This is a genomic window from Chryseobacterium sp. JK1 (assembly GCF_050632815.1).
Taxonomy (GTDB): Bacteria; Bacteroidota; Bacteroidia; order Flavobacteriales; family Weeksellaceae; genus Chryseobacterium.
In genome coordinates this window covers 57672-173014 of record NZ_JBODRU010000002.1, presented here as the reverse complement: position 1 = coordinate 173014, position 115343 = coordinate 57672, and the positions used below count along the sequence as shown (strand labels likewise).

Annotated in this window: 105 protein-coding genes, 5 tRNA genes and 1 pseudogene (1 of these 111 only partly in view); 86 read left to right on the top strand and 25 right to left on the bottom strand. The window is 36.3% G+C overall.

Translation table 11 applies throughout. The annotated features are described in order from the left end of the window. Positions 1 to 19: the 5' portion of a phosphoglycerate kinase gene (locus ACQ76T_RS13765; RefSeq protein WP_431343878.1), read on the bottom strand. Its footprint begins 1172 nt before the window's first position; the window shows 19 of its 1191 coding nt (coding positions 1–19); it begins with the start codon at positions 17 to 19; its stop codon lies off the left edge, out of view. A gap of 647 nt (positions 20 to 666) precedes the next feature. On the opposite strand from ACQ76T_RS13765, the gene rpiB reads away from it, so the two are divergent. The 8 genes from rpiB (at position 667) to tsaB (ending at position 8428) form a co-directional block, all read left to right on the top strand. After that, the gene (rpiB, locus tag ACQ76T_RS13760; protein ID WP_422695400.1) at positions 667 to 1101 is read left to right on the top strand and encodes a ribose 5-phosphate isomerase B; all 435 of its coding nucleotides are present in this window, start codon (positions 667 to 669) and stop codon (positions 1099 to 1101) included. 486 nt (positions 1102 to 1587) lie between these two features. Then, positions 1588 to 3741, top strand: a complete 2154-nt coding sequence (gene rnr / locus ACQ76T_RS13755) for a ribonuclease R (RefSeq protein WP_431343877.1) — start codon at positions 1588 to 1590, stop codon at positions 3739 to 3741. A 241-nt stretch (positions 3742 to 3982) separates the two neighbouring features. Continuing rightward, positions 3983 to 4669 (top strand): LysE family translocator, encoded by a 687-nt coding sequence (locus tag ACQ76T_RS13750; protein ID WP_422695398.1) that lies wholly within the window; start codon positions 3983 to 3985, stop codon positions 4667 to 4669. Further along, the gene (locus ACQ76T_RS13745) at positions 4666 to 5595 is read left to right on the top strand and encodes a S66 peptidase family protein (RefSeq protein ID WP_431343876.1); all 930 of its coding nucleotides are present in this window, start codon (positions 4666 to 4668) and stop codon (positions 5593 to 5595) included. The genes ACQ76T_RS13750 and ACQ76T_RS13745 overlap by 4 nt, the downstream gene beginning before the upstream one ends. 34 nt (positions 5596 to 5629) lie before the next feature. Further along, positions 5630 to 6001, top strand: coding sequence for a YraN family protein (locus ACQ76T_RS13740; protein WP_431343875.1), 372 nt, complete (start codon positions 5630 to 5632; stop codon positions 5999 to 6001). A gap of 2 nt (positions 6002 to 6003) precedes the next feature. Further along, positions 6004 to 6831 carry a hypothetical protein gene (locus ACQ76T_RS13735; RefSeq protein WP_431343874.1) on the top strand — a complete coding sequence of 276 codons (828 nt, stop codon included), beginning with the start codon at positions 6004 to 6006 and terminating at the stop codon, positions 6829 to 6831. 81 nt (positions 6832 to 6912) lie between these two features. Further along, positions 6913 to 7662 carry an SDR family NAD(P)-dependent oxidoreductase gene (locus tag ACQ76T_RS13730; RefSeq protein ID WP_431343873.1) on the top strand — a complete coding sequence of 250 codons (750 nt, stop codon included), beginning with the start codon at positions 6913 to 6915 and terminating at the stop codon, positions 7660 to 7662. Between the two features lie 85 nt (positions 7663 to 7747). Next, complete coding sequence (gene tsaB / locus ACQ76T_RS13725; protein ID WP_431343872.1) at positions 7748 to 8428, top strand: tRNA (adenosine(37)-N6)-threonylcarbamoyltransferase complex dimerization subunit type 1 TsaB; 681 nt, start codon at positions 7748 to 7750, stop codon at positions 8426 to 8428. Positions 8429 to 8446: 18 nt separating this feature from the next. Here the strand turns inward: tsaB and ACQ76T_RS13720 are convergent, their stop codons facing one another. The 4 genes from ACQ76T_RS13720 to ACQ76T_RS13705 all read right to left on the bottom strand — a co-directional run bounded on the left by ACQ76T_RS13720 (position 8447) and on the right by ACQ76T_RS13705 (position 13021). Next, the gene (locus ACQ76T_RS13720) at positions 8447 to 11044 is read right to left on the bottom strand and encodes a tetratricopeptide repeat protein (RefSeq protein WP_431343871.1); all 2598 of its coding nucleotides are present in this window, start codon (positions 11042 to 11044) and stop codon (positions 8447 to 8449) included. Between the two features lie 147 nt (positions 11045 to 11191). After that, a complete protein-coding gene (locus ACQ76T_RS13715) occupies positions 11192 to 11755 on the bottom strand; it encodes a Maf family protein (RefSeq protein WP_431343870.1) in 564 nt (187 codons plus the stop codon). An 8-nt stretch (positions 11756 to 11763) separates the two neighbouring features. Beyond that, positions 11764 to 12282: a KdsC family phosphatase gene (locus ACQ76T_RS13710; RefSeq protein ID WP_431343869.1), complete on the bottom strand. Its 519-nt coding sequence runs from the start codon at positions 12280 to 12282 to the stop codon at positions 11764 to 11766. Continuing rightward, complete coding sequence (locus ACQ76T_RS13705) at positions 12272 to 13021, bottom strand: Rossmann-like and DUF2520 domain-containing protein (RefSeq protein WP_431343868.1); 750 nt, start codon at positions 13019 to 13021, stop codon at positions 12272 to 12274. Before ACQ76T_RS13705 ends, ACQ76T_RS13710 begins: the two co-directional genes overlap by 11 nt. 181 nt (positions 13022 to 13202) lie before the next feature. Between ACQ76T_RS13705 and ACQ76T_RS13700 the strand changes: the two genes are divergently transcribed. The 7 genes from ACQ76T_RS13700 (at position 13203) to ACQ76T_RS13670 (ending at position 19653) form a co-directional block, all read left to right on the top strand. Beyond that, positions 13203 to 13754: an RNA polymerase sigma factor gene (locus ACQ76T_RS13700; RefSeq protein WP_431343867.1), complete on the top strand. Its 552-nt coding sequence runs from the start codon at positions 13203 to 13205 to the stop codon at positions 13752 to 13754. Between the two features lie 17 nt (positions 13755 to 13771). Then, entirely contained in the window at positions 13772 to 14314 is a 543-nt protein-coding gene (locus tag ACQ76T_RS13695) for a hypothetical protein (RefSeq protein WP_431343866.1), read from the top strand. Between the two features lie 4 nt (positions 14315 to 14318). Further along, positions 14319 to 14828, top strand: a complete 510-nt coding sequence (locus tag ACQ76T_RS13690; protein WP_431343865.1) for a hypothetical protein — start codon at positions 14319 to 14321, stop codon at positions 14826 to 14828. Between the two features lie 96 nt (positions 14829 to 14924). Beyond that, a complete protein-coding gene (locus ACQ76T_RS13685; RefSeq protein WP_431343864.1) occupies positions 14925 to 15962 on the top strand; it encodes a hypothetical protein in 1038 nt (345 codons plus the stop codon). Positions 15963 to 16102: 140 nt separating this feature from the next. Continuing rightward, a complete protein-coding gene (gene lepA, locus ACQ76T_RS13680; RefSeq protein WP_068941220.1) occupies positions 16103 to 17899 on the top strand; it encodes a translation elongation factor 4 in 1797 nt (598 codons plus the stop codon). 146 nt (positions 17900 to 18045) lie between these two features. Further along, positions 18046 to 18501, top strand: a complete 456-nt coding sequence (locus tag ACQ76T_RS13675; protein WP_431343863.1) for a T9SS type A sorting domain-containing protein — start codon at positions 18046 to 18048, stop codon at positions 18499 to 18501. 9 nt (positions 18502 to 18510) lie between these two features. Next, on the top strand, positions 18511 to 19653 hold the full coding sequence (locus ACQ76T_RS13670; RefSeq protein ID WP_431343862.1) for a hypothetical protein: 1143 nt from the start codon (positions 18511 to 18513) through the stop codon (positions 19651 to 19653). Positions 19654 to 19687: 34 nt separating this feature from the next. Here ACQ76T_RS13670 and ACQ76T_RS13665 read toward each other — a convergent pair whose 3' ends face one another. After that, entirely contained in the window at positions 19688 to 20332 is a 645-nt protein-coding gene (locus ACQ76T_RS13665; protein ID WP_431343861.1) for a DUF1579 domain-containing protein, read from the bottom strand. Between the two features lie 122 nt (positions 20333 to 20454). On the opposite strand from ACQ76T_RS13665, the gene ACQ76T_RS13660 reads away from it, so the two are divergent. The 18 genes and pseudogenes from ACQ76T_RS13660 to ACQ76T_RS13575 all read left to right on the top strand — a co-directional run bounded on the left by ACQ76T_RS13660 (position 20455) and on the right by ACQ76T_RS13575 (position 35147). Beyond that, positions 20455 to 21150: an NrtR DNA-binding winged helix domain-containing protein gene (locus tag ACQ76T_RS13660; RefSeq protein ID WP_431343860.1), complete on the top strand. Its 696-nt coding sequence runs from the start codon at positions 20455 to 20457 to the stop codon at positions 21148 to 21150. A gap of 321 nt (positions 21151 to 21471) precedes the next feature. After that, positions 21472 to 22014: an NADAR family protein gene (locus ACQ76T_RS13655; RefSeq protein ID WP_431343859.1), complete on the top strand. Its 543-nt coding sequence runs from the start codon at positions 21472 to 21474 to the stop codon at positions 22012 to 22014. A 31-nt stretch (positions 22015 to 22045) separates the two neighbouring features. Further along, positions 22046 to 22600, top strand: a complete 555-nt coding sequence (locus tag ACQ76T_RS13650; RefSeq protein ID WP_431343858.1) for a prolyl hydroxylase family protein — start codon at positions 22046 to 22048, stop codon at positions 22598 to 22600. A 102-nt stretch (positions 22601 to 22702) separates the two neighbouring features. Continuing rightward, complete coding sequence (locus ACQ76T_RS13645) at positions 22703 to 23038, top strand: hypothetical protein (protein ID WP_431343857.1); 336 nt, start codon at positions 22703 to 22705, stop codon at positions 23036 to 23038. 2 nt (positions 23039 to 23040) lie between these two features. Then, positions 23041 to 23892, top strand: coding sequence for a hypothetical protein (locus tag ACQ76T_RS13640; protein WP_431343856.1), 852 nt, complete (start codon positions 23041 to 23043; stop codon positions 23890 to 23892). Continuing rightward, a complete protein-coding gene (locus ACQ76T_RS13635; protein ID WP_431343855.1) occupies positions 23893 to 25011 on the top strand; it encodes an adenylosuccinate synthetase in 1119 nt (372 codons plus the stop codon). Between the two features lie 63 nt (positions 25012 to 25074). Continuing rightward, a complete protein-coding gene (locus ACQ76T_RS13630; RefSeq protein ID WP_431343854.1) occupies positions 25075 to 25548 on the top strand; it encodes an Appr-1-p processing protein in 474 nt (157 codons plus the stop codon). Positions 25549 to 25683: 135 nt separating this feature from the next. Next, on the top strand, positions 25684 to 26916 hold the full coding sequence (locus tag ACQ76T_RS13625; protein WP_431343853.1) for a TIGR02452 family protein: 1233 nt from the start codon (positions 25684 to 25686) through the stop codon (positions 26914 to 26916). After that, a pseudogene (locus ACQ76T_RS13620) lies at positions 26913 to 27548 on the top strand (DUF4291 domain-containing protein). The gene ACQ76T_RS13625 and the pseudogene ACQ76T_RS13620 overlap by 4 nt, the downstream one beginning before the upstream one ends. Next, positions 27545 to 28456 (top strand): ADP-ribosylglycohydrolase family protein, encoded by a 912-nt coding sequence (locus tag ACQ76T_RS13615; RefSeq protein ID WP_431343852.1) that lies wholly within the window; start codon positions 27545 to 27547, stop codon positions 28454 to 28456. Before ACQ76T_RS13620 ends, ACQ76T_RS13615 begins: the two are co-directional and overlap by 4 nt. Further along, positions 28446 to 28952, top strand: a complete 507-nt coding sequence (locus ACQ76T_RS13610) for an O-acetyl-ADP-ribose deacetylase (RefSeq protein ID WP_431343851.1) — start codon at positions 28446 to 28448, stop codon at positions 28950 to 28952. Before ACQ76T_RS13615 ends, ACQ76T_RS13610 begins: the two co-directional genes overlap by 11 nt. 80 nt (positions 28953 to 29032) lie before the next feature. Continuing rightward, on the top strand, positions 29033 to 29719 hold the full coding sequence (locus tag ACQ76T_RS13605) for an SIR2 family NAD-dependent protein deacylase (protein WP_431343850.1): 687 nt from the start codon (positions 29033 to 29035) through the stop codon (positions 29717 to 29719). Next, positions 29719 to 30663 (top strand): ADP-ribosylglycohydrolase family protein, encoded by a 945-nt coding sequence (locus ACQ76T_RS13600; RefSeq protein ID WP_431343849.1) that lies wholly within the window; start codon positions 29719 to 29721, stop codon positions 30661 to 30663. The genes ACQ76T_RS13605 and ACQ76T_RS13600 overlap by 1 nt, the downstream gene beginning before the upstream one ends. After that, positions 30660 to 31784 (top strand): hypothetical protein, encoded by a 1125-nt coding sequence (locus tag ACQ76T_RS13595; protein ID WP_431343848.1) that lies wholly within the window; start codon positions 30660 to 30662, stop codon positions 31782 to 31784. Before ACQ76T_RS13600 ends, ACQ76T_RS13595 begins: the two co-directional genes overlap by 4 nt. Then, positions 31753 to 32295 (top strand): RNA 2'-phosphotransferase, encoded by a 543-nt coding sequence (locus ACQ76T_RS13590; protein WP_431343847.1) that lies wholly within the window; start codon positions 31753 to 31755, stop codon positions 32293 to 32295. Before ACQ76T_RS13595 ends, ACQ76T_RS13590 begins: the two co-directional genes overlap by 32 nt. Continuing rightward, positions 32292 to 32501, top strand: coding sequence for a hypothetical protein (locus ACQ76T_RS13585; RefSeq protein ID WP_431343846.1), 210 nt, complete (start codon positions 32292 to 32294; stop codon positions 32499 to 32501). Before ACQ76T_RS13590 ends, ACQ76T_RS13585 begins: the two co-directional genes overlap by 4 nt. A gap of 4 nt (positions 32502 to 32505) precedes the next feature. Further along, positions 32506 to 33234: a metallophosphoesterase family protein gene (locus ACQ76T_RS13580; RefSeq protein ID WP_431343845.1), complete on the top strand. Its 729-nt coding sequence runs from the start codon at positions 32506 to 32508 to the stop codon at positions 33232 to 33234. A gap of 188 nt (positions 33235 to 33422) precedes the next feature. After that, a complete protein-coding gene (locus ACQ76T_RS13575) occupies positions 33423 to 35147 on the top strand; it encodes a hypothetical protein (RefSeq protein WP_431343844.1) in 1725 nt (574 codons plus the stop codon). Between the two features lie 60 nt (positions 35148 to 35207). On the opposite strand, the gene ACQ76T_RS13570 is transcribed toward ACQ76T_RS13575, so the two are convergent. Then, entirely contained in the window at positions 35208 to 36089 is an 882-nt protein-coding gene (locus ACQ76T_RS13570; protein WP_431343843.1) for a cupin-like domain-containing protein, read from the bottom strand. Positions 36090 to 36707: 618 nt separating this feature from the next. Here ACQ76T_RS13570 and ACQ76T_RS13565 point away from each other — a divergent pair. Continuing rightward, positions 36708 to 39410, top strand: a complete 2703-nt coding sequence (locus tag ACQ76T_RS13565; protein WP_431343842.1) for a TonB-dependent receptor — start codon at positions 36708 to 36710, stop codon at positions 39408 to 39410. A 51-nt stretch (positions 39411 to 39461) separates the two neighbouring features. Here the strand turns inward: ACQ76T_RS13565 and ACQ76T_RS13560 are convergent, their stop codons facing one another. Beyond that, positions 39462 to 39959, bottom strand: coding sequence for a DinB family protein (locus tag ACQ76T_RS13560; RefSeq protein ID WP_431343841.1), 498 nt, complete (start codon positions 39957 to 39959; stop codon positions 39462 to 39464). 187 nt (positions 39960 to 40146) lie between these two features. Here ACQ76T_RS13560 and ACQ76T_RS13555 point away from each other — a divergent pair, with 187 nt between their 5' ends. From ACQ76T_RS13555 to ACQ76T_RS13515, 9 genes are all read left to right on the top strand, one after another. Beyond that, positions 40147 to 41046: a GLPGLI family protein gene (locus ACQ76T_RS13555; RefSeq protein ID WP_431343840.1), complete on the top strand. Its 900-nt coding sequence runs from the start codon at positions 40147 to 40149 to the stop codon at positions 41044 to 41046. Positions 41047 to 41278: 232 nt separating this feature from the next. Beyond that, the gene (locus ACQ76T_RS13550; RefSeq protein WP_431343839.1) at positions 41279 to 41590 is read left to right on the top strand and encodes a hypothetical protein; all 312 of its coding nucleotides are present in this window, start codon (positions 41279 to 41281) and stop codon (positions 41588 to 41590) included. Between the two features lie 107 nt (positions 41591 to 41697). Continuing rightward, entirely contained in the window at positions 41698 to 41952 is a 255-nt protein-coding gene (locus ACQ76T_RS13545) for a FeoA family protein (RefSeq protein WP_422695355.1), read from the top strand. After that, positions 41952 to 43985 carry a ferrous iron transport protein B gene (feoB, locus tag ACQ76T_RS13540; protein ID WP_431343838.1) on the top strand — a complete coding sequence of 678 codons (2034 nt, stop codon included), beginning with the start codon at positions 41952 to 41954 and terminating at the stop codon, positions 43983 to 43985. Before ACQ76T_RS13545 ends, feoB begins: the two co-directional genes overlap by 1 nt. 218 nt (positions 43986 to 44203) lie before the next feature. Further along, positions 44204 to 45220: a DUF4421 family protein gene (locus ACQ76T_RS13535; protein ID WP_431343837.1), complete on the top strand. Its 1017-nt coding sequence runs from the start codon at positions 44204 to 44206 to the stop codon at positions 45218 to 45220. A gap of 72 nt (positions 45221 to 45292) precedes the next feature. After that, positions 45293 to 46675: a phosphoglucosamine mutase gene (gene glmM, locus ACQ76T_RS13530; RefSeq protein WP_431343836.1), complete on the top strand. Its 1383-nt coding sequence runs from the start codon at positions 45293 to 45295 to the stop codon at positions 46673 to 46675. A 50-nt stretch (positions 46676 to 46725) separates the two neighbouring features. Beyond that, positions 46726 to 47307: a Crp/Fnr family transcriptional regulator gene (locus tag ACQ76T_RS13525; protein WP_431343835.1), complete on the top strand. Its 582-nt coding sequence runs from the start codon at positions 46726 to 46728 to the stop codon at positions 47305 to 47307. 328 nt (positions 47308 to 47635) lie between these two features. Then, positions 47636 to 48604, top strand: a complete 969-nt coding sequence (locus ACQ76T_RS13520) for a quinone oxidoreductase family protein (RefSeq protein ID WP_431343834.1) — start codon at positions 47636 to 47638, stop codon at positions 48602 to 48604. Between the two features lie 208 nt (positions 48605 to 48812). Beyond that, the gene (locus ACQ76T_RS13515; protein ID WP_431343833.1) at positions 48813 to 50195 is read left to right on the top strand and encodes a tetratricopeptide repeat protein; all 1383 of its coding nucleotides are present in this window, start codon (positions 48813 to 48815) and stop codon (positions 50193 to 50195) included. Positions 50196 to 50300: 105 nt separating this feature from the next. Here the strand turns inward: ACQ76T_RS13515 and ACQ76T_RS13510 are convergent, their stop codons facing one another. The 3 genes from ACQ76T_RS13510 to ACQ76T_RS13500 all read right to left on the bottom strand — a co-directional run bounded on the left by ACQ76T_RS13510 (position 50301) and on the right by ACQ76T_RS13500 (position 52258). Then, positions 50301 to 51179, bottom strand: coding sequence for a DMT family transporter (locus ACQ76T_RS13510; RefSeq protein ID WP_431343832.1), 879 nt, complete (start codon positions 51177 to 51179; stop codon positions 50301 to 50303). Continuing rightward, a complete protein-coding gene (aat, locus tag ACQ76T_RS13505) occupies positions 51166 to 51819 on the bottom strand; it encodes a leucyl/phenylalanyl-tRNA--protein transferase (protein ID WP_431343831.1) in 654 nt (217 codons plus the stop codon). The genes ACQ76T_RS13510 and aat overlap by 14 nt, the downstream gene beginning before the upstream one ends. A gap of 61 nt (positions 51820 to 51880) precedes the next feature. Further along, complete coding sequence (locus ACQ76T_RS13500) at positions 51881 to 52258, bottom strand: DUF3127 domain-containing protein (RefSeq protein WP_431343830.1); 378 nt, start codon at positions 52256 to 52258, stop codon at positions 51881 to 51883. Between the two features lie 179 nt (positions 52259 to 52437). On the opposite strand from ACQ76T_RS13500, the gene ACQ76T_RS13495 reads away from it, so the two are divergent. From ACQ76T_RS13495 to ACQ76T_RS13420, 16 genes are all read left to right on the top strand, one after another. Beyond that, positions 52438 to 52519: transfer RNA gene (locus ACQ76T_RS13495), tRNA-Leu, on the top strand. Positions 52520 to 52523: 4 nt separating this feature from the next. Continuing rightward, positions 52524 to 52599 (top strand) — tRNA-Gly (locus tag ACQ76T_RS13490). A gap of 6 nt (positions 52600 to 52605) precedes the next feature. Next, a tRNA-Leu gene (locus ACQ76T_RS13485) sits at positions 52606 to 52689 on the top strand. 111 nt (positions 52690 to 52800) lie between these two features. Continuing rightward, a tRNA-Leu gene (locus ACQ76T_RS13480) sits at positions 52801 to 52882 on the top strand. Positions 52883 to 52964: 82 nt separating this feature from the next. Further along, positions 52965 to 53048: transfer RNA gene (locus ACQ76T_RS13475), tRNA-Leu, on the top strand. A gap of 540 nt (positions 53049 to 53588) precedes the next feature. Then, complete coding sequence (locus ACQ76T_RS13470) at positions 53589 to 53765, top strand: hypothetical protein (RefSeq protein ID WP_431343829.1); 177 nt, start codon at positions 53589 to 53591, stop codon at positions 53763 to 53765. Between the two features lie 60 nt (positions 53766 to 53825). Beyond that, complete coding sequence (locus tag ACQ76T_RS13465; RefSeq protein ID WP_431343828.1) at positions 53826 to 56096, top strand: hypothetical protein; 2271 nt, start codon at positions 53826 to 53828, stop codon at positions 56094 to 56096. A gap of 4 nt (positions 56097 to 56100) precedes the next feature. Then, positions 56101 to 56439 carry a hypothetical protein gene (locus tag ACQ76T_RS13460; RefSeq protein ID WP_431343827.1) on the top strand — a complete coding sequence of 113 codons (339 nt, stop codon included), beginning with the start codon at positions 56101 to 56103 and terminating at the stop codon, positions 56437 to 56439. Positions 56440 to 56688: 249 nt separating this feature from the next. Beyond that, the gene (locus ACQ76T_RS13455; RefSeq protein WP_431343826.1) at positions 56689 to 57021 is read left to right on the top strand and encodes an NHLP leader peptide family RiPP precursor; all 333 of its coding nucleotides are present in this window, start codon (positions 56689 to 56691) and stop codon (positions 57019 to 57021) included. A gap of 156 nt (positions 57022 to 57177) precedes the next feature. Continuing rightward, positions 57178 to 59151: an adenylate/guanylate cyclase domain-containing protein gene (locus tag ACQ76T_RS13450; protein WP_431343825.1), complete on the top strand. Its 1974-nt coding sequence runs from the start codon at positions 57178 to 57180 to the stop codon at positions 59149 to 59151. A gap of 204 nt (positions 59152 to 59355) precedes the next feature. Beyond that, positions 59356 to 59685, top strand: coding sequence for an NHLP leader peptide family RiPP precursor (locus ACQ76T_RS13445; RefSeq protein WP_431343824.1), 330 nt, complete (start codon positions 59356 to 59358; stop codon positions 59683 to 59685). Positions 59686 to 59719: 34 nt separating this feature from the next. After that, positions 59720 to 60040 (top strand): NHLP leader peptide family RiPP precursor, encoded by a 321-nt coding sequence (locus ACQ76T_RS13440; protein WP_422695342.1) that lies wholly within the window; start codon positions 59720 to 59722, stop codon positions 60038 to 60040. 51 nt (positions 60041 to 60091) lie between these two features. After that, positions 60092 to 60412, top strand: coding sequence for an NHLP leader peptide family RiPP precursor (locus ACQ76T_RS13435; protein ID WP_431343823.1), 321 nt, complete (start codon positions 60092 to 60094; stop codon positions 60410 to 60412). 52 nt (positions 60413 to 60464) lie between these two features. Then, positions 60465 to 60785 carry an NHLP leader peptide family RiPP precursor gene (locus ACQ76T_RS13430; RefSeq protein WP_431343823.1) on the top strand — a complete coding sequence of 107 codons (321 nt, stop codon included), beginning with the start codon at positions 60465 to 60467 and terminating at the stop codon, positions 60783 to 60785. A 99-nt stretch (positions 60786 to 60884) separates the two neighbouring features. Beyond that, positions 60885 to 62756, top strand: a complete 1872-nt coding sequence (lanM, locus tag ACQ76T_RS13425) for a type 2 lanthipeptide synthetase LanM (RefSeq protein ID WP_431343822.1) — start codon at positions 60885 to 60887, stop codon at positions 62754 to 62756. Between the two features lie 21 nt (positions 62757 to 62777). Beyond that, on the top strand, positions 62778 to 63668 hold the full coding sequence (locus ACQ76T_RS13420) for a hypothetical protein (RefSeq protein ID WP_431343821.1): 891 nt from the start codon (positions 62778 to 62780) through the stop codon (positions 63666 to 63668). Between the two features lie 7 nt (positions 63669 to 63675). Here ACQ76T_RS13420 and ACQ76T_RS13415 read toward each other — a convergent pair whose 3' ends face one another. Beyond that, on the bottom strand, positions 63676 to 64440 hold the full coding sequence (locus ACQ76T_RS13415) for a response regulator transcription factor (protein ID WP_431343820.1): 765 nt from the start codon (positions 64438 to 64440) through the stop codon (positions 63676 to 63678). Positions 64441 to 64685: 245 nt separating this feature from the next. On the opposite strand from ACQ76T_RS13415, the gene ACQ76T_RS13410 reads away from it, so the two are divergent. The 9 genes from ACQ76T_RS13410 to ACQ76T_RS13370 all read left to right on the top strand — a co-directional run bounded on the left by ACQ76T_RS13410 (position 64686) and on the right by ACQ76T_RS13370 (position 76057). Beyond that, entirely contained in the window at positions 64686 to 65288 is a 603-nt protein-coding gene (locus tag ACQ76T_RS13410; RefSeq protein ID WP_431343819.1) for a hypothetical protein, read from the top strand. A 49-nt stretch (positions 65289 to 65337) separates the two neighbouring features. Next, a complete protein-coding gene (locus tag ACQ76T_RS13405; RefSeq protein ID WP_431343818.1) occupies positions 65338 to 65991 on the top strand; it encodes a helix-turn-helix transcriptional regulator in 654 nt (217 codons plus the stop codon). A 19-nt stretch (positions 65992 to 66010) separates the two neighbouring features. Then, the gene (locus ACQ76T_RS13400; protein ID WP_431343817.1) at positions 66011 to 66334 is read left to right on the top strand and encodes a hypothetical protein; all 324 of its coding nucleotides are present in this window, start codon (positions 66011 to 66013) and stop codon (positions 66332 to 66334) included. Positions 66335 to 66423: 89 nt separating this feature from the next. Beyond that, entirely contained in the window at positions 66424 to 66945 is a 522-nt protein-coding gene (locus ACQ76T_RS13395) for a cyclic nucleotide-binding domain-containing protein (RefSeq protein WP_431343816.1), read from the top strand. Between the two features lie 26 nt (positions 66946 to 66971). Beyond that, a complete protein-coding gene (locus ACQ76T_RS13390) occupies positions 66972 to 68546 on the top strand; it encodes a TolC family protein (RefSeq protein WP_431343815.1) in 1575 nt (524 codons plus the stop codon). Between the two features lie 11 nt (positions 68547 to 68557). After that, entirely contained in the window at positions 68558 to 69820 is a 1263-nt protein-coding gene (locus ACQ76T_RS13385) for an NHLP bacteriocin system secretion protein (protein ID WP_431343814.1), read from the top strand. A gap of 16 nt (positions 69821 to 69836) precedes the next feature. After that, a complete protein-coding gene (locus ACQ76T_RS13380) occupies positions 69837 to 72029 on the top strand; it encodes an NHLP family bacteriocin export ABC transporter peptidase/permease/ATPase subunit (protein ID WP_431343813.1) in 2193 nt (730 codons plus the stop codon). 11 nt (positions 72030 to 72040) lie between these two features. Continuing rightward, entirely contained in the window at positions 72041 to 74950 is a 2910-nt protein-coding gene (locus ACQ76T_RS13375; RefSeq protein ID WP_431343812.1) for an NHLP bacteriocin export ABC transporter permease/ATPase subunit, read from the top strand. Between the two features lie 24 nt (positions 74951 to 74974). Next, complete coding sequence (locus ACQ76T_RS13370) at positions 74975 to 76057, top strand: DUF7005 family protein (RefSeq protein ID WP_431343811.1); 1083 nt, start codon at positions 74975 to 74977, stop codon at positions 76055 to 76057. 4 nt (positions 76058 to 76061) lie between these two features. On the opposite strand, the gene ACQ76T_RS13365 is transcribed toward ACQ76T_RS13370, so the two are convergent. The 3 genes from ACQ76T_RS13365 to ACQ76T_RS13355 all read right to left on the bottom strand — a co-directional run bounded on the left by ACQ76T_RS13365 (position 76062) and on the right by ACQ76T_RS13355 (position 79710). Then, positions 76062 to 76808 carry a ThiF family adenylyltransferase gene (locus ACQ76T_RS13365; protein WP_431343810.1) on the bottom strand — a complete coding sequence of 249 codons (747 nt, stop codon included), beginning with the start codon at positions 76806 to 76808 and terminating at the stop codon, positions 76062 to 76064. Positions 76809 to 76963: 155 nt separating this feature from the next. Next, the gene (locus ACQ76T_RS13360) at positions 76964 to 78898 is read right to left on the bottom strand and encodes a hypothetical protein (protein WP_431343809.1); all 1935 of its coding nucleotides are present in this window, start codon (positions 78896 to 78898) and stop codon (positions 76964 to 76966) included. A 191-nt stretch (positions 78899 to 79089) separates the two neighbouring features. Further along, positions 79090 to 79710: a helix-turn-helix domain-containing protein gene (locus tag ACQ76T_RS13355; RefSeq protein WP_431343808.1), complete on the bottom strand. Its 621-nt coding sequence runs from the start codon at positions 79708 to 79710 to the stop codon at positions 79090 to 79092. Between the two features lie 121 nt (positions 79711 to 79831). Here ACQ76T_RS13355 and ACQ76T_RS13350 point away from each other — a divergent pair, with 121 nt between their 5' ends. The 8 genes from ACQ76T_RS13350 (at position 79832) to ACQ76T_RS13315 (ending at position 91187) form a co-directional block, all read left to right on the top strand. Next, positions 79832 to 80227: a molecular chaperone Tir gene (locus ACQ76T_RS13350; RefSeq protein WP_431343807.1), complete on the top strand. Its 396-nt coding sequence runs from the start codon at positions 79832 to 79834 to the stop codon at positions 80225 to 80227. A gap of 19 nt (positions 80228 to 80246) precedes the next feature. Beyond that, entirely contained in the window at positions 80247 to 80948 is a 702-nt protein-coding gene (locus ACQ76T_RS13345) for a PspA/IM30 family protein (RefSeq protein WP_431343806.1), read from the top strand. A gap of 3 nt (positions 80949 to 80951) precedes the next feature. Then, entirely contained in the window at positions 80952 to 81608 is a 657-nt protein-coding gene (locus ACQ76T_RS13340) for a hypothetical protein (protein ID WP_431343805.1), read from the top strand. A 120-nt stretch (positions 81609 to 81728) separates the two neighbouring features. After that, positions 81729 to 83750, top strand: a complete 2022-nt coding sequence (locus ACQ76T_RS13335; RefSeq protein ID WP_431343804.1) for a flotillin family protein — start codon at positions 81729 to 81731, stop codon at positions 83748 to 83750. A 139-nt stretch (positions 83751 to 83889) separates the two neighbouring features. Then, entirely contained in the window at positions 83890 to 88695 is a 4806-nt protein-coding gene (locus tag ACQ76T_RS13330; protein ID WP_431343803.1) for a DNA repair ATPase, read from the top strand. A 167-nt stretch (positions 88696 to 88862) separates the two neighbouring features. Further along, positions 88863 to 89231, top strand: coding sequence for a hypothetical protein (locus ACQ76T_RS13325; RefSeq protein WP_431343802.1), 369 nt, complete (start codon positions 88863 to 88865; stop codon positions 89229 to 89231). Positions 89232 to 89271: 40 nt separating this feature from the next. Further along, the gene (locus tag ACQ76T_RS13320; RefSeq protein ID WP_431343801.1) at positions 89272 to 90687 is read left to right on the top strand and encodes a PLP-dependent aminotransferase family protein; all 1416 of its coding nucleotides are present in this window, start codon (positions 89272 to 89274) and stop codon (positions 90685 to 90687) included. A 14-nt stretch (positions 90688 to 90701) separates the two neighbouring features. Further along, a complete protein-coding gene (locus ACQ76T_RS13315; RefSeq protein WP_431343800.1) occupies positions 90702 to 91187 on the top strand; it encodes a GNAT family N-acetyltransferase in 486 nt (161 codons plus the stop codon). Between the two features lie 74 nt (positions 91188 to 91261). Here ACQ76T_RS13315 and ACQ76T_RS13310 read toward each other — a convergent pair whose 3' ends face one another. The 6 genes from ACQ76T_RS13310 to ACQ76T_RS13285 all read right to left on the bottom strand — a co-directional run bounded on the left by ACQ76T_RS13310 (position 91262) and on the right by ACQ76T_RS13285 (position 100602). Beyond that, complete coding sequence (locus ACQ76T_RS13310; protein WP_431343799.1) at positions 91262 to 93115, bottom strand: alkaline phosphatase family protein; 1854 nt, start codon at positions 93113 to 93115, stop codon at positions 91262 to 91264. Between the two features lie 399 nt (positions 93116 to 93514). Beyond that, positions 93515 to 94183 carry an HAD-IA family hydrolase gene (locus tag ACQ76T_RS13305; protein ID WP_431343798.1) on the bottom strand — a complete coding sequence of 223 codons (669 nt, stop codon included), beginning with the start codon at positions 94181 to 94183 and terminating at the stop codon, positions 93515 to 93517. Between the two features lie 7 nt (positions 94184 to 94190). Beyond that, a complete protein-coding gene (locus ACQ76T_RS13300; RefSeq protein ID WP_431343797.1) occupies positions 94191 to 95345 on the bottom strand; it encodes a TIGR03364 family FAD-dependent oxidoreductase in 1155 nt (384 codons plus the stop codon). A gap of 11 nt (positions 95346 to 95356) precedes the next feature. Beyond that, on the bottom strand, positions 95357 to 96655 hold the full coding sequence (locus ACQ76T_RS13295; RefSeq protein WP_431343796.1) for a DUF5690 family protein: 1299 nt from the start codon (positions 96653 to 96655) through the stop codon (positions 95357 to 95359). Positions 96656 to 96664: 9 nt separating this feature from the next. Beyond that, positions 96665 to 99490 carry a TonB-dependent receptor gene (locus tag ACQ76T_RS13290; protein WP_431343795.1) on the bottom strand — a complete coding sequence of 942 codons (2826 nt, stop codon included), beginning with the start codon at positions 99488 to 99490 and terminating at the stop codon, positions 96665 to 96667. 542 nt (positions 99491 to 100032) lie between these two features. Next, the gene (locus ACQ76T_RS13285) at positions 100033 to 100602 is read right to left on the bottom strand and encodes a helix-turn-helix domain-containing protein (RefSeq protein WP_079243618.1); all 570 of its coding nucleotides are present in this window, start codon (positions 100600 to 100602) and stop codon (positions 100033 to 100035) included. Positions 100603 to 100833: 231 nt separating this feature from the next. Between ACQ76T_RS13285 and ACQ76T_RS13280 the strand changes: the two genes are divergently transcribed. The 10 genes from ACQ76T_RS13280 (at position 100834) to ACQ76T_RS13235 (ending at position 110330) form a co-directional block, all read left to right on the top strand. After that, a complete protein-coding gene (locus tag ACQ76T_RS13280; RefSeq protein WP_431343794.1) occupies positions 100834 to 101541 on the top strand; it encodes a response regulator transcription factor in 708 nt (235 codons plus the stop codon). A gap of 3 nt (positions 101542 to 101544) precedes the next feature. Further along, positions 101545 to 102957, top strand: coding sequence for an ATP-binding protein (locus tag ACQ76T_RS13275; protein WP_431343793.1), 1413 nt, complete (start codon positions 101545 to 101547; stop codon positions 102955 to 102957). 311 nt (positions 102958 to 103268) lie between these two features. Then, positions 103269 to 103763: a hypothetical protein gene (locus ACQ76T_RS13270; protein ID WP_431343792.1), complete on the top strand. Its 495-nt coding sequence runs from the start codon at positions 103269 to 103271 to the stop codon at positions 103761 to 103763. Positions 103764 to 103791: 28 nt separating this feature from the next. Then, positions 103792 to 104619, top strand: coding sequence for a YoaK family protein (locus ACQ76T_RS13265; protein WP_431343791.1), 828 nt, complete (start codon positions 103792 to 103794; stop codon positions 104617 to 104619). A gap of 322 nt (positions 104620 to 104941) precedes the next feature. After that, on the top strand, positions 104942 to 106738 hold the full coding sequence (gene mutL / locus ACQ76T_RS13260) for a DNA mismatch repair endonuclease MutL (protein ID WP_431343790.1): 1797 nt from the start codon (positions 104942 to 104944) through the stop codon (positions 106736 to 106738). A gap of 5 nt (positions 106739 to 106743) precedes the next feature. Then, positions 106744 to 107472, top strand: a complete 729-nt coding sequence (locus ACQ76T_RS13255; RefSeq protein ID WP_431343789.1) for a rhomboid family intramembrane serine protease — start codon at positions 106744 to 106746, stop codon at positions 107470 to 107472. 9 nt (positions 107473 to 107481) lie between these two features. Beyond that, positions 107482 to 108474, top strand: coding sequence for an endonuclease/exonuclease/phosphatase family protein (locus ACQ76T_RS13250; RefSeq protein WP_431343788.1), 993 nt, complete (start codon positions 107482 to 107484; stop codon positions 108472 to 108474). 76 nt (positions 108475 to 108550) lie between these two features. Beyond that, on the top strand, positions 108551 to 109522 hold the full coding sequence (locus ACQ76T_RS13245; RefSeq protein ID WP_431343787.1) for an endonuclease/exonuclease/phosphatase family protein: 972 nt from the start codon (positions 108551 to 108553) through the stop codon (positions 109520 to 109522). 4 nt (positions 109523 to 109526) lie between these two features. Then, positions 109527 to 109889: a hypothetical protein gene (locus ACQ76T_RS13240; protein ID WP_431343786.1), complete on the top strand. Its 363-nt coding sequence runs from the start codon at positions 109527 to 109529 to the stop codon at positions 109887 to 109889. Positions 109890 to 109916: 27 nt separating this feature from the next. Beyond that, positions 109917 to 110330, top strand: a complete 414-nt coding sequence (locus tag ACQ76T_RS13235) for a hypothetical protein (protein WP_431343785.1) — start codon at positions 109917 to 109919, stop codon at positions 110328 to 110330. 57 nt (positions 110331 to 110387) lie between these two features. Here the strand turns inward: ACQ76T_RS13235 and ACQ76T_RS13230 are convergent, their stop codons facing one another. The 4 genes from ACQ76T_RS13230 to ftsZ form a co-directional block, all read right to left on the bottom strand. Next, entirely contained in the window at positions 110388 to 111902 is a 1515-nt protein-coding gene (locus ACQ76T_RS13230) for a GH3 auxin-responsive promoter family protein (protein ID WP_431343784.1), read from the bottom strand. Between the two features lie 105 nt (positions 111903 to 112007). Then, a complete protein-coding gene (locus ACQ76T_RS13225) occupies positions 112008 to 112418 on the bottom strand; it encodes a BrxA/BrxB family bacilliredoxin (protein ID WP_027372869.1) in 411 nt (136 codons plus the stop codon). A gap of 448 nt (positions 112419 to 112866) precedes the next feature. Then, positions 112867 to 113313 (bottom strand): GatB/YqeY domain-containing protein, encoded by a 447-nt coding sequence (locus tag ACQ76T_RS13220; protein ID WP_422695300.1) that lies wholly within the window; start codon positions 113311 to 113313, stop codon positions 112867 to 112869. Positions 113314 to 113402: 89 nt separating this feature from the next. Then, positions 113403 to 115319, bottom strand: coding sequence for a cell division protein FtsZ (ftsZ, locus tag ACQ76T_RS13215; protein ID WP_431343783.1), 1917 nt, complete (start codon positions 115317 to 115319; stop codon positions 113403 to 113405). Positions 115320 to 115343: the final 24 nt, after the last annotated feature.

The following is a 115343-nucleotide window of genomic DNA, read 5'->3' as shown; positions in this document are numbered from 1 at the left end:
AATCATTGATTGTTTTCATACGTAGATTTATTTGTTTTTCTGAACTCATTGGCAACCGCCAGGCTTAACCTCCTGATTCATTTCCAGCAAATTTCGGCAAGGTCGATTCCATAGATTTCATTGAATTTTCGTTTCACAAATGTAAGGTTTTAAACTTTTTCAACAGATTGATTAAAATAAAAGTTTTCAAAAACTTTCCCCGAACCCAATCACCCATTAATCAACAATTTTTTCTCTTAAATAAAAAAAAAGAATGTAGTTGTTGTTATGTATTGTTAGTAACGGGGATAAGTTTTAGGTTAAAAGTTGATCATACTCAACTCCTACTCAATTCATATTTAACTCACAATATAAGTATCTGTAAACCCGCTATTTCACACACTTATTCACAATTGTTGATAAGTTTGAGAAAAAACTATTATTAGTTATTTTTCTATGGAGAATTCTGGGGATAGCTGAAGAAAACATCTGGAAAGTTGTGGTGAGAACTTTCAGAAATATTTTCTAATACGAAATAAATGGATGTTTGAAAATAGAAAGTTGGTAAAAGTTTTCCACACTTATTAACATACCTTTTCACAATTAACCCACGGTTTACTAACACGAATTGTTATTATCCTTACCTTTGTCATGAAATAAAATCTAAAAAAGCTTAATAAGAGTATTATGAAAAGAAAAATTGCTATCGCAGCGGACCATGCAGGGTATGAATATAAGGAGATTGTTAAAAACTACCTTTCAGAACGTTTTGAGGTTCAAGATTTTGGCACGTTTTCCACAAACAGTGTGGATTATCCGGACTTTGTACACCCTGCCGCAACTTCTGTGGAAAACGGAGAAAATGAGCTGGGTATTTTGATCTGCGGAAGCGGAAACGGGGTTCAGATCACTGCCAACAAACATCAGAAGATCAGATGCGCGCTTTGCTGGATGCCGGAGATTGCAGTACTCGCAAGACAGCATAATGATGCGAACATGATTTCAATGCCGGCAAGGTTTATATCCAAAGAACTGGCAATTGAAATTGTAGATAAGTTTCTCTCTACAGATTTTGAAGGAGGAAGACACCAGAACAGGGTTGATAAAATTGCTGTTTGCTAAATATACTAAGGCCTGTAATTTGATTGCAGGCCTTATTTATTTTTTATTCGTACATTTGCAGAGTTCAATAGAAACTAAATTCTATACTTCTCCTCAACCTTGATAATATTTAAAAGATATTTTATAGAAGGTTTTTCTCTTTTCTTTTCTGGAATTGTATTAAATTTATACAAAACTAAAGCTTCCGTTATAAAAGTATAATTTGAAAATTAAGTTGAATTAAACATTCAGTTTTGATTAAAAAAGATATCTGCGGTATTGATAGGTGTTAAGCTTTTCCAGGATCAATAAGCAGCAGATAAATAAATAAGAAATAGAATAAAAATCCTGATCATAATTACCTAGATTTGTTATCTAATGTAGAATAAGGTAAGCACTGGTCCGGCTTGAAATAAAAGACCAATTATTTTGAAATGAAGAAATCCCTTATTAAAGGAAATTCTCCTATTCAGAGTAGTATAATGTAAGTAATTAAAAAAAATTAACATGCCAAAAAAAAGAAAATATATAAGTCATAAAAATGATTTAAAGATGATGGAGATCGGTAGACTGATTCTCCGTTTCATGAATGCAAATTCATCAAAAATATATAACTATAAGCAGATCGCTGACGGAATAGATTATAAAAATCCAAGACAGAGAGAACTTGTTATCCAGGCTCTTCATAAGCTTCAGGGTTCTGAAAAGATCAAAGAAGTGGAAAGAGGGAAATATATTGTCAACCTAAAAATTGCCGGAACACTTACCGGAATTATAGATTTCAACCAAAGCGGAAACGCCTATGTAAAAGTGGAAGGATTGGAAGATGATGTGTTCGTTCACGCCAAAAATGTGAAGGATTCTTTGCAGGGAGATAAGGTTCTTATTATAACTTATCATTATAAAGGAAAGAAACTGGAAGGGTCGGTTTTGGAAGTTTTGGAAAGAAACAGAACTGAGTTTGTAGGAACTTTTCAGAAGGTTGCCCATAAGGATTTTGGGTTTGTCGTTTGTGATAAAAAATCAATCAATACAGATATCTTTATTCCAAAAGGAAAATTCAACGATGCTGAAGATGGAGATAAGGTAATTGTGAAAATGACCGAGTGGAGACCGGGTGATAAAAATCCTGAAGGAGAAATTATTCAGGTATTAGGAGCTCCGGGTGAACACGAGACCGAAATTCACTCTATCCTTGCCGAATACGGCTTACCTTATGAATTTCCACAGGAAGTGGAACTTGACGCAGATAAAATTGACAGAAGTATTACGGACGAAGAAGTAGCTAAACGTTGGGATATGCGTGGAATTTGCACCTTTACGATTGATCCTAAGGATGCCAAAGACTTCGATGATGCCCTTTCCATAAGAAAACTGGAAAACGGACACTGGGAAATTGGTGTTCACATTGCAGATGTATCTCATTATGTAGTTCCCGGAACTATGCTTGATGATGAAGCATACCAAAGAGCGACTTCAGTATATCTTGTAGACAGGGTTGTTCCGATGTTGCCGGAGGTATTGAGTAACGATGTTTGTTCTCTTCGTCCCCATGAAGATAAATATACTTTTTCTGCAGTTTTTGAACTGAACGATCAGGCTGAAATTCAGAAACAGTGGTTTGGAAGAACGGTAATTCATTCCGACAGAAGATTTACGTATGAAGAGGCTCAGGAACGCATAGAAACCGGTGAGGGAGATCTGGCTGAAGAAATCAATGTTCTTGATAAACTGGCGAAAATTCTGCGTCATGAACGTATCAGAAAAGGAGCTATTACATTTGACAGAAGCGAAGTGAGGTTCAATCTTGATGAAAATAATGAGCCTATTGGTGTATATTTTAAAATAAGTAAAGATTCCAACCACCTGATTGAAGAATTTATGCTTTTAGCCAACAAGAAAGTATCAGAATTTGTATCGCTTAGCAGAAAAGGTGAAATCACTAACAATACATTTATCTACAGAGTTCACGATGATCCGGATCCGGCAAAATTAGAGTCATTAAGAGACTTTGTATCTACTTTCGGATATAAAATGGATCTTGCCAATACCAAAAAGGTCGCAGAATCTTTAAATAAACTTCTTCATGATGTGAAAGGAAAAGGCGAAGAAAATATGATCGAAACTCTTGCGATGAGAAGTATGAGCAAAGCGGTGTACTCTACAGAACCTATCGGACACTATGGTTTAGGTTTTGACTACTACAGCCACTTCACCTCTCCTATCCGTCGTTACCCGGATTTGCTTGCTCACCGTCTTCTGCAGCATTATCTGGACGGAGGAAAATCTCCAAACAGACCGGAGCTTGAAGAAAAAGCAAAACATTGCAGCGCCATGGAAAGATTGGCTGCGGATGCCGAAAGAGATTCCATCAAATACATGCAGGTGAAATTTATGGAAAAACACCTTGGTGAAACATTTACTGGAGTAATTTCCGGAGTCGCAGAATTTGGATTTTGGGTAGAAATTCCTGAAAATGGTGCAGAAGGTTTAATTAAACTGAGAGATCTTGTAGATGATTCTTACATGTATGATGCGAAAACGCATGCAGTATACGGAATAAGACATGGAAACAAATACCAGTTGGGAGATCAGGTTCAGATCAAAGTGGTAAAAGCTAATCTTATCCAAAAGCAGTTGGACTTTAAGATCGTAGAATAATCATTGTTCTCAAAGACCGATTCATAAAATAATCAAAGGCTGTTTTTCTAGTAAAGCAGCCTTTTGTTTTTCCTCTGAAAATTTTCCTGATCTTTTTATTTTTCTACTTTCTTTAAAAGAATCTGGATTAAACTCTGATTAAAATACACTTGATAAATGACATCTTTATTGAATAATTAAATCATAAAGTCTAACTTTGTATTAAACGGAATGAATTTTTTTCATTTTAAAACATCACTTAATGCTTGAACTTGTACTATCTGCCATTATACTAGGATTCATGTTGAGTCTGGTTTTTATAGGGCCTATATTTTTTCTGCTCATTGAAACCAGCTTTTCCAGAGGGCCAAAGCATGCCCTTTCTTTGGATCTTGGTGTGATTACAGCAGATTTATTATGTATCGTGGCGGCCTATTATGCCAGTACAGATATTGTTACTTTAATTGATAAACATCCGGGGTTTTACAGGATCACCTCTATTCTTATTTTTATTTATGGGATTGTGATGCTGGTTACCAAAACCAAGATGCATATGCCCGGCGAAGAGAAGATTATTGGTCAAAATTATATTAAAACATTTTTCAATGGCTTTTTCTTCAACCTTTTGAATGTAGGAGTTATCCTTTTCTGGCTGGTAACGGTAATTTCCGTAAGGAATCAATATCCGGACACCAGCAGTTTCATTTTATATATAGGAATTGTATTGGCCACTTACCTATCGATTGATCTTGCCAAAATATTTCTGGCTAAACAGTTTCACGATAAACTTACTCAGAAACTCGCCAATCAGATCAGGAGGGTTGTAGGGGTAATTCTTATTGTTTTCAGTTTCTTTATCTTCCTGCAGAGTTTCAAAAAATTCAACCAGTTTGACAGACAACTGGAAGAAGCAGAGAAAAAAGAAGTCAAATACCAAAAAACAAAATGAAAAAAAATATCTTTCCAAAAGCCCTTAAAAAAGGAGCCAAAATAGCTGTTATTTCCCCTGCCGGAGCTGTAGATAGCTCTCAGTTGCAAAACGGGATAGAAATGATTAAAAGTAGAGGATTTGAACCTGTTTTAGGTGAACATCTTTATACCAAATATTCAAACGGGTACAATTACGCCGGAACAGAAAAGGAAAGAATAAAAGATATCAACTGGGCTTTGAATGATAAAGAAATCAGTGCTGTATGGGCTTCCCGAGGAGGTTACGGATGCCAGCACCTTATTCAGCATTTAAAGCTTAAAAATTTTACAGACGATCCGAAGTGGTATATCGGTTATTCCGACAATACGGTGATACAGAGTTATCTGTTGAAAAAAGGTTTCGTTTCGATCCACGGACAGACCATAAAAACATCAAGTTTTGGCGTTACTGATGAAAGCTATGATCTGATCTTTGATATTCTAAAAGGGAAAATGCCTAAATATGGTTTAAAAGCTCATCAATTGAATAAAGGAGGAAATATTGAAGGTGAGTTGATTGGAGGAAATTTAGCCCTTATCTATGCCCTTTTGGGGACCAAATACTCCTTTGATTTCAGAGACAAAATATTATTTATCGAGGATATCGGTGAAAACTTTTATGCGCTGGACCGTATGATTATGAGTCTTGAGCTTGCCGGGGTCTTTACGAAGATCAAAGGACTTATTGTAGGAGGAATGACCAATATGGGTGATGAAAAGGAAAATAAAAATTACGAGGAAAGCTTTGATGAATTTGCTTATAAACTGATCTCAGACAGAATTTCAAAGTACAAATTTCCTGTAATTTTCGGTTTCCCGAATGGTCATATTAAGGATAACAGACCCCTTTTAATCGGAGGAAATGTTAAAATGAAAGTAGGTTCTAAAGTAAAACTTGATTTTTAAACCCTCCTATTTCTAAATTCTACAACAAAAAGAAATGGCACATCATAACGAATTTGGAATAATAGCAGAAGACTTAGCCGTTAAACATTTAAAACAAAACGGTTATACCATTCTTGTCAGGAACTTTCGGTTCCAGAAAGCGGAGATAGACATCATTGCCGAAAAAGATAATCTGATAATCGTTGTGGAGGTGAAAGCCAGGTCCACCGATTTTTTTATTCTTCCACAGGAAGCGGTTACCAAAACAAAAATAAGATCTATTGTTTCGGCAGCCAATCATTACCTGGAAAAATTCAACAGAAATAATGAAGTAAGATTTGATATTATTTCCGTTCTTCCCGATAAAAACAAAACCTTAATTATTGACCATATCAAAGATGCGTTTCAGGCCTTTGATGCAAATTGATCATGCAGGATATAGATTGGAAAACTATGTATTCAGGGGTTGTATATGTGGCAAAGCACTATCCACTGATGATTATTTTATACATCCTTTTGTGCGTTATTCTAGGAATGGGTGTCAGCATAATTCTGGCATTTATTTTTAGAAAGTATAAAGTGATCTCCCGGGAACAGAAATACTATAACTGGGCTGTTAAACTCTACCTCCCTACCCTATTGATCATCAATATTATTTTCTCCCTTAAAATAGGTCTTTTCTGGGGCTGCTATGAAGCGCTTAAAAATGACAGTTATAATCTCTCTTCGCAGGTTTATCATACCAGTTCATCTCTTATTTTTGAAAATGAGCATTCTAAAAAAGAATTTATTGGCGATCTGAGGTCGATAGTGACAGAATTAAGCCACAATAACCAAAATATAAAAGTTCAGGTAAAAGATATTGTGAAAGCGTATGATACAAAATACCAGGTTATAGATCGACCTAAGAACTGGCTTGTTTCCCTTTTTATAGAAAAATACGGAGATAAAATTCATACCCTTATTGTCTACGGAATGCTCAATTCAGTTCCTCACATCAATATATCAGAAAGTATTTCCTACAAAGAATTTGATAAGATAACAAATCAGCTGGCAATGCTCGATTCTCAAGATATTGAAAGTTCGCTTGTGCAGAAAATTCAGAATTTGTTTCTGATTGTTTTAAAATCACAGTTTAAAACCATTGTCAAGGGAATGTTAATGATTTGGGGGCTGCTCATGTTTATCCCCTGGATTGAGGTAAGTATTTATAAATTTGTAATGAAAAGAAAACGCAGTAAAGCTATAATCAAGTAAAAGTATAACAATGTATCTGCTCCTTTTTCCTTAAAAATTGGGCATTGAGATACCTTATATTGAAATAAATAATTGAATTGTATGAAAACAATATTAATCACCGGAGCAACTTCCGGAATAGGTAAGGCTACAGCAGAAATTCTGGCTAAACAGGGAAACCGAATCATCATCTGCGGAAGAAGGGCTGAAGCATTGGAATCTGTAAAAACGGAACTGTCTCAATTTACCGAAATGTTTAGTTTAATGTTCGACGTAAGATCTCTTGAAGAGGTTGAAACGGCTATTAATTCCCTTCCTGAAAACTGGAAAGACATTGATGTTCTGATCAATAATGCTGGAAATGCACATGGCTTAGATCCACTGTCTGAAGGTAAGACGGACGACTGGGATTCTATGATTGACGGTAATGTAAAAGGTCTTCTCTATGTTTCTAAAGTAATCATCCCTATTATGAAAACTAAAAATTTAGGTCATATTGTAAATCTTAGTTCTGTAGCTGCAAGGCAAACCTATGCCAATGGAGTAGTGTACTGTGCTACCAAGAAAGCAGTCGATGTAATTTCGGAAGGAATGAGACTCGAGCTGACAGAATTTGGGATCAAGGTAACAAACATTCAGCCGGGAGCCGTGGAAACAGATTTCTCACTGGTAAGATTCAAAGGGGATAGTGGAAAAGCAGCAACGGTATATGCGGGATATGAGCCCTTAAAAGCGGAAGATATTGCGGATGCTATTGCCTATTGCATTAATGCTCCTAAACATGTAACTGTTTCGGATATGACAATTTATCCAAGTGCACAGTCTGAGCCGAGAACAATTTACAGAAAGTAGTCTCAAAATAAAGGAGTAAATTTGCAGAATGTTGTAAAGCCGTTTTTGCTTTTTACAACATATCGTTTAGATTAAAAATAAAAAAATGAAAATTCTATACCTGGAAACCTCTTCAAAGAACTGTTCAGTAGCCGTATCGGACAATGAGAAATTACTGTGTCTGTGTGAAGAAGTTTCCGAAAATTATAAACAGTCTGAAAGTCTTCATACATATGTAGAATGGGCTCTGGAAGGGGCGGGGATTTCTCTAAAGGAAATAGAAGCCGTGTGTCTGGGTAAAGGACCCGGTTCATATACTGGGCTAAGGATTGGTGCAGCTTCTGCAAAAGGGTTCTGCTATGGACTGAAAGTACCTTTCATTGCTGTGAATTCTCTTGAAAGCATGATAGAGCCTTTTTTAGGCCAAAACTATGACTTGATAGTTCCATTGATCGATGCGAGGAGAATGGAGGTTTATACAGCCGTTTATGATGGTAATACGGGAGAAGAGTTATCTGCTACGGAAGCTAAAATCTTAGATGAGACTTCTTTTGAAGAATTTAAGAGCAAAAAAGTTGTTTTTGTAGGGGATGGAGCCAAGAAGGCGAAAGATATTTTAAACCTTCCTGATGCAGATTTTAAAGAAGATGTTTATCCTTCCGCACAATATCTCATCAAAAAAGCATTAGCTAAAATAGATAAAGAAGAATTTGAAGATATGGCTTATTTTGAGCCTTTTTACCTGAAAGATTTTCATGGAGTAAAGAAAAAGAAAAGCGAAGAATAAATCTTCGCTTTTTTTATTTTATTGTGGTTTGTCCGGCATTTGTGATGAAGGTCTTCTGCCACTTTGATTATTATTGGTAGGAGGCTGTTTGTTGCCTTGTTTCAGTCCCTGTTGGATGTTGAGCGATGAATTGGGTGAAGAGTTATTCATCATCTGAGATGAAGGACTAGTATTTTGGATATTGCTATTTTGAATGTTATTATTTTGAGGATTATTAAGCTGTCCGTTATCTACATTCATGGCCTGTTGTGGTACAGCATTTCCTTTATTGTCTGTCGCCTGGAAGCTAAGGTCACTTTTCAGGTAATTCAGCATTTCTTTGGCTCTTGCTCCTTCCGGGGTTTTAGAATAATTCAGGGCTATTTGCTCAAGCTGTAGTATCATCACTTCTTTCCCGCTTGATTTTCCGGAATTAAAAGCATTCAGAAGGTACAGTTTAGGAACCAATGCGTCTTTCGGGAATTTCTCAATAGTTTGGTCTATGATCTGTTTACTTTCTCCAAATTTTTCCGATTCAAATAAAGCATAGGCCTTTTTGTATTCGTTCTCAACGTCTTCTGTAGATTTTACGAATGTTTTATTTTTAGGATTTCTGGCGAATTCAGCATAAGACGTATAAGGGTAATCTTTCAGAAGTATCTGTTTTGCTTTTTCTGAAGCCTGAGGATTTTTCTCATAATTCATCGCAAAAATTTCATACAATGCCTGAAGCATTACTTTTTCTTCCGGTTTTACCTCTACAAGATCATAAAGCGTTTTAGTTGCTAGGGGAGTATTGGTAAAATAGTTCTGATACATAATTCCCAAACCTAATGAAGCGGTGTCTCTATCTTTTTTCAGCTGGCTTAGTTTACCTTGGTCTGTAGGAATCTGTTCGATATAGAAAGCAGGCTCAAAACGTCTTGGATTAGGTGCAGATGTTACTCCCATAGCGTCATTCTTCATGTCTTCAAGAGTCGCCATTTTTTTGGATGAACGCCAGTTATCTGCCAGAGCTCTGTCTCCCCAGATCTGTTTAAACGAAGAAGTTCCTTTACTTACAGTTCCTACATTATTGAAGTAAAAACCTTTTGTAGTTACGCCAAAATCCTCGAAAGAACTGGAGCTGTTAGCAAACACAGAATTGGCACTGTAATCTCCGGTATCAAATCCTTTGCTTCTTTCTGCCTGTCTTCTGAGCTGTTCTTCTTTTTCTTCCTTAATCTTTAGTTTGGCAATATGTTTTGAGAAAAAATCGGTCTTTTGAGCATCACTCATCTTGGCAAGAGAAAGAACACTGTCATTCTTTCTGATAAGATAATAATTTTTGGAGATCTTCTTAATGTACTCAGACTGATCTTTCAACAAAATTTTTGAGGGCTCATAAGTCATCACCGCCAGAGCGGAATCATAATAACTTCCGGCACCGATATAATCGTTTCTTTCAAGATAACTTTTTCCTATTTCGTAATAGGCGAGACCACGTACCTGAGGATCTGAAACCTTTTCAAACAATGACTTTCTGAAAAACTGCTGTGCTTCCTCTTTTTTTCCTGCCTTATTGGCCATCAGTCCTAAAGCATAGTAAAATTCATTCTTTCTGGAGCCATACATTCCTTTTTTACTGATGCTTTCCAGATAATTTTTGGCACCATTATAATCTCCTTTACCGTTAAAAGTTTTCGCAATGGCAATTTGAGATTTTACTTCAAATTCAAAGTCGCTGGCATATTTGTATGCCGCAGTATAGCTTTCTCTTGCCTTATCATTTTGGCCCAGATTCTCTAAAACCTGACCCCTCAAATAAGCGATTCTGCTTTTAAGTTTACTGTTGCTGTTCAGCTCATAAGCTTCATCAAGTTCCTTTGCTGCTTCCTCTTTTTTACCAGCATCCAGAAGAGATTCAGAATAATAAATACTTAATAATTTAGCATAAGTTTTACTGATTTTCTCACCTTTCAGCTTAGCATAAGTCTCATGAGCTCTGTGATAATCTTTGATTTTGTCATAAGCCAATCCCTGATAAATCCTTGCCAGTGCAATTCTTTTATCGTCTTTCATATGAGTGAACACATAGTTCAAAGCATCCAGGGCTTCCACAGATTTGTTGCGGTAAATTCTGGATTGGGCAAGAATCATGTAGGCATCAAAGATCTGTTTATTTTTTTCTTCTCCATTTCTGATTACGGAGTATTTATTAATTGCTTTTAAAGCTTTGGCTTCCGCAATCTCTAGGGTAGTAGCTCCTTTGGAAGGCATACCGTTTTGATTATTAGGATCATTTCCCGGTCCGCCAGACATATTGGGAATACCCTGGCTGCCTCTTCCTGAAGGTCTGTTGGCTACCTCTGCCATTTTCATGGAGTTTTCTGCAAAAGCTTCAGTCTGGCCAAGGTCGCTTCCTAATGGCTGTTCTTCATACGTAAGAATAGGGATGTAAGGAGCATAAAAATTATCTTTATGGCTTTTATCTCGGGTCGTAAACTCGCTGTTTAGTGCATCTTTAGCATTAAACAGGGTGTTGTAATATGTGGAAAATCCTTTCAATAGTTTTGAACGCTGCTCCGGCTTTTTGGTTTTAGTAGCACAGGAAGCAACAAGGCAAATCACTAAAAGGAACAAAATATTCTTTTTCATTATTCAATTATAACTCGCTAATATGCTTTTTATTATCAACAGTTTGATGATTTTGTAAAAATAATAAAATTTTATAATGAATAATATTTATATTTCTTCAGGAAAGATTTTATTTCTTAGCGATGAGAGGGAGAAAGTTCTTTACTTTTAAATGTTGGGAATTTCTTTCAGAATTCTATAAACCAGGTGAGTAGGAAGTCCCATAATAGTATAAAAACTTCCTTTCATATTTTTAATTTTTGCCATTCCCAACCATTCCTGAATACCATAACTTCCGGCTTTGTCGAAAGGTTTGTACTTCTGGACATAAAATTTTATTTCCTCATCTGTAATGGTATCGAATGTGACATCCGCAACATCCGTTTCGGTGAATGTTTTATCGGAGGTTTTGATGGTAATTCCGGTATACACCTGATGGGTTTTTCCTGAAAGATTCTGAAGCATTTCATAAGCATGAGCTTCATCTTTAGGCTTTCCAAGGATCTGATTGTTGATGGCAACCACGGTATCAGCGGTTAATAAAACTTCACCGGCTTGCAGAGGTCTGAAAGTATTGGCTTTTAATTCAGATAAATAGGCGGCGGCAGATGGTATGGTAATATCTTTGGGAAGAATTTCCTCACAGTCTATTTTTACCACTTCAAATTCAAACCCAAGGCTGGATAAGAGCTCTTTTCTTCTTGGTGATTGTGATGCTAAAAGTAATTTCATAAGAGAATTTATACAGATTGGGTATTATCTTCATGCCAGTTTCCCTGCACTTTCATCACTTGCTCAATAACGTCACGTACTGCTCCGGTTCCTCCTTTTTTAGGCGAAATATAATCAGCAATCCCTTTTACTTCAGGAACCGCATTTTCAGGGCAGGCAGCAATGGCAGAACTTTCCATGATACGGATATCCGGAAGATCGTCACCCATGGTCAGGATCTCTTCATTTTTAAGGTTGTATTTTTTCTTAAAGTCTTCAAAATCCTCTATTTTGTTGTGTGATTTTGGATAATAATCCTGAATTCCCAGATAATTGATTCTGTGTTTTACCATTTCATCATTTCCACCGGTAATTACTCCAATCAAATAATTGTTTTTTAATGCTTTAACTACAGCATAACCATCCAGTACGTTCATTACTCTGCACATATTTCCTCCTGGAAGAAGATAAACACTTCCGTCAGTGAAAACTCCGTCTACATCAAATACAAACGCTTTAATATCTTTTAATTTCTCTTTATAACTCATACATTTCCTGAATAGAGTGATTCATTGTTTTATAAATTTCAAGACTTTCGTCTTTTAATAACTGCTCGTGCAACTGTAATATTCTTAGATCGTTTCTTACGGCTGGTCCGGTTTGGGCAGCTTTAGGTTCAATTTCATAGATTTTTTTAACCGTTTCATCAATTAATGGCAGAAAATAATCAAATGGAATTTCCTGAGAATCCGAAATTTCTTTAGCCCTTGAAAAAAGATGGTTCACAAAGTTACAGGCAAAAACTGCTGTAAGATGAATGTATTTTCTTTTTTCATGGCTGCTTTCCATTACATTTTCTGAAATAGCAGAAGCCAGTTTAAAAAGCGTTTTTTTGTCTTCTTCGTTTTCTGTTTCAATGAAGAACGGTATTTTTTCATACTCCAGTTCTTTGGATCTGGAAAATGTTTGCAAAGGGTAGAAGCTGGCTTTTCTGTAATCTCCGGCAAGAACTTCTTTTGGAAGTGATCCGGAAGTATGGGCAACCAAAACGTTTTTTTTAGCGATAATCTTTGAAACTTCCTCCACAGAGTTGTCACTTACACAGATGATGTAAAGATCTGCATCTTCCAAGTGACGGGTAGAGTAGGGTACTTTTAATTCTTCAGAAATTTTACTCAATTCCCGTTCGTTCCTTCCAAAAATCTGGGCCAGGGAAATGCCTTTCTGTGTGAAAGCTTTTGCCATATGATAGGCTACATTTCCGGAACCGATAATTACAATTTGCATCTAACAAATATAAGATTTTAAGCTGAGCCGGGAAAGTAACATAAGAATAGAAAGCCGGAAGTTCAGTATAGGCACGTTTATTGCGTAAGTGTCTCATATTATTTTAAATATTTATCTGAAAATTGAATAATTAATTTAACTTTCAGTTATTTTTGTAATCCAAAACAGTGAAAGGCATCTTATGAAGATTAAGGACGCGGAGATTATTTCGTTGATGCAAAATCCACGGACCCAGGATAAAGGTGTCCGGGCCTTGATGGATGCCTATCAAAGCAGATTGTACTGGCACATAAGAAGAATTATTGTGGACGGAGATCTTGCACAGGATACTTTGCAGGAAACTTTTATTAAAGCTTACCAGAATTTTCATCAGTTCAAAAATGATAGTCAGTTGTATACCTGGCTGTACAGAATTGCTACCAACGAAGCTCTACAGCAGGTGAACAAAATGAACAAAATGAAGAAAACCGATGAAGATCCTGAGTATCATATGCAGAATCTCGTTGCCGATAATACAGAAGGTGATGCCGAAGAAATACAGATCTTATTACAGAACGCTATACAAAGCCTGCCCGAAAAGCAGAAACTTGTATTTATGATGCGGTATTATGATGATTTACCTTACGAAGAGATATCCAAAATTGTAGATATGTCTGTAGGAACACTGAAAACCAATTATCATTATGCCAAACAGAAAATAGAAGATTATATTAAAGAAAATTACGAAAGATAATTTTTGACAAAACCGAGATGAAAGAGTTCGACATAGAAAAACTAGAGCGTAAAAACATTTACACAGTGCCTGATAATTTGTTTGAAAATATTCAGGAGAGCGTTATGAATGATATAAAGACAAGCAAACAAGCGCCTGTCTTTAAGATGAACTGGATGTATGCAGCTGCTGCATCGCTGGCTTTGGTCTTTGGAGCAACTTATGTTTTCAATTCCGATAACGATTCCGTCGAAAAGAGACTGAATGATAAACAGGCCTACGCCATTAATAAAGGTGAGCCCAAAACAGAAAGTCAACTTGCGTATGAAACATTGAAAGATGATTTAACTTCTGTTGAAAATAATAATCAAACAGTTGAAAATCAAAAAAATAATACTACCTACGCTTCTAAAAGCGACAATGGAAATGGTAAAACAGCAGAAGTACCCAAAGCGGTAAAAACTGCAACAAAAAAAGAAGATACCAGAATGAATGACTATCTGGACTCGTTTTCTAATTCTGAAATTGCGGAATTAGCAAGTAATTCGACTCAGGACGTTTATTTGGATTTATACAATTAAGAAGATGAAAAAGATATTATTAACGTTTTTGATTATTTATGGTTTCGGCTTAAATGCCCAGAGGTCAGATTATGACTGGAAGAAGATGGACCCTAAACAAAGGAAAGAAGTCATCAACAATCTTTCCCCGGAAGAAAGAAAAGATCTTTTGAAGAAATTCAGAAATAATATGATCATGGATAATCTGAATGTGGATCCAGGGGATAAAGCAGAATTTACTCAGCTTTATAACGAATATCTGGAAAGCCAGAAACAGATAAAAAGCCAGTTTGATCCGGGGTTTGACCCCGAGACTTTAACCGATGACGAAGCCAAAGCCAAACTACAGCAAAGTTTTGAAGTAGGACAGAAATTGTTGGATAACAGAAAAAGATACGCAGATAAAATGCAACAGGTAATTCCCTGCCAAAAAGTTCTGAAGCTGTTTCAGTCTGAAGGAATGATGAGAGATAAAATGAATGAAAGAAAACCTCACGGAAACAATAATGCAACGGGACCTAAGCAGACCCCATAATAGTTTATTTTTTTAATGTTGAACGGCTCTCACAGATCTTTTTGTGAGAGCCGTTTGATGTTGTTGTAAATTTATATTTTTGCCAAAAATTAATTCATGAAAAAATTATTTTTCTTTCTATTGCTGTCGGTCTTATGGTCGGCTCAAAAGACAGAAATAATCGAGCTTAAAGAGAACATCAAAGACAGAAAAGGACTTACAAAATCACTTACCTTTATCGATAACAGATCTGATAAAGCTATAGGAACAATACCTGATAAAAAAGATTCCGTAACGCTTAAATTTGCGAGTGATGATGTAAAGGGACTTTTTGAGAAATGGTTTACTGAAGATAACAAGGTGAGAGGAAATAATGATATTGTCCTGATGCTGGAAGACCTTAAAGTGTATGAAGAACAGGATTCCAACCGTCCATTTCCTTATATAAAGGCCAGAGTTAAGATGTCTAGCTTTATAAAAAGAAACGGCAGATATTACTTTATTGGGCGATATGACAATGTGATTGTTACGAATCCGAAGATCACCGTTCATCCTTCAATTTTCCTGGCCGGAAAAATTTCTGATCTTATGGCAGAATTTATCAAAGCGTCTTATTACCCTTATATTGTGGCAAATTACTTTATTCCTGAGAATGAAATTGGCAGATATAACGAATATCTGAATAAAGATTACAGTGCATTTAGTACTTCCGTTCTTAAAGATGGAGTGTATACCAATTTTCAGAGATTTCGAAGTCAGGAACCCAATCTGGACTATTTTTTGAAAAAGAATAAGAAAGGAAAAGTGGTGGATCTTATCCATAATGGAATGGAAACCTCATTATCCGAAATGTACTGTTATGTAGAAAATGGAAAAGCCTATAAACTTACCCCTGTGGGTTTCGAAGAAATACATAAAAATGATAAAGGATTCTATATTTATTCTTCCAGAACCAACCTTTTTGTAGAGTCCAAAACCGGAGGAGTATTTATAGGTGCTGTAGCCGGAGGTTTGGTAGGAGCACTTATCGGAGCAGCCATTGACGCTTCATCCAATGCCAATGCCGGTGCCATGAATGGAGTTGGGTTTAAATCTACTTTAGAATCAAATGTCTATCTGGATTCTTTAACGGGGGCTTATATTTTTGAAAACTAAAAAAAGTATTCCGGTAGCAGAGAATTTCAAGATTATAATCGGGATATTTCTGAAGAAATTTAAATAAATTAATACAATAAGATAATGAAAGACAATAATCTCTCTCTTTTTTTTATCTTTGCAAATTACAAGATTCTTAAATGAAAAACATACGAAATTTTTGCATAATCGCTCATATCGACCACGGTAAAAGTACCCTGGCAGACCGTCTTTTGGAGTATACAAACACTGTTACCCAAAGAGAACTACAGTCTCAGACGCTTGATGATATGGATTTGGAGAAAGAACGTGGGATTACCATTAAATCTCATGCTATTCAAATGGATTATGAGTATAAAGGCGAAAAATATATTTTAAACCTTATCGATACCCCGGGACACGTTGACTTTTCTTATGAGGTTTCCCGTTCTATTGCAGCTTGTGAAGGAGCACTTCTTATTGTAGATGCCGCACAGAGTATTCAGGCACAGACCATCAGTAACCTGTATCTGGCATTGGAAAATGATTTGACGATCATTCCTATTTTGAATAAAATTGACCTTCCTTCTGCAAACCCTGAAGAAGTAACAGATGAGATTATGAATCTGATCGGTTGCGAATATGAAGATGTATTAAGAGTTTCAGGTAAAACAGGAGAAGGGGTTCACCACCTTTTAGAACAAATCGTAGAAAGAATTCCTGCTCCGGTAGGAAATCCCGATGGTCCGCTTCAGGCTTTGATCTTTGACTCTGTATATAACCCGTTTAGAGGTATTGAGGCTTATTTCAAAGTAGTGAACGGAAGTATTACGAAAAATGAAAAAATTAAGTTCTTTGCTACCGGAAAAGAATATGGAGCGGATGAGGTAGGAACTTTAAAATTGAAGCAGGTTCCCAAGAAAACAATCCAGTGTGGAGATGTTGGTTATCTGGTTTCCGGGATTAAAGATGCCCGTGAGGTAAAAGTAGGAGATACCATTACTTCTTTTGAAAAGCCGGCTGATGGACCTATTGATGGATTTGAGGAAGTGAAGCCAATGGTATTTGCTGGTATTTATCCCATTGATTCTGAGGATTTTGAGGAGTTAAGGTTCTCTCTTGAAAAATTAAGACTGAATGATGCTTCTTTGGTTTTCGAACCGGAAAGTTCTGCAGCACTTGGTTTTGGTTTCCGTTGCGGATTCTTAGGAATGCTTCACATGGAAATTGTTCAGGAACGTCTTGACAGAGAGTTTAATATGAACGTTATTACAACGGTACCAAACGTTTCTTATTTTGGATATACTAAAAAAGAACCGGAGGTTCCGATTTTGATCAACAACCCATCCGAAATGATGGATCCTTCAACAATGGATAGAGTAGAAGAACCTTTCATTAAGGCTTCTATCATTACAAAATCTGATTTCGTAGGAGCTGTAATGACTTTATGTATTGAGAAAAGAGGAGAAATCGTTAACCAGAGTTATTTAACATCAGAAAGAGTTGAATTGATTTTCAATATGCCACTTGCTGAGGTTGTTTTTGACTTCTATGACAGATTAAAATCTATCTCGAAAGGATATGCGTCTTTCGATTACCACCCAATAGGATTCAGAGCTTCCAAGCTTGTAAAAATGGATATCCTGATCAATGGTGATATGGTAGATGCCCTTTCATCTTTGATCCACGACAGCAACGCTTACTATATCGGTAAGAGAATGTGTGAAAAACTTCGTGAGCTGATCCCGAGACAGCAGTTTGATATTGCAGTTCAGGCAGCATTAGGAACGAAAGTTATTGCCAGAGAAACCATCAAGGCATTAAGAAAAGACGTTACTGCAAAATGTTACGGAGGAGATATTTCCAGAAAACGTAAACTATTGGAAAAGCAGAAGGAAGGTAAGAAGAAGATGAAGCAGATCGGGCGTGTGGAAGTACCACAATCAGCATTTATGGCTGTATTAAAGCTAAACGATTAAGAACTAATTATTTACAAATAATAAAAGCCGGAAATTTTCCGGCTTTTATATTAATATTCCCTGTTTATTATTGTCACTTAACATAATATTATATATTTAGAACAGCAATATTTCCTTATGTTATATTTGCTTTAAAATTAATTTCCATGAAAAAACTCTACTTGATGGCAGGGCTTCTTGTCTCTGTCTCAATTTACTCCCAAAGCCTGATGGGAGGAATCAATTCCGGAGGAGTATCCAATGAAAATCTTATGCATACCGTAGGTGAAATTTATGTGATACCTGATAATCCTGATCAGCAAAATTCCGGTACACTTGGAATGCTTTATCAAACTGTTTTAAATGTTTTGGGAGTAAGCGAAATTACTTCAAAGCAAGATAAAGTGAGTGTTTATCCCAACCCTACAGCAGACTATATTACCCTTCAGATTTCCTCAAAAGAAAAACCACGGGAAGTTTCTGTATACGACCTGTCTGGAAAGTTGGTGATGCAGAAAGAGATTAATAGTGACCGTATTGATCTCTCTTCTCTGATTAGCGGAGTGTACCTCCTTACCTTTAAAAACTCAGATATAAAACCAATAAAAATTATTAAGAAATAAACAATTACCATGAAAAAACTATATACTCTACTATTGGCAGTTACAACCGCTTTAGTCTTTGCTCAGGTTCCCCAGGGATTCAGCTATCAGGCTATTGCTTTTAATGCTTCCGGAAATCCTGTATCAAACGGAAATGTATCTGTAAGAATCAGTATTTTAAATGAATCAGTTACAGGAACTAACCTGTATACCGAAACACATTCTAAAGCCACAAATTCAAAAGGATTAATCAATCTAAATATAGGACAGGGTACACCTGTTTCAGGAGCGTTTTCCGGAATTAACTGGGGTGCGAATGCCAAATTCATTAAAGTAGAAATAGATCCTGCGGGTGGAACAAGTTATACTAATGTAGGAACCAATCAGCTAATGAGTGTTCCCTATGCCATGACAGCTTCTAAAGTTGATATCTCTTCTCCCAGCTCTGCTATCGGGGATGATATTAACGAAAGCAAAAGCACCAATTACTTTTATGTAGACAAATATGAAGGTAAAGTCTATGTACTAAGCTCTAAAACGGGAGTATGGTCCTCAAAGGCGTTCAGTGCTACCTATACCAATAACAATATTGTACCTGATATTACTGCAAAAAATGGCAATATCATATTTATAGATGGATATGATGGTAAAGTCCATATTTTTAGTTCCAGATCAGGGAGCTGGTCCACGCAGCCTTATAGCGCTACCTATACCAACAACAATAACATTCCTTCATTATTTTCATTATCCAATGGAAGCACGCTGTTTATTGATAAATTTGATCATAAAGCCTATGTTTTTAATTACACAATCGGAACATGGTCATCGCAGGAGTATAATGTAGGGTACGCCAACAACAATACGATGCCTACTGCAACAGCTTCAGGAAGTAACTTTTCATTTGTAGATAAATATGACCGTAAAGTATATGTTTACAATACCAAAACAATGGAGTGGAAGTCACAACAGTTTAGCGTTACGTATTATAACAATAATTTGAGTACTCCAGATGTGTCTTCTTCTAACGGGAACTTTTCATTTACAGACAGATTTGATCGTAAGGTATATATCTTTAACTCAAGAACAGGAAATTGGATCTCTCAGGAATACAACGTTGGATACTACAACAATAACTACAGTACTCCAAGTACTTTGTGGACTGAAACAAATTAAAATAAAAAACGCTTCTAAGGAAGCGTTTTTTATTTTATTTCTTACGGGTAAATTTTATTTCCATGGTTTTATATTCTTTTCCGGTCTTAGCATCCGGGCCGTACATTTCCAGCTTTTGGTTATTGTCATCAATAAAAGTAAAAACCTCTCTGAAATCGCAATCCTTTCCAGGTCTTGAAGGATCAGTCATTTTTCCTTTAAATTCCACAGATTTTGTGGATGCATTCCAATCACCCTCTCCGTGCATCATTCCGGTTCCCATATTATCAATCCAGGTACTTATAAACTTCTTCTTTGAATTGTCATATCCCACAATACTCATCCCTTCAAAAGGCATTCCCATAAAGTTTCCTTTGTGATTACTGATTTGATAGCGCCCGTTATAAATCATTTTGTTGGTCGCTTCAGATTTACTCATCATAGGTTTTGCTCCGTTTTCCATCCACATGGTGGTTTCTCCCGTCCAGGTTCCATCAGATTTTGCCAACATTTTGTGCATTTCTCCGGGAGTTGAGTACTCCGTCCAGGCTTTCATGGCCGCTGCAGAATCTACAGGCTTCCACTCAGAATTCGCTGCAGTAGAATCTGACTTGTCAGAACCATTCGCAGCGGTTGTTTTTCCTTTTTCACAAGCTGTCAAGAGTACAGCTACAGATAGAATTGAAAGTAAATTTTTCATAATGTTTTAATTTTAAGGTGTTTATAATGGTAAATTAAAGATATGAACTTTTATTATACCTCAAATTATTTTTTATTACATCATAAATTGTAACTTTGCGTATTCGTAACGCAAATAAATTTATGGAGTCTCCAAAAAAATTACAAGATATAAAAGTGGCGGTAGACGCCGTTATTTTCGGGTATTTTGACAAAAAAGATCTTCAGATCCTTTTAATCAAAAGAAATATAGAACCTTTTAAAGGAGGCTGGGCACTTCCCGGAGGCCTGGTTCTTGACGATGAAAACCTCGATGATGCCGTAAGAAGAGAATTGCATGAAGAAGCAGGCATAAAACCCGATTTTTTGGAGCAACTCTATACATTTGGTAATGTGGGTAGAGATCCAAGGAATAGAGTGGTTTCTATTGCTTATTTAGGGCTTGTGAACCCTTCCTATCATGAGCTTTTTGCAGATTCCGATGCGGATGATGCCCAATGGTTCAGTGTCAACAACCTTCCAAAGGTGGCATTTGACCATAAAAACATTATAGATATTGCTTTAAAAAGACTCCGTACCAAAATACAGTATCAGCCGATCGGCTTCAATCTTCTCAATGAAGAATTTCCCTTTTCAGACCTTGAAAATTTATATAAAACCATTGTAGGCCAGGAAATAGACCGAAGAAATTTCCGTAAAAAAATCATGAGCTACGGTTTACTTAACGAAACCAACAACGTTAAAAAAGAAGGTAGCGGAAGACCAGGTAAGCTTTTTACCTTCAACCAGGAAAAATATAAAGAGCTGGAAGAGCAAGGGTTTTATTTCGAAATTAAATAAGATCTTTAAGCACTAATTTCACAAATATTTTGAACAAATAATCACTAATATATACGGGGAAAAGAAAATTATTTAAATAATAAATTAAAGATATATTCAATAGAAACGGGCCTTAGTCCGTTTTTTTTATTACCCGTTCCATCGTATTTACCCGAAACCTATCAAATTTGTGTCCTTTGTGTTAAGAATTTGTGCCCCTCGTGTTTGGAAAAAAAATAGCATTGAAAATCAATCGGTTATATTTATTAGTGTAAAATTAACACAAATAAATTTGGTTGATTAAATGATATTCTTTTAAATTTGTGTAAAAATAACGCAATAATGAAATACACCATCCAAAATAGTATAGAAAGATCTCAGAAGAAAGAAAAAATAAAGTTTCTTTTTTTCTGGGGACATACTACAAAAGATGAGGTTACAAAATCATGCTTTAGTCAATGGTATCCGGGAAAATTTGAAGAGGAGGGCATTATGTACAGAACGGCGGAGCATTATATGATGGCCGGTAAAGCAAAACTCTTTAATGATGTTGAAATGTTGGAAAAAATTTTACAGTCACCAAGCCCAAACCAAGTCAAAAGTCTGGGAAGAAAAGTGAAAAACTTTGATCCTCAGCTTTGGGAAGAGCATAAATATGAGATCGTAAAAAAAGGAAATATTTTGAAATTTTCTCAAAATCAGAAGTTTAAAGATTTTCTTTTGTCTACCGGAGAGAAAATACTTGTAGAAGCGAGTCCTTATGATAAAATATGGGGAATTGGAATGCTGGAAACAGACCGTAGAGCAGAAAATCCACTATTATGGCAGGGAGAAAATCTTTTGGGATTTGCCTTAATGGAAGTAAGAGACGAATTAAGAAGGTAAAAACACAATCACCAAACACAAAATATTCATCATGGAAAAGACAGAACTGCATCCACAAATATTTCTGATTGAGAGTTTTCTGACTGATACTGAGTGTGATCAATACATCAGTTTGTCACAGGAAAAAGTTTTTGAAGAAGCAAAAATCAATGCCTTTGGACGACAGCTGATGAATAAAGGCATTAGAAATAACGATAGGCTGATGATCTTCGACAGTAATATGGCTGAAGAACTTTTTGAAAAAGCGGCAGCATTTCTTCCAAAGGAACATGAAGCGTATAGGCTTAGGGGTTTTAATGAAATGTTCAGAGTGTATAAATATGCTCCCGGACAACAATTTAAAATGCACAGAGACGGTAGCTACATCCGGAATGAAAATGAAAAAAGCTTCTACACTTTCCTGATTTATCTGAATGATGATTTTGAAGGCGGAGAAACCGAATTTGAAAACCTATTTACTGTAGCCCCTAAAAAAGGAACCGCATTAGTCTTTTATCATCCTTTAAGACATGAAGGAAAAACACTCATCAGCGGACTGAAATATGTTCTAAGGACAGATGTAATGTATTCACTCACAAATTCATAAGCGGGAAGAATATAAAAAATGTTTTCTTTTGGGAAAAACGGAGTGTAAAATTATGTCATTTTGTTTTTGCGTAATAAAAACACAAAAAAAATATAATACATTATGGAAGATGAATTACAACCAAGGTTTATCGAATCATTACAGAGAAATAATGATCAGATCAGAGAAGACCGGGCCAGAACAATAGGCGCAGATTCTGAATTGATTTACAGAAGGCGCGTTGAAGATCTTGAATTAAAAATCAAAAGACTGGAACGGGAGCAGGATGGACTTATTGACATCAGCCCTTTAGACAGGAACAGCTTAACCTTTGCGGATTTCAATCCCGAAGCATTTGTTCAGAAAGACATGGAATTATCACTAACAATCAGAAATTTGAATATTCAGCTTGAAATCACCAGAAAAAGATTTGAATATTTATTTGGAAAAAAAATTTAACAATGGGAAGTACAAGATACGATATAGACGCTCGTTACAGCAAAGCAACTAAAGAAGGATACAGAACAAAATCTGCAGCTGAGATTTTCACTCAGAATGCCAAAAGAAAAGCACACGAATCTATGAATCCTAACGGAATTTCTTTCAGAGAATCCAGAGATTCGGAAGTTCATCCCAATTCAATACCTATTATTTTAGGATTGGATGTTACAGGAAGTATGGGACATATTCCACACGAACTGATCAAAGAAGGATTACCAAAACTGATGGGAGGAATCATTCAGGGCGGAGTTCCAGATCCGGCATTGCTCTTCTTGGGGATTGGCGATCATGAATGCGACGGCTATCCGCTACAGGTAGGGCAATTTGAATCCGGAGACGAAGAACTGGATATGTGGCTTACCCGTACTTATATTGAATCCGGCGGAGGGGGAAATGCAGGGGAAAGCTATCTTTTAGCATGGTATTTTGCCGCTTTTCATACAAGAACAGATGCCTTTGAAAAAAGAAAACAAAAAGGGCTCCTGTTTACCGTGGGAGACGAACCGTGTTTAAAAACACTTCCAGCTTCTGCCATCAGAGAAATTATGGGAAAAGGCCAACAAACTTATACCTATACAGAACTGTTGGAAGAAGCGAAGAAAAAATACGAAGTATACCATATCAGTGTTTTACATTCAGATCAGGCACTAAGAGCAGATGCAGGATGGAAGGAGATTTTGGGACAGAACTGCATATCAATAGAAGATCACAGAGACATTCCGAACGTTATTAAAAACATCGTTTGTAATCAATTTAAAAATAAGACCTTCGGAACATTAGGAAATGAAGGAGTAGACATTCAAATGCTTTAAATGATGAAAAAGGCGCAAATTGTAATAGGATTGGGTTTTGGAGATGAAGGAAAAGGAATCACTACCGATTTTCTGGCTTCTCAAAACCCGGATGCAATAGTTATAAGATTTTCTGGAGGTCAGCAGGCCGCGCATACGGTGATGATTGATGATCAAAAACACGTTCATTCCAGCTTTGCCAGTGGAGCTATTCGTGGATTACCTTCTTATTTTACTGAGCATTGTACCATTCATCCTACATTTTTATTCAATGAACAAGAAGAATTAAAAGCAAAACAGGGAAATATTGAGCTTCACATTCATCCGCTTGCCAAAGTAACCACTCCGTTTGACGTCTGGCAAAACAGAACCAACACCAGAAATCTGGAACACGGAACGTGCGGAAAAGGAGTGGGAGCAACCATGAAGCGAAACGAAAGTCCTTATAAACTATTTGCCATAGATCTGATTGCGTCCAGAGAAATGCTGATGGAGAAGCTGAGAAACATCGCCTATTATTACGGTTTTACAGAAGAACAGGCCAGTGAAGATCTGCACGCTTTTTTGAAGGCAATTGATAACATAAACTGGAAAATAGAAGACTATACCTACCTGAATTCCTTCAATCACCTTATTTTTGAAGGCAGCCAGGGCATTCTTCTGGATATGGATCATGGAGTATTTCCCCATGTGACCTATGCCAGTACCACTTCCAAAAATGCCTATGAAGTCTGCAAATTTTTAAAAATTGAAGAGATTGAAATGTACTACGTAACCAGAGCCTATGCTACCCGCCACGGAAACGGATGGATGAGCAATGAAAAAGTGCTGAATCTGAGAAATAATGAAGAAGAAACCTGTACTTTTAATGAGTATCAAAAAGAACTTCGACTGGGAACATTAGATTATGACCTATTGAATTATGCCTTAAAGTTAGATAGTGCCTATGTTTTAGCCACAAAGAAAAACCTGGTGGTAACCTGTCTGGATCAATGGGAAGAAACATTTAAAATTGAAGATGTTAAGATGAAATTCGATACAGTTTTTGGATCTTATTCACCTTATTCAAAAGATTTTAAAAGAATTGAGATCTTTGCTGAGCAGAGCGTCTTTGCGAACTTTAAAAATAATCAGCAATAAAAATAAAAGCTTTGCGGACTTTGCGTTAAAAATAAATGTAAGAATATAAAAAATCAAATAACCATGAAAACTATAAAATATTTAAAAGCAGACGCTACAAACCCGCAAGTGGAAGGAAATAAGATCATTACGCATATCTGTAACGATATTGGAGGTTGGGGAAAAGGATTTGTTATAGCAGTATCAAACCGATGGAAGAAACCTGAAAATGAATACAGAAAATGGTTTCAAAATGGTGAAAACTTTATACTTGGAGAAAATCAAACAGTTCAGGTTGAAAATGATATTTGGGTTTGCAATATGATTGGTCAGCATAAAACCATTTCCAGTTCAAAAGGAATTCCGCCCATTCGTTATGAAGCCGTTGAAAAATGTCTGGAAAAATTAACAGACGAAGCGTTAAAATTAAGTGCAAGTGTTCATATGCCAAGAATTGGATGTGGTTTGGCGGGAGGAAGATGGGAAGAAATACAGTCTATTATTGAAAGAACATTGCTGAAAAATAGTGTAGAAGTATATGTTTATGATTTTGAATAAATAATTGCTCAAAATTTGAAACATTGAAAATTCTTTGTGAGCTTAGTTAAGTGAAACGCCTTTGCGGACTTAAAAACGAACAGAATAATGTGTAAAAAAACTTTGTGGACTTTGCATTAAAAAATAAAACATAAGATGAAAACAAACACTTTATACAGACCTGTTGGAGAAAAAGAAATGCTTTTAATTATAGAAAGCAATTTCAAAAGATTCCCACCAAGATTAGAATGGCAACCTATTTTCTATCCTGTTTTAAATGAAGATTATGCCTCAGAAATCGCAGAAAAGTGGAATACAAGAGATGAAGCAGGAAATTATCTTGGTTTTGTAACCAGGTTTGAAGTGTTGGATAGTGAAATAAATAAATATCCGGCACAAAATGTCGGCGCAAAAAATCATAACGAGTTGTGGATTCCCTCAGAAGAAATGGAAACATTTAATGACGCAATTGTTGGAAATATTGAAGTCATTAAAGTTTTTATAGGAAAAGGCTTCAAAAATCCTGCAAATGATGAGGTAGAAAAACTATTATTAAATATAAAAAAACTAACGATGACCAATAAAGGAATGGCAAAAGATACTTTAGACATCCTTGCCAAAAAATATTATATAAACGAAAACAACAAAAAAATAAATATTGAAAATGAACTGGAAACCAGTATAAAAGGAACCATTTTGTTTTCACCGGAAGAACTTTCCGAGCTTGCAGATCAACCTCTTCCAGACAATAATTTTGAAACTCAGTTTGAAGTCTGGAGATGTAGCTCACTAAAAGCCATATTAAAATTGTCAGAAGAAGAAAACCCGGAAAAGATCATGTGTCTAAATTTTGCCTCTGCAAAAAATCCGGGAGGTGGTTTTATCAATGGTGCAGAAGCTCAGGAAGAAAGCTTGGCGAGAACCTCCGGGTTACATGAAAGCTTACTCCAGGGTTGGGAATATTATACCATCCACAGAGCTATGGAATCCTGTTTTTATACCGATACGATGATCTACAGCCCGAAAGTTCCTGTCTTCAGAAAAGATAAAGGAGAATTGCTGCCTAAACCTGTTTTGTGTAATTTCATCACCTCTCCGGCAGTAAATGCTGGTGTCGTAAAACGCCAGGAACCGGAAAGAGCTCATGAAATTTTTGGAGCAATGGAGATCAGAACCGATAAAATGCTGGCCCTGGCCTTAAACCAGGGAAATGAAACGTTGATTTTAGGAGCCTGGGGCTGCGGAGTTTTTAAAAATGACCCTAAAGAAATTGCTGAATTATTCAGAAAATATCTCAAAGGGAAGTATAAAAATAAATTTAAAAGAGTGGTCTTCGCAATTCTTACCAAAAAAGAAGAAATGGTGAAGCCATTTGAAGAAATACAATGAAACTGAATATAAAAAAATATAAAGAGCAAATACAGACCTGGCCTCAAATAGGGCATCATATTATGGCTCAATATGATAACGAAAAAATCGTTGTCTATCAGTCCTATAAAAAGCAGATAGGAGAATTTGCCGTTAAACATCAGTTCTTTGGAGGTGGTTTCAGTCTGGAAAGAATGACATGGATAAAACCTAATTTTCTCTGGATGATGTTTCGAAATGGATGGGGTACAAAAGAAGCGTAGGAATGTGTTTTAGCCATTCACATAAAGATGGATGCCTTCAAAAACTATCTGAAAAACAGCGTGTATTCATCCTATACAGATAAATCGGGAATAACCAGAGAAGAATGGCAGGATCAGATCAAAGAATCATCTGTCAGATTACAATGGGATCCGGATCATGATCCGTTTGGAAATAAAATAGAAAGAAGAGCAATTCAGATTGGTCTCAGAGGAGAATTTACGAAACGGTTTGCTAAAGAAGATATTCTGTTAATAGAAGATATTTCAGACTTTGTAAAAGAGCAGCATCAGTTTGTAATGAACGATGATCTGGATAATCTTTGGATACCGGAGGAACACCCTTTATTATTCGATGATGAAGATCTAAACAGAAAATTAAGATTAACATGAAACCAGACAAACTCTTGCTTGCAGAACAGTCATTATTTGGGCTTTCCCTGGGAGATGCATTTGGAGAGAGCTTTTTTGGAGAAGAAAGTTTGATGAAGACTCATATTCATCAAAGAATTCTTCCTGAAAGTTCTTTGGATTTTACCGATGATACCATTATGTCAATTGCTGTTTTCAGGTCGTTGGAAAAATGGGGCGAAATCAAGCAGGATGACCTGGCAGAAGAGTTTACAAATAATTATTACCGGGATATCAGAAGAGGCTATGGGCCTTCCATGCATCAGTACTTCAGAGCATTGAATGATGGTGAGAGCTGGAAAGATGTTTCTTATGCAAAATTTGAAGGACAGGGGTCCATGGGAAATGGCGGAGCAATGAGAGCTTCAGTCATTGGAGCATATTTTTATGATGATCTTGAAAAACTTAAAAATGAAGCAGAACGATCCTGTGTGGTAACTCATGCCAATAAAGAAGCAATAGAAGGTACAAAAGCAATTGCTCTTGGAGCAGCCTTTGCCATTCAGGAAATATTGGGAATCATAAAGCTTGATCAACAAGGTTTTATTCAAAAAATTCAAAATGAATTGAATGATTCTGATATGAAAAGCAAGCTGAATAAAGCCCTTTATCTCAACGGAAACCCAAGTACTGAATTATTGATAAGAACACTTGGAAATGGCATCCAAATGACAGCACAAGATACCGTACCGCTTGTCATCTGGATGTTATCAAGATGTAGAACCAACTTTGATGAATGTCTTTGGAATACCGTTTCTGTATTAGGGGACAGAGACACAACCTGCGCTATGGCAGGAGGAGTAAGTATTTTATACAGTGATGAAAGCACACTTCCTGCTTGGACAAAAAAGGTAGAAAACTGGAAAAAAAGCCCATTTTATGATTATTGAACTAGTAAAAGGAGATATTACAAAGATTAACGCTGATGCCATTGTAAATGCAGCCAATTCCTCTTTACTTGGCGGTGGAGGGGTAGACGGAGCTATCCACAGAGTAGGAGGAACAAAAATATTGGAAGAATGCAGGGCAATCAGAAACAGGCAAGGCAAATGTAATACAGGAGAAGCAGTGGTAACTACTGGAGGAAACCTTCCTGCTCAATATGTTATTCATACAGTAGGCCCTGTTTGGAATAATGATGGAGAAAAATGTTCAAAACTTTTATCATCCTGTTATATCAATGCTTTACAATTGGCGGAAGATCTTGGACTGAGAACCATTGCTTTTCCAAACATAAGTACAGGAATTTATAAATTTCCAAAGGAACTGGCAGGAAAAATTGCTGTAGATGAGGTAAGAAAATTTAAATCAGATACCATAAAGAAAGTTATTTTTGTCTGCTTTGATGATGAAAATGAAGATATTTATCAAAAACTTTTAAAATAACTTCTACAAATTCAAAAACAAAAATATTCGTGTAATGGGGCAAAAAAGCCATTGTTGAACGAAAGATAAATTTTAAACCGATGAAAAAACTAACCATATTAACCGGCGCAGGAATCAGCGCAGAAAGCGGAATACAAACTTTTAGAGATGGAGACGGTCTTTGGGAAAATCATAACGTAACAGATGTAGCAAGTCCGGAGGGATGGAGAAAAGACAGAGCTCTTGTACTGGAATTTTATAACCAGCGAAGACGTCAGCTTCATGAAGTACAGCCCAACGAAGCTCACCATTTACTGGCAGAACTGGAAAAACATTTCAAAGTAAATATCATTACTCAAAATATTGATGACCTTCATGAAAGAGCAGGTTCTACTGATATCCTTCACATCCATGGTGAACTCTTCAAATCATGCTCATGTAACAACAAAGCACTCACTTATGAGCAGAAAGAAGATATCAATATGGGAGATAAGGCAGAAGATGGCGCACAACTGAGACCTTTTATCGTTTGGTTTGGGGAAGATGTTCCTTTATATCAGACGGCAAAAGAGATCGTGAAAGAAGCAGACATTTTGGTGGTCATCGGAACATCTTTACAGGTATATCCGGCTGCCGGGCTAATTCATGAGATCAAAGATAACTGCCTTTTAATTGTTATCAACCCTAATGAAACCGGTTTCGGATATGGACAGAGAGCTGTTGTGATGAAAGAACCTGCAACCAAAGGAATGAAGCTTCTGTTCGATAAACTCGTTAATCTTGCATAATGGAAAATAAAGTTAAAGCCGGTATTCTCGGTGTTTGTATTGGCGACGCGCTAGGCGTTCCTGTAGAATTCAGAAGCAGGGAGCAACTTAAACGGTCACCTGTAACCAAAATGCGTGCCCTGGGAACTTATTATCAACCTGCAGGTACATGGAGTGATGACAGTTCCTTGACTTTGTGTTTAGCAGATAGCTTGTGCTATGGATATGATACAGAGGATATAGCATTGAAATTTTTGCAATGGTATAATGCAGAGATATGGACACCTCACGGGCGCGTTTTCGATATAGGAATAGCCACAAGGCAAGCGATATATAAAATAAGCAAAGGATATGCTCCTCAATTGTGTGGTGGAACAAGTGAATTTGATAATGGAAACGGTTCTTTAATGAGAATTTTGCCCTTATTATTTTACATTAAAGATTTTCCGGTTGAAGCCCGTTTTGATAAAATTAAAGAAACATCATCTATTACACATGGGCATATTCGTTCTGTGATTGCATGCTTTATTTATCTTGAATTTTTATTGGAAATTTTAATTGGAGCAACGAAATTTGAAGCTTATCACAAAATAAAAAAAACCGTAAAGCATTTTTTAGACCATAATCCCATTTGCTCACAGAGTGAAATAGATAAATTTGATAGGATATTAAATAAAAATATCTTTGAATATGAAGAAGAGAAAATAGGTTCTAGTGGCTACGTCCTCCACAGTTTAGAAGCTTCTTTATGGTGTTTTTTAAACTCAGAAAGCTATTCAGAAGCCGTTTTAAAAGCCGTTAACCTGGGGGAAGATACCGATACTACAGGAGCCATTACAGGAGGAATTGCCGGAATTTATTACGGATTAGAAAATATTCCTCAGGAATGGATTTCAGAGCTGGTAAGGAAAGATGATATTGAAAAATTATGCGATAAGTTATTTAAAAAACTTCAAAACAATTGACAAATTTGACAGAACTTTATACACTCCTCTCAGAAAAAGAGCTGCTGGAGATTCAAGGAAATTTATTTAAAAAGTTTCCCCCTCATTTTCCATTGCACTTTTATACCGGGAAGATTTCGGAAATCTCCGATGAGCAGCAACAATTTCTTGTTAAATTTGAGATCGCTAATGAAGACCTGTCTCGTTTCAATATTCAAAATGATGGTCAGTTAACTATTAATACTATTGAGGATTTAAATAGAATAAATGCCTTGATTGATGATAAAATTAAGATCACAGGAATTTATGAAAATAGCAAAGAACCTGGCCAGGATATCATAACAATATTGGAAAAAGAAAAAAAGTTTTTTGAATTCAGGTTAAAGATATATTTGGATACCAACAGCAGAGAGATCATTCCTTACGATTATTTTGAACAGGAAATAGATTTTGATGATAATATTTCCGAATTTACCGAAGAAGAACAGGAAGCTTCAGCAAAATATTATGATGAAAAGAGATCAAGAATAAATACTGTGGAAGAAGCTGTTGATTTCCTGATCCATGAAGAGTTGAATGAAGACCAGATCAGCGAAATCAGGAATAAGTCACTATCTTCAAAATTTGACAACTTGGGTGGCCTTTTCGGTCAGGGAATGTATTTTAGGAATATATTTATTTATCCCAATAAAAACGAAAACTTTATACAGCATTTAAAAACCTATGATCCTCAGTATATGGTAGATCGCGGAGAGTTTGGAGAAGGAATTATAGAAGATTTTTTGTGGAGAAAGCTCAATCATTATGTCATAACAGAAGAAAACAAAAAGAAAATTGCTGAGCTTCGTAAAGAGGAATATAAGGAAGAGTCTTTTTGGTCAAACTATATAACGGAGCAGCTGCTTTCGTATAATCTTGATGAAGCCATTATTACGGAATATCTGGATTTAGAAGATAAAAAAGATACTGATGATGGTAATTTTATGGATTGCCATTATCAGCAAAAAAGAATTATAGCAGGGCTTTCAGAAGATGAATCCCGTATATTTGAAAACATGAAACAGGATTTTCTAACCCTACAGAATCTTGTATTACAAATAAAACATAACCATGAACGAAATAGAAAAGAAAAAAATAAGTAAATTTTTAAGCCTTATCCTTCGGCATCAACCGGAAGTTATTGGCCTGAAATTAGATGAAAATGGCTGGGCAGATGTACAGGAACTGATGGAAAAATCAGCCAGAAAAAGAATGAATTTCTCTACAGAAGAATTAGATGAGGTGGTAGAGACCAACAATAAGAAAAGATTCGCCTTCAACGAAGAGAAAACCATGATCAGGGCCAGCCAGGGACATTCTATCGATATAGATCTCGCGCTCGAAGCCTTACAGCCCCCTGATTTTCTTTACCACGGAACGGCAGAAGCCAATATATCTTCTATTTTAGAAAAAGGAATTGAAAGAAGAACCCGCCAGCACGTACATTTAAGTGCTGATAAAGAGACCGCTACGAAGGTAGGGATGAGACATGGTAAACCTATTATTCTGACAATCAGAACTGGCGAAATGCATGAAAAAGGAATATCATTCTATCGTTCAGCAAACGGGGTTTGGCTCACAGATTTTGTGGATTCAAAATATATTTCAAAATGACACGGGAAGAATTTGAAAAAATTGTAGAGAATTTTGATCCCGAAAAAGATGATCTTAAAGATAAAGTAGAGGAATTATTTGATAAAGGGGCCAATATAGTTGATATTTTTCGCTTTATCATTGGGATTCATGACTGCGGATTAAGAGAAGCTTATGAATTGGCCGAATCTTGTCCTAGCTACCATAAAAGATATAATATACAATAAACCCATGAGCAGAACATTGGTAATTGGAGACATCCACGGAGGATTTAAAGCCTTGAAACAGGTTCTTGAAAGAGCAGGAGTGACAGAAAATGATCAACTGATCTTCCTCGGGGATTATGTAGACGGATGGAGCGAGTCATCACAAATAATAGAATTCTTACTGGAACTTTCCAACAAACAGGATTGTATTTTCATCAAAGGAAATCATGATGCATGGTGCGAAGACTGGATGGCTTTTGGACAGAAACCCGATGTATGGCTTTTTAATGGAGGGAAAAATACCGTGGTAAGCTATGCAGATTATTCCCTTGAAGATTTGGATATTCATCTCGAATTCTTTCAAAAGATGAAAAACTATCATATTGACGATCAGAACCGGTTGTTTATCCATGCTGGTTATGCTTCTATGCATGGACCTGAAAGAGAAGTATATTCCAGCAACTACCGTTGGGACAGAACGCTCTGGGAAACAGCCGTAGCAATGGATAAAAAACTGGATAGGAATTCAGAACTATATCCCAAAAGACTGCTTTTGTATAAAGAGATATTCATTGGGCATACCCCAACATTGGATATTGGGATCAACATACCCGCCAATAAAGCCAATATCTGGAATATGGATACCGGGGCCGCCTATACCGGATCTTTATCCATTATGGATATCGATACCAAACAATTCTGGCAAAGCGACCCGCTTCCTTCCCTTTACCCAGATGAGAAAGGAAGGAATTAATTAAGAAAATCAAACAAAATAGAATGGCTTTTAGCCCGATAATCAATCCAACCTCACAGGTTTTCAAAACATGTGAGGTTTGTTTTTTAGATAACTTTCTCTTTTCACTATTTCCCATTTTTCTTAATCAACATATCCCTATTTTTCCCAAAAGATACCTAATTTTGAGCTCTTAAATAAAGACTTCAATGAAACTGAAATATCTCTTACTCACACTGCTATCTACCTTATTATGGGGACAAAAATCATTTCCGACACCTTTTGAAAAAGGAAATGGTAATCAAACGGTTACCTATGATGAGATGAATACCTATTATCAGGATTTGGCTAAAAAATTCAATACGATTCAATACCTTCAAAAAGGAGAAGATGACAACGGAAAACCCATTTATGTGGTAGTTTATAATCCCTTTCCAGAAAAAGATCTTGAAAAATTAAGAAAAACAAAAGCCATTCTTTTTGTGAATAATGGGATTCATCCCGGAGAACCGGATGGGATAGATGCAACCATGATGCTGATGAGAGATCTTGCGACTAAAAAGATCAAAACTCCGCAGAATTTCATCATTGCGGCTATTTCTGCGTATAATGTCAGTGGAATGCTGAACAGAGGATCTTATTCCAGAGCTAATCAAAATGGTCCTGAGCAATACGGTTTCAGAGGAAATGCCAGAAATTATGATTTGAACAGAGACTTCATCAAGGTAGATTCTAAAAATGCCAGAAGTTTTCAGGAAATTTATCAATGGCTGAAACCGGATGTATTTATAGATAACCATGTCAGCAATGGAGCAGATTATCAATATACCTTTACCTATATTTCAACCTTTAAAGAACGCTTGGGGAATGTTTTAGGCACTTATTTTTATAATGATTATCAGGCCAGAAATTTGGAGGACATGAGAAAATTGGGATATGAAAGTACACCGTATGTAAATATTCACGGGGATGTTCCTGAAGTGGGTTTTGCTGCTTTTGAAGACTCACCGAGATACTCAACAGGATATGCATCTTTGTTCAATTCTTTAGGAACAGTTCCTGAAACGCATATGTTAAAACCTTACGATAAAAGGGTAGACGCTACTTATCAATATATGTTGGTTAATCTTCATAATCTGGATCAGGATTATCATAAAATAAAACGGCTTAGGATTGACAACTTAAAGCAGTATCAGGCAGGAAAACAATACGGAATCCGTTGGAAAGTAGATTCTACGAAGTTTTCTACGATGGATTTTAAAGGCTATGAAGGAAAGTATAAACCCAGTGAAGTTTCCGGTAAGCCCAGATTGTATTACGATAGAAACAAACCTTTTACAAAGAATATAAAACTGTTTACTACCGCTGTTCCTACGGGATATATTACCATTCCTCAATATTATGTAATTCCGCAGGCTCAATATCGCATCATAGAAGAACTTAAAAGAAATGACATCCAGATGAAGCCCATTCTTAAAGACAGTACAATAGCGGTAGAATCTTACCAGATTAAAGACTTTAAAACCGTTAAAAATCCTTACGAAGGACATTACCTGCATTATGAAACTACAGTTGATACAGCAAAGAAAAACATGGAATTCTCGGCAGGAGATTACCTTATTTCAACCCAGCAGCCAGGTGTTAAATATATTATTGAAACCCTTGAACCTGAAGCATTAGATTCTTTTTTCAACTGGAATTTCTTTGACGGAATTCTCTCTCAGAAAGAGTACTATTCAGCCTATATTTTTGAAGATACAGCAGCAGAACTCCTTAAAAAAGACAGCAAACTAAAAAGTGACTTTGAAGCAGCCAAAGCTTCAGATAAAAAGTTGCAGGATGACGGGACCGCTCAATTGGATTGGATTTATAAACATTCTCCTTATTTTGAACAAAAAACATTCAGACAGTACCCTGTCTATAGGGTATTATAAATGTCTGATAAATAAGTAATAAGGTGTAAAAAAGACGTTTCATTTGAAACGTCTTTTTATTTATTTGGGTAAACCTCTTTTCAAGGCTATTTCTGCTCTTTTAATGGCCATTTTCTCTTTCCAGTCCATATATTTCTTCTTGAAATTAGACTTCATAATGTCATCAAACTTACGTTGTACAGTAAGATTCCATAAAGAATGTGCTTTTACTGCCCAAGATTTGTCCCATGCTCTTAAAGAAATAGAGAAACTTCCGTCCAGGTATTTCATCCAGTGCCACCATCCTGTAGGCATAAATAAAGTGTCACCATGCTCAAGAAAGCACTCGATGCCTTCCACACCATCCAATGCTGGGAATTTGGTGAAATCCGGGTTTTCGATATCGTAATCTTCCAATGCATACGTTGCATAAGGAATCTGGTATAACCTTTCTCTCCATTTATAATCAAAAAGAAGAATATGCTTTCTTCCGTTGAAGTGAGTATGGAAAATATGAGCCATATCAATATCGAAGTGAAGGAACGTTACTGATCCTTTTCCACCGAAGAACATATTGGGGTATTTATCCAAAAAGCCACCCATCAGTGCTTTAGGAGAAATATAATCTTCCAACAATTTCGGAGCATATTTTATAGGATCAAAAAGGAATATTCTGAGATCTGTAGGTTCACGCTGAATAAGATCTATGTAATCTCCAAATTTCATTTTAGCGGCGGAAGAATTGATGGGAGCAGAAGGGTCTGCCTTTGAACTGTCATATAGCGGGACCTCCACATCTCCTACAACCTCCTTCATATATTCCATCGTCCATTTTTGGTAAGCAGGCCACTTTTTTGCCATATTTTTGATGACAACGGGCCTTCTTGGCTTTAGATATTTTTCGAAGAATTCCTCTTTGGAAATATCATCTACGATATCTATAGGCTTTAAAATTATTCCCATTTTATTATTTTTATGTTACAAAATTATTAAATTAATATTTACAAGCCCTCTGTTTAGTTTTTTTTCATTGATGATTCAAATCAGGATTTATAATTTAGTCTAAATAAAAATTTTAGTGTTTCTGTTTATTAATGACATTTTGATTTTGAGTTGAAATGATTCAAAAAAACAGCTTGTAGCTTAACGGTAGGGCACAAACAGAAATTAATTAGATATTAATTTACGATTCTACGAATGTATTATTTTTATTTAATTGCCCCAATTTTAATTAATACAATAAATCTATTGATATCATTCAAAATGCATAGAAACAGGTATCAATTAATTCTTAAAATTTTAAAACACTTTTTGGTGTGCTATTAAATTTCTGTAAATTTGTCTGTTATAATTATTTTGGAAATCTTTTTTGAAATTCACAGACTTTTTAAAGAACTTTTATTGTGTAGCACCATCTTCATGAAAACCATCTTTTTTTGAATGCACACAGTTTTTTTCCACCATTCCAAAAATATAACTATTTTTATAGTGATATTGATTTAACTTTTCGTTCTAAAACAGATCTTTAAAAAAAGTGTAACGAAATGTTATAAATAAGAACTAATTGATCAAATAATAAGTATGAAAAAGAATTTTTCTTTATTTCTGATGCTTTTCTTTACTGTGCTTACTTTTGCGCAGAAAACGGTTTCAGGAAAAATCACTGACGACGACGGAGTTGCCATTCCTAGCGCCAGTGTTACGATTGAAGAGCCTGGTAAAGATGCTATTTTAGCCTATGGGATTACCAATTCTAAAGGAGAATATAAAGTGACCTTTACTTCGGGAGAATCCAATGTAGATCTTAAAGTAAAAGCCTTCAACCAGAAACCTCTTACCAAACAAATCAGCAACAGTGATCAGACGCTGAACTTTAAAATGCAGTCTGAAGCTACAGAAATTAAAGAAGTTCAGCTGAAAACAAAAATGATTACGGCCAGAGGAGATACAATTTCTTACGATCTTAAGGCATTCAACAATAAAAATGACAGAACCCTTGCGGATGTAATGAAGAAAATTCCGGGAATTGAGGTAAATACTGACGGAACCATTCTTTATCAGGGAAATGCCATTAATAAATTCTACGTCAATGGAAAAGATCTTATGGAAGGAGGATATGGAACGATCAACAATTCACTTCCGAAAGATGCCGTACAGAAAGTAGAAGTTCTGGAAAATCACCAGCCTGTAAAAATTCTACAGGACAAAGTGCCTTCTGATCAGGCAGCGATCAACATCAAGCTTAAAAACTCCGTTACCATGACAGGAAGAGGAGAATTAGGAACCGGTTTCGGAGATCCGTGGCTTTGGAATGTAAAGCTTACCCCAATGTTTTTCGGGCAGAAAAGCCAATGGGTAGTTAACTATAAAACCAATAATGTGGGTGAGCAAGTGGAAAATGAAGGAAATATTTTAGCTTTCGGAAACAGGTTTGAAGGAAAAAGAATCAATGCTTCTCAAAATGACTGGCTGAATGTAGAAAGTGGAAATGCACCCAATCTTCCGGTAAAGAGATATCTGATGAATAGTGTTCATTACCTGTCAGCCAATTATCTTACTAATATTGATAAGAAAAAAGAGTGGGAACTTAAAGCTAACGCAAATTACACCAATAATGCGGTAGAGAGAGAATCTTATAGTCAAATTGATTATTTTGGAGGGAGCTCAAACATCATAAAAATCCTAAACAACTTTTATACAGATAAAGCAAAAGGAGAGTTGATATTTACAAAGAATGCTAAAAAAGGATTCTTTAAAAATACCACAAGTTTCTCCCAATATTGGAATGCCGACAGAGGAATTGTTGGAAGAACAGATGTGAAAAGTGGTGTACAGAGAAATGCAAATGAAGGAGTTGAATCTCCAACAACATCATTCCAGAATTCACTAAGTACAATTATCCCTTGGAAGGAGAAAATGGTAAATCTTTTATCATATGTAAGTTACCAGACAGACAGACAGACTTTAGAAGTTTCTCCTTCATCTTATTTGGATATCCCTGGATTTACGCCGGTAGCAAATACAGAATTTGCCACGCAGAGTTTAAGACTTAAAACTTTTGAAGCCAATCATTCTGCTAATATTGGTTTTTCTACCAAAGGATGGACATTTACTCCTGAAGTTGGATTTAATTTTAAAAGCACAGCTCTTCTTTCAGATCTGTCGAATATAAGAGCAATTCCATCTACCAATCCTAATATTCAAGATCCCAAGCCAGAGGCCTATAGTAATGATTTAAATTACACCACTGCCACACCATACGGAAGTTTAGGAATAAATTATAAAAGTGAATCATGGATGATATATGCCAATCTTCCGGTAAACTCAAATAATATTAAAGCGGAAGACCCACTAAGACTTGTTTCAAAATCGGTAAATAAAGTAACATTTGAGCCTAACATTTTTGCACAATATTCATTTGCTTCATTCTGGAAAGCGTCCGTAAATGGGAATATTAATAATAATTTTGGTGAAATAAATACAGCATATTCAGGATTTTTAATGACTTCTCCCGGTGGAATCAGTGCGATGGATGTTAACAACCCTATTCCTCAGAATAACAATAAATCTGCGGGAACAAGAATCGAGTACAGAAATCCATTGAATAATTTATTCTTCAATATTAATTACAGATATTCTGATGCCAAGAGAAACTTAATTGCAAATCCTGAAATCAATGGAGCCGGATATACCATAATGAAATATAAAGAACAGGATAATCATGTGTTAAATAACGGATATAATGTTGAAGTAGGAAAATATTTTCCAAAGTTTAAAACAAATGCTTCCATTAGCTATAGTAACAATACTACAGAATCTGATGCATTTTTTAATGATAAATCCTATACTAATAAAAACATTGGTCAGTCATTTGGTCTTAAATTCAATAACACCTATTTCAGTTGGATGAGTGTTGATTATAATGCAAGTCTTACTAGAACAAAACAGACAAGTATTGGAGAAGTAAACTCTAATGCTACCAGAACAGGATTTACTCATAATTTAGGGGTTTTCTTTTATCCTATGGAGAGTCATACTATTGGATTTAATTGGGATCAGGTCAATACAAATGCGGCAGGTCAAAAATATCATAATGGATTCTATGATGTGTCATATCAGTTTACCTGGGTTAAAAAGAAAATTGATTTTGAATTAAAATGGATGAACATCGCCAACAAAAAAGTTTTCGAAACTTACGATATTAATACTATAAATATTACATATACGAGATATCAGCTCCGTCCAAGTCAGGTTATGTTTACCGTAAAATTCAACTTTAAATAAAAACAAAACCAATCCAGAAGGATTGGTTTTTTGTTGAGATATCATGATGCTTTAAAAGCTTTGCTGATCAGCGGATGGGCCATAACTTCCCGGTAAAGGAATATTGTTCAGCCGGTAATATACACCCAGTTGTGCTCGGTGATGGGTAATCTGATTCAAAGCATGGCGGATTGCCCCGTATTTAGTCCAGCTTGCTAGCTCATGACCGTCATTTTTAATGGTCCAACTTGGATCCAATTCATCTTCTGTGGCTTTTTCCAAGGCCTCTTTACCTGCCTCATAGCTGTCATCTAGCTTTTTTAACAGATCTTCTTTGGTGGAAAGAATAGTAGGTTTGTAGTCTCCTTTACCGAAATCAAGCTCGGAAGTATTTAAAATGGTATTAGGCCATTCAAAAACTTCCACCAAATGAGTCGCAAGAGGCATCATTTTCATGCTTTTTTCATGAGGGGCATACTCATTTTTCCCTTCTGGGAAAAGGTCAATAAACTTTTTTGTGGTTTTAAATTCTCCCTCCAATTCGGATTTTAATTGAGATAAGGTATCCATAATATTTTGTTTTTTAGGAACTTAAAGTTAGGCGTTTTAAATCTGAAAATGTTTTAACAAAATCATAATTTTTTTAGAAGCATAGATGGTCGTGATAGCAAAGAAAAAATCGTAGAAAAATAAAATTTTAAAAAAATCTGTAACAAAACAGCAAGTATGATTACTTATTATATAAACTTCTGAAACAATGAAAAAGCTATTCTCAATATTTCTTATTGCTCTTTTTGCCTTAGCGGGGGCACAGGAATCCAAAGAAACGGCTAACCGTTTCTTCTATGAATTGACTTTTAAACCGAAGAAAGATTCGACAAGATTAGATAAAATAATTACCATTCTTGATATAACTCCAAAGAAATCAATTTATCAGGATTACACAATGCCAGCTCAGGATTCTATCATTAAAATACAGATAGAAGAAATGGAAAAGACCAAATCATTTAAGGACATGAGTAAAATGATAAAATGGCCTAAGTTTTCCTATAAAATAATCAAGAACTATCCAGACATGAAAGTACAATATGTGGATAGAATCAGTAGAAACTTATTCTCATATGAAGACGATCCGAAACTGCAATGGAATATTTTTCCGGAAAAACAAAAAGTAGGTGAATATAATGCTCAGAAAGCTACGACAGAATTTGGAGGAAGAAAATGGACAGCATGGTTTAGCTCAGATATCCCTTTTCAGGATGGACCTTACAAGTTCAAAGGACTTCCAGGGTTAATTGTAAAAATTGAAGATGATGACAAAAACTATTCATGGCAATTAAGTGGTAACAAGAAAATAGAGAATTACGACGAATTATCATATGCGGATAAGATCAATGCCAAAATGGGAATGACTAGTAACACGGTAACACCTACCACAAAAGAAAAATTCCTGAAATCTTATGAAGGATACAAAGCAGATCCTTTTGCAGAATCAAGACCTTACATGACGGCAGAAACAATGAGCAAACCAATGCCCGGAACAGATGGAACAGTAGGGGATTTCATGAAGAGATTGGAAAAACAGGTAAAAGATTTCTTTGGATCCAACGATAATCCAATAGAAAAAGATCAGGCAACTGATAAAAAGAAAAAATAAGCATTCATATCAACTAAATTATATTTTGAATCAACCCAGATACAGCAATGTATTTGGGTTGATTTCTTTTTATTGAAAATGTTCTATTACTGATTAGAAAATATTGAAAATAAACTATATTTTGAGCTGGTATTTTAAAATAAGCGCTGTTTTTTTTAATTTAAATAACGAAAATTTGATTTTGTTATTTTTCATTATATGTTTGTTTTACAACAATCTAAAATATTATACAATGAAAAAAATTATTTTTACGGTGTTATTAACCACGTCTGTAATGTTATTTGCGAACACTGAAGAGCCAAAAGTAAAAACAACTTTTCCTAAACAAGAAGGAAAAGTTTTAGTTGAAAAGAAAGATGTAAAAGAAGAGAAAAAAGTAATCAAAATTGAAAGTGCTAGAACCATGAATCCCTTTCAGGAATGTGTTTCCAATAATTCAATGTCTATTTCCTTAATGTATCTATCAATGGGAATACCTACTACAGACGGTTTTGCTGAAGCAGTGGCAACAGTGAGCTGCATAGCTAGTTTTGGTGGCCTATAACTAAATATATACAAAGCGATTTATAAGGTTCAGGAAGTTTTCTTTCTGAATCTTGTTATTTAGATTAAATTTAAATAGCGTATATTTGCAAGACTAAAAATTAGGCTTTGAAAGAGAAAGGATTACATAAATTAAGTGGATTCCCTAAAAACAAAATGGGGAAGATATTGGGATATGATAATGACCATCTGAAAATGCCCAATAAAATCATTGAAATGGGGCTTCTTCCGGAGACCGTTTTCAGGATTTTGTATCAGGCTCCCTTCAATGGGCCTATGTATGTGGAATTTGGAATTGAAAAAAGCCGAATTGCTCTTCGTGAGGAAGAAGGAGATTATATCATTGTTGAAGAATTGAATTAATGCAGGAAAACAAGAAAAAACAGATACTTTTAGTCGGAAATCCCAATGTAGGAAAATCTACTGTTTTCAATACACTTTGCAACAAAAAGCAGAAAACTGGGAACTATGCCGGCGTTACCGTTGCCAGCCATTCAGGGAACTACGTATATAAAAACGAAGAGGTTGAAGTCATAGACCTTCCGGGTTCTTACAGTCTATATCCCAGCTCAGAAGATGAAGCTATTTTTTCGAAATATCTTATTGATGAACAGAAAAACTATGCAGGAGTTGTTTACATTCTTGAAGCATTAAGTTTAAAAAGAGGTCTTTTGCTTTTCCAGCAGATCCAGGACCTTGGTATTCCTATGATTTTGATTGTTAACCAGATTGATCAGGCAGAAAGAAGAGGAATTACCATTGATATTCAGAAGTTTTCAGAAGCTCTGGGTATTACAATCATTCAAACCAATGCCAAAGAACAGATTGGTATTGATGAAGTAAGAGAAGCAATTTATAATACTGCATTTGTAAAAGCAGAAAAACTAACTTTTGAAACTCCCAACGAACATAAAGATTTCATCAAAAAACTGGCGTCACACAAAGGTTTTGATAATGAATATAAAGCATGGATGAGCCTCTCATTAGGGACAGATCTTGGCAGAATAGCTTCTGTCATGGAAGAAATCAATGAAGCTGAAACCAAGAGTTTGGTTCCTAAAAGATTACAGGTTCAGGAGACCGTCAGAAGATATCAGAATGTAGATAAAATATTGGAAGACGTAATTTCTAAGAAAGCACAGTTCAAAGAATTATTGACAGAGAAGCTTGATAAAGTTTTGGTGCACAAATTCTGGGGCTATGTTGTATTTTTAGGCATACTCCTGGTTATTTTCCAGAGTGTATTTTTCCTTGCAGAATATCCAATGAACTGGATTGAAAGTTCATTCTCATGGCTTGCCGCATTTACAGGAGAACATCTTCCTGAAGGACCGGTCAATTCATTGATCTCTAATGGGATCATTCCCGGAATTGGAGGAATTGTCGTATTTGCACCACAGATCGGTATTTTACTCTATTTCCTTTATTTATTGGAAGATTCCGGATACATGGCAAGAGTTGTTTTTCTTATGGACAGAATTCTTCGTCCATTCGGATTAAACGGGAAAAGTATCGTTCCATTGGTTTCAGGGACAGCCTGTGCCATTCCCGCTGTTATTTCTACGAGGAATATTGAAAACGTTAAAGAAAGATTGCTGACCATTCTTGTGACACCATTTATGACGTGCTCAGCGAGGCTTCCGGTGTACAGTATCATTATTGGTCTGATTATTTCTGAAGGTACATTTTTAGGTATAAAATACAAAGCCCTTGTTTTGATGGGAATGTATCTTCTTGGATTTCTGGTTGCATTGTTTTCTGCTGCTATTCTTAAAGGCTTCATTAAAAATAAAGGAAAAACTTACCTTGTAATGGATCTCCCTACATACAAGAAACCCCTTTTTGCGTATGATTTAAAAATGGTTTTAGGTAAAGTTTGGGATTTCATTACCGGAGCAGGTAAAATCATATTTATTGTAAGTATCATCATTTGGTTCTTAAGTTATTTTGGACCTAAACAAAAGCCGACGGAATTTGTGGCGACCAACGTACACCTGGATCATTCTTATCTGGCAAAAATGGGTAAAGGAATAGAGCCTGTGATTGCTCCGTTGGGATACGACTGGAAGATGGGAGTAGGAATCCTTACCAGCTTCGTAGCAAGAGAAGTTTTTGTAGGAACAATGTCTACCCTATATAGTTTGGAAGATGACGCACCGGAAGTAAAGGTGATTGATAAAATGAGAAGAGATGTAAAACCAAATGGAGAAAAAGTGTTCAGCTTTGCAACAGGAATTTCCGTTCTTTTGTTTTACGCATTTGCAATGCAGTGTGTTTCTACACTAGCAGTAGTCTACAGAGAAACCAAAAGTTGGAAATGGACCGGCTTTCAGGTGGTTATGATGACAGGTTTGGCATATTTTGTGTCGATGATAGTATATCAGATTTTAAAGTAATGAACTCATCACTAATTTTTCAGTACGTACTTATTCTATTAATTGTAGCATTTGCCTGTTACTCTTTATTTAAAGTACTTAGAAAGAATTTTGCTCCGAAAAAATTCAGTTCCAAAAGAACAAACTGTGATAAAGATTGCGGTTGTTCTTAATATGGAGGGCAGCGGATAATTGAAAAAAATGTAGTATTTTCATTTTTTTAATGTAAAATATCCGGTTTGAGTATTCCAAAAGCGATATTCACTTTATTGTTTTTATCATGGGCTTTCCCTGCGAAAGCTCAAAACGATACCGCTACTATCAAATCTTATGCGGAACAGGTCATGATTCGTGTGAATCTCGACACCAATATTGAGAATTATACCTTTTCGGAAGGAAAATATAAAGATGCAGGGAAAACCGTCTTTTCTATCAACAACAAAGTCAAAACATCTGTTTCACTTGATTATAAAATCATAAGTGCCACTTTATCATTTGCCCCAAAGTTTTTACAGGGCAATGATAGTGAAGAGCTTAAAGGAAGCAGTTCTTATACAGATTTCAGTTTCAGGCTTTTCCCCAAAAGATTTATTCAGAATCTTTATTATAAAAATGTAAAAGGATTTTATCTTGAAAACATGAAAGATCTTTTCCCTAGCTGGCAGGAAGGAAGAGATCAGTATATGCAGTTCCCAGATCTTCGGGTACAAAGCTTCGGAGGTTCCACCTCGTATATTCTTAATAAAAATTTTTCTGCAAAAAGCATTTACACCCAGGGAGAATGGCAGTCCAAAAGCAGTGGCAGCTGGGTCCCGTTTCTCGATTATGATATTACGATCTTTAGAAATACAATTGATGGTATAAAGAGCAAAGAAACTCAATATACAGTAGGAGGAAATATCGGGTACTTTTACAACTGGGTAATCGGAAAGAATGTAAATATTTCCCCCAATCTTGCTTTAGGAGTGGGAGGTAAATTCTCTCATTACCACGATGTACTGGATACCCATGCCAGTGAAAACGCTCAATATGTAACCATAAGAATGGAGGGGGGCCTTCACATTGGCTATAATACCGACCGTTTTTTGTTTGGAGGTAAAATGAATTTCAGTGCCTATGCTTATGATCAGAAAAACAATCAGACCATAGAAAATAATAACATCTATGGCTTGCTCTATATAGGCTATCGTTTTGCTCCTCCGAAGGTTGTAAAAAACACCTACGATAAAATCCAAAAAAAGATTCCTGTTCTATAAGGTGAAGAGTCTTTTAAGTATATTTGCTCAGGAAAATTTAGAAACAAAAAACAATAAAATACAAAAAACATAATGTCGTTAATAAAATCTATTTCAGGTATTCGCGGAACTATTGGCGGAAAAGTAAACGATAACTTAACGCCGCTTGACGTGGTAAAATTCGCGTCAGCATTCGGAACCTGGCTTCAGAATAATAAAAATAAAAAAGATCTTACCCTTGTAATTGGTAGAGATGCAAGAATATCAGGACAAATGGTGTCTTCATTAGTAACAGCTACCCTTCAGGGATTGGGAATCAACGTTGTTGATCTGGGGCTTTCTACAACGCCAACTGTTGAAATAATGGTTCCTGAACTGAAAGCAGACGGAGGAATTATCCTTACTGCTTCTCACAACCCAAAACAATGGAACGCTCTTAAACTTTTAAACGAAAAAGGAGAATTCATCAGCGGTGAAAACGGAGCAGATGTATTGGCTTTAGCAGAAAGTGAGGATTTCAATTATGCCGAAGTTGATGATCTTGGAAAATATGAGACCAGAGATGATGCATTTGACATTCACATTCAGCAGATTCTTGACCTTCCAATGGTAGATGTGGAAGCCATTAAAGCTAAAAACTTCAAAGTAGTGTTGGATGCGGTGAACTCTACAGGGGGTATTGCCATTCCCATGCTTTTAGATAAGTTAGGGTGTGAGACCATCAGGCTGTACTGCGAGCCAACAGGTCATTTTCCACACAATCCGGAGCCTTTAAAAGAACATTTGGGTGATATCTGTGAATTGGTGAAAAAAGAAAATGCAAACCTTGGAATAGTAGTAGATCCTGATGTAGACAGATTAGCTTTGATTGATGAAAAAGGCGAAATGTTTGGGGAAGAATATACACTGGTTGCTGTTGCAGATTACTTATTGAAGCACAAAAACGGAGCCGCTATTTCCAATCTTTCTTCCAGCCGTGCTTTAAGAGACGTTGCTAAAACTCACAATTCAGAATATTTTGCCAGTGCGGTAGGAGAAGTAAACGTGGTAACCCTGATGAAAGATAAAAACGCAGTAATCGGAGGCGAAGGTAACGGAGGTATTATCTACCCTGAATTACATTATGGTAGAGACTCTTTAGTAGGAGTTGCTTTATTTTTAACCCATTTGGCTAAAGAAAATAAAACTGTTTCAGAAATGAGAGCAGGATACCCTAGCTATTTCATGGGAAAAAAGAAAATAGAACTTACACCGGAAATTGATGTAGATGCTATTTTAAGCAAAATGGAACAGGAATATCAGAACGAAGAAGTTTCCACTGTAGACGGTGTGAAAATAGATTTTGAAAACAATTGGGTACACCTTAGAAAATCCAATACAGAACCGATCATCAGAATTTACACAGAAGCCCAATCTCAGGAAGAGGCAGATCAATTAGGAGATGATATCATTGCTAAGATTAAAAGTTTAATCTAAATAAATTATAAGAACGGAGCCCATAAAGTTCCGTTCTTTTGTATACCGGAATGTTTGAACATATAAAAGACCAGTTCCCTTTTCCAAAACATAAATGGAGGAAATTCCTGAGCAGTTTTGAACGCATGGAAGTTCCTGCAAAAACCCTGCTTTTAAAAGAAGGAGAAATCTCATATAGTGCTTATCACATTGAACAAGGAATCGTAAGAGCCTGGTATAACAACGACGGAAAAGACGTTACTTTCCAGTTTTTTTTGGAAAACACCATGTTTTCGTCTCTTGAAAGCTTTAAAAAAGGACTTCCCAGTATGGTATCCTTCGAAACCATAGAACCTTGTGTCTTGTATAAAATCAATAAACCGGATGTTGAAACTTTTCTTGAAGAAGTGTATGAAAATCGCGAATTGAGAAGCCTTTTTATGGACGCTCTTTTCGAAAGGATTTTTGATTATATGAAACATTTCTTCTCATTCATCAAAGATTCCCCACAACAAAGATATTTAAATCTGGTTCAACAAAAACCGGAGATTATCAAAAGAGTTCCTCAACATTACATTGCTTCCTACCTTGGGATTACCACTGTGCATCTCAGCCGAATCAAAAGCAAGATATTGAGGGAGAGATTGGAGTAGGCTGGAAGGTGTAGGTTTAAAAAGAGGCTGTATCAATTCTAATTCGTCTTAAACGCAACGTTCACAAAGAATAATAGGTATTGTTGAATACGATCGCAAAGGCGTTTCACTCAGCGATGATCGTACTTTACTAAACGAAGTGCTTTTACGAACAAATAATAATCGTAATATAATATCATATTTACCTAGCGATCTCTGCGTTTTTAACTCTATTATCAGGGGTATAAACCTCCCGCTTCCCATTTCTATTTCCCTTTCCGAAAACTGATAACAAATGTTATCGTTTCCCAACTTTCATCCTGAATACATTTGTATAAAATTTAAAACAATGAAAGCAGCAGTCGTATTTAAAAAAGGAAATGCTCCTCAATATGCAGACTTCCCGGAACCGGAAGTACAGGAAAATGAAGTTTTAGTCTCAGTACAAGCAGCCTCTATCAAAAATCTGGACAGAGCCAGGGCGGGAGGAAATCACTATTCTGCAGAAAACCAGGAACATCAGCCGACAGTTATTGGTTCGGATGGAGTAGGGTATCTTGAAAATGGAGATAAGGTTTATTTCTTCAGTAAAAAAGGGACTGTAGCAGAAAAAGCGGTGGCCGACAGGAAAATGCTTGTTTCAATTCCAGAAAATCTGGACTTTTCTATAGCTGCGGCATTACCCAATGCCGTAATGGGCTCCGCAATGGCATTAAAGTTCAAAGCAGGAATACAGCCGGGAAATACCATTATGATTAATGGAGCAACGGGAATTACAGGGAAAATAGCCGTTCAGATTGCCAGATTGTACGGAGCAAAAAAAATAATTGTTACCGGAAGAAACGAAGAATCACTGCAGTCTCTTCTCACGTTGGGGGCAGATGAAGCGGTTTCTCTTCAGTTAAGTGATGATGATTTTAAACAGAAGATCAAAGAAATCCATAAAGAAACACCTGTTGATATTATTGTAGATTATATCTGGGGACATTCTGTAGAAATGATATTATCTGCCTTTAAAGGAGACGGAACTTTTTCCCATAAGACCAAACTTATCAATATTGGAGGTATGAGTGGAGATACCATTCAGCTCTCTTCTCAAATTTTGAGGGGTACAGATATTCAGATCTCAGGTTCAGGATTGGGGAGCTGGACAAAAGAAGAGTCAGCACTTCTCTTTTCAGAAATTATCCCGGAAATGTTTCAGGCGGCTGTGAACGGGAAGGTTAAAATGGAAACACAGGATGTGGAGATTAAAAATATCGAATCAATATGGAATGCTGAGATGCAAACTGGAAAAAGACTTGTTATAAGAATTTAATCTTAATTTTCCTTTTTTTATCCACAATCCTTTTATCGGTTTTCTTTTTTTACTATTTTTATAATAGAAATTTATGAAATGGAAAATTCAAAAAAAAGTTGCAACTTTGCATAAATATTTGAATATCAGTTTCAGATGTATTATTAATTAAAAAGTTTGCCGAGGTCTGCAAGCAAATTCAGACATCTGGCCGACAAAGAGGACACTATTGGAAGAGTATTTTGGAAATGAACTTGTAAAAAAGTTCGAGGAAATGATGGAAAACAATGACGAATTCTACTTCGATACCGAAGAGCTGGAAGATATCATTGTTTATTATTTGGAGCTTGGTGATTTTAATTACGCCGATATGGCTGTGAATTATGGACTGAAGCTTCATCCCAATTCATTGGATATCAAGATCAAAAAACTTGAAATTCTTCTGGAATGGGAAGAATATAATACGGCAAAAAACCTTATCAATGAGCTGAAAGGTTCCTCTATGGAAAATACAGACTTTTTGGTATGCTACGCCAAGTATTATTCGAGCTTAGGAAACCCTAGAAAATCCATTGAAATCTGTAAAAAAGCTTTGACATTAGAAGAGGAGGAAAACTTCCTTCACAACTTTATTGCAGATGAATATGTGAATCTCGGAGATCCTTTTAACGCTCTTAAACACTACAGAAAAGCACTGAAAGAAGATCCTACGGACGAATATGCCCTGGAGAACTGTATGGTGTGTTTCAGCGACCTGAATAAGAGCGAGGAGGCTATTGCCTTTCTTAATGAATATTTAGACGAATTCTCCTATTCTGAAACCGCTTGGTTTGAATACGGACAGTTCTATTTCAACAGAAAAAATTATGACGAAGCCATAAGAGGGTATGATTATCTGTTGGCTATCAACTCCAGCTCTGTAGGGGTATATGCGAATAAAGCAGCCTGTTATGAGGCATTAGGGCAATATCAGAAAGCCATTGATACCTATGAGGAAATGCTTGAGTTAGAATACACAAAAGCATTTACCTATTATAAGATCGGGCTTTGTAATAAAGCTTTAAAACAGCCCATTCTTGCCTTAAATTCTTTCCAGAAATCATTGAGAGAAGACCCTCAGTTTTATCTTGCGATGATGGAACAGTCTTATCTTTATGAAGAAATGGGAGGGATGTCTGAAGCTTTGCATTATGCTAAAGAAGCAACCCAGCTGAATGAAAACAATCTTGACTATCAGAAAAGATTAGCTTTCTTATTCATAGATTCAGGGAAATTTGAAGAAAGTCTTTCCTGTCTTAAAAAGTTGGTAGATGCAGAACCGTCAAGATTTTACAACTGGTATGCCTACTCGGAAGTATTGATGCTTGTTGGAGAATATGAAGATGCCGTAACTGTTTTAAACAGTGCTATAAAGCATCATTACAGAGCAGAACTGTTTTATCAGCTGAGCAACTGCTATTTCCACCTGAAAGATCAGGAAAAAGGAGTAGAATCACTTCAGAAAGCTTTGGATCTGGATCCGTCTTTAGTGAAGGATATGCAGAAAAAATATCCATTCATAAAGGATGAAGTGAAAAAGGTTAAAGCCAGCAAAGTGAAGAAAAAGAATTAGATTAATCTAAAAATAACTGAAAAACCTGCAATTTTGCAGGTTTTTTTATTGATAGGATTGTTGAAAAATAAAACCGTTATACATTAATTTTCATTGACGATCATCTTATTTTTTTGGATTTGTTCTTAAAAATATAAGTCCTCCAATAATAATTCCTGCTCCTATAAATTGCAGATAGGTAAGCCTTTCGCCATCTACTATTCCCCAGATTATTGCAACGATGGGCATTACTAATGTCACTGTAGAGGCAAAAAGTGGAGTGGAAACTTTCAGTAAGCGGTAATTCATCATCATAGCCAGCCCGGTTCCAAAAATAGAAAGTAAGCTTACAAACATAAGTCCCAGCATATTATCCTTGGAAAAACTGAATTCAGAAAAGAAGCCTGTACCCACCAAAGCAATTAAGGACGGAAGAAATAGAACAAATGAGAAAACGAAAGCAGACAAAACTGTGGAAGAGACCTCCATCAGTTTAGATTTTACAGTCGTTGTACTCAGTGCATAGCAAAAAGTGGCTAGTAACAGCAGTACTATCGGAATCATTTTAAGCTCTCCGCTGTCTCCGCCTCCAAAAGCAAGAATACAGACTCCTGTAAAGCTTATGAATGTCCCTATAATTTGTTTTTTAGTAGTTTCGAACTTCCATATCAGTGCCCCCACAATAATCACGAAAATAGGCATCATAGAGTTGATAATTCCCGCAATGCTGCTGCTAATTTCTGTTTCAGCAATCGGAAACAGAAACATGGGAATGAAATTTCCGGTAAAAGCTGCCAGAATGAGCCATTTCAAATGCTTTTTAGGGAAAAGTTTATAATTGGAGATCGCAATAGGAAGTAAAATAATTCCGGCAATAAGTACTCTTAAAGAACCAACCTGAAAAGGATTGAAATGTTCCAGCGATTTTTTAATGAGTATAAATGAAGATCCCCAAATAATACTCAAAATCACAAGAAGTATCCATTTTTCTTTATCTGCGTTCATTGTTTTCGTGTAAGATTTTTAAAAATTCTTTTTTGGAAATCATTCTCGCTCCTAAACTTTCTAAATGTTCTGTATGAGATTGACAATCAATTAATTCAATATTCTCTTTGTGGCTTTCAACAAAATGAATAAAACCTGCTTTCGAGGCATTACTTACCTTGGCAAACATGCTTTCACCACAAAACATGTTACCGATCTGCAGTCCATAAAAACCTCCAACAAGCTCACCGTTTTGCCATACTTCAATACTTTTGGCGAGGCCATATTTGTGAAGCTGTATGAAAGACTCCATCAGCTCATCAGAAAGCCAGGTTCCCGTTTGCCCTTTCCTGTTAACCTGCTGACAGTTTTTAATAACTTCCCTGAAATTCTTATTTTCTGAGAAGGTAAAAACATTTCTGTTCAGTATTTTTCTCATGGATTTTGAAACTTTAAGTTCTTCCGGGAAAAGAACAAATCTGGGATCGGGGCACCACCAAAGGATCTCTTCATCAGGATTGTACCAGGGGAAAATACCCAGCTGATAAGCAAACCAAATACGTTCTACAGACAGATCGCCTCCGAAGGCAACCAGCCCATCATGCCCATCATACAGTTCAGGATCGGGAAATGAAATCTCGTTTTCGTCTAGTCGGACCATTTTTTAGAAAAAAAATCCCACTTCAAAAAGCAGGATTTATATTTTGATCTTTATTCTTTAATTAAAAAGGTAAATCATCGTCGTCGTCTCCGGCAAACGGATTTTCATTAGAAACCGGAGAAGCAGAATGCTGAGGCATAGCCTGAGTAGGTTCTGAAGAAATATCAGAAACTTTCTCTACTCTCCATCCTGTAATAGAGTTGAAATACTTCGTTTCACCTTGTGGAGAAACCCATTCTCTTCCTCTGATATTGATTCCGATCTTTACGTTTTCTCCTTCTTTAATGTTATCTAATAAACTGATTTTATCAGACAAAAATTCTATGTTTATCGGCTGTGGATACTGTTCCTGGGTCAAAATAACCATTTCTCTTTTTTGAAACCCGCTCGCAAATGTTTGAGCATCAAAAAGTTTCTTTACCGTTCCTTGTAATTCCATATCGTAAATATTAACGATGTAAAAATAAGAAAATGAAATGTAATAAAAGGTGCCGTGAAAAAAAAATGTAGAAAATTTAATTTTTTTTCTGGAAAAGTTTGGAGATAAAGGAAAATGTTCTATATTTGCACTCACAAAAACGAAGCAAGCTCTTTAAAACTTACAATATAAAAAAACCAGCGGATGTGGTGTAATTGGTAGCCACGCCAGACTTAGGATCTGGTGCCGTGAGGCGTGGGGGTTCGAGTCCCTTCATCCGCACTATGCGAAAATAGCTCAGCTGGTAGAGCACAACCTTGCCAAGGTTGGGGTCGCGGGTTCGAATCCCGTTTTTCGCTCCACACCATGCCCTGGTGGTGGAACTGGTAGACACGCAGGACTTAAAATCCTGTGCCTCTTTTGGCGTGCGGGTTCAAGTCCCGCCCGGGGTACAAGACCCTCTGTAATATCTTACGGAGGGTTTTTTATTTTAAATAGAGACTGTTCTCTAAATAAAATACCTTATATTTGTAAGAAATACAGTGATAAACTGTAAAAAATCAGCGGATGTGGTGTAATTGGTAGCCACGCCAGACTTAGGATCTGGTGCCGTGAGGCGTGGGGGTTCGAGTCCCTTCATCCGCACAAAGCGAAAAAACATACTTTGTCGAAGTTGTTTTAGAAGGTTGGAACCTCGGTTCGAATCTTTTTTTTCGCCCTACACCATGCCCTGGTGGTGGAACTGGTAGACACGCAGGACTTAAAATCCTGTGTCCGTAAGGACGTACGGGTTCAAGTCCCGTCTGGGGTACTAAAGCCTTCTGTAATCCAATTATAGAAGGTTTTTTTATGCCCCAAAATTACAGATCAATCACAAATCGAAGTTCTGTCTACTTTCGTTTTTAAGCTAATAAGGAATTTCTGTGTCTTTATATAGGGGCTCTTCCCACCGAAACGGCTCATTTCTCCTCCATTCATTATGTAAGCTTGATTATAATGTAAAATTAAGTAATGTCCGCCTTTTAAATAAATTTTAACACGTCAAGTTCCGTCGTTTTCCACACTGATATTTGCAATAGGAAAACACGGAAAATGAAACTCAAAATCAAAGTTTAAGATAGGCATCTAATGTGGATATAATCTAAAAAAGTAAGTCATTCTGGTAAAAAGAATTCACATAACTTAACCTAATAAAAACCAAAACAAAGCACAGATAATGTTGACATAGAAGGCAGCGAATGTGGAGCGTGTTATTCAGGTTAATCCAAATCAGGAACAATATCAAGCTCTTAAACTCAAACTTTGTTTAGATTTTCAAGTGTAACTTTTATTAACCTTAAAATTTTAGACAATGAATTACGAGAATTATTATAATGATTTCGATGATTTTGATGAAGAAAGCAAAACGGAACTGCTGGCTTCATCGGGCTTCCTGATTTCCAATACAAATTTTCTAAACAAAACATTACAGTACGATAGTAAAATATCTAAATCTAAACCTTTGGATTCAGACCTCTCCGATTGGTAAACCGATGAATATATTAATCTAGAACTTCTGGTTTCAAAAATTAAATATGCAAACAATGGAATGCGGGATTATATTCTTGAATACAATCCGAAAGATTATAAAGCCAATATTCAAAATAAAAGTATTTCATTTCCCGGGGGAAATTTTATCAGGCTGAAAGCTTATCTGAATTTAAAAGCAGAAAATGTATCAGTGAAATGGGATCGGACAAGAATAACTCAGGAAATAGAGATCAGTAAAGAAAAAATCTATTACAGAATAAACTTTTCCTATGACAAAATGTCTGAAAAAAGTATCGTTTTAGAAACGTGTTCTTATCAGGAATTTAGGGATCTGAATATTTTATTAAGCTATGGCGATATTGATAATTATAAGGCTGACTATGAATACTTTCAGAGAAATTTTGCAGATGCTCTCAAAAAGTATAAAAATCCTGAATCTCTGAAATTCATTTACGAAAATATTCCTGAAACTATTTTATCCGAGCTTTCTGTAAAGATTGATAATTTGACTTTTTTTGATCATCTTGAAATACTTTCAAATGCGGATGATTCAAATATTTTCAAGGACAGTAGCTCTGCAGTGATACAGATTTTCAAAGCAATCGGAGATCCAACGCCTGTCCTTAAGCATTTCCGTGAAAATCCCGATAAGCTAAACAGGATTTATTACAATTTAGACGGTAGTACGGAATATGAAGGGAAAATGCAAAGTAATCGAATGATACTTGCTAATATAATGATGCTGTTTTCACTGTTTGCCAACAATGACAAGCGAAAAAAAGAAGCGAAAAACTTTACTATTGGAAAAGGTTATAAAATCAACAGTGATATTCTGGAAATGGGAATTTTCCAAGGAAGTAACGATCATTATAGGGGTACCTTTTTCTTGCAGCAACAGAAAGAAGTGCAGCAAAGAATAAAAATTGTCCCGAAAGAAGGTGATCCTAATGCGACAGAAACTGTTACGGAAGATTTGGGTGATGGAGCACAGTTTCACCCTCTGGACATGGTGTACCTTATAGATATCAGTGGAGAAAGAGAAGAAACCTACCTGGTGCCTGCTATTTATCTGAAAGCATTAGCAGACGAACAAGAGTGGGCGGTTGTACAGCAGAATATCCGTATTGCTGCCAATCTTGTTGCTATTGTAATAGGTTTAGCTACCTTGGCGGCTACAGGAAATCCCTATTTTATTTTATTAGCTACAGCTGATATTTCTTTGGCAGGCGCAGACCTTACAGTACAGGCGTTTAAAGATGAGATTGCAAAAATAGGCAAAGACCCTAAAAACCCCAATGCTAAATCTGAAGGAGAAATCTTTTTAGAAAATTGGGAAGAGATTTATAAGATAGGAGGGTTTGCATTAGCAGGTCTGAATATTGTTGGTGGGTTTTATATAGGAGCAGCCAGATTACTTACAAAAATTGCAGACGGCAGTGCCAAGAATTATCTTAAAACCTTGGTTCTGAAGGCAACTTTAGAAACTAATATTACCAATTTCACGAAAAATACAATAAAGGTTGTTGAGCCTAAAGAAATTTTCCTAGGAGAAGAGTACAAAGCACTGGGAGAGAAAATGGCTGAAAGTGGGGTAATCTTATTATCCGGGCAAAAAGAAGGTAAATTTGTAGAAAGCTATGTTGCTATTTATAAAGGTCGAGTTGTAGAAGAGTTTAGCAAAGCTGAAATGCATAATTTCTACAAAAAATGGAGTAAATTACAAGGAGAAAAATTAGTAGAAGAATTAGAATATCTAGGCGGGCATGTGCCAGGTCATTCTATTGTAGTAACAACAGTTAAGACTGAGGTAAAAGCATTTGAAAAAGGTAAAGAACAATTTTTGAATGTTAAAATTCAAAGGCCTTTTGAAAAAATAAAAGAAGCAATGCCCTATTTTAATCATGAATCAGTTGGTAATGAAGTCATTCAAATAGGTAAATCAAATTGCGGTAATACAGCAAAGGTGATAGCAGAATATCTAAGAACAGGAGAGTTACAATTAGCAGAACCATCACTTATGCAAGGATTAGAAGAAATAGCAGAAAAATGTGGAGCTGGTAGATTTAGTGATATTACGGGAATTGATCGATTGGAGTTTTTATTGAGAGATGATGAAATTGCTATTATTTATGGTCCTACACATTATAATCTGAGTGGATCAGTTGATGGCCATTATTTTGTAGCAGTGAAAGTTGACAAAAAAGTGCATTTATTAGATGCGCAAACAGGAGAAATTCTCTTATATGATAAGGCTTCCAAAGAATCTCAAGATTTTATAAGAGGATATAGACAATTTATGTATACAAAAGCAGGTAAAATAAAAAAATAAAATTATGTTAACAGACAAAGAAATGCTATCCATAGCACAACGTTTTATAAGAAAAATAGTAGATAAAAATATAGAACCGATAATATTATTGGAAGAAATAATTAAAAAAGACTATGGTAATATTTATCGCTATCAGTCCAAAGAATTTCTTTTGACAAAAGATTTTAATAAAGCATTGGGAGGCAACGCCCCTTTTTTAGTTGAGAAAAAGACAGGAAGGGTGATTAGTTTTGCATCCGCAATGAGTTTAGAGAATAATATAAAAGCCTATGAAAATGGAACTATGGGAAAAAGTTTAGACCTATATTGGTATCCGGATGAAGATAGATTTGATTACAAGTAAGTAAGTTATATTCGATCATTCTGGTGTAGAATAATGAACTGAAGTCTCTCTTGACATAAAAAGCCTTCTGTAATCCAATTACAGAAGGCTTTTTTGTTTTCCGATATTTCTATACCGAACATCTTTCAGCGTAATTTACTTTATCTCTCCTTTTTTTGTCAGTTTTTTTGTCAGTTCTCTCATATTAAAAGAAAATAATTTTACAATGCCATATTAAGACAGATACCGTTTAACAATAAAAAACAGCCTATGAACTTAACCAATGACCAAGAAATTTTACAATCTGTTGTAAAGAAAGCATGGAAAGACCCTGCATTTAAAAGCAGCCTAATCCAGAACCCGATTGCTACTATGGAAAATTTTCTAGGACACCCAATTAATCTGCCGGCAGGAAAGAATTTGGCCTTTGTAGACCAAACCGACTCTTCCACTATTTTTGTAAATATTCCGGCAGAACTTGATATGGAAGACATGGAATTAGATGAAGAACAACTGGATCTGGTATCCGGAGGTAATGCCGGAGATCCACCAATCTACATAAAGCCAGTCAATTCTGATGGCAGTATTTTCGGTGGAAACTAATCTGGAATAATTCTATGAATCGTATATAGTTCCTGATTTCAAGAATTATATACGGTTTTTATTGTAAACGATATCTTTTTATCAAATGATACTTCTAATCATTTGAATGGCTCTAAATCTTACTGAGTGTCCAATGCTGTAAAAAACTTTTTTATCATGAGGAATTGTAAATACATATTGTTTTTTTGTTTTTTACTTGTTGGAAATCATTCAATTACGTATTCTCAAACGGGCCAGAAAGAAAGCAACTCATCTTCATTGATCAAAAACAGGGCAGACAGCCTTTTAAATATTGGAATAAAACAGCAGGAAGCTGGAAATTTCGCAGAATCTGTAATCTATTTCAATAAAAGTGTAAGCAGTTATTACGAAAATAAAGATTTTAAGAAAGTGGGTGACTGCTATAGTTATCTGGCTATTTCCTATTCTTTACAAGGAAACTACTTATTGTCTCTTACTTACTTTGAAAAAAGTATTTCTGAGTACAAAAAGGTAGGATATAAATTAGGTATTTCTTCGGTGACAAATAATATGGGAGGAACATACTACTATTTAGGCAAATTTCCTCAGGCTCTTAGTTGTTATCAAAAAGTATTGGACATCCAAAAAGAGATTAAAGATCCTAAAACAATTGCAATAACCACTCAGAATATTGGTGGAATCTACTCGAAGCTGGAAGACCATACAAATGCTTTAAGGTATTATAGAAAAGCCTATAATATATATATAAAAATCAATGATGTAAAGGCAATTGCACAGAATTTAAATTCTACAGGATCTATACAGGTAAGGTTGAAAGATTTTGATACTGCCAATAAAAACCTCACTAAAGCGCTGCAAATAGCCAATAAGGAGAACGATAAGCAGATTAAGATTGAAGTTCTTAATAATTTGGGGACCTTATTTTTTGAATTGTCAGACTATTCTAAGGCTTTGGATTATTTTAACAATACCCTTGTGTTGGCAACAGAAATGAACAGCCAGCAATATATTGGGGATTCTCAGGTCGCCATCGGAAATATTTTTACCCAAGAGGGAAAAAACAGAGAAGCGATTGAAAAATGTAAGAAAGGATTGGATATTGCTGAAAAAATCAGTTCTGTTTTTTTAAAGAAAGATGCTTGTGACTGCCTTTATAGATCTTATAAATCACTTGGAAACAGTAAAATAGCTCTTGGGTATTATGAAAAGGCAAACATTTTCGAAGATAGCCTGAACTCTAAAGAGACTTCCAATAGAATGATGAATATGGAGTTTCAGAAACAGCAACTTACGGATAGTATATCATATGTAAAGAAAGAGCACGCTATTCAGATAAAGCATAAAGAAGAGGTACAGAAAAAGGAAGAACAGAGAAATGCCATTATTATTTCACTAGGTTTTATCCTTGTTGTGGCTGGAGGTTTGTGGAGCAGGCTCAATTTTGTCAGAAAATCCAGCAAGGCATTAAGAATAGAGAAGGATAGATCTGAGCAGCTTCTCCTGAATATTCTTCCGGAAGAGATTGCTGAAGAACTTAAACAGAAAGGAAGTGTAAATGCTCGGGATTTCAATTTGGTATCTATTCTTTTTACAGATTTCAAATCGTTTACCCAAACGGCAGAGAAAATGACCCCGCAGAGTCTGGTGGAAGAGATTAATGTCTGTTTTAAAGCCTTTGATATGATTTGTGAAAAATACCATATAGAGAAAATCAAAACCATAGGCGACTCTTATATGGCCGCAGGGGGAATTCCCAAACCAGATCATAATTCTTTGAAAAATATTGTTTTAGCAGGATTAGAAATGCAGGATTTTATGATAAAGCGCAAAGAGGAAAACCTGAAAATGACAAAACCTGCTTTTGAAATGCGGTTAGGGATTCATGCCGGGCCGATCGTTGCGGGCATTGTTGGTATTAAGAAATTCCAGTACGATGTATGGGGAGACACGGTAAATACGGCAAGCCGCCTGGAAAGCAATGGGATGGTTGGAAAAGTAAATATCAGCGAATCCCTTTATCTCCTTATAAAAAATGAAACCTGCTTTAGTTTTGAATACCGTGGAAATATTCAGGTAAAAGGAAAAGGAGAGCTAAAAATGTATTTTGTTAAAGCTCTTGAAGCAAATAAATTATGTGAAATTTCGTAATTGGCAATTTTAAAGTAAAATTTGGCAAATCTATACAGAAACCACTCCATATCTTTACAATATTGAAAACGAAAGTGTTCAAGAGTAGAAGATTCTAAAAGGTAATAAAGCTGAAATAAATGAATTTGACAGTTTTGCAGTAAAACTTGGCAAATCTATACAAGAAAAGCCTTTTACCTTTATAACATACAAAACAGAAGTGTTATGGAAGACAAAAAGGAACAAATTATACAAGCGGTCATTTCTAAAGCATGGGAAGATGCTGAATTTAGAAAAGAACTTTTGGTGAATCCTATAAAAGCTATAGAAGAACTGACCGGAGTAAAGGTGGTTCTACCCGAAGGAAAAGAGCTGATTGTTGTTGACCAGACCGATAAGTCTAAAGTGTACGTAAACATCCCCGCAGAACCGGAACTGGATAACGTAGAGCTTACCGAAGATCAGCTGGAAGCTATTGCCGGAGGAGGTCAGATGATTTGGAAAGACCTTGCAGACTCTTTATTTCCTGCATTGAAGCATTGTATTAAAATATAACATTCAATAAACATTAACATAAAATCTATTAATTATGGAAGCTAAACAAGCACTAGAAAACTCAAAGAAAAATTTAGAAACAATTATCAACAAAGCATGGGAGGATGAGTCTTTCAAGCAAGAACTAATCGCTAACCCTGCTCAGGCAATTGAAAAATTATCAGGAAAGCCATTTGACGCAAAAGGATCTAACATTGTAGTAACAGATCAAACTGCTCCAAATACAGTTTATATCAACATTCCAGCAAACCCAGGTAACATGGAATTAACTGATGTACAGCTAGAAGCAGTTGCCGGAGGAGCAAAACAAACAGGAATTACTATTCTTTGGACTGGAATCTGCGTTCACTGGTAGTCAGCCGCCCCAACAATTATAATATTTTTTTAACCATAAAAACAATCAAACATGGAAACTAAACAAGCTCTTGAGAACTCAAGAAAAAATTTAGAAACAATTATCAACAAAGCATGGGAAGATGAGTCTTTCAAGCAAGAACTAATCGCTAACCCTGCTCAGGCAATTGAAAAATTATCAGGAAAGCCATTTGACACAAAAGGATCTAACATTGTAGTAACAGATCAAACTGCTCCAAATACAGTTTATATCAACATTCCAGCAAACCCAGGTAACATGGAATTAACTGACGTACAGTTAGAAGCAGTTGCCGGAGGAGCAAAACAAACAGGAATTACTATTCTTTGGACTGGAATCTGCGTTCACTGGTAGCCAGCCGCCCCAACAATTATAATATTTTTTCTAACCATAAAAACAATCAAACATGGAAACTAAACAAGCTCTTGAAAACTCAAGAAAAAATTTAGAAACAATTATCAACAAAGCGTGGGAAGATGAGTCTTTCAAGCAAGAACTAATCGCTAACCCTGCTCAGGCAATTGAAAAATTATCAGGAAAGCCGTTTGACACAAAAGGATCTAACATTGTAGTAACAGATCAAACTGCTCCAAATACAGTTTATATCAACATTCCAGCAAACCCAGGTAACATGGAATTAACTGACGTACAGTTAGAAGCAGTTGCCGGAGGAGCAAAACAAACAGGAATTACTATTCTTTGGACTGGAATCTGCGTTCACTGGTAATAAAAATTTCAAGTAAATAACAACTCATTCAGGCTAAGCTTACACTTATCTTGGATGAGTTTTTTAATAATTTGTTTCAATCCTAATTATCTTTTTATTATGATTATTAATTCATTTTTAAAGAATTTATACCTTAAATCTTTAACTCCTTTTGAAATACTTGATGTTAAAAAACAGCACAAGGTTACTTTTGATAATAATATTGATAAATCTTTAATTAGACTGTGGAAGCATACCATCACAAAAGAAGGCTCTGATAAGGCTTTTGAAGAATATTGTTCTGCTAACGGATTACAGGAATCAGACGTTCTGTCAATGGTTTCCAGATTATCCGATGTGGAGCAGCCTGTTCAGTATCCGATGTGGGTACATGCATTGGAAAGGGTAATACAGTCGGTTGAAATAAAAGAAGGCCCTGATGACAGACCATTCTATGAGTTGCTGCATCCTTTTATCTCTTACTTTGAATCACAATTTAATGTAAAGACTAAAAAACTGGAACTGCATTTTTGTAATGAAGACCTCATGGCACAGCTAAAATCTGCTTTACATTTGAACCTTTTGAATATAGGGCATCAGTTGTTTTTTGAAGAATTTAATAACTTCAAAGCAGTTTCTGAAACCGAACCAGCCCATCCTGCTTCTGATGACTTTTACTACAAAAAATTTGTAAACCAGATCCTGAAAGATAAATATTTCACTCTGTTCTTGAAATATCCTCTTTTAGCCAAAAAAATAACCTTAAAAACCTGCAATTTTTTAACACACATCACCCGTTTGTTTGATCGTCTTAAGCAGGATCAATTTGAAATCGAATATAAATTTGATATTCAGTTAAAAGAATTAAAAAAACTTTCCATCAATTCTGGGGACCAACATAATGGAGAAGCCACGGCTATTCTGGAATTCGATACCGTTAAAATTGTTTATAAACCCGTAAATGTTGGAATTACCGAAGCATACAATCTGTTTTTAGACTGGGTAAATGACAACTTGGGCTGCGGCCTGAAGAGCTTCAATGTTCTTAATAAAAAAGACTATGGGTGGCTTGAATTTATAGAACATGAGCCATGCAGAGATAAGAACGATGTAGAGACCTTTTATGAAAGAGCAGGAATACTATGTGGAGTAGCCTATTTTTTAAATTCCAATGATTATCATTATGACAATGTAATTGCTTCAGGAAATTGCCCTGTCTTGATTGATCATGAATCAATCATAGGACCTGTGATTCAGAAAACAGATAAAGAGGGAAATCCTGTGGAAAAAATTAGACTTGGGAATATCTTAGATACCCTTTTACTTCCACCCAATAATCAGAACGATCCTTCCTACATCTGTGGGCTGGGATCATCTACACAGTTGGAAACGGAAATTTATACCCCAAAAATCATTGATGTGAATAAGGATTCAATGAGCATACGGTATGAAAAAAGACATACCAATTTATACAAGAAAAATAAGCCTATTTTAAATAATAAAGCGGAAAACCTGGCAGATTATCAATCTGAATTTAGAAAAGGGTTTGAAAAAATCTATAATCTTGTGGTTTCCCATAAAGAATTTCTTCTTTCGGAAGATTCTCCTCTGGAAAAATTCAAAGATCAGGAAGTTCGTTTTGTATACAGACCTACAGAAGTATATCTTAAGATCATGAAAAAACTCAATAGTACAGAGTTTTTGTCAGATTCTTTAAAATACGGAATCACATTAGAGCTATTAGCCAGATGCTACGCTGTTTCCCGAAGCTGGTCACCGGTTTTGGACATTGAAAGAAAACAAATGCTGGCTGGAGATGTACCTGTTTTCTACACCAATACGCTCTCTGAATACATTACATTGCCAAATGGCGTTGTTTCAGATGCCCTTAGCCTTACCGCGTTTCAATCTATCCAGACGAAAATAAAAAACTCTGATAGTACAGATTTTAATTTCCAAATGAAACTGATCAACGAAGTAGTTGAATTATAATTGATAAACATACTCTATCTGATGGCAAATACACAGTCTTATAAAAAAATACAATTTTACCTGCATACATTTTTTCGCTATTTTATTGCGACAATGATGCTTTCCTATGCTTTTTCAAAGTTATTGGGAACACAGTTTGTGACACAGCCCAGTGCTTATGATAAACCTGTGAACCTTTTGAGCGGATTTGAGCTGACATGGTATTATTATAGTTATTCACTTTGGTATGGCAGTACGATAGCTATTGCTCAGATTATCAGTTCTGTTTTGTTGTTTTTCAGAAGGACGACAAGGTTGGGGATTGTACTTTTCCTGGGTATTATGGTCAATATTGTGATGATGGATTTCGCTTACGATATTGAAGGAGCAAAAGGTATGGCGTGTGCATTGCTTGCCATGGGATTATTTATTTTCTTTTCAGAATATCCTGTTTTTTATAAATATTTTATAGAATATCCTCCTTTGTTCAGTAATGAAGATCGCCCACAATGGATCAACAAAATCAGTAAAATAAAATGGGTCTATATTCCGGTGGTATTTATCGGTTTTATAGTTCTTATAAGCAGTCTGAAAAATAAATACATGGGGATTAATCAATTTTACGGAACCTGGAAAAACATAGATAAGACTTCACCTATTGAGAGAATAAGCTTTCAGGCAGCAAATACCTTTGTGGTAAACAAAGAATGTAATAATGTAAAAATCAATGAAGGAGAATATACCTTTACCAAAGATTCCCTAGTTCTGAAATCTACGATGGAAGATCATAAAGAAGTGTCTCAAAACGATACGCCAAATTCTGACGATAAGAAAACCCATCCATTCCTGAAAGGAAAATATACGGTAGATCATAACTCTTTGACCATTCAGGCAGAAGGAAATAAAAAAGTGGTTTTTAAAAGAGTCAGATAATTTAAAGCTAAATCAACTTATTATTGGTTGCGTAGGCTATGGCTTCTGTGATGCTGCTGACTTCCAGCCTTTCAAATAATTTTCTTCGATGAAACTTTACGGTGTCCGGAGAAATAAATATGGCTTCAGCGATATCATTGATGGTAAACCCTCTTGCACAAAGTTGTAGAATTTCTATTTCTCTTTTGGATAATACGGCTTTTTTTTCGGTTTCCCATATATCTCTGTCCAGCCTGTAGTGATACACTTTGTTTTCTCCATTCCGATAGATCTTAATATTCCCGGAATCTCTTTCCGACGAGATGGAAATGATGCAGACTGCCTTCCATATTTTTCCGTCCTTATTCAAAAATAAGGGCGTTAATTTTTGATTGACCAGAATCTTTTTATTCTCTTTATTAATGATATGAAAATCGTAAGAAATGGTATAATCTAACCGGTCTTCCAAAGAAATCTTATCATAAAAATCGAATCCTACAGAGTTTATTTTGAGCAATAATTCTAAATCATTTTTAGGAACATATTTGAAATAAAAAGCATACCCCATTTCTAGAATTTGCTCAGGAGTATTGCCACATAAGAATAAAGGGTTATCCGAAACATATTCAAAACCTTGTTTCATATAATCAATTACATAGATGCTGGTATAAGTAGCTCTAGCAAACGCTTTGATAGACTCGAGATAACTAAACTGCTGCTCCTTCTCTTCTTCACTTACATGGCTAATCGTATTTCTATGGTTAAAAAAGGAATCCTTTTCATTTGTGATCATTTTTATCAGTTTTATACAAAAATAGAATAAAATAGATAATATAGGCTGTTTATTCTTTGAAAAATTATTTTTTTCACACAAAAGTACTTGATAAAATCTAAATATTTTAAAAATAAAATCTGTGAATATAGAAATCATGGCCAACTACACTTTTGTGTAGTTATTTGATTATCAATTAAATACTACAATTTGGTGTAGTGGATTTGACATTCATGCCAAGTAGATTTGTTAAAAACATAACCACCATGAGAATCACACAGAATTATTTAAAGCAACTAGAATTGGAGCAGTTGACAGAGCTTGCCAAATTTGTAGTAGAAGAAAATTTCAATCATCATTCTGAAAATAGTATGCCTTCAATGGAGATTCAGGATGATGTGCAAGAAATCTATGACGAGGAGCTCAGCTACTTCAACAATTCTGAAATTTTTGTTGCCAAAGACAATACCGGAAATATCCAGGGTTCTATAAGAGTCATCAGATGGGATTATAAAAGCAAGCTTCCTATTCAGAAGCTGTTCAATATTAATCCACTGGATATGAGTTTTTCTCAGAATGTATCTTCAATATGGCATATCGGAAGATTTGCAACCAATAAAAAGAATAAAGACCGTACGCTGTTTAAAAAACTAATGATGTATGCTCTTACCCCTATCTGTAAAGATGAAAACAGTATTGCTTTCGCAGAATGCGATAGTAAGCTTTTAAGAGTAATGAATTTAATGGGAATCAAAACAGACATTATAGGAGATTCTATTAACTATCTGGGCTCAGAAACCATCCCCGTATCGATGAACTATGACGGATTGAAAGGCTTTTATGATGCCAACAGATACTTAGTCAGATAGCCAACCAACAATTATTTTACTCAAAAATACGAATTAAACACTTATTAAGATGAATGCAGCGAAAAGATTAACAATAGACTGGAGCTCTCCTGATGCCTTAGAACAAATTATTCAAAATATTAAAAATCCATTGGAAAACATTATTTCTGTAAGCAGAAGCACAGCTTTACATCATAAGGATAAGAAAGATGAAATCATATTTTCCAGCTCTAAAGAAATAAGCGATATCATAGAGGAAATAATAGTAAAAACAAAGGCTAAGACATTGAATTTGACCTTTCGGGGACGACCTGAAATTTTTGATATATATGAATCGAATGAAAATGTAAGGGATTTGTGTTCGGATGAAATAAATCCTCAAAAAATAACCAAAACAGATCAGGACTGGCTGATTAATCTTGAAAAAGAAATCTATGGCTCCATTACCCAAAACGAGCTCAGTCTTTACGATCTTTCTTATAAAATGGCAGTAAGTGAAAGACAGCTGCACAGAAAAATAGCAGGTTTGGTTTACCTGACCCCTAATAAATATATAAGAGTTTTAAGACTCCATAAAGCAAAAAGCCTGATAGATAATTATATACAGAAGTCTATTTCGCAGATTGCTTATGCTGTGGGATACAACGATGTGCATTACTTTTCAAGACTTTTTGCAGATCAATATAACGTTAGCCCAAAGGAGCTCATCAACTCTTTGGAATAAAAAAATAGATAATAGAAATATGAACTTAACAGAAGAACAAAAGAAAGGACAGGAGGTATTCTTTAAAATTATATCTGAAGCCTGGGAAAATGAAGATTTCAAAAAAGATTTAATTGATAACCCAGAAGAAGCACTTGAAAAATTCTTTGGAAGAAAGCTCCCGATTGACAAAAAGATTATGATAACTGATCAGTCAGACCCGGAATATCTATATATCAATATCCCTGTGAAACCACAAATGGTAAATAAGAAATCCGAAGAGACGATCAAAGACCATAAAAATGGCAGGATTATGACAGATTACAAAGGATTGTACAATTCTTTGCAGAAAATAAAGAAGTAAAATTGGTGTCAGAAACACCCGTGTTTTTGGCAAAATTATCAAAGTAAAACGGAATAATTTAACATAAGCTTAATTAAACAGACATAGGTATGAAACGAGTACTTTTTTTCTTAGGTCAATTAAATGACAGAGACGTGGAATGGATGATCCATAACGGGAATAAATTAGAGCTACCGGCAGGATATCAACTGATCAATAAAGGACAATCTATTGACAGTCTTTTTATTGTATTATCAGGTCAGCTGTCTGTATTTTCAGATAATAATTTCAGAAATGCAGTTGCTAAGCTGGAGGCAGGTGAGGTGGTAGGAGAAATGTCCTTTCTGGAATCAAGACCTCCCTCAGTTCATGTAGTGGCAACCAAGCCATCAGTAGTATACCAAATCTCCCGCGATGTGATCAGTGCAAGGATGGCTGAAAATTCAGAATTTAAATCCAACTTTTACTATGCTTTGGCATTATTCCTTTCCAACCGATTGAGAAAAACAACCGATCAGCTGGGATATGGAAATCCTGAAGAAGAAGATCTTATAGACAATAATATATTGGATGTTGTTGCTCAGGCGGGCTCAAGGTTTGGGCAGATACTGCATCGATTTTCAGAAGTTTAGATATCAATAATAATTCATTTTTTCAAATGAGGTTGTACAGGTTTATCTTCGTAATATTTACGGGGTTCAGTATCAGTAATTTATATGGGCAGTCAAAAATAAACTGTGATCTGGTAGAGATTTCAAATAGGGCATTTGAAAAAAATCCAACCTTAAAAAGAAGTGCATACACTATTAGAAATGCCGAGGCAGACCTACAAATTCAGAAAAGTGTATTTGATATCAATGTGTTTTCTGAAGTATCTGTAAAAACGAATAGGTATACTCTTTTTGATGCAGATCCTAAAAATGAGTTTGTAGATAAAATATTAAAAACCAATACACTTGATTTTTCTGCAGGACTTCGGAAAAAGCTGAGATCAGGGCAAATAACCGATATAAGTTTAAAATATGGCTTTAATAATAATAACTTTCCTTATGACAGTTTTGACCAATATGTTGGGGCTTTCTGGGGCAATCATCTAAGTTCTGTTAATCTATCACTCACACAACCTTTACTGAGAGGAAGAGGGAGAGACATTACAACAATATCCGAAAGAATTTCTCAGCTTTATATAGAAAATACCAAGAGCAATAATGAGTTTACCAATTCTACTACGATCCTACAGATCGGACAGGCATATTGGAATTACTATCTCGCCTATAAAAGTCTTGAAATTTATAAAGAAAACGAAGGCCGGGTCCGAAACGTTTTCGAAGTTACCAAAGAACTCATCAAAGCGGACAAAAAGCCAGCCGGAGATCTGGCCCAAGTGAATGCAGACCTTGCTAATCAGGAGAAATTTACTGCAATCGCTGAGCAAAGTTTGTATGAAGCTAGGATTAATTTGGGAAGGGTCATAGGGTTAAGTAATGAAGAAAGTCTGCTGCTGGATATTCCTGTCAACGATTTTCCTACTATTACAGAATCAGAGTATAGAACAGGTCTTGACAGAGCTGCTTTCATCAGAGTGGCAATGGAAAGAAGAAGTGATATAAAAGCGGTCGAAACAGTATCCGACGCTTTGGAAATGCAGTATAAACTGGCAGAAAATAATACAAAACCACAGCTGGATCTTACAGGTTTCGTTTTCTATGGCGGAGCAATTGCAGGAAATGGGATAGATAAACCTTTTTCATCATTTACCAATAATGAAGGACGAAATATGGGAGCTGGGGCGAAACTGACCTTTACTTTTCCTGTTAATAATAACCTAGCCAAAGGAAATTCAGCAAAAAGTCTAGTTTCTTTAAATGACCAGAAAATTTCGAACGAAAACCTTCAGCGAAATATACAGCTGAATATCAGTAACGCTATTAACAAGTTGGATAATAGTGTGATCGCCTTACAAAGAGCGAAAGAGGCACTGGATTCTTACACAGAAGCCTTTAACAGTGAACAGATAAAACTTCAGGCAGGCTTAACAACCATTCTGAACGTAATTCTCTTTCAGGAAAGGCTTACCACCTCAGAACTCGAGTACCTTCAGGCTTACCAGCAGTTTGCCATTGCTATTATCAGTCTGAGACATGAGACCGGAACTCTCATCTCTCAGGGAGATAAAGGATTTACCTTAAACCGGGAAGTTTTTTACACCATTCCGAATACCGCTAATTATTAAATACAAAAACTATGTCAGCAGGTTTTTTTAGAAAAGAAGCATTAGAAAAACTATCTACTCCTGAAAAATTAGATCAGTTAATAAAAGTAACAGGCCCCAAAGCATGGATCGCCCTTTTTACCATTTTTATAGCATTAGGAACAGGGATTGGCTGGGCAATATTAGGAACCGTAAAAACCAAACTGGATGCCGTTGGGGTAGTACTTGGGGGAGAGGTGCATGAAGTAGTTGCCACCTCACAGGGACAGCTCATCAAACTGAATGTTTCCTTAGGAGATCAGGTGAAAGAAGGAGATATTATTGCTACTATTCAGCAGCCTGAACTTTATCAGCAGATTGAGGACGCAAAAGCGGTTTTGTCTGACAGAAAATTTGAAATGGGAAAACTTATGGCATATGGTAGCCAGGGCAGCCAATTGGAGGGAAAACTCATCAGCCAGAACAGAGTAAGCATACAAGGAGAAATAGAAGCAGAAAAAAAGAAAATGGCATTTCTTTATAACCAGTTGGAATCTGAAAATAATTTACTAAACAAAGGGCTTATTGTTAAATCACAAGTCGCAGGAACAAAACAACAGATAGACGCATCAAAAAATATAATCGAAAGATTAAAAGGCCAATTGGCGGAAGCATCCAGCCAGCAACACAACTTAGGCTTTGATCTGCAGCAGAAAATAACCCTGCAGAATCAACGTATCTCCGAAGCCGAAAGAAATCTTCAGTTCTTATCCGAAAAATATGAAATACAGAATAAAATAAAAAGTCCCTATGATGGAGAAGTCGTAGAAGTTCTTACTGATGCAGGCGGAGTAGTAGTTGCAGGAACTCCATTATTCAAATTGAAAGATAAAGGGGCACAAAAACTGACAAGTTTAAAAGGAGTTCTTTATATCCCTTCTCAGGATGGTAAGAAAATAAAAAAAGGGATGGAAGCTTTCGTTGTTCCATCTACTGTACAACCTCAGGAATATGGCTTTATAGAAGGGCAGGTAACCTATGTTTCAGATTTTCCCATTACCCAGCAAGGGATGCTGACCTCTGTGAAAAACGATCAGCTGGCCAAAGGACTATTGGCTTCAGGACCTTTGTTTGAAGTTCATGTAGAATTTAAAAAAGATGCGCACTCATATAGCGGTTACAAATGGACGTCTGCAAAAGGTCCCAATATTTCCATTAAGGAAGGAACCTCATGCAATGGCAAGATTACCATTAAACAGGAGCCGCCGGCAACAATTGTAGTTCCTGCATTTAAAAAATTCTTTGATCTGTACTAACCATAGTCTGCTAGAGATGGAAAAGAAGAAAAGTTACGTCATCGATAAACAGGCCAGGCCTGTAAGAGTTCCTACAGTTCTGCAAATGGAAAGTGTAGAATGTGGTGCTGCAGCATTAAGTATTATTTTAGGACACTTTGGAAAATTTGTTCCTTTGGAAAAGCTGAGAATTGCATGTGGAGTTTCTAGAGACGGATTAAAAGCAACCAATATCATAAAAGCAGCAAAAGAATTTGGACTTGAAGCTAAAGGCTATGCCAGATCTATTGAAAAACTGATGCAGAATCCAACGCCATCCATCATTTTCTGGAATTTTAATCACTTTCTTGTCCTCGAAGGATTTACAAAAAATAAAGTATACCTAAGTGATCCTGCACAAGGCAGATATCAGGTTACTTATGACGAATTTGACGAAGCTTATACAGGGGTGGTTCTTACCTTTAAAACAACCGAAGCTTTTGAAAAAGGAAACGAAAAAAGAGGGCTTATGGCTTCTTTGGCTGCAAGAATCTCCAATTCCAAATTAAGTATTATTTACCTGATATTGGCCAGTCTTTTTTTGGTCATTCCGGGATTGGTCATTCCTTCATTTATCAAAATTTTTATAGATAAATACCTTATTAATGGCTATTCGGGTTTTGTCATGCCCTTGCTGCTCATTATGGGAGCTGTTTTCTTGGTCAACTCACTTCTTGTTTATATTCAGCAATACTATCTGTTGAAACTTGAAACAAAGCTTGCCCTTACTACTTCCAGCAAATTTCTTTGGCATGTATTTCACCTGCCTATAGCCTTTTTTACACAGCGTTATAGCGGAGAAATAGGAAACAGAGTATCTCTCAATGATAAAGTTGCCAGACTCCTGAGTGGAGATCTTGCCAACGCGGCGCTCAATATCATTGTTGTTATTTTTTATGCCTTTTTAATGTTTTCCTATGACATCCCTTTGACGTTGATAGGAATAGGAATGGCCGCGATTAATGTTATCGTGCTAAGGTATGTTTCAACGGCAAGAAAAGATGGAAACCGACGTCTGAGTAATGAAACCGGAAAATTATTAGGGACAACTACCTCAGGAATCAGTATGATAGAAACACTGAAAGCTTCCGGAAGAGAAAATGACTTCTTCACCAATTGGATAGGATACTTGGCTAAAGTAATGAATGCCCAGCAGGAGCTAGGGTGGCTTACCATTAGGCTGAATGCAATACCGCCACTTATTACTTCCCTGACAACAACATTGATTTTAGGAATAGGAGCATTACGAATCATGAATGGAGAAATGACACTTGGAGCCTTGGTTGCTTTCACGTATCTAATGAGTAACTTCATATCCCCTGTCAATCAGTTGGTTTCTGTAGGCGCTTTACTCCACGAAACAGAAAGTGATATGAACAGAATAGATGACGTAATGAATTACGAAGTGGATGACCAGTTTCAGGAAGATAAAACTGAAAAATCAAAATCTACGGTAGAACATGAAAGCAGATTGGTAGGATATTTTGAAATGAGGGATGTAACTTTTGGATACAATAGTACAATGCCTGCTTTGATAGAAAACTTCAATTTAAAATTAAAACCCGGCAGCAGAGTAGCTTTGGTGGGCGGCTCAGGAAGTGGAAAGTCAACCGTTGCAAAAATAGCCTCAGGTTTATACAGACCCTGGAGTGGTGAAATTTTATTTGACGGGAAAAACAGAGAAGAAATCCCCAGAAATATCATTACCGAATCATTAGCCGTTATTGATCAGGAAGTACTCATTTTCAACGGTACAATCAAAGAAAATATTTCTTTCTGGGACTCTACCATTTCTGATAAAAGTATTATTCAATCAGCGAGGGATGCTGCCATTCATGACGTAATTGCCGCGAGAAATGACGCTTATGACAGCTCAGTTCTCGAAGGTGGTTCGAACTTCAGTGGTGGACAACGTCAACGTCTAGAAATTGCAAGAGCATTGGCTGTGAATCCTTCTATTCTCGTGATGGATGAGGCAACCAGCGCATTGGACCCTACTGCGGAAAAAATAGTCATGGATAACATCAAAAAAAGAGGATGTACCTGCCTGATTGTTGCCCACAGGTTGAGTACTATTATAGATTGTGATGAAATCATCGTCATGGAGTACGGAAAAATCGTAGAAAGAGGAACACATCAGGAACTTATGAAACTCAATGGAGTCTACTCCAGATTAATTGAAACAAAATAAAACCTTAAGCCATGTCTGTAAAAGAAAAAATATTCATAAATGTTGAGAATCCTTTTACCCTGAACGAGACAGACAAATTCTGGATGGTACTTTCAGGTGAGGTAAATATGTTTTATACTAAAATAGATGCTGATGGTAACTATCTCATACCCTTAAAGCATTTTTATACCCTACAAAAAGGAGAAATTCTATTCAGTTTACTCACGGAAGAAGATACAGAAAATACCAGGCTTATTGCATTTTCAAGTGATGCGAAACTATTAACTATTGATAAAGGCAAGCTTCTTGAGATGGATCATTTCTTTCTGAAAAATATGATGAACCAATGGATCTCAAAAACGACCTCCGTAGTAAGCAGCATCAACAGTCCAAGGGTATATAAATCACTGGATGACTACAAAATAACTCCTTTAGAAAAAGATACGATTGCTTTTCCTTCAAGCGGAATCAATTGGGTGCAGATTTTGAAAGGGGAAGTTAATATTTATGCAGAAAGTACAAATATCAATTACGATAAACTCCCCGATTTCCTTACTCCCGTATCCAATAAACTTTGGATAAAATCCTTAGACAATGATACCGAGGTTAAGGTGATGAGTACACGGGAAGTTCTTCAGGAGGATGTCTACTTTCTGCTCTCCTTAAAAAAGCTGGAAGAATACTTTTACAGCCGACTTAATAAAATTATTGATACTCAGAAGCAGGAAGAAAGCAGACACTTTCAGGAAAAGAGAATCATTGAAGAAGAAAGTATAAGAAGTACTTTACAGAAAATAAGATCCATTGTTGCCGGCAATGAAGAACGTATGTATCCTGAAGCCTCGCATACTTCTCAGAAGAAAAATACCTTGTTTTCTACCTGCAGACTGATAGGAGAACAGACAGGATTCAAAATGGATGAGCCCAAACACATAGAATCCTACGAAAACAGTATGACCAATCAGTTGTACGCAATAGCAAAAAGCTCCAAAATACGCATCAGAAAAATTATTTTAAGAGGGATATGGTGGAAGGAAGAAAATGGGCATTTATTGGCCTTTACCAGAAAAGATAATCTTCCTGTTGCTTTACTTCAGGTAAAATCAGATAGTTATATCCTGAAAAACCTGTCAACTGGAGAAGAAATTCCGGTAAATGATGAGGTTGCAGATACACTGGAGCCTATTGGTTATATGTTTTTCTCTGGATTTGACGTGAAGATGACTTCCCTCAAAAAAGTAGCAGGGTTTGCGATAAGAGGAGTTAAAAAAGATGCTAAGTTTCTGATTTTAGCAGCTTTATTTGGGAGTTTGATAGGTCTGTTGGTCCCAATTCTGGCAGGAATGATGTATGATGACGTTATCCCTACAGCAGACAGATCTCTTCATACAGAAGTTTTTGTCATTATGCTGATGATTGGCTTGGTAACAGCCGGGCTTCATTTGGCCCAAGGAGTCCTGCAGCAGAGAGTAGAAACAAAATCCAGTATTAATTTACAGGCCGGAGTGATGGACCATATGCTGAGACTGCCTGTTACTTTTTATAAAAGATTCAGTGCAGGAGATCTTACCAACAGGGTTTTAAGCATCAATGCTATTCGTCAGATTGTTTCAAGTACTTTGATGACGGCAGTGTTGAGTGGAGCATTTTCATTTGTGAACCTTGTTCTTCTTTTCTATTACCAATCTCAGTTAGCATGGATTGGAGTTGGGCTAGGAGGGGCCGCTGTTATTTTTATGATTACTATAGGTTGGTTGAAACTTAAATATGACAGGCAAGTATCTAAATATCAAGGAGAAATTCAAGGGTTTCTTTTTGAATTTTTATCCGGGATTTCCAAAATAAGAATAACAGGAGGAGAAAGAAGAGTTTTTACTTTGTGGGCAGATAAATTTTCAAGACTGAAAAAATTAGGATTCAGTTCCGGAAGCTATCAGAATTTTGTTGAAACCTTTAATGCGTCGTATCCGCTGCTGACAAACATATTTTTCTTTTCCTTTCTGTATTATACGGTTCTTAATTCGGATAAGATGACAACGATGCTTACAGTTGGGGCTTTTATGGCGTTCATCACTGCATTTAATCAGTTTCTGAATGACAGCCTTAGATTAAGTATGGCTTTAATAACTTCGCTGAATGTAGTCACTCTCTATGAAAGAGTAAAACCTATTTTAGAAGAAGAAACAGAGTCTGCAGACCAGAGCGTAGATCCGGGAGAACTTGCAGGAGATATTGAAATGAATTCCGTTTCTTTCAGATATAATGAAGATCAACCGTTAGTATTGAATAATGTGACTTTCAAAATCAAACCCGGTGAAATGGTTGCTTTTGTAGGCGCTTCAGGATCAGGGAAATCTACCATCATGAGATTGCTTTTAGGATTTGAACATCCGGAAGTAGGATCTATTTATTTTGATGGAGATTCTTTCGATTCTATGAACAAAGAACTGGTGAGAAGACAAATTGGAGTTGTTCTTCAAAACGGATCATTGATGTCTGGAAGTATTTATCAGAATATTGTCGGAAATTCAGAACTTACATTAGACGATGCTTGGGAAGCTGCTCGTATGGCAGGTATGGAGGAAGATATAAGACAAATGCCAATGGAAATGCATACAGTAATCAGCGAAGGAGCCGGAACTTTCTCCGGGGGACAACGTCAACGACTTATGATTGCCAGAGCTATTGTTCACAAGCCGAGATTGTTATTTATGGATGAAGCAACCAGTGCTCTGGATAACAGAACTCAGAATATCGTTTCAGAAAGCTTGGATAAACTTCAGGCAACTCGTATCATCATTGCCCATAGATTAAGTACCATTAAGAATGCAGACCGTATCTATGTTATGGACAAAGGAGCGATTGTAGAAACAGGAACGTATGATGAACTTATGGAATTGGATGGCCTTTTCTCTCAATTGGCAAAAAGACAGATTGCTTAGCTCTAACATATAAATATAACCCAATTGAAATATAACCTGGAACTTGAGTCATATTTTCAAAATAAATTTTCTTTAGAGGCGATTACTACGATCACTTCTGAAGAAAATTTTTCTATTCAATTTTGGGAAGATTATCTGCTTTCGTCTAGCAAGAACGGACTTCAAATATTACAGGATTTTTACCCTCAATTGTACTTTCCTGTACAAACAGAAATCAATAAAACGGAGAGTTACATCAATGCTGTTTTAAAAGGAAAAAAGTCATATGAAAACCTTCATAAAAACCTTCAATTAAATGATAAAGATGGTATTACAATTAAAGTGTATGACAGTGTTGCAGGAGCCATCCCTATAGTATCCATCAACGATTGTGAAGACTTTTCAACCTTTGTACAGTGTTTTCTTCATAAAAATAACCCGGAGCCAATCCCTCAGTCTATGGGAGCGTTTTTAGCCAATGGAATCAATAATTGGGCAAGAATTCATGATTTAAAAGAAAAATGGATCAGAAATAATCCTTTTGGAAACTGGAATACAGAATTTTCTCAGAATATTCTTCCCCATCCCGGAATGTATAAAGACAAAATAATTGTTTTAAGTACAAAACCTTACAGCAATGTTCCAGCAGATAAATTAGGCCTTTCTGATCATGAATGGAGAGCATATTCCTATACCATACGATTGGAACACGAATGTACCCATCTTTATACCTTAAAAAAATATGGCAAAGCATCTAATAACCTACACGATGAGCTTATAGCAGATTATATAGGAATATGCAAAGCTTTCGGGGAATACAATAAAGAATGGATGCTTGCTTTTATGGGGCTTGAAAATTATCCTCAATACAGAAAAGGAGCTCGGCTTGAAAATTATCTTAATAATCAAGTCTCTGAAGAGAACTTTCAAGATATAACCTATATCATCAAAAATGCCATTGAAGCCATAGCCTATTTTGATAGCGAATTGGGTATCATACAATCCGATAGAGATCAAATGGTAAGAATAGAAACCCTTTGTGAAACAGATATCATTGATATAGCCTCCGGCAGAGGAGGCTATATGCTAATGACGAAATATAATGAAAAGGAGATTACAAAGGGATAAACGATTAATCAATAGTCGTTAAATAAAATTCCGGGAACTTCTTGATAGGTTTTCCGGTAGCAATATCAAATGCTATTTTTACACAGCTTGCCGCTCCCAAAGAAGAAGCAATAGACAATTGTGGTGGTGGAAGCTGTTTATTTTCGTTGAGGTATTCTTCAACGATATCTTCCAGCCATTTCTGCGGGTGCCCCCAGTATCTCATGTGGCTTGAAACATATTGTACAACGCTTACTTCATTGAACTTTTCTTCCTCTTTTTTCAGAGAATCCAGTCCCATGCTTTCAGAAATGACCATCACTAAAGCTCCCCAACCCAGATTGTAAGGATGAAGTACAGGAATACTTTTTTCCTGGCATATTTTATCAAAAACAATAGGAATGTCAGTAGAAAAATCCAGTGCATTGATGGCAATATGATGCTTCCCAATGATCTCAGACACATTGCCTTCATTGATGAATTCACTGTGGAATCTGATATTGGCATTTGGATTAATGCTTTTCAGTCGATGATAAAGAGTTTCTGCCTTATAAGAAGAAATATCCTGGTGCGTATAATTTTGTCTGTTGAGGTTAGAAAGCTCAATGGTATCACCATCTACAAGGGTAATATTCTCAAAACCAAAACGTAAAGCGCACTCCGCGATATTGCTTCCAATGCCGCATCCTGCAAGGAGAATAGAAAAGTCTTTAATCTTATTCTGCTCTTCTTCTTTTACGTATAATCGGTTTCGAGAATATTGTTCTTTCATCGTTAATAGTTTAGATACAAAAATAGAAGTATGCTTAATAAGTAGAACTACACAAAAGTTTAGTTTTTAGAAAGAGTGTAAAAAAAGAATGGAATATTGAAGGCCGTTGAAAATTAAAAAGCTTCTCCGAATAGTATGGAGAAGCTTGTATTCTATCATTTTTTTTCTTCGGAAGGCAAATCTTTGAGTAGCTTTTTGTCTTCAAGATCCTTCAGAACCTTTTCAATAGCCAATTCTGCCATCTGTTTTGCCAGAATACCTTTAAAGAGCTTATAATTGGTTTTCAGATACCATTTTGCAGCCTTTTGCTTGGTTCGGTCCCACCAGTTTTTCTTATAATATTGGTCCAAGATTTTCTGAACGGCAGGATATTCTTTTGCTTCTTTTTTAAACATAGATCCGGTAGCAAGTACCTCAATCATTTTTTCAATCCTGTTTTCCAGCTTTGGTTGTAGCTTAATAAGGTTTTCGGTGTTAAATTCCGGCCATTTATTAACTGTTCTTCTGATAGGATTTCTGGTTTTCCTGTTCAGTTCATTCAGATCCGGAATGATAGGAAGAAATACCTTTTTCGTACGGGGATCTTTATATTTAAACTTTTCAATCATTGCAGGAGTCCAGTTTCTGTGAATATAATGTACATTTCCATTGTCGGGATCATATTCAAAAGAAAAATAAATCTTAAAAAAGTTTTTAGAATTGTTTCTGCCCAGAAAGAAATCATGATGTCTGAAATTAATATCCAGAAAACCTCCAAATGCAAATACAGATGAGCAGGCAATTGCATTATCTTCCTGCTTACCACGGACGCGGTTTCTTACCGGGAAGATTTCTCCGATTAAATACTTTCCGGTATTAAAATTGACGATTTCTCTCCTTTTAAGTCTGGACTGATCCATTAAAGTTCCCAAAAGTGAAGGAATCACCGAAATAATGTCTTCAGGCTGCTTATAGTCGTCCGTAAAAATATGATCCGGGAAAGGGTCAATCATGATCATTCCGAAACGGTCATCTTTATAATCCCATTCTCCATCGGTTTTCTCTTTCGTAGAATCTTTGTGCCCATACCGTTCTTTCAGAATCGTAAGAACTTCTCCAATAGGTTCATTGTTGATCACCCCGCCATCTACTCCTACAAACTGGAAGGGATCCGGAATATCTTTAAGCTCAATGGAATTATCATTTTTTATAGAAGGATTCATCGTATTATGAAGAAGCTTCTTGGAGTTGTTTTTAATATACTCACTGGTAAATTGCCGATCAAAAAACTTTCTGAAACCCAATCCAATAGGAAATGCTCCTGTTGCAATAGTTGCCAGTTTTAGACGGTCTACATCCTGTTGTTTGCCTCCATAAGGGGTAAAAGGAAGATAAAAATCTTTATGTAAGGGATTGTTTTCGTCATAATCAAGTTTGAAATGAGAAAGAACAAAATGGTCGAAAGTATTGTATTTTGGATAAATTTTAGGATGTGTTTGATACTTTCTGATTTTTCCCAGAGGAGTCGCAAAATCTATTGTAAGAGGCACACTTCTGAGCATGGTCTGGGAAAGTAGAATTTCCAGCTGATCAGAGATATAGGATGGCTTTTTTCCGCTTTGACCGTTGTTTTTAAATGCATTATCACAAATTTTGTCGATAAAGTTGGAATTAAGAAGTGACGTTATCTTCTCATCATTCAAATCGTCTAGAGAAAGTGCCTTTTCAAATACTTTTTCAGGATTGTTTTCCTGATCATTCATGAGTACCCAGCTGTCATAGAGAAGATTCTCTTTTAAAGAAGTTGGATTTTCAGGATCGGTTACTGGGTTTATTTTCCCATTCATTGCATAAATGGCGGACATTACCGTGGTCATTCCCCCGGCAGAGGCTCCTCCCATTGCGTCTATAACAACATTGTGCTTAGGAACATACTGGAGAATTTCAGGATCCCAGCCTTCCGGTAATTTTCCCTGCTTGGCTTCTTCCCAAAGCTGAAGAATTTCGAAAAGATAGTCCATGACACCTGCTGTATAGCAGCCTGCGGATACCGCTCCCGCCATAGTGATGCCTATGTGGAAGGTATTGTCTTGTGTTGATGAGTTTTCCATGGTATATGATTGTTCTTGTTTTTTTCTATAAAATCATACGACACAACCCTCCTTCATCTATAGTTTTAAAATAATATGATCACTTTTTATTCTAAAGTGTTACCATGGCGAAATTAGGATAATTTCAGAACAAATGAAATTACCCTTTTGGGGAATAAAATGTTTTTTTGTAGTGAGAAATTGTGGAAACGCTATATTCTGTTTTCAAGATTTTCCAGTCTTGCGAAAATATCGGTGAAAATATTCTTTTCGCTTGTCGAAACATATCCTACAATTTTATAAAATACCTGCTCTTCAGTATTCTTAAGCTGGGCTTCTGAAGCATACTGAAGATTTCCATCGGTAAGAATAAGGAGGTTGGTAGCAGCATCTTTTGTAAGATCAGAGGTATTCAGGAAAAGAACATCTCCATAATGATATTGGGATAAGAGATTCTTTTCCGGTGTAAATTCGTATACTAAATTTACAGATGCTAATATTTTTTGCAAAACAACAGCGTTCGGATCAAAATTTTCAGCTCCTTTTTTTGATTCTTGACCGTTTTGAATGGCCAGTTCCGGGAAAAGCATCAGTTGATCAATGTCTGAAACACTTACTAACTGGTTCACCTGTAGGGTTTCTGTTAATAATTTATCCAGATTAAGATTAAAATGATTGGCTACCTTTAGTATGGTTTCTATTTTGGGCTCTGCGCGCCCTTCTTCATAAGAGCTTATCACACCTCTGTTTAGATCAAAGAGGTCAGCAAAAGCCTTTTGGCTCAATCCTTTAACCTGTCTTATTTTCTTAATATTAGTTCCGAAAAAGCTCATTTTGTCTAATCTTTTTTGCAAATATAGAGAATCTGAAACAAATGATTGCTAAAAATATTTGCAATTTGAAAATTTTATGTTATATTTGTGTGGAAGAATTATGAACACAAAACCAGCCATCATGAAAAATCAAATATTCAGAACAGTCAAAGACTGGTTGTTAGATTACGAGTTTAACATCACTTTGGAAGATGAAGCTCAGAGAATCCTTATTATTGAGAAAGAATCCAATGGGATAAAAAATATGATCCTTATCATATCAGATTCTATTCTGATTATGGAGCAATTCCTTTTTGAAATCAAAAATCCATCCGAAAAAACATTCCTGAAACTACTTCAGAAGAACAGAGATATTGTTCATGGAGCCTTTGTTCTGGATGGTACCGGGAGACGGGTTATTTTCAGAGATACCCTTCCCACCGATAATATGGCACAGAATGAGGTGATGGCTTCCATCAACTCACTGGGAATTCTGGTAGGAGAATTTACCAACGAAATGCTTGAAATGAGTAAGTAATTCACAAAAGATATTTAAAATGAACATTTTTAAAAGATTGTTAACAATCGGAAAAGCAGAGATCCATTCTGTGATCGACAACTTTGAGGACCCCATCAATTTAACAGAACAGGGAATCCGTGAAATGAAAGAACAGCTTTCAAAAAGTATTGAAGCACTGGCGCAATTGAAAGCACTGGCTATCCGTAAAAAGAACGAAGCCGAAACGGAAGAGCAATTTGCAAAAGACTATTACAACAAAGCCGTTGTCATCGTTCAGAAAGCAGAAAAAGGAGAAGTGGAAACCTCAGATGCAGACCGCTTAGCCAAAGAAGCATTGAAAAGACATACTTCTTCACAGGAAAAAGCTTCAGATCTACAGAAAGAACATGAAAAGCTCTATGGAGACTGTGATAAGATGCAGGGAAATATCAACCACTTGAAATCAAGCATTGCCAAATGGGAAAACGAATTGAAAACCCTTATGGCAAGAGTACAGGTAAGCGAAGCAACGAAAGACATTAACCAGCAAATGACTCAGATGGACAACGGAAGCACTGTTAGCATGCTTGAAAAACTAAAAGACAGAGTAATACAGCAGGAAGCTCTCGCAGAAGCTTATTCTGATCTTTCAAGATCCGGACAGACCATTGATGAGGAAATTGATGCCATGGTCAATAATAAGGATTCTGAAGCAGAAGCCGCTTTGAACAGATTAAAAGAAACACTTAAAAAAGGCTAATATATGACCTTTCAGGAATTTTTAAATGTAGCATTTTCACCGGTAAATACAGTACTGACCGTTTTGCTTGGGCTTTCGGTTATCTATTGGCTGTTTACCATTCTTACCGGGTTGGATATTGATGTGGGAATCCATTCCGATCTGGATGCAGATGCTGATATAGATGCTCCGGATGGTCATTTTCATCCTTCAGATCATGATCCTTCCGCATGGATGCATTTTCTGAAATTTCTGAATCTGGATATCGTTCCGGTTACCTATTTCCTTACTCTATCACTATTGGTTACCTGGCTGGGATCATTCTATCTCAACTATTTTATCAAACTGCCAACGTGGGCCGGAATATTAGCCATACTTCCTTTGATGATTGGAGGAATGCTGATTACAAAAATTGTTCTGAAACCCCTGAATCCTTTTTTTAAAGAAATTAATCATAAAGGAGAATTGTCTTATGCCTTTTTGGGGAGGGAGGGGCGCCTGAAGTCCACCATTCAGGATGATAAAATAGGAATGATGGAAGTCTTTATCGGAAGCGACCCTATGACGCTGATGGTGAGAAGTAAAGACGGAAGCAGACTCGAACACGGGACTCGTGTCATGATTGTAGATGAGGAATCCGAGAAAAGGATTTATTACGTTCAAAAATCAATGATATATTAAGAGCCAAAACTAATAACCATGATAACTCTTTTTCTGATTATGCTGAACTATATCCTTGGGATATTTTCCCAATATTTTTAAAAAAACACATTTATATATAAACCATAAACTTATAAAACTATGAACTTACCTTTAATTGCTGGAATTATGATTGTTGCGGTCGCATCAATCGGATTGATTTTCTGGATTTTATCAATGTATAAAAAAACCGTTCAGGGAATTGTTATTTTAAGAACTGGTTATGGAGGTACAAAAGTCTTTTTCAATGCCGGCATTGTGATCCCTATTATCCACCGTATGGAATCTATGGATATCTCCGTAAAAAAGCTGGAAATTTCAAGAGAAGGAAGGGCAGGGCTGATCTGTAAAGACAATATGAGAGCAGATATTCAGGTAGCATTTTTTATCCGTGTCAATAAATCGGTAGATGATATTGTGAATGTAGGGCAAACTATTGGTTGTCAGAGAGCCTCGGATGCTCAGACACTGAGAGAACTTTTTGAAGCTAAGTTTTCTGAAGCCCTGAAAACAGTAGGAAAGAAATTTGATTTTACTGAACTATACGAGGCCAGAAGCGAATTCCGCCAGGAGATTTTAGACATTATCGGAACAGATCTTAACGGATATGTGCTGGATGACTGTGCGATTGATTATCTGGAGCAAACTTCCATCGATAAGCTGGATAAAGATAATATTCTGGATTCTGAAGGGATTAAAAAAATTACTGAACTTACTGCCACACAGAATATTAAAGCCAATCAGGTTCGTCGTGATGAAGAGAAAACCATCACCAAACAAAACGTAGAAGCCCGTGAAGCCATTCTGGAACTTGAAAAACAATTAGCCGAAAAAGAAGAATCTCAGAAAAGAGAAGTGGCCAATATCAAGGCTCGGGAAAATGCTGAGATCTTAAAAGTAGAAGAAGAAGAACGTCTGAGATATGAAACAGTACGTATTGCTACAGAAGAAAAACTGCAGATTGCAGAAGAAAATAAACTTCGTCAGGTAGTTATTGCCGCGAAAAATAAGGAGCGTGCAGACCTTGTTGAAACAGAAAGAGTACTCAAAGACAAAGCCCTTGAAGCAACCGAAAGAGAAAGAATTGTCTCTCTTGCTCAGATTGAAAAAGAAAAAGCAATAGAATTAGAGAAGAAAAGCATTCAGGATGCGATCCGTGAGCGTTTAACCATGGAGAAAACGGTGGTAGAAGAGCAACAGGGAATCAAAGATCTTGAAGCCTTCAAAACAGCAGAAAGAAACAAGCAGGTTGAAATCACAGTAGCCACTCAGGAAGCAGAGAAAAAACTGATCGAAGAAACAAGAGCCGCAGAATCCCGAAGACTATCAGCAGAAAAAGATGCTCAGAAATACGTCATCGAAGCCCAGGCTAAAAGAGATGCCGCAGAAAAAGAAGCCGAAGCACGTAAAATCATCGCCGATGCAAAAGCAAAAGAAGAAGCAACTGTAGGTTTATCCGAAGCTCAGGTGATGCATGCCAAAGCAGACGCTGCTGAAAGACAGGGAACAGCAGAAGCCGTTGTTATAGAGAAAAAAGCAGACGCTATTAAAAAAGAAGGAATTGCTCAGGCAGAAGTCATCAAAGAAAAAGCATTGGCAGAAGCAGCCGGAATCAACGAGAAAGCTGAAGCCATGAAAAAACTGAACGATGCCGGAAAAGACCACGAAGAATTCCGTCTTAAGCTGGCAAAAGAAAAAGATGTGGAACTGGCACAGATTGCCATTCAGAAAGATATTGCAGAAGCTCAGTCTCTGGTACTGGCAGAAGCTTTCAAATCTGCAAAAATTGATATCGTGGGAGGAGATAACACCTTCTTTGATAATGTAATCCGTCAGGTTTCTGCAGGAAAAGGGCTGGACAAATTCATCAGCCACAGCGAAAACGCACAGATTGTAAAAGAAAGCCTCCTTGGAGAAGGTGAGAATATCATCGGAAAAGTGATGGGAATGGTAGATAAATACAAAATTTCCTCTGAAGACATCAAAAATATGAGTATCGCATCTCTGATCTTCAAACTGAACGGAGTTGCCAACCACCAGGAAAGAGGACTCCTTGAAAGAGCTCTCGACATGGCTAAACATCTGGGAGTAGAACATAAACCGGTGAACAATAACCATGTTTAATGCAAGAATGCTTTAAGAGCATTTTAAACCTTATAGGTTTCTAAAACCTATAAGGTTTAGACTAAAAAATTTTCAAAGTACCACAAGTTATATATAGACCTGCTGTCCTACAGCAGTTATGACAACCTAAATAAAAACGATGTCAGAACAACTTAATTCCGGAACTTACGAAATTATTCAGAACCGTTTGAATGAGCAGAAGAATGACCTGATCCAGAGACTTCAACAGCTTAATGAGAACCGTAAAAATATATTTGGCGGAGTCGATTTTTCATTGATTGCCAATGAGAGAATTTCTACAGATCACAGCTGCATTGCCAAGGACATTTATTCTTTGGGAGATCAGTTGATATTTGGTTCCAATGCTCATCTAGGTTTACAGTCGGAAATCAATATTTCGGACGTTTTCTCAATCTATAAAATCAATAATGATCGCTTTGAACCTCAGGATTATACCTTAATAAATGATGAGGTTTTCATTGATGAATTTAAAAACCTTTACAAATACTACAGAAACACTTTTTTTGCCAGATTTACCTTTACAGAGAACTATCTCTATATGGTTTTTCAGCTTTCAGAAAGTACAACAGATATCAAAGCCTTCAAATGGTTGATTAAAGAGAATCAGCTCATCTATGTAGATTCCAGAAGCGCCTCCGAAACCTCATATCCTCAACAGCATGGTTTTGTATGGACAAAAGCAACAAGAGATATGCAGCGGTCCGGAAAACATCCCCACGTTTCTTTAGCCGATAAAGTTTTTGTGGAGAGTATTGGCGGAGATATTACCATCAAAGTAGAAGATAATACAGATACCGGAAAAGGTATTTATTCCGAAGATGTAATTCATAAAGATCAGAACCTGGACGATGCAGAGATCTATTTCTGTGATTTGGATAATCTCGTTTTGTTTAAAATAAAACCTTATCAGGAAACTGAGCGTTACTTCATTTATAACCATAAAGAAAAGACTGTTTCCAGAGCAGATGCCCTTAAAAATTCGGGAGTATTGCTTCCCGAAAATCAGGGAGTCTTGTTTTCCAACGGATATGCCCTTCAGACGGGAGGTTTGAAGGTAATCTCTCAGGACCAAAACAGACTGTATTATCTGAAAACAGTAACCGAACCCAACGGAGAGAATTTTTTATATGTTTTCTATGATGATAAAACGAATAACTATCAGTTGATTTCCTATAATATCATCACTCAGACGATAGAAACGCCCATCCGTTGTAGCGGGTTTACCTTTTTGAACGACGGAAAACTGATCTATCTCAGAGAAAGCATTGAAACAACCAAACACCACCTTGCCCAAATTTGGCAAACTCCTTTTTCTAAAGAACTGGCTCCTAATATTGAAAAAGCCGATAACTTACTCTACAAAATAGGAAACAAAGATATTGTGCGCGTTATGGCAGAGAGCCAGGAACTGATCACACTTTTAAATAAAAAAGACTCCTACAGTGGCTTATACGACGATATTGTAAAGCTTTCCACCTTTATTCTGGATACCTATTACTTTCTTGGAGAGAATGAAGTTGAGAAACTGGATCAGCCCTTGAAAGAAATCAGAGCCATTGCTCACTCCGCGATCAATGAATATGAAAAGGTTGTAGAGCAAAAGAAAAATACAGAAGAAGCTTTAGAAAAAATAAAGTTGTCCTGTGATAAAATTCTTGATGACACCAAAAGGCTTCACTATTCCCAACTCACGGAATATATCGATGTACTTTCACAGATCAGAGTATTAAGAGGTGAAGTGACGGGGGCCAGAGAGCTCAAATATGCAGACACCGGCTTACTGGATCAGCTGGAAATCTCTCTCGCGGATCGATATACCGAACTTTCCAATGCCTGTGTAGAATTTTTGCTTCAGGAAGGAGCTCTACTGCCGTATGAAGATAAAGCGAATAAAATATCAGAAGATATTATCGCTTTACAAAAAGCCGTGGATGCAAAATCTATTGAAGAAAATATCAATATCCTCTCCGGTCAGCTCGAACTGTTGGTAGATATCGTCAACAATCTTAAAATAGAAGATACCTCTCAATCTACTCAGATTATTGAAAACATTTCCCTGATTTTTGCCAGACTCAACCAGAAAAGATTAGAACTCAGCAAAAGAAAGAGAGAGATTTCAGGAAAAGAACTTGCTTCAGACTTTCAGGCGCAGATTACCCTGTTTGATCAGGCGGTGATTAATTTCCTTGAACTTTCCCAGACTCCGGAGAAATGTGATGAATATCTGACCAAACTTTCCATTCAATTGGAAGAAATGGAAACAAAATTTATCGATTTTGAGGAGTTTATTCAGCAGATAGGAACCAAAAGAGAAGAAGTTTACGGGCACTTTCAGAATAAAAGAGTTCAGCTTACCGAGGCCAGAAACAAAAGAACGCAGACTCTTTTTGATGCCGCGCAGAGAATCCTGAAATCTGTACAGACCAAAGCAGAATCTTTTGGCTCTGAAAATGAGATCAATGGATATTTTGCCTCCGATCTGATGGTAGAAAAAGTAAGAGATTTTTCGAGACAATTAGCTGAGCTTGAAGACTCTGCCAAATCTGAAGAAATTCAGACTCTTTTGAAAACCCAGCAACAGGAATCTGTAAGGAAACTTAAAGATAAGCAAGAAATCTATGCTGATGGAGAAAGTATCATTGCCTTAGGCGATTACAAATTTACAGTTAATCGACAGAAGCTAGATCTTACTCTGGTTCTTAGAAATGCACAGTATTATTACCATCTTACAGGAACAAGCTTTTACGAGCCCCTGAACTTCAATGCGGCAGATGAATTCAAAGAAGTATGGAACCAGGAATTTGTATCAGAAAACACAAAAGTGAAAAGATTTGAATACCTGGCCTGGAATGTCTTCTCTACCCATAAAGAGGTAGCAACAGAGTCGCAGAATGAACTGGCGGTACAGCAATTTACCGCAGAGCATTTTGGAGAAGGGCTGGTAAAAGGAATTCATGATATAGATGCACAGAGCATTGTAACAAAGCTTCAGCAGATGCATAATGAACTGGGACTGATGCGGTTTACGGCACAGGAAAGAACGCTGGCTCAGCTTTTCTGGTTCTTCTTGGAAAATGATAGGAAAGACTATTATAACAAACAATTTGAAGCCGCGTCAATTATTGCTCAATCATTTACCATAAAACAGGGATTTGAATACCTGAATACTGTACTGGCGGAAGAAATGAAAGCTTTTGCATCTATGCATACTATCTTTACTGAAACAGATTGTATCAATGCAGCAATGTACCTGAAACAGGAAGACAAAAACAACTTCTTGATCTCAGAAAAAGCAGCTGCTTTGCACGAATTGTTTTTAAAAGAGCTTAAAGAAAAAGGAAAAGATCTCGATTTTATCACTCAGATTCAAGCCATATACTCATATCCCTCAGCATGCTATCATATCGTAGAGAGTGCTCTGAAGGCATTTGATCCTAAAGTGGAAAAAGAAATAATCTTTGAAGCGGCAGGATTTATAATTACTCAGAATCTTGATCCGAAAAATATCAAAGTTACTTCGTATGAAGTAACCGTAAAAGAGCTGAAGTCACTCGAAAAAGAGACGGAATATAATCTTAATTATTTTGAATTCACCACCAGATTAAATCATTTTAATACAGTTACTGTTCAGAAATACAAACGCTTACAGGAATTGAAATACAGTTGGGTGAATGATAAAAAGAAAGCGTTAAAGCTGGAAACCTTTAAGCCACAGATTTTGAGTTCATTTGTGAGGAATAAACTCATCAATGATGTCTATTTTCCTTTAATCGGAGCTAATCTGGCAAAACAATTAGGAACAGCAGGATCAGAAAAAAGAACAGACCGAATGGGAATGCTTCTTCTTGTATCACCTCCCGGATACGGAAAAACAACCCTTATGGAATATATGGCTGAACGTATGGGATTGGTTTTCATGAAAATAAACGGCCCTTCATTAGGATATGATATTATTTCTACAGATCCGGCAGAAGCTAAAAATGCAGGCGCAAGACAGGAACTTGAAAAACTGAATCTTGCATTAGAAATGGGAGATAATGTGATGTTGTACCTTGATGATATTCAGCATTGTAACCCTGAATTTCTACAGAAATTTATCTCTCTTGCAGATGGGCAGAGAAAAATAGAAGGGATCTACAATGGGGAAAGCAAGACTTATGATCTCCGTTCCAAAAGATTCTGTCTGGTGATGGCAGGAAATCCATACACCGAAAACGGCGAGAAATTTAAAATCCCGGATATGTTGGCCAATCGTTCAGATACGTACAATCTTGGAGAAATCTCAGGATCAAAAACAGATCTTTTCGATCTCAGCCTTATTGAAAATGCCCTGATGTCCAACGAATATCTGACAAGATTAACACAACCGGGAATAGAGAATCTGTATGAACTTTACAACTGTGTAATCACGGATAATCCTGCAGACAATCTGAAAGGAAACTTCAGCTCTAATGAAATTACAGATTTCAGAGCCGTGCTGCAAAATACCATTGCTGTAAGAAATATGGTATTGAAGGTGAATAAAGAGTATATCTCCTCCGCAGCCATGTCGGACGATTACAGAAATGAGCCTCCGTTCAAACTTCAGGGGTCCTACCGTAATATGAATAAACTGATTGCTCAGATTCAGCCTATTCTTAAAAAAGATGAGGTCACTCAAATTATTCTGAATCATTATCAGAACGAGTCTCAAACGCTTACAACCGGAGCAGAAGCCAATATGCTGAAGTTGAAAGAGCTGATAGGAATTCTTTCAGAAGAAGAGACAGAGCGTTGGAACGAAATCAAGAAAACCTTTGTAAAAAATAAAACCTTAAAAGGACTTGGCGAAAACGATAGAATGTCCCAGATTGTAGCCTTACTTGCTCAATTTGGTGATGGTCTTGATGGAATTAAAGAAGCCCTGAAAAAAACAGAACTATAACCATGAAACTTTAAATAGTTGCAGACAGGCTGTTTCCTTAGTGAAATAGCCTGTTTTTATTTTAATAAAGTACCACATTATTATCTGTACCCACAATATTGTATAGTTCTGTATCTGTGTCTTAATGAAAAGACTCCATAATTTTGTTTAGCTAAAGAAGAGATAATATGGAAACTATTGCACAACATCAGGAGCTTCTTCAATATTCTGAAGCCTATATTTCAGATATGTTGATGCTGAAAAATATTTTTCTACAGAACCAGGAGCATAAGAAGATAGACTCAAATTTCGGTCTACCTTTCTTTCTGGCCAAAAAGAAAAATACAACCATCGCGTTTGCCAGTCTTACGGTTAACGAAAAGAATGAAATAAGTTTTAAAATTTATCATGAAAAAGGAGTGTCAGAGACTGAGATGAGCAGTTTTTATGCCCGAGCTTTAAGCTATTTTAAAAAGAATAATACCCCCAATTTCAGAGATCCGGAACAACTGGAAAGCAGTATCAAAAGTATGATAGACTGGTTGAATTTTGAATAAAACAGGGATAAAATTGTACATTTACTAAAACCATCATTCAATGTCTAAGGATGTTCTGTATCTTAAAATAGCCAACTCTGTCACAGAGCAGATCAAAAGCGAAACATTACAGTTTGGAGACAGGCTGCCTTCACTGAGAAGCGCCCAAAAACTATATAATGTAAGCCTGAATACCATTAAGCAGGCCTATATGGAATTGGAAAGCCGATCTCTTGTAGAATCGCGTCCCAAATACGGATATTATGTAAGTCAGACTTCTCAAAGAAAACTGGCCCTCCCATCTGTAGCCAAAATAAAAGATTCTGAAGGTAAAAATACACCACAGGACCTTATTGATAAAGTATTTGGAGTGATTGGAGGAACAGATATCACGCAGTTTGGATTGGGAGTTCCCGGAAAAAGCCTTCTTCCGGTGGCAAAGATGAAAAAATGCATGATTGATGTAATCAAAAGGAAAGGTGACAGTGGAACAAACTATGAGCCGGTACAGGGAAACGAAATGCTTCGCCGCGAAATTGCCAAATGGTCTATCGTAATGGAAGGTAAAATTACAGAAGAAGATCTGGTGGTTACATCCGGAGCTATGAATGCGGTGTACAATTGCCTGATGGCTGTTACAGAACCCGGAGATTCAGTTGCCGTAGAAAGCCCGGTGTATTTTGGGATTCTTCAGGCAATTCAGTTATTGGGGCTAAAAGCGGTGGAAATTCCTACTCATCCTATTTATGGAGTAGATTTGGACGCCTTAAAAAAGGTGCTTCCAAAGCTTTCTGCATGTTGTTTCGTTGTAAACTATAATAATCCACTGGGATTCCAGATGCCTGATGAGAACAAAAAAGAACTGGTAAAAATGCTTACTGAGTATAATGTTCCTCTTATTGAAGATGATGTTTACGGTAATATTTATTTCGGGGCAGCAAGACCAAAACCATGTAAGTTTTATGATGAGGCAGGAATTGTAATGTGGACTGGATCTGTTTCCAAAACATTGGCGCCCGGTTTTAGAGTAGGATGGGTAGCTCCCGGGAAATTTAAAGAAAAGATTATTCGTCAGAAAATTGTTCAAACCGTTTCCGGGCCGTCTTTATTTTCAGATGTCATTGCAGATTTTCTTGCCCATGGGCGCTATGATCATCATTTGAGAATGTTCAGAAAAAAACTCTTTGCCAATTATCTTCAGATTCAGAAGTCGGTCATTGATTATTTTCCGGACAATACCAAAATTTCAGAACCCAAAGGAGGCTTTATGCTGTGGCTGGAGCTTGATAAAAGAATTTGCACAGAAGATCTTTACGATGAGGCTGTTAGCCAGAAAGTAAACTTTGCTCCGGGAAGAATGTTTTCACAGTACAATCAGTATCAGAACTGTATGCGGCTGAATTATGCCCTGGAATGGACAGACCGCGTAGAAAGCGACCTTGAAAAACTGGGGAAAATGATTAAAAACAGAATGTAATAAACTTTAATGTAATGAATGATATCAATAATGAAGTCAAGATAGTAGCGTATGAACCTCAATATAAAGAAGCCTTTAAAAACCTCAATGAAGAATGGATCAAAACTTTTTTTGTGATGGAACCTGGTGATTATAAGCTGCTAGATCATCCTGAGGAAGAGATTCTTGCGAAAGGTGGATATATTGCTTTTGCCTTACTGAGCGGAGAAGTAGTAGGAACGTGTGCCTTAGTAAAAACAGAAGATCATCCTCTTACTTTTGAACTTTCAAAAATGGCGGTAAGTCCTAAAGCTCAGGGTAAAAAATTGGGTTATCTTCTAGGGAAGACTTTAGTTGAAAAAGCCAGAGATATGAAGGCAGGAAAAGTGTTTTTAGTGACCAATTCTATTCTGGTACCTGCTATAAAACTTTATGAAAAACTTGGCTTTCAACATACTCCTGTAAGTCATGCAGACTACGATCGTGCGGATGTACAAATGGAGATCGACTTTCACCTTTAATAAAAAAAGATATTAGAACTCGGATGAAAACCCTTGTTCTAATATCCAAATTAAAATCTAATTGCTTTACTATTTTACTTCTTGATAAATGTCTTTGTAAGTGATTTCGTGTTTCCGGTAATTTTAAGGAAATACATTCCTGCCGGAAGATTTTCAATATTCAGTTGTTCATCATAATATCCTTTTGCGGATTTCAGATGGTACGTTGAAATAAGAGCTCCTTTTGTATCAATAATTTCTGCTTTAATTTCCTTATTATCAGTAGTATATTGAATTCCTATGCTTGTTGATGCAGGATTGGGATATAAGTTGAAATGTTCAGTCTTTGTTTTTACTTCTTTGGCAGATAAAACACTGTTGGTGCATACAGGGATTCTGTTGATTCCGTCTATTCCCCAGGAATTTTCTACAGGAATGCAAAGCCAGTTCAGCACGGTAGGAAAGTGGTCTGTTTCTCTCGTTGTTGAGGTATAATCATACAGCTTAAAGTTGTTCACAGTATTCGCATTATAAGCCGGAGAACCTGTTACTGTCATATTATTCGCATTTGGACCAGAATCTGCCAATGTATTTCCAGAAGTTTCGTTACATCTCCAATTGGCAACCAGCTGAGAATAGTAAGGATGGGAAGGAGTGATATCCTGATTGGCCCAATTCACGAGAATATCGTTGGGAAGAGCAGCTTTCCAGATTCTGATATCTTTGTAAGATGCTGCAAGATTTACTCCATAGGTATTGGTCCCGTCCTGATTAAGAGTGAAAGGAAGCCCGGAATCAATATTTCCGATAGTATTCATTTTGGCAAAAGTAACCGGAACACCATCTTCATACAGCGTTACAAGACCATCTCTGTCAAAACTGGCTGCAATATGTTTCCATTTACTGGTTTCTACTTTTCCGCCCACGAGGTCAATTCTGTTGGTTCCGTCACCTATATTCATCTTAAAAGTCTGCCCGGAATATCCCGAGATCACAAGACCCTTATTTTTTCCATTGGCCCAGTTTTTATTACCTATCATGACTGGATCGCTGGAATAAGAAACATTGGGCTTTACCCAAAATTCAATGGTGAAATCCTGATTCGCTCCAAAATTAAAAGGAGCCTGATTAGCAGGCTTTGCATAAGTACCTGCAGGAAAGCTTAGCTGATTAAATGTTTTATTAGATTCCAGAACCGTTTTACTGATCTGCTGAGGAACAAATCCGGGATTGGAGTAGATGGTAAAAATATTCCTTTCAGAAAGATTTCCGCCACCATGAGAAGTGTCTACCGCTCCGTGGTCTGTAGTAAGAACCACCAGCCAGTCTTCGTTGTTATAAGAAGGCCTGTTTTTCATGGCAGTTACAATTTCTCCGATATAAGAATCCGTAGTCTGAATAGAAGATACATACTGAGGAATATTGGATGCAAAACCATAAGAATGCCCGGCATGGTCTACATCATCAAAATCTACAAAAAGAATATCAGGATTGTCATTCTGCAATGCACTTACCGCTGCATTTTTTACTGCTAGATCCGTTGCCAGATTGGTCTTTACATCTGCACTCTGTACAATTTTATCATTGATTGGCGCCCAGTTTGCCAGAGAAATCGTTCTCAGATTCGGATTGTAAGTTTCTGCCCTTGTAAGAAAGTCAGGGTAATTGGCAAAGTTCGGACTGGTGAAGCTATTGTCCTGAACATTGTGTTTCGTATGCCATACCCCGGTAAGCATGGTGCTCCATCCGTTTCCGCTCCAGGTAGTGGCAGCGCAAAGGCCATCAATAGAGTAAATGGATTGATTGATAAGGTTTTGGATATTAGGAATAGAGGTAGACATCATTACGTCTGCACGGCATCCGTCAATACCGATAAAAAGAACTTTTTTGGTCTGAGCTCCAAGGAAACAGCTCATTACAACAGCCATTGATAATAGTTTTGCTTTCATGGGGAAATAAGGTTTTTGAATTGTAAAAGTTTACAAATAGTAATTTATTTTTAACTACTGTAAAATTAGTTTACTATTTGTAAATATTTGTAAACTGAAAGTTAATTAATCGATAATTAAAAAGATCACATGAAAAGCTTAGAGGTTAACCACAAAAGTCACAAAAGAAAAATGACTCTGCTTATGTTAAGTGACAAGCTCTGAATATAAAGTTCACAATAACATCCGAATATTTCCGATTTTTGAAAAATATTCAATCAAACGTACGATATTCCCCTCCTCCGGAGGGGTGTCAAATTTATAATTTGACGGGGTGGTAAAAACACAAACATTTCCAATGAGAAGATCCATGAAAACATTTGTGTCAAGAAGTATTAAAAAAATATGATGAAAAAGAGGTTAAAGAATACCTTCCGCTTCAGAAATCGTATTCAGAATATAATCCGGTGCTGCTTTTTCAAGTTCTGATTGGGTTTGGGCTCCGGAAAGAACCGCTACTGTCAGTCCACAACCTGCATTTTTGCCCTCTTCAATATCAATAACAGAATCTCCTGCTTTTAAAACTTTACTGGCTTCTGTGATATTGAATTTCTTCATCGCAAGATGGATCATCTCAGGACTAGGACGGCTTGCAGAAACATCATCTGCCGTAATTAAAGCGTCAAAATGAATGCTTTCTTTCCAGTTCAGTTTATTTAAAAGTTGGTGAGCAATTTCTGCTGTATACCCTGTATTTAAAACGATCTTCTTGTTTTGAGATTTCATGCTGAGAAGAAAATCTTCAGTTCCGTTGATGGGTTTTACTTCAAGATTTTTGTAAGATTCTTTCAGCTGATCAGAAAAATTCTCAAAAATGGCAGTGGCATCGTCCTGGTTCCCATTGATTTCTTTTAAAAGACTTGTGATGGCTTCCAGTTTTTCCATTCCGGCACAGCTGGATAATACCTTTTCCAGGCTTACTACATAGCCGTAATCATTCACAGCATTGGTAAGCGTTTTGTAGACTACATTATCCTCATCAATCGTTGTTCCGGCCATATCCAGAACGAGTAATTCTATATTTTTCATGTAAATGTTATGCGTAAATTTTTTCAATATTAAACTTAGAAAAGCCACCGCTTCCTGTCATTCCTTTTCCTCCGATACCCGTTACAATATGAATATTGGCAGATGGGCTGTGCTCAAAAATATCTTTCGTTTTGCACTGGGAATAGATCCCAAACCATCTTCTCTGAATTTCATAGGTAGGAAGATCAATGATTTTTTTAGCCTCATGGATCATGAATTCATCAATCTCCATATTAAGATCATATCCAAGATCATCTGCATTTTTGGCATCCGCATATTCATGAGAATCTCCTATGATCACAGAACCGTCAAGAGCCTGTTTGAATAAAATATGAACTCCGTATTTCTTTTCAAACGAATTGGGATCTTCTAAAGCCTTGATTTTCTGGAAAGAAGGGCATTCGCTGAATGATTCATATCGTCTTACAGAAAGACCTGTAAGAATATTCCCCTGAAGAGAATAGATCCCTTGTAGCTTGGTCTGAAGCATCTGCAGTTTACTTACTTCCAGATCGCTGTCATTGAATACTTTAGGATATAATGTTTTGAACTCATGCCCACCGCATATAATGATTTTGGAAGCGTTAAATTCTGTTCCGTCAGCAGTTACAGCAGTACATTTCTGATCATCTTCATTGGTTTCAAGAACCGTTGTATTATAGAAAATCTGTAAGCCCATTTTTTCCTGAAGCAGCTTATGAAGTTTTACAATCATATCTGCAGAATCTACTGAAAGTTCCTGCGGAAAAAAGAGACCTCCCTTGCAGTAATCAGAGCGAAGGCCGTCAAATTTTTTGATGCAGTCGTTTTTGGAAAATAAAACAGACTCATATTCATTATTTCTGTTGATTTCATAAAGCTCTTCAATCAGTTGAAGCTCTTCATCATTTGAAGCAATATATACAGAACCGTTTTGCCTGATGGTAAGGTCTGCCTGATTGTGAAGTTCATTGTATATCTTCAGACTTTCTCTTCCGAAATTCTGCCATTTAAGATCCATTCCGGAAGGAACTACTTGTCCGAAATTCCTTACTGTGGCTCCCTGAGGGACAGAATTCCTTTCCAGTAAAGCCACCTTAAGGTTTTTTTTCAGCGCATGATAAGCATGGAATGTTCCTAAAATTCCACCTCCTACAACGATTAAATCAAATTTTGTTGTCATTGTACTATAATTTATAAAATTTTCGACGTATCGAAATTGATGAATTGATTAGAGTTAGATTTGGGTTTTGACTTTTTTTTGAAAGCCAGAAAAGCAATCACCGAAAGAACGAAAACCGTAATGGTGATGATATAATTTAAATTGATATAAAAATGTAACCAAGAAGTCTGAGCCGAACCGAAGTTTTTATACAACAGAATAAGAACACTTCCCAGATAACCGAAAGAGTCTACTATATAGATCAGGAAACCTACATTTCCTTTGATTTCAAAAGCGGCGATCATCCGGTCAAAATAAATTCCGTTGAAAGGAATATAGCAAATGTACATTCCAAAACCGGAAATTGTCATCCATAAAAAAGGGGACAGAGAACCCTGCTGAAACAGATAAGTAGAAAGCCCTACCGTAAGAATTCCTACAAAAAGAATATAATGATAGTAGGCAAATGCCTTTTTATTGTTTTTCACTTTCACCATACAACTTAAAATTACCAGAACCATTACGGCAATAGGAATTTCCGTTAAAGTAAAAATGGAACTGTCGAAAGTGAAGTTCAGCCCATCCCAGATTTCACGGCTGAAATTATCTCTGAAATCCCTTAAAACTGTTAAACTGATATATAAAAAGATGATACAAACGATGGGTATAAAAAACTGTTGGATCAAAGCTTTTCTTTCTACACCATTCAAGGGCTGTCGCTTGTTTTTAAGCAAAATATCTTCTTCCGAAGGTTTAGGGATTCCTTCAAGAAGTAATCCGAAAAGAATCAGTGGAATAATGAAAACAAGTCCTGCTGAGAACGGCATCCAAAATTCTGAAACGGAGCATGTATCCATTAAAAATTTTCCTACAGATTTTGTAAATCCTGAAGAAACCACAAAGCTTGAACATAGAAAAAGTCCAATGATTTCCGTGGTTTTTCGCCCTTCAATATAAGAGAAAACAATTCCCCATATCATTCCCAGTGGAATACCGTTGATAAACATAAATAGAATATTGTAAGGAGCAGGAACGGCTGCAAATCCCAACAAGGCAAGCTCGGCAATAGTAATGAAAGTAAAAAGATAAGTAATTCTTTTCTGAGGTTTCAGCTCAGAAATAAATTTGATTCCAATGAATTTTGAGATAAAATATCCTACTGCCTGAGCAATGATAATCAGAATCTTATAATCAACTCCGAAATAGGAGAGTCCTTCAAAAGATGCTACGGTAAAAGGTTTCCTGAAGCCGTACATGCAGAAGTAAACACCGAAAGCAGCAAAGGCAGCCTTCAGTGTTACTAGTGTTTTTTTATTAATGGTTCTGGCCATAATTATGGTTTAGAAGTTCAGTTTTATTCCTAGATTGAATCGTACCCCATAATATTCCACCTGTTCCGGACGGTCTTCGCTTTTGCCGAAGTGATAGATCAGAGGCTTGTTCAGAATATTGTTCACATCCGCATACAAAGTCAGATATTTGGTAAACTGGTAAGAACCTCCGAAGTCCAGATTGCTGTATTTACCATAATAAGAATCATTGATGTCCTCTTCAGCGTATTCTACAGCATATTTTCCTTTGTAGTTGTAAGCCAGTCTTGCATTAAATCCTTTTTTCTCAAAGAAAAGCTGTGCATTGTACAGTTCTTTTGCCTGGTAGGGTAGAGCAACCGTTCTTCCGCTTGGCTTTTCCATTTCTGAAGTCATAAAGGTGGCATTCAGCTGTACTCCGAAATATTGAAGAAACCCTGGCAGGAAATCAAATCTTTTGTTAATTCCCAATTCAATCCCTCCAAGCCATGCTGCTTTTCCGTTGTTGGGCGCTGTAAACTGTACGCCGGTAATGCCGTTATAGTTTCCGATAAAAGAATCCTGGAAAATAGGATCTGTAATTGATTTATAGAAAACACCACCACTCAGAATTCCTACATTGGGAAAATAATATTCTCCCATCAGGTCAAAATTCAAAGAATACGTAGGATTAAGGTTTGGATTTCCACCTTTGAACTCGTTATCTGCTTCAATATAAGTTCCTCCCGGAGTCAGATCACCAAAATTCGGTCTTGAGAAAGTTCTTGTTGCAGCAAAACGAAGATTGGCTTTATCATTCAGTGTATATTTTAAATGAATCATTGGAAGAACCGCCAGATAGTTTTTGGTATTTTCTACCGGGGTCAGTACATTATCATTCACGCTATATCCTCTTACTTTGGTATTGGTATTTGATAATCTGATTCCTCCTAAAATGATGATCTTCTCATTCAGTTTATAGGTAGCCATCCCATAAGCATCTGCGTGTTTTTCAAACACATCAAAGTTTCTTCCTAATGCCTTATTATATTCCAATGCTTCGGAATCTGCAGGATTGATCTTTAAATTTCCCTGATTCTGATACCAGAACTGATTCATTCCATTGGTAGAAAGTACCGGCCCGAATGTATTCCCAATGTGTGCATTCATTTCACTTAAATATTTTGGTCCGTTGGGTTGGGTTGTGATATATTGGGAAAAATCAGACAGAAGAGGCGCTGTTCCGCTGCTCCAGTTGTAGAAGATATCGGAGAATTTTGCATTACGCTCCTTATCTCTGTATTTAAAACCATACTTTAAGCTCAGCTTATCAGAAGCATTGATTTCGTGGTTGAATGCTGCTACAATCTTATCCTTTTCTTCTACAAATACCTTATAGAATTCAAGATCTGTAAATCTCATCTGAGAAGCATCCATTTTAAAATTCGGATCGCTGTAAAAACCAAATAATGCATCCGGGTTTTTATAATCTAATTTTCCTCCATCTGCTTTCCAGTAAGCTCTCGGACCATTGCCATGATCTGAAATATAATCAGGGTTAATGCCTACACCGGATTGCGTGTATTTGATGACATAATAAGAATTGTTCTGTTTATCAGGGATATTTCCATACTTGAATTGATTATCATAGTACGACAAGTCCCAGTCGATCTTTCCTTTATTTAATTGATGAACCGCTCCCAGGGAAATAGAAGTAAGCTCCGTTATCAGTAAGTTGTGAATATTCTGAAGCTCTACTCTTGCTGTATTATTAGCACTGCTGAATTTATCAAAACGGATTCTGTGTTTATAATGTGTCTCGTCATCTGATAATGTGCCATACATTCCTTTTAAATAGAAGGTTGTTTTTGGAGACAGTACATACTCAAAAGCCGTATTGATTCCTGTTGTTTTTCTGACCCCGTTATAATCACGAAGTTCCAGTCTGAAAACTCCTTCATCACCACTTCTTCTCGCCTCAAAATTATCCGTAGACCAGTTTCTAATGAAATGGGCAAAATTGAACAGGTATCCGAATTTTTTATCCTTTGTTCTTCCACCATATAAAAATCCAAGGTTGTAAACGCCTTTGTCAGCTTTTGCATTATATCCGCTTCCAATCGTTGCTTTGAATTCTGTCTTCATTGGTGGTGTTTTGGTGATGAAATTGACACCGCCTCCAATTCCGTCTGCTTCCATATCTGGAGTAAAAGACTTGTTTACATGTACATACGAGATCAGTTCTGTAGGAAAGAAGTCGAATGCTGTGGCTCTGGAAGTTGTTTCTTCCTCCGCGGTGGGAAGCCTGTTCCCATTAATGGTTGTGGATGCCCAGAATGGCGGAAGCCCTCGCAGGGAAACAAATCTCCCTTCCCCCTGGTCTCTTTCAATAGAAACTCCCTGCACACGCTGTACAGTCTCTGCGGCATTTCTATCCGGTAATTTCCCAATGCCGTCTGAGGCGATTACATTGGTAATGTTGATGGCATTTTTCTGAATATTTAAAGCTCTTGCTTCGGTATTTTTCAACGTTCCGGTAACCACTACTTCCTCAATATTTTTTCGGGGCTGGGAAAGTTTAATGATACCTAAATCAATTGTTTGTTCAGGTTTCAGATCAATCGTAATGTCTGCTGATTCATAACCTATATAGCTGATTTGTAATATGTATGAACCTTCTTTAATATCGTTGATGGTGAATTTCCCCTCAATATCAGTCGTTATATTTTTAGATAAGCCTTTTATTTTGACTGTAGCCCCGGGGAGAGGCTGGCTGTCGTCAAGAACAGTTCCTATAATTAACTGTTTTTGCGCTGAAACAAAAACTATGAAACAGGTAAAAACAAGGGTAAGTAATTTCTCTAATTTTGTTTTCATTTTTACATATATTAAATTTTTTATGCAAATCACGCCAATAATTTTAATATATATAAATATTTCGTGTTAAGTATTGTTTAACAAATAATCCAGATTTGTTACATCTTTTTTACTTTACAACCAATTGAAGTTATCCTCTGAAAATTCGATAAAATAGGGCTTGAAGTAGCTGTCTCAACGTTTTTAGTACATATTTACAATAAATAAAAGGAACTGAAATGAGTTGAAAATTGGCCTGTTTTGGTTCATATTTCGTTCATCTTGGAAGAAAATGGAAAATCAAAAGTTGCATATTTGTAAACTTTTGTGCGTTTCGGAAAATCAAAAATTGATGAACGGCATAAAAATAAGATGATTATTTAAATGCACAGTTTAATAAATCACAGGATATATTATGAGGATGCAAAGATTGCGACGTTGTCGTTGATGAAGCGTGATTATGATGCATACGCTTAGAAAGAATCAATGGAATTGATTCCAACCTTTGCTCCTTAAAATAGGAAGTATAAATAATAAAAATCTTTGCGTAAAAAAAGATATAATTAAGCCGTATAAAAATAAAGAACAAGCATCACACAGCTTTCATCACTGATGCTTACCGGAACGTGAGGGAATTTTCCGTTGAAATACAAAGAATCACCTTCTTTTAAGATAATTTCTTCATTATCAATCACATATTTCACCTCTCCTTTCAGGATATATTTAAATTCCCAGGCATCCGTAATAACCTTTTCTCTTTTAGAATTCGGTTCGAGAGTAAGCAGAACAGCTTCAAAACCTAAAGAATGAAGACTCTTACTGAAGATATGCATATACTTAAAGCCTTCAGCTTCTACTTCCTTTTCGATAACCTGCTGGCTTTCTTTCGGAACATAGATGAATTTGGCGTTGGATTTTTTCTCAACTCCTTCGAAAAAATAACTGGCATCGATCTCAAGTGACTGAATCAGATCTAATAAAACAGGAAGTGAAGGAATGGTTCTTCCGTTCTCGATACGGGAAACAAGACCATTGCTTACGTTTGCCTTGAATGCCAATTCGTTAATGGTTAAATTATTCTTTTTTCTAATATCCTTTAATCTCTTACCGATACCTATTAAAAAGTCATTCATATTGTGTGTAATTTAACCGGGATTATTTTTTCACCATTATAATAAAAACAAAGGTAATATTATTCTATAGAGTTTGGGTATAGAAGAGAATCAATTCATTGAAATTTATTATTAGACAGAGAATAAGATCACAAATGGGAAGCATTTTATCACTTCTCTATTCCGTCCTTTTAGCTTCCCTTTTCTCCCCAAGAAAAAATCCCTATTTTTGTGAAATTCCTTATTTCATTTATGAAAAAAATTATACTTATCGAAGACGAAACCAGTGTAGTATCTTTTATCAAGAAGGGACTTCAGGAAAGCGGATACGAAGTATCTGTAGCTTTTGATGGGCGTACGGGCGTACAGCTGGTGCAGGGTAATGATTTTGATCTGGTTATTCTCGATATCATGCTGCCGGAAATGAACGGGCTGGATGTATGTAAAGAAATAAGGAAAACCAATCAGAGTGTTCCGATTCTGTTCCTGACCGCTTTGGGGACTTCAGAAAATATTGTTCTTGGATTAGAAAGTGGTGGAGATGACTATCTGGTGAAACCTTTTAAATTTATTGAACTGGTAGCCCGCGTAAAATCTCTGTTGAGAAGAAGTCACAATAACGGTCCTCAGGAATCTGTAGAACCGGAATCCAGTAATGATGATGTACTTCAGTTTTCTGATCTTACAGTAAATGATTATACCAAAAAAGTAACCCGAGGCGGAGAAGATATTTCACTGACCTCTACAGAATACAAACTGTTGATGTACTTCCTGAACAATCCGGAGAAGGTAATCTCCAGAGCAGAAATTTTAGATGCTGTATGGGGAGTGAACTATGAATTGGGTACCAATGTTGTAGATGTTTACGTAAATTATTTAAGGAAAAAACTAGATAGTCAGGATGATAATAAGCTGATTCATACAGTGATAGGAATGGGGTATGTATTAAAAAAGAACTAGAAAATGTTTAATAGAGTTATTACAAATCAGACCAAAACAATGGTGCTTTTAATGTTGGTTTTTACCGCCATTATTCTCCTGTTCAGTGGTTTGGTCTATTTCTCTATTGTTAATTTTTCGCATCAAAGATTTTATGAACTGCTGAAGATCAGGACGGCAACTATCGTTCAGATTGAAAAAGGTAAAGATCACCTCGACATTCCTGAGAATTATATACTCAACAGCATGAATGATGAGGAGCTTCCTATGGAAAAAGACTATGTTTTTGCAGTTCCTTCAGATTCCAATTTTAAAAAAATCTCCCAGGAAGTTCATATTCCGGATTACTTCTTCAAGAATATCATGAAAGAAGGAGAGTCTAATTATAATGATAAAGAATTCTACTACATTGGGCAGAGTTTCCGCTATGAGGATAAAGATTATATTGCGATCGCTTCTGCTAAAAATCATTATGTGGTTTACTATCTTGGATTCTTAAAAAGAACACTGCTCACCTGTATTGTGCTTTCTTTATTTTTCAGTATGATCTTTTCTTTTTATCTGTCTAAAACATTATTCAGACCTATTCTGAAAATTACAGGTAAAGTGAAGGAAATCAGTTCAGAGAATCTTCATTTAAGATTGGAGGCTCAGCCCGATAATAAAGAACTGAACGAGCTTGTAGATACCTTCAACGGTATGCTGAATCGCATCGAAACCTCTTTTGAAACTCAAAATCACCTGATCGGAAATGTTTCTCATGAGTTGAGAACTCCTCTTACTTCTATTATGGGAGAAGCAGATGTTGCGCTATCCATCAGCAGAACCGCAGATGAATATAAAGAAACGCTGGAAATTATTCTGGATGAAGCCGAAAAGCTTGATAAAAAGATCAAAGCGTTATTGATGATTGCCCAAACAGGATTTGACGGAAAGATCCAGAAAATGGATAAGGTGAGAATTGATCAGCTTCTTTGGGATGTTATTGAAACCCTTAGAAGAATAGATTCCAGGAACAATATCTATCTTGATATCAGTATGCTTCCCGACAATCCAAAAAAACTAAAAGTACAGGGGAACGAGCAGCTGCTGCATCTGGCCGTGGCCAATATCATCAGTAATGGTTGTAAGTATTCTAATTTCCAACAGGTAAAAGTTTCCCTGGGCGCTACAGACACCGATGTTTATATCATTGTAAAAGATAATGGTATCGGAATTCCCGAAGTGGAAATGAACAAAATTTACGACCCTTTTTTCAGAGCTTCCAATACCAATAACTATGAAGGATATGGAATTGGGCTTCCGCTGGCAAGAAATATCGTCCGAATGCATCATGGTGAACTGATCGTAAGCTCACATGAAAATCAGGGGACAACTGTACAAATGCGTTTCCCGAATTTCTACAGTATGCAGAAAGCGGAAGAATCCAAAGGCTAAAAACAGGGAAAGGCTGAGTTCAGCATTTCAAAGAGAAATATCTCATTACTGTTTTTATTGAATACTAATGTTTTTTTTTTTTTTTTTTTCTTTTGTAATTTGAAAATCAGATGCTTATTGGGTGTTTGAAGCAAACAGTTTCTGCTTTTTCACCGTTTTTATTTTCGCCATATTAATTTCTATTAACAATTTTCTAATCTCATTTTAATCTCTTTAATCACATTTTAATTCCGTTCCAAAGACTCTCTAATTTGGTCGTTCTAGTTTTGTATCATCAAAAAAGATAAACACAATACAAAATAATAAAGAACATGACTAAAACAATTTTAATTGCAACAGATTACTCTCTTGAGTCATTGAATATATTGAAAAAAATACTTAAAGAGAAAGACGCATCGGAAGATCAGAACCAATATAATATTCTATTAACCTCAGGCTATGATTCAGGAGATTCCATCAGAGATCTTTTGTTCAACACCAAAACCTCGGTTTTTAATAAAATCAGACCAGCTGAGTTCTGTGACGCTTACGGAATCATTAAGAATAAATATTCTCATCTCATCAGCAAAATTACCTGCGATGTTTTTACAGGGAGTTTTCAAAGAACATTCAATCAGTATGTAAAAGCAGAGAATATTGAGGAAGCTTACTATTCGTTATCTATAAAAAGTAAAGGAAAAGGAAAATTCGATCTTATTCCTTACATCAAAAAATGCAAAGAACTTCAGTCTCAGGAAATCAGTGTTGAAGTAAGAGAAAAACTTCCGGAAAGAGGAAGGTTGGCAGAGATCTTTGTAGAGGTCTAAGAATATAATCATTTTAAAAAGATAAAAAATGTTAAGGAATTATAGTAACAGCAGAACATTGGGGGACAATATCAGATTGGGGACGCTGACTGCATTTACAGCAGGTACTATAAATATTGCATCCCTATTAATATTTCTCTCGTTCACGTCCAACGTAACAGGGCATTATGCTATTCTGGCAGCCGAGATCAGTAAAGGAAACTGGACGCAGGTTGGGGTAGTAGGAGCGTGGATCTTTCTGTTCTTTTTCGGAAGTTTCCTGTCCAACTTTATTGTCATCAATTTCAATAAAAAAAGCAAATATTTTGCTCATGCAATGCCTATTGTTTTGGAGATCATATGTTTGCTTTTCGTAGGAGTATATGGACAGTTGTATTATCAGAAAACCCTGGAAGAAACAGAATATTTGGTAGCCCTTATGCTTTTTGCAACCGGACTACAGAACGGATTAACGGCGAGTATCTCCAATTTCTCGGTAAAGACAACCCACCTTACAGGAACAACAACCGATTTGGGAATTCTGGCATCCATGTTTACCCAGAAAAAATACAGAAGAAACGGAGAACTGATTGGCAGAGCAAAACTACTGTCAAGTATCATGGTAGCCTACGTTTTAGGAGCGGTATTTTCGGGGTTAACCTATTACTATCTGGAATTCAGAGTGTTCTATGTTATAAGCATATGTCTTTTAATTGTGATCGGATATGACGCCTATAAAATTCATGTACGACACTTTAATACGAAATACAGATATAACAGGATTTATAAAAAACCAAATCTGTTTGCCTATCTGTATGAAAAGATCCACGGAATCCCTAAAAGAGAAAAGAAAAGAAAACTTGTTTTTGAAGAGTGATTCATTAAGAGTAAACATCACTATTAATTTTTTGTATAAACTAGCTGTGAGCACCCTTATTTTATGATGTAATAAGGGTGTTTTTTTCAAAGAAAACTCAAGTTGACCAGAGAATAATTATTTCGCCCTATTTTTTCAGGATCATAAAAATAGATATTTTGCATACAAATGAAGAGGCCTGCTAAAGCCCTTCTTTACAAACATTAAAAAACCGGATGGGGATAAATACGGTAAAAATGTTGATAATTAAATATTAAATCCGGGTTTTATTATTTTAATTCCCGTTTTCATTGACTATTTTTGTAAGTTGATTTACGTTTTTATGTCAGATATTATTCAGCTTTTACCGGATCATGTAGCGAACCAAATTGCAGCGGGAGAGGTGGTGCAGAGACCAGCATCCATCGTGAAGGAACTTTTGGAAAACGCTATAGATGCAGATGCAACAAAAATTGAACTGATCATCAGGGATGCCGGAAAAAATCTCATTCAGGTAGTAGATGACGGAAAAGGAATGTCCGAAACAGATGCAAGAATGGCATTTGAAAGACACGCCACTTCCAAGATCAAAGGAACGGAAGATATCTTTAAGATCGCTACAAAAGGATTTCGGGGCGAGGCACTGGCTTCTATTGCTGCCGTTTCTCAGGTTGAGCTGAGAACAAAACAGAGAGACACCTCCATCGGAACTAATATTTATATAGAAGGTGGAGTTTTCCAGTTTCAGGATCCGATTCAAACAGCAGAAGGATCCAACTTTTTAGTCAAAAATCTTTTTTATAACGTTCCTGCAAGAAGAAAGTTTCTGAAAAACAATAATATCGAATTCAGACACGTAATTGATGAATTTCAACGGGTAGCACTCGCTCATGAGAACCTGGAGTTTTCCCTGTTCCATGATGATGAAGCCGTTTTCAGATTGAGAAAAGGAAGTCAGATGCAGCGTATTGTAGATGTTTTCGGAAGAAAATTACAGCCGCTTTTAATTCCTATTAAAGAAGATATTATTTGGTGTAAGCTTCATGGTTTTGTTGCGAAGCCTGAAGGAGCAAAGAAAGCACGAGGAGAGCAGTTCCTTTTTGTGAATGGAAGATATTTCAGAAGTCCATACTTCAATAAAGCCGTTCAGGAAGCTTTTGAAGGACTTCTTCAACCAGGATATGTACCTTCGTTTTTCCTTTTTCTGGAGCTTGATCCGGAGAAGATCGATGTGAATATTCATCCACAGAAAACAGAAGTGAAATTTGAAGACGAGCATCTTATTTTTGCTTTGCTTCGTTCAACCATTAAAAGATCTTTAGGAATTTATAATGTTTCTCCAAGCCTTGATTTCGACAGAGATCCGGAACTGGATGAAATGATGAATAAACCAATGCCAAGTAAAGGAAATGGAGGAGGAATTGGTGGAGGCATTATCAAAATGCCAGAAATTATTGTTGATAAAGACTATAATCCGTTTCTGGAAGAGAGAAATGTAGTGCATCCAGAAGAAATTCAAAACCTTACGGAAATGTATCATCAGAATATTACCGCAGAACCTTCAAAGATCAATTTGTTTGAAGATGAAGATTTTGATGAAGATCTGATGAGACTTCCCAATGGCTACTGGCTTCTTAATAAAGAAGATGTTACGCTGATGCTGGATTTGGGAAGAATGCACAGACTTTTGGTATCGGAAACGAACAAATCTACCCGAAAATCGAGTACCAACAGCCATGCTCTTCTTTTTTCTCTGGAGTATCATATGAACGAAATTGAGAAAAATAAGTACAATTCGATCAAAAAATATCTTCCTGAATTAGGGTTTGACATGAAAATTGCTCATGAAAGTGTACTGAGGATAGATTCTCTTCCTGAAGGTCTGAAAGAAACCCAGGCCATGAAATTTCTGGAAAACCTTTTTGAGATCCTGGAATATAAAACGGAAGAAGAATTTATGCAGTATTATCTCAACCAATGGAACAAAATGCAGTCGAAATCGAGATTCGATTTTATTTATAAAAAAGATGCGGAACAGGTTATCAAAGACTTTACAGCACTAGGCTTCCCGGAATTTCTACCGGATGGTAAAAGGTGTTTCTTTGAAGTTCCGTTTAATGATTTAAAAAACAAATTTTAAAAAATATGTTTAACAATATACCACCGATTACAAGGAATATCATTATCATTAATGTTATTGTATTCATCGCTACCTATATACTGGGAGATCAGATGATCGGCTATTTTGCAGCCTTTTATCCTTTTTCTCCTGATTTTCACTCATGGCAGATTGTTACTCATATGTTTATGCATGGAAGTATCATGCACATTTTGTTTAATATGATGACGCTGTTTAGTTTTGGTCCTATTCTGGAACAAACATTAGGAGATAAGAAATATCTGATTCTTTATTTTGCAAGTGGTTTAGGAGCCTTTTTTCTTTTCAATGCGTGGAATTTTGTAGAAGTTCAGAGTATTTCTCATGAATTGCAGGAACTTGGTTTCAATATAAATGCATATTTATCGGGTGCAAGTGTTAATTTTTCCGGAAATGCAGATTCTATCCTTAAGCAGAGAGAGTTAATTGGAAGCTTAAAAGCCATTATGTATACTCCTATGGTCGGTGCTTCCGGAGCTATTTTCGGAGTTGTAGCTGCATTTGCAACATTATATCCAGATGCTAAAATTGGAATTATGTTTATCCCTGTCCCAATGAAAGTAAAATATCTTCTTCCTATTATTGTGGTAATTTCAGTTTACCTTGGAGTTTCCGGTAATGGAGGAGGTATTGCTCATCTAGCTCACGTTGGAGGCGCGTTGGTAGGCTGGCTTCTGGCGAGAAACTGGAGAAAGCATCTGTACAGATTTAATTAATCTGATTCTGTGAAGATTTTTCGACTTATACTGCTGATTCTACATCTGGGAATATTGTTTCTGTTATTGGGAACTTTATTAAACGCTTATGTACCACCCAAAATCTTTCCGTGGTTTAATCTCCTTTCTTTAGGCTTTCCGGTATTGATGATCGCGTATATTATTCTGACTGTATTTTGGGTATTCAGCTGGAAAAAAAGAGCTTTTGTCTTTATGTTTGCCGGATTGGCTTTTATAAACCCTGTAAAACGATGGGTTAATTATTCTTCTGATAAAAAGGGAACTCCTGACATAAAAGTCATTTCCTTTAATACAAGAGCAGGTGGATGGGGCAAAAAAAAGATCGAAGCCTATCTTAAACCTCAGAATGCAGATGTCATTCTTTTACAGGAAGATGGGGCGGTGATATATAAGCTTGAAGGATATCATATGGTTAATTCCAATGATCTTTTTGCGGTGCTGACTAAGCATAAAATTATCAGCCATAAAGTATTGGGAGGGTACGATGGAAATGTAAAAATTTCCGGACTACAGGCAGATATAGAGATTAAAGGAAAGATATATCGTTTCATTGATGTTCATCTTCAGTCTTTTCATTTTGAAAAAGATATGGTTCAACTTAACGGAAATTCCAATGATGATGAAGAAAAGCTAAAAGATATTGTGAAAATGCTTATTCCTACCTTCAAAGAGCATCAGGGGCAGGTAGAGCTCTTGCAGCAATTCATCGAAAATTCACCCTACCCTGTTATTTTGGGCGGAGATTTTAATTCTGTTCCCAACTCTTATGAATATTACCACTTATCTCAGAAACTTGATGATGCTTTTGTGACCGCAGGGAAAGGAAGTGCAACTACTTTTCACGATTATAAGTTTCCGATTAGAATTGATTATGTTTTTTCTTCAAAAAATATACGGGCATTTTCTTATGAAGTAGACCGTTCTGTAAAGCTTTCAGATCATTTTCCGGTGACTGTAAAGTTTTCATTATCTGATAAATAATTAAAAAAATAGTTAAAATTTGGCTCGTTGGTAAGGTTTTTGCTTAAAAAAATCCGTACCAAGACCGCTTTTTTTCATGAAGTTGAATCAGATATTATTATTTGCACATATTGCTATTGCAGTTCTGCTTTTATGCACACTGGGAAATGCATGGGTTCCTCCTAATCTTTTGAGTAGCCTTAATCTTCTTTCTCTTGGTTTCCCCTACCTGATGGTTACGTATATTATTCTTACGTTCGTTTGGGTATTTAAAAGACAAAAAATTGCTATTGCTTTTGCATTAGGTACGCTTATTTTTTTCAATCCAATCAGACGATGGGTTAATTTTTCTCCTAAAACAGATAATTTAAAAACGATACGTGACATCAAAGTTTTAACCTTTAATGTGAAGTATGGTGAATATGGATGGGATAAGGTCAAAAAATATATCAAGGATCAGGATGCAGACATCATTCTGGTTCAGGAAAAAGATACCAACCGTGCTATAAAGAGAGATCTTGTGAAGTACCCGTCAGTTATCCTTAAAACTAAGCATAAAATTGTAAGACAGGATAAGCTGATTGATGAAAAAGCCCGTGGAAATTCGTTTTATGCCGATGTGGATATTAACGGTAAAATTATCAGAATTGTAAATGTTTATCTGGAACCGTTCAGACTTCACAAATCTATGTTTACAAAACTGGAAGGGTTAGGCTTCGGAAATATTTCTAACTTGCTTTCTCATATGACACCTACATTTCAGGCACATGAGGAACAGGTAAATAAAATCAGAAAAATAGTAGACTTATCGCCTTATCCTGTTATTCTGGCTGGAGACTTTAACTCTGTTCCCAATTCTTATGAATATTATAATCTTGGAAAAGATCTTCAGGATGCATTTTTAGTGGCCGGGAAGGGAAGTGCCAGTAGTTTTCACGACTATAAAGTGCCTCTAAGGATCGATTATATCTTTACTTCCAAATCTATCATCCCTTTAAGTTATAAAGTAGATCATACCGTAGAATTATCAGATCACTATCCGGTAATTGCAGAATTTCTGCTAAATTAGTTCCATGAAAAACGTACTGCCTGCTATTTTTATTCTTACAGTTCTGTTCACTGCCTGCTCCAAGAAAGAGTCTCCCGGATTTGCTGAAGATCAGGATATTAAAATGCATTATGATACTACAGCTGTTGATTCCTTTTCAACCGGAGCTGTTTCCGTAGATATTGCCCGAAAGATAAGAATGTCATCTCCTCAGTATCTGGATTCTGTAAAACAGGCTAAAAAACTGGCAGAAGAAGAGAAAAAGCTGAAAGCAGAGCTTGAAAAAGAAAATAAAGCAAAGCTGGATGACGAGAAGAAAAAAGCAGAAGCTGAGAAGAAGTCTAAAGCAGCAGAAACACCAGCCACTCACGAAACCAAAGCTGAATAATACCAAACCTTTTTAAAAATATATAATATGAAAAAGCAAATCCTTGCCGCAATGGCGATCTCTTTGTTCGCTGTTGCATGTACCAAATCTTCAACAAAAACAGAGCAGGTAGAAAATGCTGATGGCTCTGTTACCACGACAACAACTACTGTTACGGAAACTCCGTCTGATATCGTTGATACTGCTAAGATCAACAAAACAAAAGAAGATGCAAAAGTAAAAGTAGACGAAGCGGGTAATAAGATAGATGCTGCTGCACAAAAAGCAAAAGAAAAAATTGATGCTACTGCCGACAAGACTAAGCAAGATCTTAACAAAGCTGGAAAAGACATCAAAGAAGAAGCGAATAAAGTAGGTAAAGATGCTAAAGAAGCAGCTAAAAAAGGAGCTTCAAAAGTAGAGGAAGCTGCCAAAAAAGTAAAAGAAGACTTAAGCAAATAAAATAAAAACCGCAATCCAACTGGGTTGCGTTTTTTTTATCTTCAAAAATCCTGCTTATTATCTGTTCAGTTCAAGAAGAGGATCTATATATTCTCTGTCATTACTTAATCTCGGGACTTTATTCTGGCCGCCAAGTTTTCCTTTAGATTCCAGCCAGTTGTAGAAGAGATTCTGTTTGGCAATATGAATAATAGGTCTTTTCAGCGTTATATTGTTATATCTTTTGGCTTCATAATCAGAGTTGATGGCTTTTAAATGCTGATCAAAAGAATCAATAAAATTTTCCAGGCTATTAGGTTTTTGGCTGAACTCAAAAATCCATTCATGGGCACCTCCATCGTTTTCTTTCATAAAAACGGGAGCCCCTGTGAACTCTGTAATCGAAGCGCCGGTAACTTCACAAGCCCTGGAGATGGCAGACTCTACATTGGTGATCATCAGTTCTTCACCGAAGGCATTGATATAGTGCTTTGTTCGTCCTGTAATTTTAATTCGGAAGGGATTGATGGAGGTAAATACTACCGTGTCTCCAATAAGGTACCTCCATAAGCCTCCATTAGTGGTGATGACCATGGCATAATTTTTTCCTACTTCCACGTCTTCCAAACTTACGACCTTTGGATTGGAAAAATGGAACTCATCCATAGGAATAAACTCGTAGAATATTCCATAATCTAACATCAGAAGCATTTCATCACTGTTAGGTCTGTCCTGTATCCCGAAGAAACCTTCAGATGCATTGTAAATTTCGTAGTAATTGATGTTTTTTCCGATGATCTGCTTGAATTGCTCCCTGTAGGGTTTAAAACTGATTCCACCGTGGAAAAACACCTCCAAATTCGGCCAGAGCTCAGAAATGCTTCCTACCTCAGTTTCCTTCAGAACTCTTTGTAAAAGAACCATCATCCAGCTTGGTACCCCCAAAATACTTCCAACGTCTTCATTTTTTACTTCCGAAGTAATTGCTTTAAGTTTGCTTTCCCATTCACCCATCAAAGAGACCTTCTTACTTGGCGTTGTGGTTATCTCCACCCAAAACGGGAGATTATCAATTAAAATGGCAGATAAATCGCCAAATTTTGTGTTAAAATCGGCATACAGTTCGGAGCTTCCTCCTAAACGTAGGTTTTTATAGTTGAAAAGCTGATTTTCGGGATGATTATTGGCATAAATGGAAACCATATCTTTACCAGCCTTCATGTGGCAGTATTCAAGGCTTTCTGCTGAAATTGGAATGAACTTACTTTTGGCATTCGTAGTTCCGGAAGACTTCGCAAAATGTTTAATATAGCCTGGCCAGCTTACATCCTTTTGTCCCTGCCTTGCTTTCTGAATATAGGGTTCCATTTCTTCATAAGTAACGATTGGGACTTTATTTTTAAAATCCTGATAGCTAGAGATAGAATTGAATCCGTATTGTTTACCATATTCTGTGTCTTCCGCATGAAACAGCTGGGAGAACAAGATACCCTTCTGTGTTTCAATGGGATGATCCATGAAATTCTGTATCTGATCTATCCTCTGACGGATGAACCAGTTGACTACGGTATTAAAAAGTGCTTTGGTTGCCATTCCAACAAATATAATGATATTTGAATTTTCAGAAAATTTTTTCTCAGATTAAATAAAAAAACCGTTACAGGAATTGTAACGGCTTAATATTGAATGTGTTAATTATTAACAGTACTCGTCGTAAGCAGCCTGAAGGTTGGCAGCAATAGCTCCTGCTGGATTCCCTTCGATGTGGTGTCTTTCCAGCATGTGAACCAATTCACCATCTTTGAAAAGCGCTACACATGGAGAGCTTGGAGGGAATGGAGCAAGGTGTTTTCTTGCTTCAACCACTGCCTCAGTATCAAATCCTGCGAATACAGTTGTTAAGTGATCAGGTTTTTTATCTCCTGTTAAAGAGTACACTACTCCCGGTCTTGCAGCTCCTGCAGCACATCCGCATACGGAGTTGATAACCAATAGTGTAGTTCCAGACTGCTTAAGAGCGTCTTCTACCTGAGCAGGAGTTGTTAAATCCTGAAAACCTTTATCTGTAAGTTCCGCCTTCATTGGCATTACTAAATCTGTTGGATACATATTTTTTGTTTTTTTATCTCTACAAAGTTAAGCAATTCTTTAGTTTTGATCAATATATAATAACTATCAAAGGTTTAGTCATATAAAATTAATCAAATATTAATATTGTAATAATATTCATAAAAAAGTGAATTAAGATTAGGAATAATGGAATATATTTATTAAATTTGAAATGATTCTGAAAAACAAACGACCATGAAAAAAACATTTAAGGCTTTCCCTCAAGCAATCAACTAGTTAAATGCTGTCTGAAATTTGCAGATAGTTTTATTCTTTTTCTTCAGTTTAGAATCGAACTGAATAATAAATTTTAATATCCAAAAAAACGAAACCCGGAACGTAAAGTCCCGGGTTTCTAATCAAATCGATATGCAAAGGTTGAATATCCTAGTGTAATGACGGAAGTGCATGGTTGCTACTGACGGCAAAATACCTTCAGCAGGCTTACTTATGACAAAAGCTTCTTAGCCATATCAGAGATACTTTTTCCATCTGATTTCCCGGCTAATGCTTTTGATGCAGCTCCCATTACCTTCCCTAAGTCTTTGACAGATTCAGCTCCGGTTTCAGAAATAATGTTTTTGATTTCAGCTTCCAGTTCTTCCGCAGAAAGCTGTTGTGGTAAAAATTTCTCAATTACCTTCATCTGTGCTTCTTCTACTTCAGCAAGATCCTGCCTTCCCTGAGCTGCAAATTGCTCGAAGGAGTCTTTACGTTGTTTGATCATTCTCTGAAGGATAGCAATTTCCTGTTCTGCTGAAACTTCGGCTCCTTTAGCTTCTGTTTTCAGAAGAAGTATTTGAGATTTTACGGCGCGAAGAGAATCCAAAGCAACTCTGTCTTTCTCTCTCATCGCTGTTTTTATAGCTTCACTGATTGTATTTTCTAAACTCATGGTTTTGGCTTTAATGTTGAAGCAATAAGCAGTAAGCCTTTTGATTCGGCTGGAATAGCCCATAGCTTACTGCGTACAGCTTATAGCGTTTAATCTACGTCTTTATTTAAAAATCTGTTTTCTCTGATTTGCATAGAACCATTGTTGTCAGATAAATAAGTATTAATATTCTGATCTGAAGCATTGGTTCCGTCAATGGAAATATTTTTTCTTTTGAAAGCCGGAATAGACTCGAATTCACTTGTGCTGTCAAAACTTTGATAACGCGAATTGAATTCTTTTAGTTTGTTTCTTCTTTCAACAACTCTGTCCTGATCCATCGTTTTGTTCACGAAAGTGAATTCTGATTCTTCAGTTTTTGGAGTCTGAATCTCTGTTTTTGTTTCAAAAACAGGTCTTGTTTCTGTTTTCGGTTCTTCTTGTTTCTGGAAGAATGTTTCTGCTTTCTGAGCGGGTTCTGCTACAGCGCTTGTTGGAGCATTGAACTCTGCTTTAGGCTGTCCAAAATCTGTTTTAGGCTCGCTTCTGGTAGGTTCATTCACGAAGAAACTGAATTCAACGGGTTTTTCCTGAGAAAAAGAATTATTGAACGTATTTCCTGTTTGAGGCTCTTCTTTTTTGTTTTCAAAATCGAAAGAGAAAGATTGAATTTCCAGATCGTTCGGATCATCATGATCTTCATCGGCAGAGAATAAACTGTAGGCATCCTGCTCGTTTTCTTCTTCATTTCTCCAGCCCTGTTCAGGAGTGTTCAGCGTATCTTCTTCTTTATCAGAGAATTTTATTTCTGTTCTGATTTCCTCTTCCTCAATAATCATTTTTTTTTCGATAGAAGTTACCTTGAACTGTGGAGTATCATGGTCTTCGTCATCTAATCTGAAATGATTGCTTCTGTTGGAATCAAAAGTTGTTTCTGAAGCAGTTTCTCTTTCTTCTCTTGTTTTAAAAGGAGACGATTTTGGAGCTTCAAAACTATCGTTAAGGCTGATTCTTATTTTTTCTGTAGGACCAGCAAATTTCTTGTTCTCATTAGAGAATCCAGTTGCAATAACCAGAACGCTTACTGCATCTCCCAGTTCTTCATCAGCACCCACCCCGAAAATGATATCTGCAGTGTTTCCTGCTTCTTTCTGGATGTGATCCATAATGATACCGATTTCATCCATGGTAACTTCTTCAGCACCACTTCTGATCAATAACAGTACATTTTTGGCACCTGTGATTTTATTATCATTCAATAATGGGGAATCAAGGGCTTTTCTTACGGCTTCTTCTGCCTTATTTTCTCCAGAAGCAGATCCTGTAGACATAAGAGCGGTACCAGAGTTCTGAAGTACAGATTTAGCATCTCTAAAGTCGATGTTTACATCAAAGTAACCTGTAATAACTTCTGCCATACCTTTTGCAGCATTGGCTAATACTTCATCCGCTTTTGAGAATCCCTGTTTGAATCCAAGGTTTCCGAATTGCTGTCTCAGTTTATCGTTGTTGATGACAATTAAGGAGTCAACATTATTTTTTAATTTATCAAGTCCGTTTTCAGCCTGTTCCAATCTTCTTTTGCCTTCAAAGCTGAAAGGAACGGTAACGATTCCTACGGTAAGGATTCCCATATCTTTGGCAACCTTGGCAATAACGGGAGCAGCTCCTGTACCGGTACCACCACCCATTCCGGCAGTGATAAACACCATTTTGGTATTTTGACCCATTGCAGCTTTGATATCTTCAATACTTTCTATTGCCGATTTTTCTCCAACTTCAGGGTCAGCGCCAGCTCCCAGACCTTCCGTAATGGTAGTTCCTAGCTGAACTTTATTAGCGACCGGGTTGTTATCAAGCGTTTGAGCATCTGTATTGCAAATCACGAAATCTACTCCGTGAATTCCTTTTTCATACATGTGTTTCAAAGCGTTGTTTCCACCGCCTCCTACACCGATTACTTTTATGATGGATGAATTTCCTTTTGGCAGGTCAAACGAAAATCCTTGTGTACCTATATTTTCCATAACTATTTTTTTAATAATTGATAA

What these genes read in the sequence shown, in the direction of transcription:
- rpiB (WP_422695400.1), top strand. Translation starts at nt 667, where the DNA reads ATGAAAAGAAAAATTGCTATCGCAGCGGACCATGCAGGGTATGAATAT.
- rnr (WP_431343877.1), top strand. Translation starts at nt 1,588, where the DNA reads ATGCCAAAAAAAAGAAAATATATAAGTCATAAAAATGATTTAAAGATG.
- ACQ76T_RS13750 (WP_422695398.1), top strand. Translation starts at nt 3,983, where the DNA reads ATGCTTGAACTTGTACTATCTGCCATTATACTAGGATTCATGTTGAGT.
- ACQ76T_RS13745 (WP_431343876.1), top strand. Translation starts at nt 4,666, where the DNA reads ATGAAAAAAAATATCTTTCCAAAAGCCCTTAAAAAAGGAGCCAAAATA.
- ACQ76T_RS13740 (WP_431343875.1), top strand. Translation starts at nt 5,630, where the DNA reads ATGGCACATCATAACGAATTTGGAATAATAGCAGAAGACTTAGCCGTT.
- ACQ76T_RS13735 (WP_431343874.1), top strand. Translation starts at nt 6,004, where the DNA reads ATGCAGGATATAGATTGGAAAACTATGTATTCAGGGGTTGTATATGTG.
- ACQ76T_RS13730 (WP_431343873.1), top strand. Translation starts at nt 6,913, where the DNA reads ATGAAAACAATATTAATCACCGGAGCAACTTCCGGAATAGGTAAGGCT.
- tsaB (WP_431343872.1), top strand. Translation starts at nt 7,748, where the DNA reads ATGAAAATTCTATACCTGGAAACCTCTTCAAAGAACTGTTCAGTAGCC.
- ACQ76T_RS13720 (WP_431343871.1), bottom strand. Translation starts at nt 11,044, where the DNA reads ATGAAAAAGAATATTTTGTTCCTTTTAGTGATTTGCCTTGTTGCTTCC.
- ACQ76T_RS13715 (WP_431343870.1), bottom strand. Translation starts at nt 11,755, where the DNA reads ATGAAATTACTTTTAGCATCACAATCACCAAGAAGAAAAGAGCTCTTA.
- ACQ76T_RS13710 (WP_431343869.1), bottom strand. Translation starts at nt 12,282, where the DNA reads ATGAGTTATAAAGAGAAATTAAAAGATATTAAAGCGTTTGTATTTGAT.
- ACQ76T_RS13705 (WP_431343868.1), bottom strand. Translation starts at nt 13,021, where the DNA reads ATGCAAATTGTAATTATCGGTTCCGGAAATGTAGCCTATCATATGGCA.
- ACQ76T_RS13700 (WP_431343867.1), top strand. Translation starts at nt 13,203, where the DNA reads ATGAAGATTAAGGACGCGGAGATTATTTCGTTGATGCAAAATCCACGG.
- ACQ76T_RS13695 (WP_431343866.1), top strand. Translation starts at nt 13,772, where the DNA reads ATGAAAGAGTTCGACATAGAAAAACTAGAGCGTAAAAACATTTACACA.
- ACQ76T_RS13690 (WP_431343865.1), top strand. Translation starts at nt 14,319, where the DNA reads ATGAAAAAGATATTATTAACGTTTTTGATTATTTATGGTTTCGGCTTA.
- ACQ76T_RS13685 (WP_431343864.1), top strand. Translation starts at nt 14,925, where the DNA reads ATGAAAAAATTATTTTTCTTTCTATTGCTGTCGGTCTTATGGTCGGCT.
- lepA (WP_068941220.1), top strand. Translation starts at nt 16,103, where the DNA reads ATGAAAAACATACGAAATTTTTGCATAATCGCTCATATCGACCACGGT.
- ACQ76T_RS13675 (WP_431343863.1), top strand. Translation starts at nt 18,046, where the DNA reads ATGAAAAAACTCTACTTGATGGCAGGGCTTCTTGTCTCTGTCTCAATT.
- ACQ76T_RS13670 (WP_431343862.1), top strand. Translation starts at nt 18,511, where the DNA reads ATGAAAAAACTATATACTCTACTATTGGCAGTTACAACCGCTTTAGTC.
- ACQ76T_RS13665 (WP_431343861.1), bottom strand. Translation starts at nt 20,332, where the DNA reads ATGAAAAATTTACTTTCAATTCTATCTGTAGCTGTACTCTTGACAGCT.
- ACQ76T_RS13660 (WP_431343860.1), top strand. Translation starts at nt 20,455, where the DNA reads ATGGAGTCTCCAAAAAAATTACAAGATATAAAAGTGGCGGTAGACGCC.
- ACQ76T_RS13655 (WP_431343859.1), top strand. Translation starts at nt 21,472, where the DNA reads ATGAAATACACCATCCAAAATAGTATAGAAAGATCTCAGAAGAAAGAA.
- ACQ76T_RS13650 (WP_431343858.1), top strand. Translation starts at nt 22,046, where the DNA reads ATGGAAAAGACAGAACTGCATCCACAAATATTTCTGATTGAGAGTTTT.
- ACQ76T_RS13645 (WP_431343857.1), top strand. Translation starts at nt 22,703, where the DNA reads ATGGAAGATGAATTACAACCAAGGTTTATCGAATCATTACAGAGAAAT.
- ACQ76T_RS13640 (WP_431343856.1), top strand. Translation starts at nt 23,041, where the DNA reads ATGGGAAGTACAAGATACGATATAGACGCTCGTTACAGCAAAGCAACT.
- ACQ76T_RS13635 (WP_431343855.1), top strand. Translation starts at nt 23,893, where the DNA reads ATGATGAAAAAGGCGCAAATTGTAATAGGATTGGGTTTTGGAGATGAA.
- ACQ76T_RS13630 (WP_431343854.1), top strand. Translation starts at nt 25,075, where the DNA reads ATGAAAACTATAAAATATTTAAAAGCAGACGCTACAAACCCGCAAGTG.
- ACQ76T_RS13625 (WP_431343853.1), top strand. Translation starts at nt 25,684, where the DNA reads ATGAAAACAAACACTTTATACAGACCTGTTGGAGAAAAAGAAATGCTT.
- ACQ76T_RS13615 (WP_431343852.1), top strand. Translation starts at nt 27,545, where the DNA reads ATGAAACCAGACAAACTCTTGCTTGCAGAACAGTCATTATTTGGGCTT.
- ACQ76T_RS13610 (WP_431343851.1), top strand. Translation starts at nt 28,446, where the DNA reads ATGATTATTGAACTAGTAAAAGGAGATATTACAAAGATTAACGCTGAT.
- ACQ76T_RS13605 (WP_431343850.1), top strand. Translation starts at nt 29,033, where the DNA reads ATGAAAAAACTAACCATATTAACCGGCGCAGGAATCAGCGCAGAAAGC.
- ACQ76T_RS13600 (WP_431343849.1), top strand. Translation starts at nt 29,719, where the DNA reads ATGGAAAATAAAGTTAAAGCCGGTATTCTCGGTGTTTGTATTGGCGAC.
- ACQ76T_RS13590 (WP_431343847.1), top strand. Translation starts at nt 31,753, where the DNA reads ATGAACGAAATAGAAAAGAAAAAAATAAGTAAATTTTTAAGCCTTATC.
- ACQ76T_RS13585 (WP_431343846.1), top strand. Translation starts at nt 32,292, where the DNA reads ATGACACGGGAAGAATTTGAAAAAATTGTAGAGAATTTTGATCCCGAA.
- ACQ76T_RS13580 (WP_431343845.1), top strand. Translation starts at nt 32,506, where the DNA reads ATGAGCAGAACATTGGTAATTGGAGACATCCACGGAGGATTTAAAGCC.
- ACQ76T_RS13575 (WP_431343844.1), top strand. Translation starts at nt 33,423, where the DNA reads ATGAAACTGAAATATCTCTTACTCACACTGCTATCTACCTTATTATGG.
- ACQ76T_RS13570 (WP_431343843.1), bottom strand. Translation starts at nt 36,089, where the DNA reads ATGGGAATAATTTTAAAGCCTATAGATATCGTAGATGATATTTCCAAA.
- ACQ76T_RS13565 (WP_431343842.1), top strand. Translation starts at nt 36,708, where the DNA reads ATGAAAAAGAATTTTTCTTTATTTCTGATGCTTTTCTTTACTGTGCTT.
- ACQ76T_RS13560 (WP_431343841.1), bottom strand. Translation starts at nt 39,959, where the DNA reads ATGGATACCTTATCTCAATTAAAATCCGAATTGGAGGGAGAATTTAAA.
- ACQ76T_RS13555 (WP_431343840.1), top strand. Translation starts at nt 40,147, where the DNA reads ATGAAAAAGCTATTCTCAATATTTCTTATTGCTCTTTTTGCCTTAGCG.
- ACQ76T_RS13550 (WP_431343839.1), top strand. Translation starts at nt 41,279, where the DNA reads ATGAAAAAAATTATTTTTACGGTGTTATTAACCACGTCTGTAATGTTA.
- feoB (WP_431343838.1), top strand. Translation starts at nt 41,952, where the DNA reads ATGCAGGAAAACAAGAAAAAACAGATACTTTTAGTCGGAAATCCCAAT.
- glmM (WP_431343836.1), top strand. Translation starts at nt 45,293, where the DNA reads ATGTCGTTAATAAAATCTATTTCAGGTATTCGCGGAACTATTGGCGGA.
- ACQ76T_RS13525 (WP_431343835.1), top strand. Translation starts at nt 46,726, where the DNA reads ATGTTTGAACATATAAAAGACCAGTTCCCTTTTCCAAAACATAAATGG.
- ACQ76T_RS13520 (WP_431343834.1), top strand. Translation starts at nt 47,636, where the DNA reads ATGAAAGCAGCAGTCGTATTTAAAAAAGGAAATGCTCCTCAATATGCA.
- ACQ76T_RS13510 (WP_431343832.1), bottom strand. Translation starts at nt 51,179, where the DNA reads ATGAACGCAGATAAAGAAAAATGGATACTTCTTGTGATTTTGAGTATT.
- aat (WP_431343831.1), bottom strand. Translation starts at nt 51,819, where the DNA reads ATGGTCCGACTAGACGAAAACGAGATTTCATTTCCCGATCCTGAACTG.
- ACQ76T_RS13500 (WP_431343830.1), bottom strand. Translation starts at nt 52,258, where the DNA reads ATGGAATTACAAGGAACGGTAAAGAAACTTTTTGATGCTCAAACATTT.
- ACQ76T_RS13470 (WP_431343829.1), top strand. Translation starts at nt 53,589, where the DNA reads ATGAATTACGAGAATTATTATAATGATTTCGATGATTTTGATGAAGAA.
- ACQ76T_RS13465 (WP_431343828.1), top strand. Translation starts at nt 53,826, where the DNA reads ATGCGGGATTATATTCTTGAATACAATCCGAAAGATTATAAAGCCAAT.
- ACQ76T_RS13460 (WP_431343827.1), top strand. Translation starts at nt 56,101, where the DNA reads ATGTTAACAGACAAAGAAATGCTATCCATAGCACAACGTTTTATAAGA.
- ACQ76T_RS13455 (WP_431343826.1), top strand. Translation starts at nt 56,689, where the DNA reads ATGAACTTAACCAATGACCAAGAAATTTTACAATCTGTTGTAAAGAAA.
- ACQ76T_RS13450 (WP_431343825.1), top strand. Translation starts at nt 57,178, where the DNA reads ATGAGGAATTGTAAATACATATTGTTTTTTTGTTTTTTACTTGTTGGA.
- ACQ76T_RS13445 (WP_431343824.1), top strand. Translation starts at nt 59,356, where the DNA reads ATGGAAGACAAAAAGGAACAAATTATACAAGCGGTCATTTCTAAAGCA.
- ACQ76T_RS13440 (WP_422695342.1), top strand. Translation starts at nt 59,720, where the DNA reads ATGGAAGCTAAACAAGCACTAGAAAACTCAAAGAAAAATTTAGAAACA.
- ACQ76T_RS13435 (WP_431343823.1), top strand. Translation starts at nt 60,092, where the DNA reads ATGGAAACTAAACAAGCTCTTGAGAACTCAAGAAAAAATTTAGAAACA.
- ACQ76T_RS13430 (WP_431343823.1), top strand. Translation starts at nt 60,465, where the DNA reads ATGGAAACTAAACAAGCTCTTGAAAACTCAAGAAAAAATTTAGAAACA.
- lanM (WP_431343822.1), top strand. Translation starts at nt 60,885, where the DNA reads ATGATTATTAATTCATTTTTAAAGAATTTATACCTTAAATCTTTAACT.
- ACQ76T_RS13420 (WP_431343821.1), top strand. Translation starts at nt 62,778, where the DNA reads ATGGCAAATACACAGTCTTATAAAAAAATACAATTTTACCTGCATACA.
- ACQ76T_RS13415 (WP_431343820.1), bottom strand. Translation starts at nt 64,440, where the DNA reads ATGATCACAAATGAAAAGGATTCCTTTTTTAACCATAGAAATACGATT.
- ACQ76T_RS13410 (WP_431343819.1), top strand. Translation starts at nt 64,686, where the DNA reads ATGAGAATCACACAGAATTATTTAAAGCAACTAGAATTGGAGCAGTTG.
- ACQ76T_RS13405 (WP_431343818.1), top strand. Translation starts at nt 65,338, where the DNA reads ATGAATGCAGCGAAAAGATTAACAATAGACTGGAGCTCTCCTGATGCC.
- ACQ76T_RS13400 (WP_431343817.1), top strand. Translation starts at nt 66,011, where the DNA reads ATGAACTTAACAGAAGAACAAAAGAAAGGACAGGAGGTATTCTTTAAA.
- ACQ76T_RS13395 (WP_431343816.1), top strand. Translation starts at nt 66,424, where the DNA reads ATGAAACGAGTACTTTTTTTCTTAGGTCAATTAAATGACAGAGACGTG.
- ACQ76T_RS13390 (WP_431343815.1), top strand. Translation starts at nt 66,972, where the DNA reads ATGAGGTTGTACAGGTTTATCTTCGTAATATTTACGGGGTTCAGTATC.
- ACQ76T_RS13385 (WP_431343814.1), top strand. Translation starts at nt 68,558, where the DNA reads ATGTCAGCAGGTTTTTTTAGAAAAGAAGCATTAGAAAAACTATCTACT.
- ACQ76T_RS13380 (WP_431343813.1), top strand. Translation starts at nt 69,837, where the DNA reads ATGGAAAAGAAGAAAAGTTACGTCATCGATAAACAGGCCAGGCCTGTA.
- ACQ76T_RS13375 (WP_431343812.1), top strand. Translation starts at nt 72,041, where the DNA reads ATGTCTGTAAAAGAAAAAATATTCATAAATGTTGAGAATCCTTTTACC.
- ACQ76T_RS13365 (WP_431343810.1), bottom strand. Translation starts at nt 76,808, where the DNA reads ATGAAAGAACAATATTCTCGAAACCGATTATACGTAAAAGAAGAAGAG.
- ACQ76T_RS13360 (WP_431343809.1), bottom strand. Translation starts at nt 78,898, where the DNA reads ATGGAAAACTCATCAACACAAGACAATACCTTCCACATAGGCATCACT.
- ACQ76T_RS13355 (WP_431343808.1), bottom strand. Translation starts at nt 79,710, where the DNA reads ATGAGCTTTTTCGGAACTAATATTAAGAAAATAAGACAGGTTAAAGGA.
- ACQ76T_RS13350 (WP_431343807.1), top strand. Translation starts at nt 79,832, where the DNA reads ATGAAAAATCAAATATTCAGAACAGTCAAAGACTGGTTGTTAGATTAC.
- ACQ76T_RS13345 (WP_431343806.1), top strand. Translation starts at nt 80,247, where the DNA reads ATGAACATTTTTAAAAGATTGTTAACAATCGGAAAAGCAGAGATCCAT.
- ACQ76T_RS13340 (WP_431343805.1), top strand. Translation starts at nt 80,952, where the DNA reads ATGACCTTTCAGGAATTTTTAAATGTAGCATTTTCACCGGTAAATACA.
- ACQ76T_RS13335 (WP_431343804.1), top strand. Translation starts at nt 81,729, where the DNA reads ATGAACTTACCTTTAATTGCTGGAATTATGATTGTTGCGGTCGCATCA.
- ACQ76T_RS13330 (WP_431343803.1), top strand. Translation starts at nt 83,890, where the DNA reads ATGTCAGAACAACTTAATTCCGGAACTTACGAAATTATTCAGAACCGT.
- ACQ76T_RS13325 (WP_431343802.1), top strand. Translation starts at nt 88,863, where the DNA reads ATGGAAACTATTGCACAACATCAGGAGCTTCTTCAATATTCTGAAGCC.
- ACQ76T_RS13320 (WP_431343801.1), top strand. Translation starts at nt 89,272, where the DNA reads ATGTCTAAGGATGTTCTGTATCTTAAAATAGCCAACTCTGTCACAGAG.
- ACQ76T_RS13315 (WP_431343800.1), top strand. Translation starts at nt 90,702, where the DNA reads ATGAATGATATCAATAATGAAGTCAAGATAGTAGCGTATGAACCTCAA.
- ACQ76T_RS13310 (WP_431343799.1), bottom strand. Translation starts at nt 93,115, where the DNA reads ATGAAAGCAAAACTATTATCAATGGCTGTTGTAATGAGCTGTTTCCTT.
- ACQ76T_RS13305 (WP_431343798.1), bottom strand. Translation starts at nt 94,183, where the DNA reads ATGAAAAATATAGAATTACTCGTTCTGGATATGGCCGGAACAACGATT.
- ACQ76T_RS13300 (WP_431343797.1), bottom strand. Translation starts at nt 95,345, where the DNA reads ATGACAACAAAATTTGATTTAATCGTTGTAGGAGGTGGAATTTTAGGA.
- ACQ76T_RS13295 (WP_431343796.1), bottom strand. Translation starts at nt 96,655, where the DNA reads ATGGCCAGAACCATTAATAAAAAAACACTAGTAACACTGAAGGCTGCC.
- ACQ76T_RS13290 (WP_431343795.1), bottom strand. Translation starts at nt 99,490, where the DNA reads ATGAAAACAAAATTAGAGAAATTACTTACCCTTGTTTTTACCTGTTTC.
- ACQ76T_RS13285 (WP_079243618.1), bottom strand. Translation starts at nt 100,602, where the DNA reads ATGAATGACTTTTTAATAGGTATCGGTAAGAGATTAAAGGATATTAGA.
- ACQ76T_RS13280 (WP_431343794.1), top strand. Translation starts at nt 100,834, where the DNA reads ATGAAAAAAATTATACTTATCGAAGACGAAACCAGTGTAGTATCTTTT.
- ACQ76T_RS13275 (WP_431343793.1), top strand. Translation starts at nt 101,545, where the DNA reads ATGTTTAATAGAGTTATTACAAATCAGACCAAAACAATGGTGCTTTTA.
- ACQ76T_RS13270 (WP_431343792.1), top strand. Translation starts at nt 103,269, where the DNA reads ATGACTAAAACAATTTTAATTGCAACAGATTACTCTCTTGAGTCATTG.
- ACQ76T_RS13265 (WP_431343791.1), top strand. Translation starts at nt 103,792, where the DNA reads ATGTTAAGGAATTATAGTAACAGCAGAACATTGGGGGACAATATCAGA.
- mutL (WP_431343790.1), top strand. Translation starts at nt 104,942, where the DNA reads ATGTCAGATATTATTCAGCTTTTACCGGATCATGTAGCGAACCAAATT.
- ACQ76T_RS13255 (WP_431343789.1), top strand. Translation starts at nt 106,744, where the DNA reads ATGTTTAACAATATACCACCGATTACAAGGAATATCATTATCATTAAT.
- ACQ76T_RS13245 (WP_431343787.1), top strand. Translation starts at nt 108,551, where the DNA reads ATGAAGTTGAATCAGATATTATTATTTGCACATATTGCTATTGCAGTT.
- ACQ76T_RS13240 (WP_431343786.1), top strand. Translation starts at nt 109,527, where the DNA reads ATGAAAAACGTACTGCCTGCTATTTTTATTCTTACAGTTCTGTTCACT.
- ACQ76T_RS13235 (WP_431343785.1), top strand. Translation starts at nt 109,917, where the DNA reads ATGAAAAAGCAAATCCTTGCCGCAATGGCGATCTCTTTGTTCGCTGTT.
- ACQ76T_RS13230 (WP_431343784.1), bottom strand. Translation starts at nt 111,902, where the DNA reads ATGGCAACCAAAGCACTTTTTAATACCGTAGTCAACTGGTTCATCCGT.
- ACQ76T_RS13225 (WP_027372869.1), bottom strand. Translation starts at nt 112,418, where the DNA reads ATGTATCCAACAGATTTAGTAATGCCAATGAAGGCGGAACTTACAGAT.
- ACQ76T_RS13220 (WP_422695300.1), bottom strand. Translation starts at nt 113,313, where the DNA reads ATGAGTTTAGAAAATACAATCAGTGAAGCTATAAAAACAGCGATGAGA.
- ftsZ (WP_431343783.1), bottom strand. Translation starts at nt 115,319, where the DNA reads ATGGAAAATATAGGTACACAAGGATTTTCGTTTGACCTGCCAAAAGGA.